The 114315-nt window shown below is 49.5% G+C and carries 88 protein-coding genes (2 of these 88 cut by a window edge); 82 read left to right on the forward strand and 6 right to left on the reverse strand.

Features of this window, described 5'->3' with window-relative positions:
• The 4 genes from KJW29_RS29475 to KJW29_RS29490 form a co-directional block, all read left to right on the forward strand.
• Positions 1-1520 carry the 3' portion of a stalk domain-containing protein gene (locus KJW29_RS29475; RefSeq protein WP_246608431.1) on the forward strand. 1204 nt of this gene lie to the left of the window's left edge, so the window shows 1520 of its 2724 coding nt (coding positions 1205-2724); the start codon falls outside the window, past its left edge; it ends in the stop codon at positions 1518-1520.
• A gap of 340 nt (positions 1521-1860) precedes the next feature.
• Positions 1861-3048 (forward strand): sensor histidine kinase, encoded by a 1188-nt coding sequence (locus tag KJW29_RS29480; protein WP_108994399.1) that lies wholly within the window; start codon positions 1861-1863, stop codon positions 3046-3048.
• Positions 3029-3754, forward strand: a complete 726-nt coding sequence (locus tag KJW29_RS29485; RefSeq protein WP_087569442.1) for a response regulator transcription factor — start codon at positions 3029-3031, stop codon at positions 3752-3754. Before KJW29_RS29480 ends, KJW29_RS29485 begins: the two co-directional genes overlap by 20 nt.
• Positions 3755-3849: 95 nt before the next feature.
• Positions 3850-4293 (forward strand): DUF488 family protein, N3 subclade, encoded by a 444-nt coding sequence (locus KJW29_RS29490; RefSeq protein WP_214627311.1) that lies wholly within the window; start codon positions 3850-3852, stop codon positions 4291-4293.
• Between the two features lie 123 nt (positions 4294-4416).
• On the opposite strand, the gene KJW29_RS29495 is transcribed toward KJW29_RS29490, so the two are convergent.
• Entirely contained in the window at positions 4417-5709 is a 1293-nt protein-coding gene (locus tag KJW29_RS29495; protein ID WP_214627312.1) for an LPXTG cell wall anchor domain-containing protein, read from the reverse strand.
• 346 nt (positions 5710-6055) lie between these two features.
• Between KJW29_RS29495 and KJW29_RS29500 the strand changes: the two genes are divergently transcribed.
• The 16 genes from KJW29_RS29500 (at position 6056) to fliT (ending at position 19447) form a co-directional block, all read left to right on the forward strand.
• Positions 6056-6517, forward strand: coding sequence for a hypothetical protein (locus KJW29_RS29500; RefSeq protein WP_214627313.1), 462 nt, complete (start codon positions 6056-6058; stop codon positions 6515-6517).
• A gap of 177 nt (positions 6518-6694) precedes the next feature.
• On the forward strand, positions 6695-9436 hold the full coding sequence (locus KJW29_RS36345) for an ATP-dependent helicase ComFA (RefSeq protein ID WP_246608432.1): 2742 nt from the start codon (positions 6695-6697) through the stop codon (positions 9434-9436).
• Positions 9433-10263: a ComFC family protein gene (locus KJW29_RS29510; protein ID WP_214627314.1), complete on the forward strand. Its 831-nt coding sequence runs from the start codon at positions 9433-9435 to the stop codon at positions 10261-10263. The genes KJW29_RS36345 and KJW29_RS29510 overlap by 4 nt, the downstream gene beginning before the upstream one ends.
• Before the next feature lie 128 nt (positions 10264-10391).
• Positions 10392-10814, forward strand: a complete 423-nt coding sequence (locus KJW29_RS29515; protein WP_087569438.1) for a TIGR03826 family flagellar region protein — start codon at positions 10392-10394, stop codon at positions 10812-10814.
• Positions 10815-10911: 97 nt separating this feature from the next.
• Entirely contained in the window at positions 10912-11184 is a 273-nt protein-coding gene (flgM, locus tag KJW29_RS29520; protein ID WP_108992291.1) for a flagellar biosynthesis anti-sigma factor FlgM, read from the forward strand.
• 24 nt (positions 11185-11208) lie between these two features.
• Positions 11209-11700: a flagellar protein FlgN gene (locus KJW29_RS29525; protein ID WP_214627315.1), complete on the forward strand. Its 492-nt coding sequence runs from the start codon at positions 11209-11211 to the stop codon at positions 11698-11700.
• Between the two features lie 15 nt (positions 11701-11715).
• Positions 11716-13251, forward strand: a complete 1536-nt coding sequence (gene flgK / locus KJW29_RS29530) for a flagellar hook-associated protein FlgK (protein WP_214627316.1) — start codon at positions 11716-11718, stop codon at positions 13249-13251.
• Between the two features lie 33 nt (positions 13252-13284).
• A complete protein-coding gene (flgL, locus tag KJW29_RS29535; protein ID WP_214627317.1) occupies positions 13285-14190 on the forward strand; it encodes a flagellar hook-associated protein FlgL in 906 nt (301 codons plus the stop codon).
• Between the two features lies 1 nt (position 14191).
• A complete protein-coding gene (locus tag KJW29_RS29540; protein ID WP_214627318.1) occupies positions 14192-14764 on the forward strand; it encodes a DUF6470 family protein in 573 nt (190 codons plus the stop codon).
• Positions 14765-14887: 123 nt separating this feature from the next.
• A complete protein-coding gene (gene fliW, locus KJW29_RS29545; RefSeq protein WP_214627319.1) occupies positions 14888-15322 on the forward strand; it encodes a flagellar assembly protein FliW in 435 nt (144 codons plus the stop codon).
• An 11-nt stretch (positions 15323-15333) separates the two neighbouring features.
• Complete coding sequence (gene csrA / locus KJW29_RS29550) at positions 15334-15576, forward strand: carbon storage regulator CsrA (protein ID WP_214627320.1); 243 nt, start codon at positions 15334-15336, stop codon at positions 15574-15576.
• A gap of 237 nt (positions 15577-15813) precedes the next feature.
• Positions 15814-16569, forward strand: a complete 756-nt coding sequence (locus tag KJW29_RS29555) for a flagellin N-terminal helical domain-containing protein (RefSeq protein WP_214627321.1) — start codon at positions 15814-15816, stop codon at positions 16567-16569.
• Between the two features lie 236 nt (positions 16570-16805).
• Positions 16806-17195 carry a flagellar protein FlaG gene (locus KJW29_RS29560; protein ID WP_087569429.1) on the forward strand — a complete coding sequence of 130 codons (390 nt, stop codon included), beginning with the start codon at positions 16806-16808 and terminating at the stop codon, positions 17193-17195.
• 12 nt (positions 17196-17207) lie between these two features.
• Positions 17208-18692, forward strand: a complete 1485-nt coding sequence (gene fliD, locus KJW29_RS29565) for a flagellar filament capping protein FliD (protein ID WP_214627322.1) — start codon at positions 17208-17210, stop codon at positions 18690-18692.
• A 16-nt stretch (positions 18693-18708) separates the two neighbouring features.
• Positions 18709-19107 carry a flagellar export chaperone FliS gene (fliS, locus tag KJW29_RS29570; protein ID WP_087569427.1) on the forward strand — a complete coding sequence of 133 codons (399 nt, stop codon included), beginning with the start codon at positions 18709-18711 and terminating at the stop codon, positions 19105-19107.
• Positions 19100-19447, forward strand: a complete 348-nt coding sequence (gene fliT, locus KJW29_RS29575) for a flagellar protein FliT (protein ID WP_214627323.1) — start codon at positions 19100-19102, stop codon at positions 19445-19447. Before fliS ends, fliT begins: the two co-directional genes overlap by 8 nt.
• Positions 19448-19507: 60 nt before the next feature.
• Here fliT and KJW29_RS29580 read toward each other — a convergent pair whose 3' ends face one another.
• Positions 19508-21442: a tetratricopeptide repeat-containing glycosyltransferase family 2 protein gene (locus KJW29_RS29580; RefSeq protein ID WP_214627324.1), complete on the reverse strand. Its 1935-nt coding sequence runs from the start codon at positions 21440-21442 to the stop codon at positions 19508-19510.
• Positions 21443-21744: 302 nt separating this feature from the next.
• Here KJW29_RS29580 and KJW29_RS29585 point away from each other — a divergent pair, with 302 nt between their 5' ends.
• The 44 genes from KJW29_RS29585 to KJW29_RS29800 all read left to right on the forward strand — a co-directional run bounded on the left by KJW29_RS29585 (position 21745) and on the right by KJW29_RS29800 (position 78289).
• Positions 21745-21942, forward strand: coding sequence for a cold shock domain-containing protein (locus KJW29_RS29585; protein ID WP_087569424.1), 198 nt, complete (start codon positions 21745-21747; stop codon positions 21940-21942).
• A gap of 335 nt (positions 21943-22277) precedes the next feature.
• On the forward strand, positions 22278-23339 hold the full coding sequence (gene rfbG, locus KJW29_RS29590; protein ID WP_214627325.1) for a CDP-glucose 4,6-dehydratase: 1062 nt from the start codon (positions 22278-22280) through the stop codon (positions 23337-23339).
• Positions 23340-23352: 13 nt separating this feature from the next.
• Positions 23353-24270: an NAD-dependent epimerase/dehydratase family protein gene (locus KJW29_RS29595; RefSeq protein WP_214627326.1), complete on the forward strand. Its 918-nt coding sequence runs from the start codon at positions 23353-23355 to the stop codon at positions 24268-24270.
• A 2-nt stretch (positions 24271-24272) separates the two neighbouring features.
• Complete coding sequence (gene rfbC / locus KJW29_RS29600) at positions 24273-24839, forward strand: dTDP-4-dehydrorhamnose 3,5-epimerase (RefSeq protein ID WP_214627327.1); 567 nt, start codon at positions 24273-24275, stop codon at positions 24837-24839.
• A gap of 24 nt (positions 24840-24863) precedes the next feature.
• Complete coding sequence (locus KJW29_RS29605) at positions 24864-26411, forward strand: glycosyltransferase (protein WP_214627328.1); 1548 nt, start codon at positions 24864-24866, stop codon at positions 26409-26411.
• A gap of 20 nt (positions 26412-26431) precedes the next feature.
• Positions 26432-27238: a glucose-1-phosphate cytidylyltransferase gene (gene rfbF / locus KJW29_RS29610; RefSeq protein ID WP_214627329.1), complete on the forward strand. Its 807-nt coding sequence runs from the start codon at positions 26432-26434 to the stop codon at positions 27236-27238.
• The gene (locus KJW29_RS29615; RefSeq protein ID WP_214627330.1) at positions 27235-28206 is read left to right on the forward strand and encodes a glycosyltransferase family 2 protein; all 972 of its coding nucleotides are present in this window, start codon (positions 27235-27237) and stop codon (positions 28204-28206) included. The genes rfbF and KJW29_RS29615 overlap by 4 nt, the downstream gene beginning before the upstream one ends.
• 1 nt (position 28207) lies before the next feature.
• A complete protein-coding gene (locus tag KJW29_RS29620) occupies positions 28208-29530 on the forward strand; it encodes a glycosyltransferase family 2 protein (protein WP_214627331.1) in 1323 nt (440 codons plus the stop codon).
• A 17-nt stretch (positions 29531-29547) separates the two neighbouring features.
• Complete coding sequence (gene glf, locus KJW29_RS29625; protein ID WP_214627332.1) at positions 29548-30711, forward strand: UDP-galactopyranose mutase; 1164 nt, start codon at positions 29548-29550, stop codon at positions 30709-30711.
• Between the two features lie 16 nt (positions 30712-30727).
• Positions 30728-32002, forward strand: a complete 1275-nt coding sequence (locus KJW29_RS29630) for a glycosyltransferase family 2 protein (RefSeq protein WP_214627333.1) — start codon at positions 30728-30730, stop codon at positions 32000-32002.
• A gap of 9 nt (positions 32003-32011) precedes the next feature.
• Positions 32012-33235, forward strand: coding sequence for a glycosyltransferase family 8 protein (locus KJW29_RS29635; RefSeq protein ID WP_214627334.1), 1224 nt, complete (start codon positions 32012-32014; stop codon positions 33233-33235).
• 51 nt (positions 33236-33286) lie between these two features.
• Positions 33287-35098, forward strand: coding sequence for a capsular polysaccharide export protein, LipB/KpsS family (locus tag KJW29_RS29640; protein ID WP_214627335.1), 1812 nt, complete (start codon positions 33287-33289; stop codon positions 35096-35098).
• A gap of 240 nt (positions 35099-35338) precedes the next feature.
• Positions 35339-36385, forward strand: a complete 1047-nt coding sequence (locus KJW29_RS29645; RefSeq protein ID WP_214627336.1) for a polysaccharide biosynthesis protein — start codon at positions 35339-35341, stop codon at positions 36383-36385.
• Entirely contained in the window at positions 36382-37110 is a 729-nt protein-coding gene (locus tag KJW29_RS29650) for a cytidylyltransferase domain-containing protein (RefSeq protein WP_214627337.1), read from the forward strand. Before KJW29_RS29645 ends, KJW29_RS29650 begins: the two co-directional genes overlap by 4 nt.
• 11 nt (positions 37111-37121) lie before the next feature.
• Positions 37122-38240 carry a UDP-2,4-diacetamido-2,4,6-trideoxy-beta-L-altropyranose hydrolase gene (gene pseG / locus KJW29_RS29655; RefSeq protein WP_214627338.1) on the forward strand — a complete coding sequence of 373 codons (1119 nt, stop codon included), beginning with the start codon at positions 37122-37124 and terminating at the stop codon, positions 38238-38240.
• Positions 38237-38827, forward strand: a complete 591-nt coding sequence (locus tag KJW29_RS29660) for a formyltransferase family protein (protein WP_246608433.1) — start codon at positions 38237-38239, stop codon at positions 38825-38827. Before pseG ends, KJW29_RS29660 begins: the two co-directional genes overlap by 4 nt.
• A gap of 4 nt (positions 38828-38831) precedes the next feature.
• Positions 38832-39893 (forward strand): pseudaminic acid synthase, encoded by a 1062-nt coding sequence (gene pseI, locus KJW29_RS29665; protein WP_246608434.1) that lies wholly within the window; start codon positions 38832-38834, stop codon positions 39891-39893.
• Between the two features lie 11 nt (positions 39894-39904).
• Positions 39905-40852, forward strand: coding sequence for a dTDP-glucose 4,6-dehydratase (locus tag KJW29_RS29670; protein ID WP_214627339.1), 948 nt, complete (start codon positions 39905-39907; stop codon positions 40850-40852).
• 34 nt (positions 40853-40886) lie between these two features.
• Positions 40887-42053, forward strand: a complete 1167-nt coding sequence (gene pseC, locus KJW29_RS29675; protein WP_214631376.1) for a UDP-4-amino-4,6-dideoxy-N-acetyl-beta-L-altrosamine transaminase — start codon at positions 40887-40889, stop codon at positions 42051-42053.
• A gap of 130 nt (positions 42054-42183) precedes the next feature.
• Entirely contained in the window at positions 42184-43569 is a 1386-nt protein-coding gene (locus tag KJW29_RS29680; RefSeq protein ID WP_214627340.1) for a DUF4910 domain-containing protein, read from the forward strand.
• Complete coding sequence (locus KJW29_RS29685; RefSeq protein WP_214627341.1) at positions 43566-44372, forward strand: formyltransferase family protein; 807 nt, start codon at positions 43566-43568, stop codon at positions 44370-44372. The genes KJW29_RS29680 and KJW29_RS29685 overlap by 4 nt, the downstream gene beginning before the upstream one ends.
• A gap of 96 nt (positions 44373-44468) precedes the next feature.
• A complete protein-coding gene (glf, locus tag KJW29_RS29690; protein ID WP_214631377.1) occupies positions 44469-45578 on the forward strand; it encodes a UDP-galactopyranose mutase in 1110 nt (369 codons plus the stop codon).
• Between the two features lie 486 nt (positions 45579-46064).
• Complete coding sequence (locus KJW29_RS29695; RefSeq protein WP_246608435.1) at positions 46065-47126, forward strand: glycosyltransferase family 2 protein; 1062 nt, start codon at positions 46065-46067, stop codon at positions 47124-47126.
• Positions 47127-47243: 117 nt separating this feature from the next.
• Entirely contained in the window at positions 47244-47789 is a 546-nt protein-coding gene (hpf, locus tag KJW29_RS29700) for a ribosome hibernation-promoting factor, HPF/YfiA family (protein ID WP_087569408.1), read from the forward strand.
• 133 nt (positions 47790-47922) lie between these two features.
• Positions 47923-50430 carry a preprotein translocase subunit SecA gene (secA, locus tag KJW29_RS29705; protein ID WP_108991671.1) on the forward strand — a complete coding sequence of 836 codons (2508 nt, stop codon included), beginning with the start codon at positions 47923-47925 and terminating at the stop codon, positions 50428-50430.
• Positions 50431-50470: 40 nt separating this feature from the next.
• Positions 50471-51581, forward strand: a protein-coding gene (prfB, locus tag KJW29_RS29710) for a peptide chain release factor 2 (protein WP_214627342.1) whose coding sequence is annotated in 2 segments (ribosomal slippage) — positions 50471-50542 and positions 50544-51581 — 1110 coding nt in all. Because the reading frame shifts where the segments join, the coding sequence is not laid out codon by codon here.
• A gap of 63 nt (positions 51582-51644) precedes the next feature.
• Positions 51645-52538 (forward strand): YitT family protein, encoded by an 894-nt coding sequence (locus tag KJW29_RS29715; RefSeq protein ID WP_425517584.1) that lies wholly within the window; start codon positions 51645-51647, stop codon positions 52536-52538.
• A 349-nt stretch (positions 52539-52887) separates the two neighbouring features.
• Positions 52888-53937: an N-acetyl-gamma-glutamyl-phosphate reductase gene (gene argC, locus KJW29_RS29720; protein WP_214627343.1), complete on the forward strand. Its 1050-nt coding sequence runs from the start codon at positions 52888-52890 to the stop codon at positions 53935-53937.
• A gap of 72 nt (positions 53938-54009) precedes the next feature.
• Complete coding sequence (gene argJ / locus KJW29_RS29725) at positions 54010-55239, forward strand: bifunctional ornithine acetyltransferase/N-acetylglutamate synthase (RefSeq protein WP_214627344.1); 1230 nt, start codon at positions 54010-54012, stop codon at positions 55237-55239.
• Positions 55240-55253: 14 nt separating this feature from the next.
• Entirely contained in the window at positions 55254-56057 is an 804-nt protein-coding gene (argB, locus tag KJW29_RS29730; RefSeq protein WP_214627345.1) for an acetylglutamate kinase, read from the forward strand.
• Between the two features lie 7 nt (positions 56058-56064).
• The gene (gene argD, locus KJW29_RS29735) at positions 56065-57255 is read left to right on the forward strand and encodes an acetylornithine transaminase (RefSeq protein WP_214627346.1); all 1191 of its coding nucleotides are present in this window, start codon (positions 56065-56067) and stop codon (positions 57253-57255) included.
• Between the two features lie 71 nt (positions 57256-57326).
• On the forward strand, positions 57327-58283 hold the full coding sequence (argF, locus tag KJW29_RS29740; protein ID WP_087569400.1) for an ornithine carbamoyltransferase: 957 nt from the start codon (positions 57327-57329) through the stop codon (positions 58281-58283).
• Positions 58284-58322: 39 nt separating this feature from the next.
• Entirely contained in the window at positions 58323-59561 is a 1239-nt protein-coding gene (locus KJW29_RS29745; RefSeq protein ID WP_087569399.1) for an argininosuccinate synthase, read from the forward strand.
• Between the two features lie 137 nt (positions 59562-59698).
• Positions 59699-61114: an argininosuccinate lyase gene (gene argH, locus KJW29_RS29750; RefSeq protein ID WP_187103358.1), complete on the forward strand. Its 1416-nt coding sequence runs from the start codon at positions 59699-59701 to the stop codon at positions 61112-61114.
• 301 nt (positions 61115-61415) lie between these two features.
• Positions 61416-63248, forward strand: a complete 1833-nt coding sequence (locus KJW29_RS29755) for a cache domain-containing sensor histidine kinase (RefSeq protein WP_246608436.1) — start codon at positions 61416-61418, stop codon at positions 63246-63248.
• Positions 63245-64852 (forward strand): helix-turn-helix domain-containing protein, encoded by a 1608-nt coding sequence (locus KJW29_RS29760; RefSeq protein ID WP_214627347.1) that lies wholly within the window; start codon positions 63245-63247, stop codon positions 64850-64852. The genes KJW29_RS29755 and KJW29_RS29760 overlap by 4 nt, the downstream gene beginning before the upstream one ends.
• Positions 64853-65039: 187 nt before the next feature.
• Positions 65040-66341 carry an ABC transporter substrate-binding protein gene (locus KJW29_RS29765; RefSeq protein ID WP_246608437.1) on the forward strand — a complete coding sequence of 434 codons (1302 nt, stop codon included), beginning with the start codon at positions 65040-65042 and terminating at the stop codon, positions 66339-66341.
• A gap of 82 nt (positions 66342-66423) precedes the next feature.
• On the forward strand, positions 66424-67314 hold the full coding sequence (locus KJW29_RS29770) for a carbohydrate ABC transporter permease (protein ID WP_214627348.1): 891 nt from the start codon (positions 66424-66426) through the stop codon (positions 67312-67314).
• A gap of 18 nt (positions 67315-67332) precedes the next feature.
• Positions 67333-68163 carry a carbohydrate ABC transporter permease gene (locus tag KJW29_RS29775; RefSeq protein ID WP_214627349.1) on the forward strand — a complete coding sequence of 277 codons (831 nt, stop codon included), beginning with the start codon at positions 67333-67335 and terminating at the stop codon, positions 68161-68163.
• A gap of 108 nt (positions 68164-68271) precedes the next feature.
• Positions 68272-69576 carry an ABC transporter substrate-binding protein gene (locus tag KJW29_RS29780; protein WP_246608438.1) on the forward strand — a complete coding sequence of 435 codons (1305 nt, stop codon included), beginning with the start codon at positions 68272-68274 and terminating at the stop codon, positions 69574-69576.
• Positions 69577-69642: 66 nt separating this feature from the next.
• On the forward strand, positions 69643-71838 hold the full coding sequence (locus tag KJW29_RS29785; RefSeq protein ID WP_214627350.1) for an alpha-galactosidase: 2196 nt from the start codon (positions 69643-69645) through the stop codon (positions 71836-71838).
• A gap of 335 nt (positions 71839-72173) precedes the next feature.
• A complete protein-coding gene (locus KJW29_RS29790; protein WP_214627351.1) occupies positions 72174-76706 on the forward strand; it encodes a cohesin domain-containing protein in 4533 nt (1510 codons plus the stop codon).
• 72 nt (positions 76707-76778) lie between these two features.
• Positions 76779-77825: an S-layer homology domain-containing protein gene (locus tag KJW29_RS29795; protein WP_214627352.1), complete on the forward strand. Its 1047-nt coding sequence runs from the start codon at positions 76779-76781 to the stop codon at positions 77823-77825.
• A gap of 41 nt (positions 77826-77866) precedes the next feature.
• The gene (locus tag KJW29_RS29800; RefSeq protein ID WP_214627353.1) at positions 77867-78289 is read left to right on the forward strand and encodes a dockerin type I repeat-containing protein; all 423 of its coding nucleotides are present in this window, start codon (positions 77867-77869) and stop codon (positions 78287-78289) included.
• A 141-nt stretch (positions 78290-78430) separates the two neighbouring features.
• Here the strand turns inward: KJW29_RS29800 and KJW29_RS29805 are convergent, their stop codons facing one another.
• On the reverse strand, positions 78431-79873 hold the full coding sequence (locus KJW29_RS29805) for a VanW family protein (protein ID WP_214627354.1): 1443 nt from the start codon (positions 79871-79873) through the stop codon (positions 78431-78433).
• A gap of 262 nt (positions 79874-80135) precedes the next feature.
• On the opposite strand from KJW29_RS29805, the gene ftsE reads away from it, so the two are divergent.
• From ftsE to KJW29_RS29835, 6 genes are all read left to right on the forward strand, one after another.
• Positions 80136-80822: a cell division ATP-binding protein FtsE gene (gene ftsE / locus KJW29_RS29810; protein WP_087569396.1), complete on the forward strand. Its 687-nt coding sequence runs from the start codon at positions 80136-80138 to the stop codon at positions 80820-80822.
• On the forward strand, positions 80812-81729 hold the full coding sequence (gene ftsX / locus KJW29_RS29815; protein ID WP_214627355.1) for a permease-like cell division protein FtsX: 918 nt from the start codon (positions 80812-80814) through the stop codon (positions 81727-81729). Before ftsE ends, ftsX begins: the two co-directional genes overlap by 11 nt.
• A gap of 13 nt (positions 81730-81742) precedes the next feature.
• Positions 81743-82969 (forward strand): murein hydrolase activator EnvC family protein, encoded by a 1227-nt coding sequence (locus KJW29_RS29820; RefSeq protein WP_246608439.1) that lies wholly within the window; start codon positions 81743-81745, stop codon positions 82967-82969.
• A gap of 187 nt (positions 82970-83156) precedes the next feature.
• Positions 83157-84590: a S41 family peptidase gene (locus KJW29_RS29825; protein ID WP_246608440.1), complete on the forward strand. Its 1434-nt coding sequence runs from the start codon at positions 83157-83159 to the stop codon at positions 84588-84590.
• Positions 84591-84676: 86 nt separating this feature from the next.
• Positions 84677-86014, forward strand: coding sequence for a PDZ domain-containing protein (locus tag KJW29_RS29830; protein WP_214627358.1), 1338 nt, complete (start codon positions 84677-84679; stop codon positions 86012-86014).
• Positions 86015-86463: 449 nt separating this feature from the next.
• Positions 86464-88116, forward strand: coding sequence for a transposase (locus KJW29_RS29835; RefSeq protein WP_214627264.1), 1653 nt, complete (start codon positions 86464-86466; stop codon positions 88114-88116).
• A 400-nt stretch (positions 88117-88516) separates the two neighbouring features.
• Here the strand turns inward: KJW29_RS29835 and KJW29_RS29840 are convergent, their stop codons facing one another.
• Entirely contained in the window at positions 88517-94657 is a 6141-nt protein-coding gene (locus tag KJW29_RS29840; RefSeq protein WP_214627359.1) for an SdrD B-like domain-containing protein, read from the reverse strand.
• Between the two features lie 396 nt (positions 94658-95053).
• On the opposite strand from KJW29_RS29840, the gene KJW29_RS29845 reads away from it, so the two are divergent.
• The 4 genes from KJW29_RS29845 (at position 95054) to KJW29_RS29860 (ending at position 101646) form a co-directional block, all read left to right on the forward strand.
• Positions 95054-96208, forward strand: a complete 1155-nt coding sequence (locus tag KJW29_RS29845; protein ID WP_214627360.1) for a response regulator — start codon at positions 95054-95056, stop codon at positions 96206-96208.
• Positions 96209-96415: 207 nt separating this feature from the next.
• Positions 96416-98413: an excinuclease ABC subunit UvrB gene (gene uvrB / locus KJW29_RS29850; protein ID WP_214627361.1), complete on the forward strand. Its 1998-nt coding sequence runs from the start codon at positions 96416-96418 to the stop codon at positions 98411-98413.
• Between the two features lie 15 nt (positions 98414-98428).
• Positions 98429-101314 carry an excinuclease ABC subunit UvrA gene (gene uvrA / locus KJW29_RS29855; RefSeq protein WP_108993169.1) on the forward strand — a complete coding sequence of 962 codons (2886 nt, stop codon included), beginning with the start codon at positions 98429-98431 and terminating at the stop codon, positions 101312-101314.
• Positions 101315-101430: 116 nt separating this feature from the next.
• A complete protein-coding gene (locus KJW29_RS29860) occupies positions 101431-101646 on the forward strand; it encodes a hypothetical protein (RefSeq protein ID WP_087569385.1) in 216 nt (71 codons plus the stop codon).
• A 198-nt stretch (positions 101647-101844) separates the two neighbouring features.
• Here KJW29_RS29860 and KJW29_RS29865 read toward each other — a convergent pair whose 3' ends face one another.
• Positions 101845-102813: a sugar phosphate isomerase/epimerase family protein gene (locus tag KJW29_RS29865; protein WP_087569384.1), complete on the reverse strand. Its 969-nt coding sequence runs from the start codon at positions 102811-102813 to the stop codon at positions 101845-101847.
• Positions 102814-103135: 322 nt separating this feature from the next.
• On the opposite strand from KJW29_RS29865, the gene KJW29_RS29870 reads away from it, so the two are divergent.
• From KJW29_RS29870 to KJW29_RS29895, 6 genes are all read left to right on the forward strand, one after another.
• Positions 103136-105664, forward strand: a complete 2529-nt coding sequence (locus KJW29_RS29870; protein WP_214627362.1) for a U32 family peptidase — start codon at positions 103136-103138, stop codon at positions 105662-105664.
• 293 nt (positions 105665-105957) lie between these two features.
• On the forward strand, positions 105958-106542 hold the full coding sequence (locus tag KJW29_RS29875; protein ID WP_214627363.1) for an RNA polymerase sigma factor: 585 nt from the start codon (positions 105958-105960) through the stop codon (positions 106540-106542).
• The gene (locus tag KJW29_RS29880; protein WP_214627364.1) at positions 106520-106858 is read left to right on the forward strand and encodes a hypothetical protein; all 339 of its coding nucleotides are present in this window, start codon (positions 106520-106522) and stop codon (positions 106856-106858) included. The genes KJW29_RS29875 and KJW29_RS29880 overlap by 23 nt, the downstream gene beginning before the upstream one ends.
• The gene (locus KJW29_RS29885) at positions 106858-108342 is read left to right on the forward strand and encodes a carboxypeptidase-like regulatory domain-containing protein (protein ID WP_214627365.1); all 1485 of its coding nucleotides are present in this window, start codon (positions 106858-106860) and stop codon (positions 108340-108342) included. The genes KJW29_RS29880 and KJW29_RS29885 overlap by 1 nt, the downstream gene beginning before the upstream one ends.
• Before the next feature lie 70 nt (positions 108343-108412).
• Positions 108413-109105: a heptaprenylglyceryl phosphate synthase gene (gene pcrB, locus KJW29_RS29890; protein ID WP_214627366.1), complete on the forward strand. Its 693-nt coding sequence runs from the start codon at positions 108413-108415 to the stop codon at positions 109103-109105.
• 77 nt (positions 109106-109182) lie between these two features.
• Positions 109183-109539 carry a DUF4183 domain-containing protein gene (locus KJW29_RS29895; RefSeq protein ID WP_214627367.1) on the forward strand — a complete coding sequence of 119 codons (357 nt, stop codon included), beginning with the start codon at positions 109183-109185 and terminating at the stop codon, positions 109537-109539.
• 57 nt (positions 109540-109596) lie between these two features.
• Here the strand turns inward: KJW29_RS29895 and KJW29_RS29900 are convergent, their stop codons facing one another.
• Entirely contained in the window at positions 109597-109968 is a 372-nt protein-coding gene (locus KJW29_RS29900) for a hypothetical protein (protein ID WP_087569377.1), read from the reverse strand.
• A 186-nt stretch (positions 109969-110154) separates the two neighbouring features.
• On the opposite strand from KJW29_RS29900, the gene pcrA reads away from it, so the two are divergent.
• Complete coding sequence (gene pcrA, locus KJW29_RS29905; RefSeq protein ID WP_214627368.1) at positions 110155-112557, forward strand: DNA helicase PcrA; 2403 nt, start codon at positions 110155-110157, stop codon at positions 112555-112557.
• Between the two features lie 74 nt (positions 112558-112631).
• A protein-coding gene (gene ligA, locus KJW29_RS29910) for an NAD-dependent DNA ligase LigA (protein WP_214631383.1) crosses the window boundary here: on the forward strand, positions 112632-114315 show its 5' portion. 311 nt of this gene lie beyond the right edge of the window; 1684 of the gene's 1995 nt are visible here — the first part of the coding sequence; it begins with the start codon at positions 112632-112634; its stop codon lies off the right edge, out of view.

Here is a 114315-nt window from a genome sequence, read left to right on the forward strand (position 1 = left end):
GCGGCTCCACGACGATGACGGAGCGTCCGCTGGGCAGCACTTCCGTGCAGCTCGCCCACTCTACCCAGGAGAGCTCGCAGCGTGCGGTTTCCAATGGGATCGGCGTCTTTACGAGCGCGCCGCAAGGCAGTCTTAAGGGCATGATGGTCAGGGGCTCTAACGTGATGCTGCTTGGCCAAAACGTGACGTATGGGGTAAGCGCCTACGATACGTATTACAACCCGATGAGCGTTGATGCATCCGCGCAAACCTGGACTTCGTCCGCTGCCGTAGGTACGTTTAGCGGCAATGTGTTTACCGCGACGAAGATCGGCAAGACGCAGCTCACGGTCAAGTCGGGCGATGTGACGGCTAACTATGATGTAGAGGTTATCGGACAGGAGCAGATCGCTTCGATGAAGATCAACGCTTCCGCAGGCATGTTGTCGCCGGGCTCGACGCTCCAGGTGCCGATCACGGTCAAGCTGAAAAACGGCAGCACCTATAATCTGACAGGAGACTCGTTCGTGTGGGAGTTCGTCGGCTTCGATGGCGAATACAAAAATGGAGCGATCTCGGTGGGTGAATTAGAGAAGGATGCGACGACAGGTTATGCGATTGCCCGTTACGATGGATATGGCACGACGGTTCCTTTCGTAAAAGGCGAGCAAGCGTCGGTTATTGAAGACTTCGAGACGGCCCGCTATGCCATTACTTCTCAGGTTACGCCAGCTGAAACAACGAAGGGTACGGTTAAGATCGTGACCGATCTGCCTGAGCAGAAGAGCGGCAAAGCGCTGCAAATCGGCTATGATTTTACGCAAGGAACGGGTACAAGAGCCTCCTATGCGGTGCTTGGCAACGGACTGACATTATCCGGTTCGCCGTCTTCATTGACGATGGACGTCTATAGCGATACGAGCAATAACTGGGTGCGCGCCGAAATCGTAGACGCGGCGGGCAAGACGCATCTGCTCGACGTTGCGAAGGAATTGAACTGGACGGGCTGGAAAAACGTGAAGGTCGATCTTTCCGGAGTGGCGTTCCCGGCCAAGCTGAAGCGGGTCTACGTTGTGACGCTGGGACAAGCCGATGTCGAGAAGCTTCCCGTAGGCGCTATTGCCATCGATAACTTGACGCTTCGTACGGCGACCGCCGTGAAGGAACCGGCACGCGCTTCGATCGTGATGACGGCTGGCAGCACGAAGGCGACTGTCAATGGCAAGGCCTTGACGCTGGAGGCGGCTCCTCTGATTCAGCAGGGCTCCACCTACGTGCCGCTGAGGTTCGTGACCGAAGCCATGGGGGCAGAGGTCCTGTATGACGGTAAGACAAGAAGAGTGACCGTTCTAAGGGGATCGCAAATGCTGGAGATGACGATCGGCAAGAAGGACTACACCCTTAACGGCGTACGTTATACCTCTGATGTAGCGCCATTTACGAAGAACGGCAGAACGCTGATTCCGATCCGATTATTCTCGGAGAAGCTCGGTTTCAAGGTGAAATATGAGGATAAATTAAGACAGATTACGATAGATTAGGCTGGACGCCATAGGGCTAAAGTGTGGTATGATGTAAAGGAATATCCTATAAAACCGTGTTCCCGGTCAGGATCTTCGGAACAATCTTTAGGTGAAAGTTCAAAAAGTTCGGTTTTCAGCACATGAGCGTATGCTTCCGATGCTGCGTTTTTTTCAAAAACGCTGTAGAAGATGGAATGAAAGTAGAAACTGAGGAGCGGAGCGTAGTGGAAGCTACGTGAGCACCGGAAGTTTCGCTTGAGTTCAATATTCGATGTCGAATATGCAACGCGACCTACTTCGTGATCAAAAGCGGACTTTTTGAACAACCTCTATAGGAATAAGGGAGTGCCAGGCTGCCGTGGATCACCTGACCGTTGACATTAATAGAGTTATTGCAAATGCCATCAAGGTGATGGAAGACAGCAAGTACCAAATATATGAAATCTGCGAATCGGCCCGTTCCGAGCTCGAAGCGCTGGAGCAGGAGCTGGAGCAAGTGCTCCAGGAGACGATTCGCACCATCGATAAGGTTGACAAGCTTGAGCAGGAATACCGGCTGGCCCGGATCAGGCTCACGGAGGTCAGCCGCGATTTCGTGCGATATAAGGAAGAGGATATTAAATCCGCTTACGAGAAGGCCACTCAGATCCAGCTGGATCTGATGGTCTATCGCGAGAAGGAGAACTATCTGAAGTCCCGCCGCGACGATTTGCAGAAGCGGGTTCGCAATGTGGAGAAGTCGGTGGAACGAGCGGAAATGATCGCTTCACAGATGAATGTCGTGCTGGAGTATTTGACCGGCGACCTGAATCAGGTGACGAGAATCATGGAATCCGCCAAGACAAGACAATTGCTGGGACTCAAGATTATCCTGGCACAGGAGGAAGAACGCAAGCGAATCGCGAGAGAAATTCATGACGGCCCTGCGCAGTCGCTCGCGAATATCGTGTTGCGCACCGAGATTGCGGAACGTATGCTGATCAAGGGTCAATTCGAGCTGGTACAGAACGAACTGGTCGATCTGAAGGGACAAGTCCGCTCCGGTCTGGAGGAAATTCGCAAGATCATCTTTAATCTTCGGCCGATGGCGCTCGACGATCTTGGACTGATCCCGACGCTCAGGAAGTTCACCCAGGACTTCGAGGAGAAGGCCAGGGTCCATACCAAGTTCGAGCTTTCCGGCAAGGAAATCAGACTTCCATCAGCTATGGAGGCAGCCATTTACCGCATGGTCCAGGAGGCTTTTTCGAACGTGCTCAAGCATGCAGGCGCTTCACACGTTTCCCTCGAAATAAGCTTTCATCCCCAGATTATTACGCTTACCATACAGGACAACGGAGTAGGTTTCCGAGTTGAAAGCATCAACCAGCCGCCCAAGCGCAATGCGCACTTTGGCCTAATAGGCATGAGGGAGCGGGTGGAGTTGATCGAAGGAAGGATTGATATAGACTCAAATCCGGGACAAGGCACGAAGATTGTAATAGATATTCCTACGACTTCCGAACATAGAAAGGAGATTGAGACTAATGAATCAGACCACGTCTAGCGGCCACAAGATCAAAATATTGTTGGCTGACGATCATCAGCTGTTCCGCGAAGGATTGAAACGCATTCTCAATATGGAAAACGATATCGAGGTTATCGGTGAATGCGGAGACGGTATTCAGGTTATGGAGTTCTGCAATCATACCATACCGGAGATCGTTCTCATGGACATTAATATGCCCATCGAGACGGGTGTTGTAACCACCGAACGACTTAAGTCGATGTTTCCTGATGTAAAGGTCATTATTTTATCCATTCATGACGACGAAAGCTACGTGTTCGAAACCCTTCGCAAGGGCGCGACGGGTTACTTGCTCAAGGATATGGAGGCGGAGTCGCTTATTAATGCGATTCGTTCCGTACAACAAGGCTATTCTTATATCCATCCCAAAGTCACGGGCAAGCTCATTAACCAGCTGCGCCGGATGACCTACCTGGACGAGATGGGCGTTGCAACGGGCGCTGCGGCCGCGAAGGAGGCAGGCGTGAAGTATCACGCGTCGGAAGAGAGTCCGCTTACTCGCCGCGAGGCGGAAGTGCTTCGTCTGATGGCGGAAGGCAAGAGCAACAAGATGATCGGGGAGTTCCTCTTCATCAGCGAAAAGACCGTTAAGAACCACGTCAGTAGCATCCTTCAGAAGATGGAAGTCGACGACCGTACGCAAGCGGTTATCAACTCCATCAAGTTCGGATGGGTGACGTTGTAAAATTCGATGGATAGTGAGAAGAGCTTGGAAGCTGCGAGGGTGCAGATTTCGGGGCTCTTTTTTGCATTATCGATAGTATAAGGCGGTGCGTTTGATTGAATAACAAGTATCTAAATCCTTCCGGGAAATTATATACCTGTAATGCTAGTGGATTGCATAAGGTGAATTTCGAGGCTGATCTTTTGCTTATTACACGGGCTGGCAATGAAATTAGAGATACAGAGACCGTTCGGGATCTCTCTCCCTCGCCTGATTTATTTCGTACGGCTCTGCAAGAATGGAAAAATAAGCTGGACAATGAGGAATGGTGGCCCCTATATGAAAAAAGGTTCTTGAAAGAACTTGAATGGGAAACCAGAGTAAAGGCTTTACGAGAAGTATATAAGCGGTTAATTGCCGGTAAGAATGTGGTCCTTATTTGTTTTTGTCCAGATCATCGGTATTGTCATCGCAAGCTGGTCGGAGAGTTTTTCAACAAGTATGGCGTCGAAGTGCAAGAGTTAAATCCAATTAAAGTGGAACAAATTAAATTGTTTTAGGGGCTGCGTATGAACGCGGGAGAAGTCTTCATTTGGATTGATCGTATCGGGAAAGAGCCGGCAAAGATGAATGAAAAGAGAAGCAGCACGGCCCAAGGAGGCCGTGCTGTTTTCGTTCCGGAATTATTTGGAGTTGCGTTGACGTTGTCTGAGTGTCAGCAAGCCGGATACAAGGACGAAGCTTCCAAGCAAATAGTAGGGCATACGACTTGTATCTCCTGTCTTGGGCAGCTTATCTATCGGTGGGAGCTTCTCATCTGTCGCCTGATCAACCTTCTCGTCTGGCCCTCCTCTAGGAATCTCCTCCTCTTCGACGGTAATGATCGTCTCGGTTGGCTCTGGAGATTCTGGCGGATTCTCCGACGGTGTCACAGTAGGTGGCACGGAAGGCGGAGTCGTAGATGGCGGTATAGAAGCGGTAGCGCTAGGCGGCACGCTTGGCGTAGCAGCAGGTGTTTGTACTGGAGTGACAACAGGCGTCTCGACAGGCGTCTGAACAGGCGTCTCGACAGGCGTCTGAACCGGAGTCTCGACAGGTGTCTGGACCGGAGTTTCGACAGGCGTCTGAACCGGAGTCTCGACAGGTGTCTGGACCGGAGTTTCGACAGGCGTCTGAACCGGAGTCTCGACAGGTGTCTGAACTGGCGTCTCGACAGGTGTCTGAACCGGAGTCTCGACAGGTGTCTGAACTGGCGTCTCGACAGGTGTCTGAACTGGCGTCTCGACAGGTGTCTGAACTGGAGTCTCGACAGGTGTCTGAACTGGAGTCTCGACAGGTGTCTGAACTGGAGTCTCGACAGGTGTCTGAACTGGAGTCTCGACAGGTGTCTGAACTGGAGTCTCGACAGGCGTCTGAACTGGAGTCTCGACAGGCGTCTGAACTGGAGTCTCGACAGGCGTCGCCGACGGAGTCGGACTAGGCGTCGTACATCCGGTGGCCGATTGGAACGCATATTTGAGCAGGTAAAAATGTCCGGTTCCAGGCTGCAGATGCTCCTGAACAGGACCCAAGTAGAGGTCAAGTTGCGAAGGACCGCACGCAGGCAAGTCGATCGTGAGTTCATATTTGCCCGGCGAATCTGCCTTCAGCGTATGAGAAGAGAACAATACTTGGTCTTCGTAAGGCAGCGGCGAGCTGTCATACTTATAGTCGGAGAACGTAATTTCAACGCAGTCCATCTTCGTTTCGAAGTAGGCTGTCGCTGTCCCGTTGTTATGGATGACGATCTGGATCCCTTCTCGATCGACGGCATTGATGTTTTTGGTATAGGTCTGACAGATTGGGGCAGGTACGGGAGCGGGGAACGTATCGTTGGCGGAGTCGCCGCCTTCCGCCCAAACAATGGAACTTAACGGAAATGATACAATTAGTATCATTGATAATAAAAAAGCAAGTCGTTTCTTAACGGTTGACATGCTTTCACTCTCCTTCTATCAGTAACTGCGGCTCTCCTCCGACATCCTGCAAGGCGGTGCTAGTCGTTTCCCAACGCAATACGCTGTCTAAGTCTCCGGATGACTTCGGTAGCATAGGGCATGACATGGAATGCCGAATAGTCATTTGAATATATGCATAGGGCTTGTACAAAAATGATAACATATTATGAATATACGGCAAGGGTGTTATTTTGGGGGATGTTGGGGATTGGACCGAAATGATTGTCGAAATATGTGAGCGGATGCACATTATAGCTTCTTGTCCTGTTCTGCCGTAACCGATGGGCTCCTCTCGGCATATAGTGGCATAGAGGAGGTGGCTGATATGTTAGAGCTTCTGCTACTGGTCATCGGTTGTTATGCGGCTGCAGCGCTTCTGGTGCATCTGGCATACAGGTTCGGAGGGGAACGCAAGAAATTACGCAAACATTATGTGCTGATCGCGGACGGGCGGCAGCCTCATATGGAATGGTATTTGCGATCCATACATTCTTTCTCGAGTTGGACGGGGAGTGACATACGGTTGACCGTTATTGATCGCGGTTTGACGGACGAGTCGAAAACGATCGTAGATCGGTGGAATCGCGAGAGCCATTTGGTAGAGATGTTGCGGACGGATACAGGTGAGGCGTCTGGCGTTACTGACGGCAAGAGTTATTCATCAAGCGGGGATGGAGCGGTTCATTTGCTATGGCTCCTTCAATCGAGGGGAATCGTGTCCGAAAGGGATTATCCTGTATTGGTAGATTTACAAAATCCGGAAGACTTGTCTAAGATGCCTTTTTAGCTTATAATCGCCTTATATACCATAATAACTTGAGAGAATCCAAGTGAAGCACACTTGATTAATGCCGGCTAACGGCTTAATCGGTGTGCTTTTTTGTCGTGGACTTGAAGGGACGCAAGGAGACAGACGCCGTGCGAGATTAAAAAACAGAGCAGTTACCAAAAAGGGGGAACGCAGTTGAAAGCATATGTGTATTTGTTGAAGCAAAACGAAGAATGGACAGCTTGGATGACTCTGTCACCCGAGGTGGATTACGCTTATTGGTTCGGAAGAGGGAGCGCCTGGCAAGAGGCGGATTGCGCTTGGTACTGGCAGGAACCGCTGCCTCTCGGTCAGGCGGCCGAGGCGGTGCGGCTGTGGAGGGGACGAGGCAAGCGCGGAAGCAGAGCGTTGCTTGCGAAACAGGGATGGGCAGCCCTGTGGGATAAGGGGGAGACCAAGGAGTCCGTGGGGCAGGCAGAAAGTGCAGGAAAGGCTGATAGCCGCAGCAGGAAGCAGGGGAGAGCTCCTGGCGAAGCGGAGGCTGTCGGAAGGATGTCGCGACTCATTGATGAAATTCGGACAGCAGACTCGGGGAGGCGGAGAAGCTGGCTGTTCGATTGGAGAAAAGGAGCGGTGGCGGAGCGTTATGAAGGTGGCGGAATGTATGGGGGGAATGAGAGTAGAGCGAGTGAAGGGAAGTGTGGGTATGGTGAGGACCGGCCTGGAATGGGGACGATTGGAGGGCAAGAAGGAGGAAGAGAGGCGCCACTGCAAAGTAAAGATGGGGGCGGCATTGGGGATATTCGGAAAGCTGCTGCGATAGCAGGTAATGGTGGCGGCGGTATTGGGGAAGCGCAGCAAGTTATAGCGTTAGCAAGAAACGGCGACGAACGGTGTTATAAAGGTGAGCGTGTCCATAGCAAGGGACGGCGCAGAAGCGTGGTGCGCTGGAGCGCAGGCGACGGGCGGCAAGTTATGGATGCCGACCGGTGGAGTCATGTGGCGGCAATCGCGAAGCTTGCCGCCAGGCTCTTGCAGGGACGCGCGCTGCTAAGCGTGGAAGCGCGCGCCCTGCTCGCCAGCGCAGCCGTGCCCGGCGCCGAGGCCCACTGGAGCGAAGCGATCCAGTTGGCTGCGCTGCTCGGGCAGGTGCGCCTGAGCGGATCGGTCGCTGCCCCCGAGGGCAAGCGGGCGGACGCCCGGCGCCGACTCCGCTGCATGCGTTGCGGCAGCGGGGAGGCGCATCTGCGGCGCGCGCCATGCATGTCCTGCGGGCGCGACTGCGCCTATTGCGAGGCCTGCATTCTGATGGGCCGGAGCCGGGAGTGCGAGCTGCTCATTCGGGGCATGTACGACTCGCCCGTATGGAAGGAACAAGGGCTTGGCAGATGGAAGGCACTCCGTCGGCAGCCGATGCCGGAACGACTTGGCAAGTGGGGACTAAGCCCGGCGCAGCGGGAGGCTACGGCGAAGGCGCTTCATTTTCTCGAAGAGCGTCCCGTTGGAGAGAGAATGAAAGGCACTCGTGTACCACGCCTTAGTAATACGCTTGGCAGAGCGATCACGCGATTAATGCCGTCTGGCCGCTCTCGGAAATCTGGTGCAAGTGACATGGACCAGCAACCCGGAGATGACGAGTCGGATACGCGTCCCCTACGCGGGAATCAGGAGCAAAGGACACGAACCGCGATCGAGAACCGCTACAGCTATCCAGGTTCGCGCGAGGGGGAGGGCGAAAAAACAAGCAAGGGAATAAGAAACGGCATTAGCAAAGGAACAAGCAGTGGAACAAGCAACGTAACAAGCAAAGTAACAAGCAAAGTAACAAGCAAGGACAATGGGACTAAGCTGCATGTTGTAGAAGGGGAGGCGTCTACTCCGCGATCCGTTTTAGAGGAGGACAGACCCTCACCCGATCGTCGCTTCCTTATATGGGCTGTGACAGGAGCAGGTAAGACTGAGATGGTCTTCCCGCTGGTAGAGTCCATTATAAGCAGAGGAGGGCGCGCCTTGATTGCCTCTCCGCGCAGGGACGTCGTATTGGAGTTGGATCCCCGGATACGGAAAGCATTCCCTGCATCGAATGTTGTGACGCTGTACGGAGGGAGCGAACAACGTTGGGACAGGGGGGAAATCACTTTGTCGACGACGCATCAGCTCATCCGATTTCACGAAGCATTCGATCTCGTCATCGTCGACGAAATTGATGCCTTCCCGTACCATGGAGATCCTATGCTGTATTTCGCAGCAGACAAAAGCCGCCTTCCTGGTGCGCCAAAGCTGCTGTTATCGGCAACCCCTCCTCGTGAGCTTCAATATGAGGCCAAGCAAGGCAGGCTGCCGCATGCGCGCGTGCCCGTGAGGTATCACCGACATCCGCTTCCCGTCCCCAAGTTGCTTCGTTCGCCAAGTGTCCGCCATTTGCTGGCAAAGGGGAGTGTGCCTGCCTCGCTCCTGCATGCCATTCGTCATTCGTTGGGGCGCGGGGCGCAGGTATTTCTATTCGTACAGCGTATTAGCGAATCCGAGCCTATGGCCGCGCTGCTTCGCAAGCAGTTGCCGGTGAACGAGATCGAAGCAACGTCCTCCAAGGATCCTGACCGCGCTAATAAAGTCATTCGCTTTCGCACCGCCGAGACACGATTGCTGGTGACGACAACCATCCTGGAGCGGGGAGTGACGGTACCGAGGAGCGATGTTTTTATCCTTGATGCGGATGGCAAGTTATTCGATGAAGCGTCCCTTGTGCAGATGGCGGGGAGAGCTGGACGATCGGCAGATGATCCTGCCGGCAGGGTTTATTTTATCGGACCGGCCAGGACGGTCTCACAGCTGCGGGCTGTTCGTCACATCAGGGGGATGAACCGAATCGCAGCGCGAAAAGGTTTCTTGCTTGAGGTTCGCCGTAGCGACAAGCAAAAGGAGCAGGGCACATGAGCTTTGTTCAGTGGCTCGCGGCATTAAAGAAGAGTTTGACCGGAGCGCATAATTTGGCGGATTGGCTGACTGTCGGAGCGGACAACTGCCTCGTGTGCAATGGAATGATTCGCGGGGAATCGCAGCATGATAGAACCGGCAAAGGGCTGCTATACTTGCGACAATCCTTATGTCATCGTTGCAGGGAGTCTATTCCATGGATAAATCGAGTGGAGTGCCCTCATTGCGGCCGGGGTATGTATTGCGAAGATTGTAAGCGCCAGCCGAACCGGCATTTCCGGTTAAATCGAAGCGCTGTTGCCTATGATGCCGTCATGAGGGACTGGCTGGCGATGTACAAATATCGCGGACTGGAGCGGCTTGGACCTGCTCTGGCGGAGATGCTGTGCCCAGTATACGAACGACTAACCGAAGCGGCAGGCGGCCGATGGGACGCCATGACATATGTGCCAATCAGCGATACTAGAGCAGAGGAACGAGGATTTAATCAATCGGCCGCGATGGCCGAGTATGTCTCGAAGCGTTATGGCATTCCGTTGCATTCGCTGCTTAAGCGTACGCGGCATACCGAGAAAATGAGCTTCAAGACGCGAACGCAGCGTCTAAGGGATGCTCAGGGGTTATTCGCGCCGAGGGAAGCGGGTTTTCAAGAGCTTAGGGCCAATCACCCCCTCCATACTGGAGAAAATGCCATGAATATATTGCTTGTAGATGATATTTTTACGACAGGTAGTACTGCGGATGCTTGCTCCAAGGCGCTTCAAGCGGGAGCCCGGTTACTGGATACAGAGGCATGCATCTATGTGTTGACATGGGCGCGATCCTAGAATCATCCTGTGCTGAAGTGGTGAAGGGACGTAACGCGATCGCCAATCATTTTGCTAATGAAATAAACCTTGAATTCCGTTAAACTATATTAAGATCTGGTTTTTACGGACAAGGAGGTCGTTTAGTTATGAATTTGGATAATTGTCCTCGGTGCGGCAAGCTATTTGCCAAAAACTTCAGAGATGTTTGCCCGGTCTGCATTCGGGACATTGATAGAGAGTATCAGTTGTGCGCAGATTATCTGAGAGAGTTTAAAGGTGCGATGATTGGGGAGTTGTCGGACCAGACCGGCGTCTCCATCAAACAAATCACGAAGTTCATTCGAGAAGGACGTATTTCGATGGTTAATGCCCCAAATCTGTCTTACCCATGCGAATCTTGCGGTACATTAATCCGTGAGAATCATATCTGTGACAGCTGCCGTGCCCGTCTTGTTAAGGACACGAACCAAATGAGACGGAATGAGGCGAGCAAAGCGGCGATGACGGAGGAAGAGAAACGAGCAGCGCAAGCCGCATACCGCGGGATATCCCAGTATAAGGACAGATAAATCAACAATACTATTAAATAAAGCTTGACTAAAGCCGATAATACTTGCATAAGGTATTCGGCTTTTTTAGTTCCCGTAAATGAATGAGGTGGATAAATTGAAAATAAACGAGACCAATCGCATAGGCGGCACGAATCCATACCAGAAACAATCGGAATTCAGGACGGAAGGCGCCAAGAAGGCCAAACAAAAGGACGAAGTGCAAATTTCGGCCGCAGCCAAGGAGATGCTGACGACGAGCAAGCTTAACAGCACGGAACGTACAGAACGTCTGAACGAGCTCAAGCAATCCGTTGCCTCTGGCACTTATCATGTCGATGCAGGCAAGATTGCAGAGAAGTTATTGCCTTATTTAAACAACAACAATTGAACGGAGTAAAGGCGGGATGAGCGGATGTCGATGACAGGCATGATCGAAATATTGCAGAAGCAGTTGAACTTGTACGAGAGGCTGCTTGTCTGCGAGGAAGAAAAAAAACCGCTTATTCTAGCCAACGAAGTTGTTAAGCTGAACGTTCTTACGCAGAAAGAGAAGCTGCTGACCGCCCAAGCCGAAGAGTTGGAGACAAGCAGGCTGCTCATGACGGCCAGACATTTCAAAGAGCTGGGCTTCCGCAACCGTTCCGGCATATTATCGGATCTCATCAAGTCCGTCAACCATCCGGAAGAGAAGCGACAGCTTATGGAGATGCACGAGTCGCTGATTTGCGTACTTACCAGGCTCAAGCAAATTAACGAAGAGAACCAAATGCTCATCCAGCAGTCATTGGATTTCGTGAACTTCTCGATCAGCCTTATGGTCGAAGATCCCAACGAGGACGTTACGTACCAGCATCCAATGAGCATCAACGGGAATAAGCGCAATTGGTACGATTCGAGAGCATAACGAGGAGATGAAACGATGAGATCGACCTTCCACTCGCTGGAGACGGCAAAACGAGGCATTTTCACGCAGCAGGCTGCGATCAATACGGTTGGTCACAACATATCTAATGCCAATACAGAAGGGTTCTCGCGGCAAAAGGTAACAATGGTTGCAGCGAGGCCGATCGAGGCATATGGCTTAAATCGCTCGAACGCACCAGGACAGCTTGGTACGGGTGTTGAATTTACTTCAATTACCCGTATTCGCAATGCTTTCCTGGATCAGCAATACCGTGAACAAAGTCATGGTGTGGGCAGCTTGGAGATTCAGACGGATACGCTTAACAAGCTCGAGGGCTACGTCAATGAACCTTCTGATCATGGAATTCGTGCAGTCATGGAGAAGTTCTGGAGCTCATGGTCTGACCTGAGCAAGGATCCGGAGAACGTAACGGGACGGGAAATTTTGCAGGAAACATCGAAGGCGTTAATGGATACATTCAACGAGCTGAATCGTCAATTGACGGATCTACATGCGGATTTAACTTCCAATGTCGATGTAAAGGCGTCAGAAGCCAATTCGCTTCTCTCTACCATTAGTTCATTGAACCGGGAGATTGGCAGAATCGAATCCATTGGCGATAGTGCCAACGATCTTAGGGATCAACGGGATCTCATGACGGACAAGCTCTCCAAAATCATGAACATTACGGTATCCGAAACTAACCAAGGTTATACCATTAACATGGGGACGACGAACCTGTTGGAAGGAACGACAGTCACTCCGGTCAATGCGGGAACGCTGGAAGCCGCGTATACTAGCGGATCTCTGCAGGGCGGAGAAGTTCATGGCATGATCGTATCCCGCGATAAATACGTGACGGAATTCGCGAGTCAGTTGCACACGCTAGCGAATACGATTGCAAATGGGGAAATCGAGGTTACGATACCCAAAGGGTCGGTTCTGCCTGGTACTACCGTGCCGCTTGCTGCCGACCAAACCATTACGGTTAACGGTATTAATGGATTGCATAAGCTTGGTTACACGTTAGAGGATCCGGCTACTGCCGGACAAGATTTCTTCGTCTTTACCGCTGATCCGAACAGTTTGACAGGTTGGAATTATCAGCTTAATGCATCTATAGCGGCCGACTCCAACAAAATCGCTACTTCGTTGCGCACGACTACTGACGGTGGCGGAGTAACAAGCGTAATTAAAGGGAACAACGGATTGGCGCTCCTCATGTCCGAATTAAAAAACGTAAAGTTTGCTTTTGATGAGACTGCACAAGGCGGAGGTATTACTCAAGCAACGGTTAACGACTTTTATGGTGCCGTTGTCGGTGCTCTTGGCGTTCAAAGTCAGGAAGCGGATAGACTGTACAACAACTCACAGATGCAATTGGACCAAGTTCAAAGCAACAGATTATCCGTCAGCGGTGTTTCTTTGGACGAAGAAATGTCCGATCTGATTAAGTACCAATATGCCTACAGCGCATCTGCAAGATTCATGACTACATTCGACGAGATGCTGAATAAGCTTATCAATGGAACAGGAGTCGTTGGCCGCTAATTTAAGCGGATATCGCTAAGGGGGAACAGGAGTATGACGCTTCGAGTAACACAGAGTATGATGCATTTGCAATTGTCTAGAAACTTAAACAGGAATATGACCCAAATGGAGCAGTTGCAACAGCAAACGGCGACTGGTCGCAAGATCAACAAAGCATCCGATGATCCGGTAGGTATTACATATTCCTTGCGGTACCGCTCGGAACTATCGGCCACGGAGCAATATCAGAAGAACGTAGACGCTGCGCTCTCTTGGCTTGACTTTAATGATACAGTGCTCAGTCAGGCGGGAGATGTTTTGAAACGGGTTAAAGATTTATCTATTCAAGCTTCAAATGGAACCAACTCGCAAGTTGCGCTTGATAGCGTCAAAAATGAAATCATTCAACTGAAGAATCAGCTTGTAGATATCGCGAATAGCAAGATTAATGGAAAATATATATTTAATGGGGAGAATTATGACCAAGCTCCCTACAGCAAAACAAACCCAAAAGCTTCTGAAACGGATAATGGAACGATACAATACGCCGTTGGTTTTAATATGACATTGGATATTAATCAGCCAGGTGAGAAAGTATTCGGTATTGCGGATCCCGCAGGTACGACAGATAATGTATTCTCCGTATTGGATCGAATAATAACAGGACTAGAGAGCGGTTTGCATGATTCTATTGATGCTGAGTTTTCAAATATAGACATAAGTATTAATCGAATTTTAAATATACGGTCGGAGTTTGGTGCTCGAACGAATCGGGTAGAGCTGATTCAGAATAGACTTGGAGATTTAAATATTAATTTAACTAGTATGCAGTCAAAAACCGAAGATGCTGATTTCGAAAAACTGCTTATTGGTGCTCAGATCAACGAAAATATTTATCAGGCTTCGCTTTCTGTTGGAGCCAAGATCGTTAGTAAATCATTGGTGGATTTTCTAAGATAACATGATGCCTATACCACAGTTGCAAATCCAATCCGTTAACGCTAAAATCGGCATGAAAAGTGAGGCAGGAAAATTTGATATCTCTCAGCCGAGAGCACAAATGAATATTCAGACCGAACCGTCCATTTTGAATGTTAAATCGGAGCAACCTGTCGTTGTCGTAGATATGTCCGCGATGTGGGATGCGCTTAATGGCGGCAGTCATCTGCAGTATATGAACCGTATATATAATCAAAGTGGTAAGTTCGTTGTAGAAGCAGTCAGAGGCACCGTGGAGGAGTACAACAGAATTGGAGAGATACTGACTGACGTCGACCAAGTTGGTGAAGTTGCTTGGTCTAATCTTACGAAGGAGCCGGTGCAAATTGAAGTTTATGGTTCTGCTTCGTATGATAATGTACAGTTTGAGGCTGAAATTTCAAAACCGGACATTAACTTTAATCGTGGTCATGTAGAGATTGATATCCGTCCCCAAAAGGTGGAGGTCTCATTCACAAGGGGGCAGTTGCAAATTTACATGGAACGTTATCCGTCTCTTCAAATAAGTGTACCCAAAGTTGATATGTTTGGATAGCCATGATTTTGGGAATCCGTATAGGTGTAGCAAACTTATACGGTTTTTTTATTTTTGGAACAGATATGCACTACGAACAATATCCAACTGTCGTATCGCGAAATAGTGAAATGAGGTGTAGTTATGCGGATACAATCATCACGTTTAGGTGAAATAGAATACGAAGAAAATGAAGTGATTTCTTTTAAAAATGGAATACCTGGCTTCAAAGAGCATAAAAGATTTAAAGTGATCGCAGTGGAAGACAGCCCGTTTATGTATCTACACTCAATCGACGACGGTGCACTATCATTTATAATCGTATCGCCTTTTGATTTTTTTCAGGAGTATGAATTCGATTTGCCTGATTACGTATTAGATGAATTGAGTATTGCAGAGGACTCAAGTCTGAAGATCATTAGCATTGTAACCATTCTGGACAATCTTGCTAATGCGACTGTTAACTTGGCTGCACCGATCATAATCAATTTATCCAGCAAACGAGGTATACAATATATATTGCCGGACGGCAAGTATAAAGTAAGCCAATCACTATTCACAAAACAAGAAATGGAGTAAGGGGGGATTTAATGCTTGTATTGTCTAGAAAAAAAGGAGAATCAATACTGATTGGGGAAGATATTGAAATAAGCATAGTTGAGATCACTAATGACCAAATAAAGCTAGGCATAACAGCACCCAAGGAAGTTACAATCTTAAGAAAAGAGTTGTATGTATCGGTCGAGCATACCAATCGTGATGCAGAACAGTCTCCAATAAGTATGGCAGAACTTAAAGAACAGTTTAATTTGTTGAAGAAAGAGAAGTCTTAGGAAGACATTTTGCAACCCGTGTCTTTTTTCAGAGACGCGAGTTTTCTATATGTATGTAAGAATGCCGGCTAGCTTAGGCTGGCTATTTCCGCTCTCATCAAAAAATACAGCTCGATAAAAATGAAGACTGCTATAAACATTTTCGAAATGTCGCCGATAATATTAATATAGCCGTTATATTAATAACTGCTAACCACAAGGATGTGGAAATCACAACATTTCAGGGAGGAATTATCAATGCGTATTAATCACAACATCACAGCTTTGAACAACCACCGTAACATGGGAATGAACGATGTTAAGGCTGGAAAATCCATGGAGAAACTTTCGTCCGGTCTTCGCATTAACCGTGCTGGCGACGACGCTGCAGGTCTTGCTATTTCCGAAACTATGCGTGCTCAAATTCGTGGTCTTGAACAATCCCAAAAGAACGTTCAAGATGGTATCTCCTTCGTTCAAACAATGGAGGGTGCACTTAACGAAGTAAGTGCAATGTTGGTTCGTATGAAAGAGCTTAACGTTCAGTCCGCTAACGGAACTTACAGCTCTGATGATACTGCAAACATTACTGCGGAGTTGAATGCTCTGAACTCTCAAATCACGCAGATCACAACGACGACTAACTTCAACGGCAAGAAACTGTCCGATTCCATCGACATCAGAACAAGTGACGTTGCAAGCACTGTCATTACAATCGGTGCAACAACTGTATCGCTGGGTTCGACAGGTGAGTCTGACGTTGATGCTGCAATCAAAGCGGTTACAACATCGCGTGGTACATTGGGTGCTCTTCAAAACCGTTTGGAGTACACTTCCAACAACCTTGGTACTACGATTGAAAACATCAGTGCTTCTGAATCCCGTATCCGCGACACAGACATGGCTAAGGAAATGGTTGAGCTCACAAAGAACAACATTCTTCTTCAAGCTTCCCAAGCTATGCTTGCGCAAGCGAACCAACAACCGCAAGGCGTTCTTTCCTTGCTCCGTTAATCATCTTAGAAAAATTAGGGCGCCGAGTAATATCGGTGTCCTTTTTTTGTATAAGAACCCCCCAGTTCGACTGGGGGTTCAGGAAAGCTTAGCTATACGTAAAAATCCCTTTGACCTTTACGATATAGGGCTGATGGAATCCACCGGCTAAGCCGGTGGTTATGACTATATATACTAATGAAAATCTGTCATATACCGATAAATAATATAAAAGGAGTTAATCGGGAGGTTATGAGATGATTACTGGAATTGCCGGTGGCAGCTACTCCGGAGGAAGCCAGGCAGAGAGCCGGCCTGTTGCTCGAGAGTATGCACAATATCAACAAAACTCTGAACCGATTACACCTACTCCAACATCAAGTATATTTAATCAACCAGATACAGGTGTAAAGAAATCCATTGGCGACGAACAATGGGACAAGATTTTAAGTGCTGCTGTAAAGGATTTGCAAGGGCCGAATACTTCACTAAGTATTTCAGTCCACGAGGAATCCAATCAACTTTTAATAAAAGTAGTAAATAAGGATTCGGGAGACGTAATACGCGAAATCCCTCCAGAAAAGACCTTGGATTATTTAGCGAATTTATTGAAGTTTGCAGGAATCATAATAGACAAAAAGGTTTAAGGAGGTTGCTAGATGCGATTATCAGGCTTGGCATCAGGAATGGATATTGACACGATGGTGAAGCAGCTAATGATGACTCGTAAAGGGCCGTTGAACAGGCTGCAACAAGAAAAGCAGACACTCGAATGGCAGCGTGAATCCTATCGTGAAGTGAGTACCAAATTAGTAACTTTAGTGAACGACAAAATGACAAGCTTGCGAAATACGTTTAATAATCAATCGTTGAAGGCTTCGACAAGCGGCACTAATCCTGATGCGATCTCGGTGGTAGCGAGGAAGGATGCGACAAGACTTCCGGTAAGCATTAATGTAACCAATACTGCAACGGCATCATCTGCGACAGCTACTTTTACCGGTATTACCAGGGATTCTCTTGTAACTATTGCATCTGGAGGGGCAATTTCGAACAGCTCATCTATTAATATCGTAATAACAAAACCTGACACCTCATCAGAGACATTAACTGTAAACTTTGAAGCTACCGATACGATGCAATCTTTAGTGAAAAAAATTAATAGCCAATATGGAGAAAAAGTGTCGGCTACCTTCGACAGTGCTTCGGGGAATCTGGTTGTTCAAAATAAAGTAACAGGGGCTAGTGCAGGCACGATTAGCCTGGATGGCGCTTTGTTTAGCAATATTGCTCCGGAAGTTTCAGTTGCTGGACAAGACGCGGTGTACACCATTAACGGTACAGATCCGAGAACTAGCTCATCTAATACGATTTCTTATGATGGACTTACCATCACATTGAAAAGTGCAGGAACCGCAACGGTTACGACTGCAGCTAATACTGACGAACTCGTATCGGCAGTAAAAACTTTTATTGAAGAGTATAATTCCTTGCTGTCGCTTATTAATGGTAAAACGAACGAAGAACGCTTTCGTGCGTACAAACCATTGACAGATGACCAGAAGGAAGGAATGACAGAAGACGAGATCGAAAAGTGGGAAGTAAAATCAAAGAGCGGGCTATTAAGAAATGATAGCATTCTCACAGGGATCACAAATTCGCTACGTACATCTATGGTTACAGGTGTTGATACAGATTATGGTTCAGTGTCTATAATGGATTTGGGTATTGTAACAGGCTCTTATGGCACAAGGGGGCAGTTGAAGTTAGAGGACGAAAGTAAGCTGCGTGCTCTTATTGAGCAGGAACCGGAGAAGCTGAGCGCCTTTTTTGGAGCTAATCAATTTGGCACTGACGCTTCATCCAAAGGCATGTTAAATCGTATTACGGATATTGCGAAAAAAGGGATGGATGATCTTTATAACAAGGCGGGCACATCTAGAATAAGTGCAGATCTTACTTCAGGATTTCTTGCCTCGAGTATAATAGGAAATCAGCTTAATCAGCTCGATTCGCGAATAGCGGAACAGAATCGAAAACTCGTTATTTGGGAAAATAATTATTATAAACAGTTTTCAGCAATGGAGTCTGCAATTAATAAACTAAACAGTCAAAGCAGCAGTATCACGAATTTGTTATCGTAAGAAAGGAGCGTCAAGGTTGATAACAACACCTTATGATAAATATCGTCAAGCACAAGCTCAAACTGTGAATGGTTCCAAGTTGGTAATCATGCTATATGAAGGTGCAATCCGTTTTACCAAATTAGGAATTGAGGGTATTGACAACAAGAACATTGAACAAGCGAATAACAATTTGATAAAAGCGCAGGCGATTATCAATGAGCTTGTCGCAACCTTGAACTTCGATTACGAGATATCTAAACAGTTGGTTCAATTATATGAATACATGTTGCACTTGCTGATCCAATCCAATTTACGCAAAAGCACATCTGAGGCAGAAGAAGTTGTAACACTCCTGACAGAATTAAAAGAAGCGTGGGTTACGATTAGTAAATCCGGCGATGCAACCACACATGCAGGGGCGAATCGTGCATGATCTGACGCTGCTATTAAGCAGACTTCGGGATTTAACTGTAACGATTGTCGAGAATATCGATAAAGTTAACTATGAGAAACTGGAGACTTTTGTCGAGGAGCGAGATGAACTTTGTGCCGACCTCATAAACAAGAGTAAATTGAGTGGCGGGTTAAATGAGGAGCAGAAGGCAAGCTTGAAATGGATACTGTCGCAGGATCAAACCATCTTAAAAAAGATGGAGCATTACAGGGATGAAGCAAGTGACTGGTTGCTTCGAAATCAGCAAAATAAGAGTAGAAAACTAGCTTATAACGCGGAATACGACTATGAGAGTATGTTTATAGATTTTAAGAAGTGAATAGCAAACAAAAACCAGTTTCAAAATCGGAAACTGGTTTTTGTTTGCTATTCGGTATAGCTACTTTATAATAGACAGTTTGCGTAACAAAGGGAAATAATCATATAACAGGTTCATATAATGAAGCTTCTTTGTCTCATTGTTTGAATGACTGATGTAATAACCAAGCAGTTGTTTCGAATCCGGGCCAAGTTCAATTGCTCGTTCAAGAAAGACGAGACCGTCATCAATTAGGTTGTTATTGAAATGTAGGAACGCTAGGTTCTCGCACCCCGAAGCAGTTAACTCATTTCGTTCCAGTACAATTTGATAGTAATTCACGGATAGATCAATTTGGTTCTTTTTAAAAAAGAAATTAGCTAGTAGGTTTAGAAGCGCAGAATGCTCGGCTCGTTGAACTACTCGGTCGAACAACTCATATTTTTTCAACAAGAAGAGTTCGGATGCAAACTCGAATATTGCGAGAGATTGTTCATCTGACCATTCATCGAGTATCTCTTTATCATGAATGAGCTTTTCATATAATGCTGCTGGAATAGATAGTTCATTTGCAGCCGTTTGAAAGATTTCAAGAGATTTTTCGCAGACTCCCCACAATATATTGCCTGCTGCGACGCAGCGAAGTGTACTGCTTTGATCGATAGGTAAATCTATCGATTTAAGAAGTGCTCTGAAAACTTGTTGTTGATCATGTAAGATTGCATATTTAAGCTGTATCTCCATTCGAAGTAAAGAGGGATCGTTTAACTCGGAATAGTAAATCTTTGAAAGCTCGGTCTGCCCGATATTTGTTAAAATGCTAACAAGCATATGCAGGTCTCTCTGCTTTAGTTCAGGGTATAGTTTATCAATATATTGCTGAACAGATTGGACGGATTCATGGTTTGCTAAAACGTCGAGAAGCTGACTCAGTGCATTATATTCATTTGGATTAGATTGGAGTATCTTTGTTTGATAATAAACGAAACTATTCAAATCCTGCTCTATGGAGGCGAGATGTGCCAACCTATTTAGAGGTATGCTTGACCCATACAAAGGGTTAATCAACCAAAATTTACTCTTGGCCGACAACTGTTCCGCTTTTTGAATAGATTTTTCGAAAGCAGATTTGGATTTTCCGTACATTCCCATTTGTTCATAGATAATGCCTTGAAAGCAATGGTATTCAGGAAAATTATCATAGGCTTTGAAAAACTTTTCATTAAGCTCCCATGCGTCAGAAAGGCGATCAAGCTTTAAAAATATATTCCATATTTTTGATGCACAGTCGAACCTCCAAGGGTGCTGCGATGTTGTTTTTGAGAATGCTCTTTCATAGCTGTATAACGCTTTTTTAAGATCCCCTTTAACAGAGAATTCATTTCCTACGCAAAAATGATCGTATGGGGTGAATCCCGTTTTTTTCTTTAGTTCTGAAAATATTTTTTCGTTTCTTTGCTGCTTTCCCTTTTTATCTATGACGTCCAGAATATAACCGGTATGAAACACGGTTATTGGGGAGGCAGTAACTCTTAATGTTTCGCCGGAAGTATTTATCAGCTGCTCATGAATGGGGCGTTCATACTGAATGCCTTGGAAGTTAGGGAATAATCGAGGTATCGATGCTTCCGTTAATTTGGTCGAATGGATTGATTGCCCAACGTAGCTTACTACAGATATGGTGTATATGGATGAAGGAGTTATCGCTTCTTCCTGTAAAAACAAGCGAATCCTTGCAATATCATCAGGATTAATATATTCGTCGGCATCCAACACGAGCACCCATTGCGATGTTGCGTGCCGAATACTTTCATTTCGAGCAACTGAGAAGTCATTTACCCATTTGAAGTCATATACGTGATCGGTATATAAAGCGGCAATTTTCTTCGTTGAATCGGTTGAACCTGTGTCGACAATAATGAGTTCATCAGCTAAATCATTTACACTCTTGAGACAGCGTTCCAGAACATCATCCTCGTTTTTTACAATCATGCATATAGATAAGAGCTTCTCCACGATGCTAGATCTCCTAACTTATCGATATTATAATCAGTATTATATATTATATCGTCATTTAGATCGCACTTATTATATTAGAATGCTGCCTGTGTAAGATGTCTACATAATATGTAGTAAATCAAGACAAACAAATGATTAAAAAGACCATCATCTGTTAGCTCGGATGTCTAATAAAACCGCGGATGTATCCGCTTCCAAGAAATTGTTTGACAATTCCATGATTTCGGTGGTATAGTCAATTTGTGGGCCAGACCTCATTGAAGCCTCACAGTATTTGAAGATGAAGGGAATGTTTGCGAATGCAAGGTAAAGTAAAATGGTTTAATGCAGAAAAAGGCTATGGATTCATCGAGACTGAGCAAGGCGGCGACGTATTTGTTCATTTTTCCGCAATCCAATCCGAAGGCTTCAAAACGCTTGAAGAAGGTCAAGCGGTTGAATTCGACATCGTTGAAGGCGCACGCGGTCCACAAGCTGCAAACGTAGTCAAACTGTAATCATCCGGCTATTATTAGCCACTGAAATAGATGGTTCAATTGACAGTGCCTATCACAAAGCTCCGGGGAAACCCGGAGCTTTATTTTTTATACACCAAACATAGTCGCCATCTCTAGGGTGTATACCTAACTGGGGTTGGCAAACGACGTGGTGGACCTACCCAGGAGATCAGCCGTTTCGTTGGACTGCGATCTGGTGAATCTATCGATGATCTTCCCGAATGTCAGTGATCTGCTGAAGCGTTTGTCGATCAGCGAGCATTTACCCTTAATTTTATGGGTGGAATGTTCGATATACTAATATATATATGCTCATTAAAAAGGTGCTGGTGGATATGGGACTTCTAGATCGTTATAGAGGAAAGAAAGTTCTGGTTACAGGACATACAGGATTTAAAGGGTCATGGATGAGCAAGGTACTTACTCTAAGTGGAGCAGAGGTTATCGGCTATGCCCTTGCACCTCCAACCGAACCCAGTTTGTTTAAATTGTCAGAAGTAGACAATAAATTATCTTCCATTACGGGAGACATCCGTGACCTAAAGAGATTACAGGATTGTTTCGCTACTTATCAGCCAGAAATCGTGATTCATATGGCAGCCCAGCCATTGGTTAGGGAATCATATAAAAACCCGGTTGATACATATGCAGTTAATGTAATGGGAACTGTTAATTTATTGGAAGCCGTGCGCGGTTGTGATAGTGTGAAATCGGTAGTCAATGTAACAACAGATAAAGTTTACCGAAATAAAGAGTGGGGTTGGGGATATCGTGAAAACGATGAATTAAATGGTTTTGATCCATATTCTAATTCCAAATCGTGCTCTGAATTAGTGACTTCAAGTTATATCAATTCCTTTTTTTCTTTCCGACAACAAAGTTGTGCGATTTCAACCTGCAGAGCAGGCAATGTAATTGGTGGTGGCGATTTTGCAATAGATCGGATTATTCCCGATTGTGTGCGAGCTGTCTCAGCAAATCGTGAAATTATTGTACGCAATCCAGCCTCTACCCGCCCGTATCAACATGTGCTTGAACCCATATTTGCCTATCTTCAATTGGCAATATCGCAATTAGAGAATTCAAAATTCGCGGGTTCCTATAATATCGGACCAGATGATGAAGATTGTGTTTCCACAGGGGAGCTAGTGGATATGTTCTGCGGAATCTGGGGAGAATCGGCATCATGGAATTGCATACCCGAAGAGAACGCACCTCATGAAGCGCATTATTTAAAACTCGATTGTTCCATGTTCAAAAGCGCTATAGGTTGGAAGCCAAAGTGGCATATTGAGGATGCTTTAAAGAAAACGGTTGAGTGGAGTAAAGCCTATCAAAATGGTGAAAACATTAGCGAAGTTATGAATCGACAAATTCTAGCCTACGCAGAGGGATAAAGGAGGGTGCGCTTTGAAAAAGGCTTTGGTAACGGGTGCGAACGGGTTCTTGGGTGCAGCTCTCATAAATGAATTATTAAAACAAAATGTATCGGTTATTGCTGCGGGGCGTGAAGGAAGAGACGATCATATTCCGAATCACGAGAAAGTGCGTTTTGTTTCTTTTGATATAAGCCGGATTTGTGATCTAAAAGATAAGATTGCCGATACAGATATCGATGTCTTCTATCATTTAGCTTGGGCAGGGAGTGCAGGTCCATCGCGTGCTGATACAGCCTTGCAGCTGCAAAATGCGCAGTGGACAGTGGATAGTGTTCGAGTTGCAAAGGAAATGGGCTGTAAGCGATTCGTAGGTGCGGGAAGTATTATGGAGAAAGAAACGACGACGGTTGCGTTTTCCCAAGGAAGCGAGCCTGGGATGGGCTACATTTATGGTGGAGGGAAGTTGATTGCCCATTGCATGAGTAAGTCTGTGGCCGCTCAACTTGGAATTGATCATCTATGGGCGGTTATAACTAACGCATTTGGCGAAGGGGAAATATCCCCGCGTTTTATCAATACGACGCTCCGCAATATAATGAATGACAAGCCTTTACAATTTACAGTTGGGACACAAAATTATGATTTTGTTCACGTGGCGGATGTGGCTAGAGCATTATATCTAATTGGTGACAACGGGAAATCGAATCATGAGTACGTTATTGGAAGCTCCAATGCACGTCCGTTGAGAGAATTCATCCTCGAAATGAAAGAACAGCTTGCACCGGAAAAAGAGTTTCAATTCGGGGATGTTCCCTTTACTGGCGTTAATCTTCCGATGGAGGTATTCAACTGCTCAGAAACCGAGCGGGATACAGGTTTTCGTGCCGAAATTTCCTTTTCCGAAGGTATTGTAAGAACGATGAAATGGGTTCAAAGAGAGGATCAATAATCATGCAGAACTTTTCGTTTCACGCCACAGAAATAGAAGGATTGATGCTTATAAAACCTTTTATAGCCGAAGATGAGCGTGGTTACTTTATAAAGGATTATTCTCGTGAAGTTTTCGAGAAGAATGGGATTCGTCATAATTTGGAAGAAGTTTTCTATACTAATTCCCATAGGGGAGTTATACGTGCTATTCATTTCCAACGTGTTAAACAGCAGGCGAAATTGGTCCGATGCGTTCAAGGACATATCTTCGATGTCGTGGTAGATCTGCGTAAGAACTCAAAAACCTTTGGCAATTGGCAGGGATTTTATTTGTCTGGAGAATCGAACGATGAGCTGCTTATACCTGCAGGCTGCGGGCACGGCTATCTAGTATTAGAACAATCCATCGTGTCTTACAAATGCGCAGAAAAATTTTACGGCGAATATGATGATGGCATCATATGGAACGATTCGGTATTGGCTATAGAATGGCCATTAAACCTAGTAGACGGAAGTGTCATTCTTTCTGCAAAGGATCAGAAATTACAGACATTTGCCCAGTTTGTAGATGTATACGGTGGCTTCTAATCTTCTGGGAATGAAAGGATGCTTATGGAACAGATAAAAGTTACGTTTTTAATGATGGCATATAATGCAGAAAAGTATATTGCAAAAGCAATCGAAAGTGTCCTTAACCAGACAGAAAGCAGCATTGTTCTTTGCATCCGTAACAATGGCTCTACCGACTCTACTGGCGAGATAATTAGGCGATATGCGGAGTTGGACTCGCGTATTCATGTTGTCGAAAATGAAAAAAACAATGTGAGTCAAGAAGGAATAACCCCTTTTCAGACAGGTTGGTGGCCATATACTGAAGAGACTGCGGGTGAATACTTTTCTATTATAGATTCAGATGATTACTTAGCGCCCGATTTTGCAGAAGTTATGTATAGTGCGGCCAAGCGAGCATCTGCTGACATGGTGGTTGCCGGGCATTACTTTGTGAACGAAGAAACGAATGAAGTTGTTGGACAACGCACACCCCCAAGGGTTGAAATGGATAAAATCGAGGAAATTGGAGTCAACTTCGTTCAACTATATAATGGCATGCGAACTTGGTGGGGGAAGTTATTTCAAAAGGATTTTTTCATTCGTCATCATTCGGAATGCTGGGATAACATTGAACCTTTATCATGGACGATTGATACTGTTGTTATGTTGAACTATCTGGTTCGTTGTAGGATGCTTGTTTGTATTGATCGACCTCTTTATTATTTTCTGAGCCGAAAAAACTCGTCCTATAATACTCGCCCATTTGGTTATCTTCGTTTGTGCGAAGCGGACATTTTATACTCGGCAGGCTTTAATGTTTTGGACAAATTGAACATTCGATCTTCAGAAAATGAGACCTTCCTACTTAATTTACATTGGACTTATATAGTGGAAGCATTAAACGGATTAAATCATACCAGTAATATGGTTTCGCCTTTAAAAACGCTCGAGAGACTGGGTGATTTATTTAGTAATAATATAGTGAGTTCCTACTTGGAATCCTCTTTTGCTCAAATTTTTGTCGCTTGTGAGCCTTATATCCGTAGAGCAATGAATTCCGAACAAGAGAAAAACGTAATTTGGGGATCCTACTTATCCCGTCTTGTTTATCTAATGGAACAAGTTCCACAAGATACTAAACTATATTTTCCTTTGCTATTGTCCTGTGTATGTGATCCTCAAAATAAGAATCGTGCTGGAAGAGGGTTCATTCTAAAGGTTAATCAAGAAAACAACAATCTATCATATGGTCAGAAGTGGTTTCTGAGTTGTTCTAGACAGATTCTAGAGTACTATTATGAACATCCACAGCTACTAGTCGAGGAAATCGATTCTAGGGATCGGGATGATTCTCTCACTGAGAAAGAGAATTTATTAATTGAAAGCTTTCAACAAGAAGATATGTCGAAAGCGTGCGATTTGATTGAGGAAATCAGTCAGCAATCACCACTGAACCGGATTGCAATGTATTATCGCATTTATGTAGCTACATTAATTGATGAGTTTCCGCTCGCTTTAGTCATGGCAGCTTCTGCTAAGGTCCTGTGGCCAAACGATAAGGATATACAGCTATTGTACTGGAACATTCTGAATTCATTGAACGATTAACTTATTAAAGGGGACTGAACATGAAGGTAGTTATTCTCGCAGGGGGACTCGGTACCCGTATAAGTGAAGAAAGTCAAGTGCGTCCCAAACCAATGATTGAAATTGGTGAATTCCCCATACTGTGGCATATTATGAAAATATATTCGCATTACGGCTTTAATGATTTTGTGATTTGCCTCGGTTATAAAGCGCACATGATTAAAGAATTCTTTGCGGATTATTACTTGCATATGTCTGATGTTACGTTTGATTTCCGTAATGACAATCAAATGGTGATCCATCAGAATGTAGCAGAACCATGGCGTGTTACCTTGGTTGATACGGGTCTCTCGACTTTGACGGGAGGACGGCTCGCGCGCGTTAAGAAACATATTAATAACGAAACGTTTATGCTCACCTACGGGGATGGTGTGAGCGATATTGATATTCCTCGATTACTCGATCATCACAGAACCCATAAGAAGACAGTGACACTTACGGCTGTACAGCCGGGGGGGCGTTTCGGTGTTCTAAACCTTGATAATGCGGGAACGGATGTAATTGGTTTCGCCGAAAAATCAGTTGAGGAAGGCGGCTGGATCAACGGTGGATTTATGGTCATGGAGCCAGAGGTTTTTGACTATTTAGATGGCGACTTTACCGTTCTCGAGAAAGAGCCTATGGAGAATCTCAGTGCTAATGGCGCTTTATGCGCGTATAAGCACTACGGATTCTGGCACTGTATGGATACTTTGCGCGACAAATTGGTTTTGGAGAATTATTGGTCAAGCAAGAATGCCCCATGGAAGATCTGGGATGAAAACAGGAAATCGGAGAATCGTGTATGAATAGTCCGTCTATTAGCGTAGTTCTTCCCACCTATAACCGTTGGATGTATTTGCCGCGAATGTTGGATAGCTTGCTGGAGCAAGAGTTTCGTGATTTCGAGATCCTACTCATCAACAACGGTTCAACAGATGATGGAAAAACCGATGAAATATGTTGCGCCTATTCGGAAAAGTCCTCTGCTATTCGTGTTTTCTCTATTGCCGAAAATCAAGGTCCTGCACCCGCTCGAAATCTTGGGATTCAGGAATCTATAGGTGAATATTTGATTCATCTGGATGATGATGACTATTGCGAACCCAACCATCTTAAGTTGCTGCATCAGCTGATCGTTCAACAACAAGCGGATGTTGCTATTTCGGGCTCGGTTCATGAAACGAATGGACTAATAGAGCCGAATCATGTGTATGAAGGGACATATGTTTGGAATCGCGCCGAGACGGTAAGTGAATTTCTCAAGCGAGAGAAGTTTAATACAGGGACCCAAACGAAGCTTTACCGGCGCAGGTTATATGATGGAATCCGTTATGTCCCTGGGAAAATAATCGACGACATTCATGTGACGTATCGCCTGCTTGCGAATATTAATAAAGCGGTTGCTCATGGAATCCCGACATACCGATTTTGTAAGCATACGAACAATACCACCTCATTTCTTGAACAGGATATTGTGTGGCCTGAACTTTTGGATGAGTATTTAGCCATGCAGCAAGATAGGGTTGCTTATATTTCTGAGCATGTACCGGAGGAGTGCAAGCACGTACGATATGCAGCATGGTCATATATGATTTCAATGGTAGAGAAGATCCATCATGGTCGAGGGAAGGGCTGCGAGAAACAATTAGATATCATGAAAGTAGAATTGCTCACTCATGCAGAGGAATTCCTTCATGCTCCATGGATCACAGAGAGAGAACAAAAGCTTATGAACGCTCTTGTGTTAAACGAACAAAATGGAGGGAACCCATGATATGAACCCTTTGATAAGCATCATCATAACCGTATGTAATCTTGATAAATATATTGGCGAATGTTTAGACAGCCTTGTGCATCAAGAAGGCTTTTCTGATTATGAAATCGTTGTCGTTGACGATGGTTCGTCAGATAACAGCCCAGATATTTGTCGTGATTATGCTGAACGTTATCCCAATCACGTTCGGTTTGTTCCGCTTGAGCGGCCTTCGCAGTTATATCGCGCTCACAAAGCGGGATTGGAGACTGCTCGTGGAACCTATTTGCAGATCATAGATGGGGATGATTTTGTCAGGAGAGGATATCTGCGCGAGGTGGCGGAAATTATTCAAACGCAAGCTCCTGACGTGATTATAGGGCGTTATATGAGCTTTACGGAAGCGAATGCATATCCCTTGATAGATATATCACTAGACCGTGGTCGCATTGATTATTGTTTGACAGATGATGTCCTTCGTTATATTCAATCCATTCCTAATTATCATTTGGCCTATTGGCGATATATTTTTAAACGCTCGCTTATAAATGGATCTTTGTTTGAAAGTCACTTGGAAGAGGCGCGGTTTTGTCCATTGCTGGATGCCGTTGTAACATTCCGTATCTTGTTCTCCGCATCCTCCTTTGCATTGTTGGAAAACCCGTTCCTTTACTATCGCCGCAGAGCAAACTCTACATCTTCTGCTGCTAAGCTCCAGTCCCTTGCTCATGTTCAATCCTTTGCTGAGTTTCTTGCATTGTTGCAGGAAGTAAAGGATTTCGATGCCAAGAAATCAATTGTTATTTCGAAACTAGCCCAAGAACTGAAATTGGTTTTAGGGCATAGCGATTTATGGGCTAGTGAAAGTTGGCAGCAAGCAGTGAAGATATTGAATCATGTCCGAACTGTTTTGTCACTGATCAAGGAAGATTTGCATGAAGAACTAGCACGGTTGCAAGTTTTTATGGAAGCCGACGATTTGAACGGGGAAACACTTGCGACTTACTTTGCATCAGAGCGGCAGCGCATCGTAGGTTATGTTGAAGGTCTATCACCTGCTTCGATTTATATATTGCCATGTGGTCGTTATGCACAGGATATTATGCGCTGGTTAGACTACAGCAGATTCTCAAATATGGCTTTTTTAGATAATAACACGGAGATGCATGGTCTAACCATTCAAGGAAAGTCATGTGATGATCCAGCCATTTTGGACACACTTACCGATGCTCAAAAAGAACGAACCGTTGTTTTGATTGCAACGATTTATCGTGATTTGAATGAACTTCTATATCAACAGTGTGTGAACTATGGAGTTCCGGAAAGTAATCTGCTAGTTTGTTAAAGGTTGGAGGGGACAAGATGGAGTTTGACGTTGTAATTGTTGGAACCGGACTTGCTGGAAGTATTCTGGCAAGAGAGTTGGCTGAAATCGGAAAGCGGGTTTTGATGCTGGAACGTCGGGCACATATCGCTGGCAATACATTCGATGAAGTGGATGAACACGGAATATTGGTACAGCGATATGGACCGCATACCTTTCATACTAATGATCGCGGTGTGTATGAATATTTATGCCGATTCGTCAAGATGAATCCCTATAAGTTGACTTACAGGGCGATCGTTAAGGGGATTGCGGTTCCTTGTCCTTTTAATTTTACATCCATTCGCATGCTTTATGACTCGGAGACCGCAGAGGATTTAATTTCTCGTTTGCTGCGAGCTTATCCCGGTCAAGAGAAGGTTACCGTCTTTGAACTGCTTGAGTCAGATGATGATGCAATAAGAGGTTACGCTGAAATGCTGTTTGAGGAAGATTTCCGCCCTTATACAGCTAAACAGTGGGGAAGGGATCCGGAGGAAATCGATAAGAGCGTCATACGCCGTGTCCCTATATTGCTGAATGATAGAGATAGTTACTTTAATGATGAATTCGAATGTCAACCAGAGGGCGGATTTACGGCAATGGTCCGCAACATGGTGGATCATCCGCTAATATCCATAAAGTTACAGACGGATGCTTTGCAAGATCTGGAACTTGATGAAGAAACGGGACGGGTTTCTTACCAAAAAGATTCTGCCCCACATATTATTTATACTGGAGCCCTTGATGAATTGTTTGGTTGGCAATTTGGAGCACTTCCCTATCGCTCACTTGTCTTTGAGTGGGTCTCGCTTCCACAATCTAGCTTTCAGGAAACAGCTATTGTTGCTTATCCCAAGGACGCTGCATTTACTCGTATCACAGAGTATACCAAGCTACCTGTGCAAGATATTCCAGGGAGGACAGTCATTGCCAAAGAATATTCACTTCCTTACGATAAGTCAGCTGACCAAGGGAACGAGCCTTATTATCCAATAGGTAACGATCAAACTCAACTTCTAAAAGAAAAATATCTGCAGCTAGCTAAGAAATTCAGCAATCTGACACTCTGCGGCAGATTGGCAGATTATCAATACTACAACATGGATAATGTTGTGCGGCGTGCGCTTGATGTGGCTGAGGAACTGAAAGGAAGAATCTAGTTTAAGGGTGAACTTTATGGAACTTCCACTGGTAAGTATAATAATGCCAGTTTACAATAGGGAACGGATCCTTATTGAGACAATAAATGAACTTTTAAATATGAAGTTTGCCGATTATGAACTCTTGTTAGTAAATGATGCTTCTACAGATAGAAGCGCTGAAATTTGTGATTCATTTGCTAGCGAGTACCCTCATATCAAGGCCATCCATCAATTAAAGAATGGTGGCCCAGGTCTGGCACGGAACAAAGGAATGGAATTGGCAACAGGGCAGTTTATCTTTTTCATGGATAGTGACGATAAGATTGATAACACGGTGTTTGATAAAATTGCCGAACGTTTGCGGGCAAATCCCCAAATAGACATATTAACTTTGAATCACAAAGAAATTACACCACAAGGAACTCACGAGGTTCGAATTGTTGAACATGATAAGGAATATGACGCAGATGATTTGTTATCAGACAAAGCCGCCCTCCTGCACCTTGCCGTATGGCGGAGTTTGTTTAATCATTCTTTTTTGAAGAATAACAACTTAACTTTTTTTGATATTAAAACTCATGAAGATATTTGCTTCAACAGCTTAGCTTTTTTGAGTGCCAAAACCATACACACCATGCCGGATATTTTTTATTTCTATTACAGGCATTTTTCTGAAAATTCCTTGGTAGATACATTTACAGTACAGGAGAATTATAAGGGGATCGAATTTTGTTCGAAACAAATGGATCTGTTTATTCAGAAAAATGCGATCTCGGAAGCGAAACAACGAGCTGTTGATCATTTCATTTATGCAAGCACCTTGTCGTTAATAGACAAAATGTCTTTGGATGAAATCGCTGACTATAAGTTTTTTTCTTCGGATGTTGAATTTGAAAGCTTCACCGTCAATCTTTCCTTATATCGACAATACGGTATGCTTGGCTGTGCTGCTTATGTATGGGGGTTCATACGAAAGCAGGTGCAATTTCAAAGCGAACAATTAGGCAAAGACATTTATTTTTGCCCAGCTGGCAAATTATCCGTATCTTTTGCTCAGCGTATCACAAATGAGGGCAGTCAAATTGTCGGAATTCTGGACAATAACTGCCGACTGGATAATTTCCATATTGTTGAGGCACAGAAAGCAAACTCTATCCATGTTTATCCTTTTAGCCAGCTGGAAAAATACAAAAAGCCAGAAGATTATTTTATTATTGTGCTGGGTTCGATGAACACCGCGCGTGCAATATCTCGACAACTTGATCAATTGGGGCTTGTTAAGAATATTAACTATGTTTCAGGAGTATAGGAGGTTAACATGGATATTCTGGTGATTTCCAGTAAAAAGTTTTATTCATATTTGCTGGTTATGCTTGCTTCTTTGTATGAAAATCATGTAGGTACTGAAATTAATGTCTATGTCATGCATTCCGAATTAGAGGCAGAGGACTTTACATTACTTCAAGAACAAGCGGATTTTTATAACAACCATATTCATCCGATACCGATAGATACTTCTCTTATAGCAGGGTTCCCGGTAAGGGAACAATTTCCTGAAATTCTATATTTCAGGATGTTTATAGCGGACGTATTGCCACAATCGGTTAATCGAGTTCTGGCTTTGGATGTTGATATTATCGTTAGAAAATCGCTGCAGGAATTCTATGATACTGACTTGGATAATTACTATATTGCCGCTTGTGAAGATTTGGAGCTGAATACGGATCGTTTCAAGCGAAAGTTGCAAATCCCACAGGGAAGTATATATTTTAATGCGGGAATCATGTTGTTTAATTTGCACAAAATGCGAGAAGAGGGAGTTGGGTTTAAGTACTTCTTGCAAATTGCTGGTGAAAACATAAGTCGACTTACTTGGTTCGATCAGGACATCTTTAACTTGGCTTTGGGTTCAAAATGCCGGATCGTAAATGCGACCGATTATAATTGTCCTCCTGCACTTTTTGAACAATTATACGGCAGTGCTAAGTCAAATGAGGAACACTTCGCTTCTATCATTCATTACCTAAGTCCTAATTACAAACCATGGAATGCTACTGTGGCAAGCCCTGGTTCAATTATAGAAAATCTATGGTGGGATTATGCTCAAAAGACCCCTTTTTATGAACAATTACGAGCAGAATACGAAGAATCCTCAAGTAACCTAGGCCAACAAAACCGAGCGTTAAAGTTGTATTATGCCATGGCATTGCTATTGTTGAAAACAGAAGATAGGCAACGGAAGCTGGAGCACTATTTTCAAGAGAGGAACTTTTATAAAATAGCTGTCTACGGGGTGAACCCGATGCAGGAAATACTATGCTCTGATCTTGATAAAGGAGAAGTAAAGGTTTCTTACCTTATCGATAAGAATGCTAAAGGATACAGCAATGGGATTGAAATCAGAAACGGCTCTCACTTTGATGACGTTGATGTGATTATAGTGGCAGCATGCGCTCATTATCGTCAAATCCGTGATTATCTTGATGATTCATGTCCAGTTTTATCATTGGAAACAGTGATCTACGATCTTAATAAAATGTAGCTTAGATAGCGGGAGGCTAACTGGCTGACCTTGCAAAGGAGTGCAAATATAGTGTCTTCATCTTCTAAGAAGCTCAATATAAATACGCCAAAGTATGTAATCTTCGGTAGTGGAGTTGGATTTGAATTCATTAATGATAGATTTAATATTTTGGATGGGGCGGATTTCTTCATTGAGTCAACGCCAAGCACAAGGGAGAAATACGGTAAGCGCGTATTAAGTGTGGATGAGTTTACGAATATGAATTATTCAGCCGAAGATTATACAATATTAATTTGTAATCGGTTTTGGAAGCGGATAAAAGATGAGGATGAGTACAAGAAGCTGGGTAACTATACAGTTATTGATGTTCTCAATACGATGATGAGTGATGTATTAAACGAGAATATTGAGATGAAACAGTACTATCCACAAATGATTAAGTTTATAGGTGCTTATCGTGATATCGAGATAAATCCATGCGATGAAAAAGAGAAGTTGCTCATAATGATTCAAGAGTGGGTTGGAATGGTCATACCCTTTCAGCAAATCGCATTAGGAATGATGTTGAGAGCAAAAGGGGTAAATGTGGAATTTTTATTAAACGATCAGTCTTATTTTGGGGACGCGTTCCTACATGATGGAGTAAATGAATATCAAAATAAACTATTTATTGAATTGTTAGAGAAGGTACAGGATGTTTCCGGTATACCGTTTTATAAATTAAGTGAATCTAATCAGATTGAATTAGATAAACAAGAACTACAAATTCTTCAAAGAAAGCTTTACTACAATAAGGTTTGGCTTACGAGAAGTATAGTTTTGAATGATAACAGTGAACTGTTAAGACAGGTGGAATATAAGTGGTATAAAAATGCGAGAGCAATAAAAGGATTTTTAAGTACTCACGACTATCACAAAGTGGTCACCTTTACTGGCATTCATTTTGAGTTCTCAATATTGAATGAGTTGGCCAAGCTATTCGGAAAACAAGTTTACACGTATGAATATGTTAGGGGATATACTTTTTCAAAGTCAGGTCCTGCCGTCCTGCAGAAAGATATTCGATTCATGGAGGATAAAGAGTTATCTCATTCACAATTATCTTATTTCTATGAGTTTGCTGATACCCATATGAAGAATAATTTTAAAGGTAAAACGAATAAAAGCATTCAAAAATCGGTGCTAATACCGCTGAACATCTTTTGGGACAGCGCTGCCTTTGGAGATCATGATGTATTTGGTTATTTTCATGAATGGTTAGTCAAAACAATAGAGTATATACTAGCCAATCATTCAGTTAAGGTTATTGTAAGACAGCATCCACATGAACGGCGGTTCGGCACAGGAAAAGAAGTAGAGTCGCTGCTTCGTTCGAAGTTCGACGGGCATCCTTTATTTGAATTCATTCCGGCTAGCGCTGATGTTGACTCGTATGAATTAATTGAGAATGCTTCAGTTATTCTACCGAACACTAGTACAGTTGGAGTTGAAGCTGCCTTAATTGGGAAAAACGTTATCGTTAAAAATGATGTATATTATGCTAACGCTGGCTTTGTAAAAAAGGCTGAAAGCGAGAAAGAGTATTTTCAATATATCAGCGAAGCTTTACAAGAGCAAGAAATTAAATTGACAGATGATAAAATCTTAAAAGCAAAATTATATTTTGCTCTAATCATGCACAACAGTGTTGATAATTCCTTTGGTCATGTCACGTCTGATTTTATGAAGTGGATTGAAGAGAGCTGGGACACGCTAATGAATCACCGCTCTACAAGATGGTTGTTAGATATGATAATTAACAATAAGACATTATTAGAAAACTACATGGATGAACGCCCATCTTATGAAAATTGGGACACGCCCCAAACATTACTATTGTAAAGGGGCGTTCTGATTTTCTAGAATAAAAAAGGGCTGTCCCAAAAGCGGTGAGTAATTTGTAGGCTAGCGAAAGCCACCAATTTCAGCTTAGGTTTCTATTGAGTTCTGCTGTCACTTAGACTCAAGCGAATTATGCAAAATGCTCATTTTAATAGCATTCATTCCCGATAAATAAGGTATAAGGTTTGGGGATATATGCAACAGCTGAATGTGCAAATGGGAATTGGGGGCTAGTCTGAGATGGATAACTTCTTCTATCAAAAGAAAATATTAATTATTGGCGGCACAGGAACGATTGGACAGAGTCTTCTGCGGCATATATTATCTCAGTCGCCGACCGTCGTTCGTGTGTTTAGCCGTGATGAACATAAACAATTCGAGCTTCAGCAAGCAATGCGGGAATATGGGAATATCCGTTACCTCATCGGAGATGTTCGTGATTACGATCGTGTGCTCCGTGCGATGCAGGACATCGATTATGTGTTCCACGTCGCTGCGATGAAGCATGTACCGGCTTGCGAATATAATCCCTTCGAGGCGGTTCAGACGAATATTATTGGCACCCAGAACGTAATACGTGCGTCCCTCGAATGCGGAGTGCGAAAAACGATATTTACGAGCACGGACAAGGCGATCGCGCCCTCCAACACGTATGGTGCATCCAAGCTTATGGCTGAACGATTGATTCAAGCCGGGCAATATCAGGCAGGGGCAGGTAAAACGATTTTTGCGGCTGTTCGTTTCGGTAATGTCATGGGCTCTCGAGGTTCAGTTATCCCATTATTTCAGCAACAGATCGCAGAGCGCGGTGGCATCACTTTGACACGGCGCGACATGACGAGATTCATGATGACGAAGCAGCAAGCAACGGAGCTCACGATCAAGGCGATGGAACGGGCACAAGGTGGAGAAGTATTCGTTCTGAAAATGCCAGTTATCCGACTGTCCGAACTTGCTGACTGCATTATCGAGGCTTCCGCACGTCAGTTGGGCATTCCGGCAAAACGCATTCAAATCGAAGAAATAGGTCTGCGGCCAGGTGAGAAAATGTATGAGGAGCTATTAACAGAGGAAGAATACAGCCGAGCGATTGAATTGGAGGATATGTTCGTTGTTCCGAGTGCGTTCATTCAACGAAATAAATATGAGGGAGAAAGAGTGACTCGAACAGACAGCTATAGTTCCCATGACGCTCTTCCGATCTCGAAAGAAGAACTGCGAGAGATGTTGTTGTCGAATCGTTTAATTGAACATGCGCCGATCATGAAAGCGGGAGTAGGCCTGTGAAGACAGTGGCTATTGTACAAGCTCGAATGGGCTCGACGCGATTACCGGGCAAAGTGCTTAAACAAATTAATGGACTCAGTGTGCTTGGCCATGTGATTGATAGGCTGAGGCGCGTGCCTTCCATCGATGAATTATGGATTGCCACAACGTCGAAGAAGAATGATGATCCTATCGAAGATGAGGCGCGCCGTTTAAACATACAAGTTTATCGGGGGAGCGAAGATGATGTGCTCGACCGGTACTACAGGACAGCCAAGAAGGCGGGGGCCGAGGCTGTCCTTCGCGTCACGTCCGACTGTCCTTTAATCGAGCCTGCTGTCGTCGAAGATCTCATCTGTTTGTACCGGGAATCGGGTAGCGATTATGCCAGCAACACACTGGAACGAACGTATCCGAGGGGGCTCGATGCGGAGATTTTCAGTTTTAGTGCGTTGGAGACAGCATGGACCCAAGCAAGTCGTCCTTATGAACGCGAACATGTAACACCATATTTATATCAGCATCCGGATGTATTCCGTTGTGCAACACAAAGGGGTTCAGAAGATTATTCCCATTATCGTTGGACTTTAGATACGGAAGAGGATTGGGAATTGATTCGTACGATCTTCGAGAAATGCAGATATGAAGGGCCGTACATTACATTCGAAGATGCGAAAGTCTTGCTATTTCACTATCCTGAATTGAATAAAATTAACGCGCACGTAGAACAGAAAAAGCTAGTCTAAGGAAGGCTTGAATGATGATGAGAGTCGGTATTCGCGTTGATGCTTCTATAGAAATTGGAAGCGGACATGTTATGAGAAGCCTGACACTGGCAGAGAGGCTGCGTCGTAGTGGAGCCGATGTTTATTTCGTGTGCAGGGAACACGAGGGGAATCTGTGCGATTACGTTCAACGTCAAGGGTTTCACGTTTATCGGTTGCCGGCATGTGAGGAAACGAAGGGGCAAAAGGTCAAGGGAACCGGATACGAAACGTGGTTGGGCGAATCTTGGTCGCTTGACGTTGCACAGACGGCAGGAAGCTTAGGGGATAACGGTCTATTAGACTGGCTCGTTATTGATCATTACGCGATTGATAGCCGCTGGGAAAAGAAAGCTAGAGCGTTCGCGAGACGCATTTTCGTAATCGATGATCTCGCAAACCGAACACATGATTGTGACATCTTACTCGATCAGAATCTGTTTGATAGAATGGTTCAACGGTACGACGGTTTGGTTCCAAGTGCTTGCGTGAAGTTGCTTGGCCCCCAGTATGCCCTTTTGAGGGAAGAGTTTCAACTCGCCCGTGCGAAGGCGAGGATTCGGGATGGCTCGATTCGCAATGTTCTCATTTTTTTTGGAGGCACCGACCCAACGGGGGAGACATTAAAGACTCTCAAAGCGATGGCTCGCTTAGTCATGACGGAGGTTGAATTTGATGTAGTTGTCGGAGGGACCAATGAACAGCTTGATGACATTGCTCGATTTTGTGCTACGCATAACCATTTCCGACTTCATAGTCAGATCGACTACATGTCCCGGCTGATGCTGCATGCTGATTTAGCATTAGGGGCCGGAGGCTCGACCACTTGGGAAAGATGCTTTTTAGGCTTGCCCTCCGTAACCATAACGACTGCGGACAATCAAGTGGAAATCACGAGAACGGTTGCATTAACTGGGGCAACGTTCTATTTAGGCCATTATAATGAGATTTCAGAACAAGCATGGTTTGATTGTTTTGATCAGCTTCAACGAAGTCCTGAGCTAGTCACCGCAATGAGTTCGGCAGCATTGATGCTGATAAATCACTTTAACGAAGATGCATCGGATGTTACCGATATTCTTAATTCTATGTTGAAGGATGAAGTGAATTGAATATTTGTTTACTAGGTCCTAACAATAGACGTATTATTGAAACGCTTCAAATGCACGGAGATACAGTGTGGTGCACAGAAGAACGTATTCTATTAGAAGAACTGGAACTTGCGGAAATCGAATTCATTGTTAGTTATAAATATCGGTATCTGATTCGGCAACCTATCTTAGAAAAATTCGAACGCAAATTAATCAATCTACATATTTCGTATTTACCTTGGAATCGAGGGGCGGATCCTAATTTGTGGAGTTTCTTAGAAGATACACCGAGGGGCGTGACGATTCATTATATCGACAGCGGTCTCGATACCGGGGATATTATCGCGCAGAAAATGGTGGAATTCAGTCCGCAAGATACATTAAAGACGAGCTACGAGCACCTTACAGCAACAATCGAGGACTTGTTTGTTACCCAATGGCCGTCAATCCGTTCCGGAAAAGCAGAGGGAACAGTCCAACCCGCTGGAGGAAGTTATCATAGAACGGCAGATAAGCAGCGATATGCTCACTTACTAACGGATAGCTGGGAAACTCCGATCGAAAGGATTTTGGGTAAAGGACTACTATCAAAAACGACGGAGGGGTAGCAAATTGAATAAGCATGAAATAGTCGTCGGCAACCGCAAAATCGGAGCGAACCATCCGCCGTTCATCATCGCGGAGATGTCTGGGAACCATAACCAGTCGTTGGAGCAGGCGTTAGAGATCGTAGAAGCGGCAGCTCAAGCTGGAGCGCATGCATTAAAGATTCAGACCTATACGGCTGATACGATGACAATCAATTCGGACAACCCTGACTTCTATATTGAAGACCAGAATAGTTTATGGAAGAACAGGACCTTATACGACCTTTATGACGAGGCGCATACACCATGGGGATGGCACAAAGCGATCTTTGATCGCTGCAAGGAACTGGGCATGATTGGTTTCAGCACTCCTTTCGATGAAACGGCCGTTGATTTCTTGGAATCGCTCGGCGTCGAGTGTTACAAGATCGCTTCTTTCGAAAATACCGATGTGGCACTTCTTCGCAAAGTAGCCTCGACTGGAAAGCCAATGATCGTCTCAACGGGAATGGCGAGCATAGCCGAGTTGGACGAGCTTGTTCGAACGGTTAGAGAGGCCGGAGGGAATGATCTTGTTTTGCTGAAATGTACGAGCTCTTACCCTGCTTCTCCGGAGAACTCGAATATTCGTACGATTCCACACATGCAGCAATTATTCGACGTCCAAATCGGCCTTTCGGATCATACGCTCGGTATTGGAGTTGCCGTTGCCAGCGTGGCTATGGGGGCAACGGTCATCGAAAAGCATTTTACTCTGAATCGTGCCGACGGTGGAGTCGATGCCGAGTTTTCGCTCGAGCCTGCGGAAATGCGCAGTCTCGTAGAAGAAACAGAGAGAGCTTGGCAAGGCTTGGGGACGATTTTTTACGGGGCGACGGAGAGGGAGATGGGCTCGTTAAAGTTCCGACGCTCTCTCTATGTCGTCAAAGATATGAAAGTTGGCGAAGTGTTAAAAGCGGACAACCTGCGAGCGATTCGTCCGGGTTACGGTCTTTCTCCGAAACATTTGGAGCTGTTGCTGGGCCAGAAGGTTAGGAAGGACGTATCGAAGGGAACGCCAGCGAGTTATGACATAATTATGGATTGAGGATGAAATCGATGAACATTCTACTTACCGGCGGGGCCGGATTTATCGGAAGATGGGTGGCCAAACATCTGCTTGATGATGGCCATTCAGTGTGGATCGTGGATGATTTGTCTAACGGTCGTGAAGTGAATATTGACGAGTTCCGGGAAAATTCAGGATTGAAGGCTTTCATTAAGGGCACGATCCTGGACGAGACACTGCTCGAGCGGTTGTTTGAAGAGAACAGCTTCGATATTTGCTATCATCTCGGCGCATCCATCAACGTGCAGGATTCGATCGATGATCCGCGTACGACGTTCAATAACGATACAATTGGCACGTTCTATATTCTTGAGCAATGCCGCAAGAATGACGTTAAAGTTGTCTTTATGAGCACATGCATGGTGTACGACCGTTGTACAAATCCGGGAGGCATCACCGAGCTTGACCCGATTAAGCCAGCATCTCCATATGCCGGAGCGAAGATCGCTGCTGAGAACATGGTACTCTCTTACTACCATGCTTATGGTTTGCCGACGGTTGTCATTCGTCCGTTCAATACATATGGTCCATTCCAGAAAACAGGTGGAGAGGGCGGAGTTGTCGCGATTTTTATTAAGAACAAGTTGTCTGGTAAGATGCTGAACATCTATGGGGAAGGCACGCAAACCCGCGATTTGCTTTATGTTGAGGATTGTGCACGGTTCGTCGCTGAAGCGGGATACTCCGACGCTGTGAATGGTGAGATTGTGAACGCTGGGCTAGGGAGTGACATTGCAATCAACGATTTGGCTCAACTTGTCGTTGGAGACGAATCGCGTATATGTCATGTTAAGCATATCCATCCGCAGAGTGAGATACAGAAGTTGCTGTGTAACTCCGATAAGGCTGAGCGTCTGTTAGGTTGGAGGCCGGAAATTTCGCTAGAAGAGGGTATTCGTAGAACAGAGCAGTGGATTAAGACCACGAATCTGATTTAATTCTCTTGAAAGAGGGCAGTTGCCTATGAACACAATGAACCGCCGCGATCGTAATACTTTTCTTCCTTACGGCAAGCAATGGATTGACGATGAGGATATCGCAGCCGTTGTGGACGTGCTGCAGGGAGATTTTATTACACAAGGACCAGCTATTGAGCGTTTCGAGCGAGCGGTGGCAGAATATGTAGGCGCGAAGTACGTAGTCGCGTTCAGCAATGGAACTGCGGCTTTGCACGGCGCATGTTATGCGGCGGGCATCTCGCCAGGCGATGAGGTTATTACGACGCCGATTACCTTTTTGGCTAGCAGTAACTGCATACTCTATTGCGGAGGTACGCCAGTATTCGCGGATATCCGGCCGGATACATACAACTTAGACCCTGACGATGTAGAGCGCAAAATCAATTCCAAGTCGAAGGCGATCATTGCCGTCGACTTCAGCGGTCAGCCGGTGGAAACGGATCGTTTCTCGAAGCTTGCGAAAGAAAATGGTCTCGTCTTCATCCAAGATGCTGCTCATTCGTTAGGGGCTTCTTACGAAGGGCGCAAGGTTGGGACACTCGCGGACATGACGATGTTCAGCTTCCATCCAGTCAAGCACGTGACGACTGGGGAAGGCGGTGTCATTGCTACGGATAGCAAGGAGTACCGTGATAGACTACTCGCTTTTCGCAGCCACGGGATGACGAAAGATCCAGCGTTGCTAGAACGTAACGATGGCCCCTGGTATTACGAGATGCAATCACTTGGATATAACTATCGGATAACCGATATACAGGCTGCACTTGGTGCCTCTCAGATGAATAAGCTTGATCGCTTCGTTGTGCGTCGCCGAGAGATTGCAGAGCAGTACAATCGTGCATTCGCAGACTTCGAGTGCATCATGAGGCCTTACCAGCACCCTAAATCAAACTCGAGTTGGCATTTGTACGTCATCCGTTGGCGAGTAGGCATTGACCGAGCTGATGCTTTCGCAGAGCTGCGCAAACGTAATATCGGCGTTCATGTACATTATATTCCTGTGTACAAGCAGCCATATTATCGTGATCTTGGTTATGCAGATCAGCAATGTCCGGAAGCAGAAGCTTATTATGAGGAGGCAATGTCCCTGCCAATTTTCCCGGCGATGTCGGATGATGACGTACAGGACGTCATTCATGCGGTTTTACGAACAGCTGGCAAGACCTATGAAGTGCTATAATTTGAATTTGTTTTACGCGTCACTATACCTACAGTAGTTGTAACGTGTCTGTGGCCTCCAAGAACTCGTTTCGTGGAGGTCCTCTTTTAAAGATAATCATAAAATTCGAAGTATATCGGAGTCGATAAGAATGACCGTTGGAACCTCAGTAGATACTAATGTTGAATTGCAAGAAATGGAAGATTTATTTGATCTCCTCTTTCCAATCTGTCGAAGCATAACAGGTCCCGGTGTACGTGAATCCATTCAACTATTACAAAAGCATATTGATTTAGAGCTGCTCAGAGTTCCAACAGGAACAAAGGTATTTGACTGGACTATTCCCCAGGAATGGCATATTCGCGAAGCTTGGATTAAAGATTCGGCCGGTAACAAGATTATTGATTTTGCTAAATACAATTTACACGTTGTTAACTATAGCGCACCCCTCGATCAAAGAATGCCTTTAAGTGAGCTTAAGCAATATATTAACTCCATGCCTACGTTACCTGATGCAATTCCATATGTAACTTCCTACTATAAAAGACGCAGTGGATTCTGCATGGCTCACAGACAACTCGAATCTCTTCCCGAAGGAGAATATCATGCATACATCGATTCCGAATTTGTCAATGGAGAGCTGAACCTGGCACACTGCGTACTTCCAGGATCGAGTGACCGTGAAATTTTATTAAGCACGTATATTTGCCACCCCTCGATGGCCAACAATGAGCTAAGTGGTCCACTTGTAGCTACTTTTCTTTACAAAAGACTTAAAAAGTGGACAAATCGTCGATTTACGTATCGTTTTGTATTTCTCCCTGAAACAATTGGCAGTATTTCTTATCTCCATCTATTCGGACAAGAACTAAAGAAGCAGTTATACGCCGGACTTGTTTTTACTTGTCTTGGAGGTAAAGATTCGAGCGGAGCCATGCCTTCTCTTAGCTACAAAACGTCTAGACAAGAGACCTCTCATCTTGACGATTTTATTCAACATATTTTTCAATCGGGCGTGGTCACTGGTAATATACGTCCTTTCACTCCTATCGGCGGGTCTGATGAACGCCAGTATTGCTCTCCAGGTTTTAATCTCCCAGTAGGGCAGATGGCTCGTAGTGTGTATGGGCAATATGAAGCATATCATAATTCAATGGATGATAAAGAATTTATGACATTACAGGCATTGATGAACAGCGTGGATGAAATAGAGCAGTTATTAAAAGCATTCGAGGAAGATGGGTATTACGTAAGTCAATCACCTTACGGGGAAGTAAAACTTGACCAGCACGACTTATATCCTGATTTGAATAGCCCTTTGAACCGTTCATTTTCTACTAATGAACAGATTGATGGTCGTACACATCTGAATCGAGTGCTTACTCTTCTTAACTATGCAGATGGTCAACATCGTTTATCGGAGATTGCTGAGAAGTGTGAAACGAACATTTTTGAAATGTTACCAATCGTTCAATTATTGTTACAGAAAAACCTGCTTAAAGGTCCTTATCTGGAGAAAAGGAGTTGGTTCGATTGAATACGGTTTTCATGACTGGCTCCCATCCCCGTCATTTGTACATCGCTCGCAGGCTACATGAAGCAGGTCTTGTACGAGCACTCGTCATAGAACAACGTGAGAGCTTTGTTCCTGCACCACCTGAGAACCTAACAGAAATTGATCGAAAGAACTTTATTCGCCATTTTTCGGACCGTGATCTTACAGAACATAGGTTTTTTGATGAGACAATCTCTATAGATCTACTTGATGGTATACCTGTGTTGTATATCAGTCAAGAAGAACTGAACAGCCAAAAAGTTGTTGATTGGATTAGAAGATTTAATCCAGATCAACTAGTTTCCTATGGTGTTCATAAATTGTCACCAGAGATTATTGATATTTGTCCAAACTATGCTTGGAATATTCATGGGGGACTTTCCCCTTGGTATCGTGGAACTGTTACTTTATTTTGGCCATTTTATTTTATGAAGCCTAATTGGGCTGGCATGACTATTCATAGGCTAAGTCCTCAAATTGATGCAGGCGATATCATTCATCACTCTGTACCTGAGCTTAAAAAAGGTGATGGAATCCACGATGTTGCTTGTCGTGCCGTTACTCAAGTGGCCAAAGATCTAGTTAAGATCTTAAACCTTCGCAAAGATGGCCATAAGTTTGAAGGAACTCCGCAAAAAAACAGCGGAAAACTCTTTCTCAATTCGGACTGGGAACCTACCCACCTGCGAGTCATCTATCAATTGTTTGACAATGATATTGTTGATCAGTTTTTAGATGGTAGAATCCAAAGCGAAGCACCCAATTTGGTAAGAGCATTTCATTAATTTTGTTAAACTTTAAAACGATTGGTAAGAAAGTAGAGCAGATGATTCGTCCGAAAGCTTTTTTGATAAATTTAGATTGGAGTGAGTCACCTTTTGATTCAATACGATTATCTAATCGTCGGCGCAGGACCATTTGGCTCTCTTTTTGCTTATGAAGCGACCAAGCGAGGTAAACGTTGTTTAGTAATCGACAAACGTGATCACGTTGCTGGTAATATTTATACAGAGAATGTTGAAGGGATTAACGTACACAAATACGGGGCTCACATTTTTCATACGTCCAATAAAGCTACATGGGAATATATCAACCAGTTTGCCGAGTTCAATCATTTTGTGAATGCTCCGGTGGCCGTGTACAATGATGAATTGTACAATCTGCCGTTCAACATGAATACATTCAGCAAAATGTGGGGGATAAAGACGCCGGCAGAGGCTAAGCGAATCATCGAAGAGCAGATTGCTAATGCGGGTGTTGACGAGCCTCGCAATCTAGAGGAGCAGGCCATTCATTTGGTAGGTAAGGACATCTATGAGAAGTTGATTAAGGGCTACACGGAGAAGCAATGGGGACGGCCATGTACTGAGCTTCCTGCATTCATAATTAAGCGCTTGCCGGTGCGTTTTACCTACAACAACAATTATTTTACGGATCGATATCAGGGTATTCCGATTGGTGGGTATTCTCAAATTATAGAGAAAATGCTTGAGGGGATCGAAGTGAGACTAAGTACAGACTACTTCGATTTTGTTAAAGAGAATCCCAATATTGCAACCAAAACGCTGTTTACAGGTCCGATTGACCAGTTCTATAAGTATTGTTATGGAGAGTTGGAATACAGGAGCCTTGTATTTGATACGAAAATTTTGGATGAGGAGAACTTTCAGGGTAACGCGGTTGTTAATTATACCGCTGCTGATGTACCTTATACACGAATTATCGAACACAAGCATTTTGAATTCGGCACACAAATGAAGACAGTCATTACCTACGAGTACTCGGCAGATTGGACTCGCGATGATGAACCATATTATCCCATAAATGACACTCGCAACAACTCTCTTTTCCAGAAATATCGGGAGCTGGCGGCTAGTGATCCGCATATAATTTTCGGAGGCAGATTAGGGGGTTATAAATATTATGACATGGATAAAGTCATTGAGGCCGCGTTAGGGCTGGTGGAGAAGGAATTCGAAGAAAGTAATTGATCCAGGCTCTTCTCTGTTATCAATGTGATGAGTGTGACAGATAGAGATTAAAGAAAATGATGCTGTTGTTCTTGAGATAAGGCCGTTTTAGCCTATGCTGGACGAAGTACGGCCGCAATAATGTTTTAGGTATTCAAAAGGGTGCTATCGAATCCTCGCAAGAGGCTAAACATCTCGCAATTCAAAGAAAAGATACGAGAGTTGACGAAGTGAACACGATATTGTCTATGGAGAACCGGATTATTCAGTTGAACTACTAGCTCATCTGCTGGTGTGGCTATTTCCGACTAGCCTCGGCGAAATGACACTGCCAGACGGTAGAGCCTTTTAACCTTTTGGAACCGCCGTATGCGGACCCGCATGTACGGTGGTGTGAGAGGACGGCGGTTAGGCTCCCCTTCCGACTCGATTAAAATCTAAGCTAATGACAGCATCCAAATCTGTCGATATTGATTGAATTAAGAATAATGAGCATGGAGGCTAGTCATGAAAACCTTGTCCTTGGTGATGATAGTCAAAAATGAAGAAGCCGTTTTAGGCAGGTGTCTAGACAGCGTAAAAGATATTGTGGATGAGTTTGTTATAGTTGACTCTGGATCGACAGACCGGACGAAAGAAATAGCGCTCTCTTATAATGCAAATATATATGACTACGTGTGGAGCAATCATTTTGCCGATGCCCGTAACTTTGCTCTTTCGCAATCGAAAAGCGATTGGAACCTGGTCCTTGATGCGGATGAATATATCATGAACGACTGCGCTGAGGAAATCAAAGCCTTTATTAATGGAAACCCTGCAATCGGACGTGTGAAGCGTATCGACGCTTTCAAGGACAAAGAGGAAATAGCCTATGCGCAGTGCTTCATCTCCCGGCTTTTTCCGAAAGGGGTGTTCTACGAGGGGAGAATACATGAACAAGTTGTATCTGATCTCCCTCGGATCAAGATTAACGTTGAAGTTGGTCACGATGGTTATGTTGAATCTTTAAGAACTCAACGCAATGTGCCGCTTCTTCTGATGGAGATTCAGGCTCATCCGAACCACCCTTATTACCACTATCAAATCGCAAAAGAATACCGTGGCATCGAAAACTTCGAACTCTGCCATCATCATTTGGCAGAAGCCTATATACTTTTAAAACGTAATGAAAACTATCATCCTAACGTAGTGGTCGATTATTTGTATGCCATGATTTCGTCGAAGGAACTAGATAAGGGTTTGGCGGTGATTGAGGCGGAAACTCCGAAGCTGAATGATTTCCCAGACTTCCATTTTGTATGCGGCCAATATTACTTGGATCTCATTCTGAACGATACGGCAAACCACGCCCACCTGCTGCCGCTCATCGAACAATCCTACCTCAAATGTTTGCAGCTAGGAGAAACCGATCGCTATGATAGCGTATTAGGAACTGGAAGCTTCTCAGCATTGCACAACCTAGGCGTATTTTATGAAGTAACAGGGCAGATTGATAAAGCCATTGCTTATTATCGGGAGGCTGCATCTTACGAATACGCGCCTTCTGAAAATCGCTTAAAGGCGTTGTGACGATGTATCGTCACAATCCCACTATTAGTTTTCTGAAAATTCACAAATAACTAAAAACTATTTTGATCTAGGTTCTCGCATATGATATAATAAGAGCATGTAAAGGAGGAATGCCCCATGAATTACAACATTCGAGGCCAACGTTTTCAGGTTACAGATGCTTTGAGAGATTACGTCGAGAAGAAGCTTAGCCGGTTGGAACGATATTTCGAATCACCTATTACCTCCGAAATTAATGTCACTCTCTCCGTCACGAAGGCACAGCATACGGTAGAGGTGATGATTCCGCTAGTTGGCGTTATGCTTCGCGCCGAAGATAAGAGCGAAGACATGTATGCGTCCATCGATATGGTGGTGGATAAGCTGGAACGCCAGATTCGCAAGTACAAAACCAAAGTCAATCGCAAATTCAGACAGGGCAGCGGAGTGAGAGCCCTGTTCCGAGAAGAAGGCTCCGCAGTCAGTGTGCTTGAAGAGGAAGAAGATCTGGAGCTCGTGCGCACGAAGCGTCATATTCTGAAACCGATGGATGTGGAAGAGGCCATTTTGCAGATGAATATGGTTGGACATAACTTCTTCGTATTCGCCAACGCGGAGAGCAAGGAGGTCAACGTCGTCTATCGACGCAGCGATGGCAAATACGGATTAATCGAGCAAGGCTAATCCATAACAACCGCGAGCCCTGTCTCCATATTGGAGCAGGGCTTTTTTGCGCCTTGCCGCAGGTGCATTGCGACAGGGTCTACAAACTGTTACAATCTTAAACAAATAGACCAACTACCGAAAGGGGAAAACCATGCTCGGACTGGTGAAAAAAATATTCGGAGACGCGAATGAGCGCGAAGTAAAGCGCCTCATGCGGACGGTAGAAGAGATTAATGCGATGGAGTCGAAATTCACGGCTTTGTCTGATGAACAATTACGCGGCAAAACCGATGAGTTTAAGGCGCGCATCGAAAAGGGCGAGGAGCTGACGGCTATTCTGCCGGAGGCGTTCGCTACGGTACGGGAAGCTTCGAAGCGCACGCTTGGCATGCGCCATTTTGACGTGCAGCTTCTTGGCGGTATGGTGCTCCATGAGGGTAAAATATCCGAGATGAAAACCGGTGAAGGTAAAACGCTCGTCGCGACCCTCCCCGTTTACTTGAACGCATTGCTCGGCAAGGGTGTTCACGTCGTTACGGTCAACGGCTACTTGGCTGAGCGCGATAGCAAAATCATGGGCGAGCTGTATAACTTCCTTGGAATGACAGTGGGCTGTAACCTGCATGGATTGTCGCATTCGGAGAAACAAGAGGCTTATGCCTGCGACATTACTTATGGCACGAACAATGAGTTCGGATTCGATTATTTGCGCGATAACATGGTTCTGTACAAGGAACAGATGGTTCAGCGTCCCCTGTACTACGCGATTATTGACGAAGTGGACTCCATCCTCGTCGACGAAGCGCGTACGCCGCTTATTATTTCCGGACAAGCAGCCAAGTCGACAGAGCTGTATCATGCGGCCGACCGCTTCGTGAACAAACTCAAGGTCGAAGAGGACTATACGGTGGATATCAAGCTTCGCAACGTCATGCTGAACGAGCAAGGCGTAGAGAAGGCGGAGCGCGCCTTCAGCATCGAGAACCTGTTCGATCACGCTAACGTGCTTATTAACCATCATATCCAGCAAGCGCTCAAGGCTAACGTCATTATGAAGCGGGACGTGGATTACGTCGTTCAAGAGGACGAGGTTGTTATCGTCGACGAGTTTACCGGTCGTCTCATGTCCGGCCGCCGCTACAGCGATGGTCTGCATCAAGCGATCGAGGCCAAGGAGCAGCTCAAGGTACAGAACGAAAGCATGACGCTCGCGACGATCACGTTCCAGAACTACTTCCGGATGTATCGCAAGCTGGCGGGCATGACGGGTACGGCGAAGACGGAGGAAGAAGAGTTCCGCCGGATCTACGGTCTGGACGTTATTCAGATTCCTACGAACCGCTCTATGATTCGTAAGGATATCCCGGACGTCGTGTATAAGACGGAAAACGGCAAATTCAAGGCCGTCGTAGAAGAGATCGTGGAGCGCCACAAGAACAACCAGCCGGTCCTGGTCGGCACGATCTCCATCGAGAATTCGGAAAAGCTGTCCGATATGCTGAAGCGCCGCGGTGTCCAGCATAAAGTGTTGAATGCGAAGTTCCATGCCGAGGAAGCTGAAATTATTTCGCGTGCCGGTCAATACGGCGCCGTTACCATTGCGACCAATATGGCGGGACGCGGTACGGACATTTTGCTGGGCGAAAAGGTGCCTGAGCTTGGCGGTCTTCATATTATCGGTACGGAGCGCCACGAAAGCCGCCGGATCGACAATCAGCTGCGCGGACGCGCGGGACGCCAAGGCGACCCTGGTTCTTCGCAATTCTATCTGTCGCTGGAAGACGAACTTATGCGTCGCTTCGGTTCGGAAAATATTATGGTGATGATGGACCGCCTCGGTCTGGAAGAAGATCAGCCGATCGAAAGCCGGATGATCTCCAAGGCCGTAGAATCCGCTCAGAAGCGCGTAGAGGGAAGCAACTTCGATACGCGGAAGGTCGTCCTGCAATACGACGACGTTATGAACCAGCAGCGCGAGGTTATTTATAAGCAGCGCCGTGATATTCTGGAATCGTCGGACATTCGCAGTGAAGTGATGGATATGATCAAGCCGGTCGTCGAGCGTATCGTTGAAGCGCATTGTGCAGAGGATATTCCGGAGGATTGGGATCTGCAAGCCATCGTGGATTATGTGCACGCCAATCTGCTGGATGACGGCTCCATTACGAAGGAAGAGCTGTGGGGCAAGGAGAAGGAGGAGATGTCCGAATTCATCCTTGGCAAGGTCGTTGCATATTATGACCAAAGAGAAGAGCAGCTTGGCGCCGAGACGATGCGCGAATTCGAGAAGGTTGTCGTGCTTCGCGCGGTAGACAGCAAGTGGATGGATCATATCGATGCGATGGATCAGCTTCGCCAAGGTATCCATCTCCGCGCGTACGGCGGTACGGATCCGCTTCGCGAATATCAATTCGAAGGTTTCGAGATGTTCAAGGCGATGATCGAGACGATTCAGGAGGAAGTCGCCAAGTATATCATGAAAGCTCGCGTAGAGAGCAACCTGGAGCGCCAAGAGGTCGTGAAGGGCCAAACGTCGTCGACTAGCGGCGGTGGCGAGAATACGGAGAAGCGGCCAGCGAAGCGCGAAGAACGCGTCGGACGCAACGATATGTGCCCATGCGGCAGCGGCAAGAAATACAAGCAGTGCCACGGAAAGTAATTAGGTAGTTGAACTACCTTATATTGAGGAGAATCGTGCCATGTTGGATATTAAGGTAAAACAGGATCTACGCGAGATGGCCAAGCGACTCCAAGAGCTCAGGGGGTCTCTTTGACCTAGATCTCAAGCAAGAGATCATCGCGAACTTTGAGGAAAAAATGTCGATGCCAGACTTCTGGGACGACAATGAGCGGGCGCAAGGCATTATCTCCGAGCTGAACGCCGTGAAGTCGGTCGTGGAGCAATACGATCGGATGAATAACGACCGGGAAGAGCTGCAGATGATGATGGAGCTGGTAGAGGAAGAGGGCGATGAGTCTCTCGAAGCCGAGCTGGCGCAAGGCGTCGAGGCTCTACTGACGAAGGTTGGCGACTTCGAGCTTCAATTGTTATTGAATCAGCCTTACGATAAGCTCAATGCCATCATCGAGCTTCATCCCGGCGCAGGCGGCACGGAGTCGCAGGACTGGGGACTGATGTTGTACCGGATGTACACGAGATGGGCGGAGAAGCGCGGCTTCAAGGTCGAGGTGCTGGATTACCAGGACGGAGACGAAGCGGGCATCAAGAGCGTATCCATCCTGATCAAAGGATATAATGCTTACGGCTACCTCAAAGCGGAGAAGGGCGTGCACCGACTCGTGCGAATCTCGCCATTCGACTCGGCTGGTAGACGTCATACGTCATTCTGCTCGCTCGACGTAATGCCGGAGATCGACGACACAATCGAGATCGAGATTCGTTCGGAGGATCTGAAGGTCGATACGTATAGAGCCAGTGGCGCGGGCGGTCAACACGTCAATAAGACGGAATCCGCGATCCGGATAACGCATATTCCGTCGGGGATCATCGTTGCTTGTCAGCAGGAACGCTCACAGATCGCGAACCGCGATCGCGCGATGAAGATGTTGAAGTCGAAGCTATACGAGCGCAAGATCGAAGAGCAGATGAAAGAGCTCGCCGAGATTCGCGGGGTGCAGTCCGACATTGCTTGGGGCAGCCAGATCAGATCCTACGTCTTCCACCCTTACAGCATGGTCAAGGACCACCGCACATCCGTGGAGACAGGTAACGTAGGCGCGGTGATGGATGGCGATATCGACGCCTTCATCGACGGCTATTTGCGTCATCAGATTAGCCAGGAAGAATAACAAAAGGGAAGAGTTCTGACACTGTAATTAACGGTGCGGGACTCTTCTTTTGGGTATAGGGGGATTGTTCGAGTGGAAGTGGGAAAGAGAAAACGCGGCAATTCGCTAAAGCGGCGTAATCCACGGCTGTATGCCATATGGAATATCGCGCAATTATTATTAGGTTCGATGATCGTAGCCACGAGCTTTAATCTGTTCCTTGTGCCGAATGGCATTGCTTCGGGCGGTGTATCCGGCATATCGATTTTGGTGCAAGAGCTGGCTGGCGTTATGCCCGCGTACACGCAATGGGCCATCAATATTCCGTTGTTCATAGCCGGAGTGCTGATCATTGGGCGGAAATTTGGCGCCAAGACGCTGCTGGGTACGATCGTGTTGCCGCTATTCGTGCTTCTGACAGCTCATATGCCGCCGCCTACGGACAATCCGATCTTGGCCTCTATATACGGAGGGATCGGCGTCGGACTGGGGCTAGGGTTGGTGTTCAGGGGCGGCGGATCCACGGGGGGACTTGATCTGGCGGCGCAGATGCTTCACAGGTTTACGGGGCTCCCGTACAATCTGGCGATTGTTTGTTTTGACGGCTGCGTTATTATTGCGGCGGGTATTATTTTCTCGCCGGAGGTGTCGTTGTACGCGCTGATCGGACTTTTCGTGACCAGCAAGACGATTGACTTCATGCAGAACGGATTGCAATTGTCCAAGGTAGCATTCATCATCAGCGAACGGACGGAGGAGGTGGCGACGGCCATCCTGAACGATCTGGACCGCGGGTTGACGAGATTGGATGGACACGGCGGCTTTACGGGTCAGGGCCGGACGGTACTCATGGTTGTTGTAAGCCAGAATGAGGTGTCGAAGCTTAAGGTGCTTGTGCGCGACATCGATGCAGGGGCATTCGTTATTATTAGCAATACGGCCGAGGTGCTCGGGCAAGGGTTCAAGTTGGAGACATAAAAGGAATGGGAGCCTGCACGACTGAATGTATAGACGTAATCGAGCATTCATAATTGTGCAGGTTTCGAACAGGAACGTTTGTTCTTATTTTAACGTTTGGCAGGGGATTAGTCAATCTCACAAGTGAGAAAATATCGTCATATTGATTATTGTATTAATATTAGTCTGAATGTATAATAATACAGACTTCTATCATATGTTCATAACAACCTTAATGTTGTAAAATAGGAAGTTGTAGATACTGGAAGGCCTCGCGACTGCAAGCGCATGGACGACATTTTACCTTGGCAGCGGGGCTTACATCACATAGCATCATGAGATTGAGATTGTAATAAGGGAGTGGATCGCAATGGGCAAAAAGCTGGGTGTCGCCATCGTCGGCTCGACGGGATACGGCGGCGTTGAATTGATAAGGCTTCTGGCGTCCCATCCGCTTGCGGAAGTGACTTCGGTTATCTCTTCGTCCAGCGCAGGAACGCCGATTACGGACGGTTATCCGCATCTGACGGGCATTCGGGAAGAACTGCTCGACGATGTCGACGCCGAGGCGATCAAGCAGAAGGCGGATGTTGTATTCCTGGGCACGCCTGCGGGCGTTGCCTCCAAGCTGGCGCCGCAATATTTGGAAGCGGGTCTTAAGGTCATCGACCTGTCCGGAGATTTCCGATTGAAGTCGCCGGAATTATACGAGCAATGGTACAAAAAAACGGCTGCGGACGAGCGCTATCTGGAGCAAGCGGTGTTCGGCCTATCCGAGCTTTATGCTGAGAAGGTTCGCGGAGCGAGCTTTGTATCCAATCCGGGTTGTTATCCAACCGCAACGACGCTCGGTCTTGCGCCGGCCGTAAGGGAGGGCTGGATCGATCCTGCAACCATCATTATCGATGCGAAGTCGGGCGTGTCCGGCGCGGGCCGCGGCGCTTCGCTCGGCACCCACTATTCGGAGCTGAACGAGAACTTCAAGGCTTATAAAATCAATCAGCATCAGCATATCCCCGAGATCGAGATGATATTGTCCGATATGGCCGGGGCGCCGGTCGTGACGACGTTTACGACGCATCTCGTGCCGATGACGCGGGGCATTATGTCGACGATGTATGCCACGATTAAGGGCGACCGCAAAGCGAGCGACTTCATTGATCTATACCGCAGCTTCTACGAGGGCAGACCTTTCGTTCGCATTCGGCCGGAAGGACAGGTACCTGCGACGAAGGAAGTATGGGGTTCCAACTATTGCGATATCGGCTTCGCGGTCGACGAGCGTACGGGTCGCGTGACGATCGTGTCCGTCATCGACAATCTGGTTAAGGGCGCTGCCGGTCAAGCGATACAGAACCTGAATCTTATGATGGGCTGGGACGAGACGCTGGGATTGCAATTCGTTCCCGTATATCCGTAATTCCTGCTGCTCGCTATCATGCCTGGGCAACCGAGCAGCTTCTACCTAACTGACAAGGAGACACGATTCAAGATGGAACAAGGCAGCTTCAAAGTATTGGCGGACGGCTCCGTCACGACGCCCAAGGGCTTCCGTGCCGGCGGTCTGCACTGCGGACTTAAGAAGACAACCCGTCACGACCTGGGAGCTATCGTATGCGAGGTTCCGGCGACGGCGGCTGGCGTATATACGACGAATGTATTTCAGGCGGCGCCTTTGCAGGTAACGCGCGAGAGCATCGGATCGGGCGGCGTGCTTAGAGCGGTTCTCGTCAACAGCGGCAACGCTAATGCCTGCACAGGCGAGCAAGGCGAGGCGGATGCCTACGAGATGCGTTCCCGGTTCGCGGAGGCGATCGGCGTATCGGCGGATCAGGTGGCAGTAGCGTCTACAGGGGTTATCGGCGAGAATTTGAAAATGGACAAAGTCCGCTCCGGAATCGACGGCTTGCCGGCGAAGCTGGACGGTGGTCTTGCTGGCGCGGAGGACTTCTGCCAGGCGATCCTCACGACGGATCTCGTGCAGAAGATGGTGTGCGTGGAGCTGATGCTGGACGGTCAGCTCGTATCTATCGCGGGCGCGGCGAAGGGCTCCGGCATGATCCATCCCAACATGGCGACGATGCTGGGCTTTGTTACGACGGATGCCGCGATCGAAAGCGACGATCTTCAGACGTTGCTGCGCCAGTCGACGGATCTGACGTTTAATATGATTACGGTGGACGGCGACACGAGCACGAACGACATGCTAGTCGCCATGGCAAGCGGTCTCGCGGGCAATCAGTCCCTTACGCCTCGTCATGAAGGCTGGACTGCGTTCGCGGACGCGCTTCGTTATGTATGCGAAGTGCTTGCCAAAGCGATCGCCAGGGACGGCGAAGGCGCGACGAAGCTGGTAGAGGTGCAAGTGCGCGGCGCGGAAAGCGATGAGTCGGCGCAGGCGATTGCGAAGACGGTGATCGGTTCTTCTCTTGTAAAATCCGCGGTGTTCGGCGCCGACGCCAACTGGGGCCGCATTATCGCGGCCGTGGGACGCGCGGGCCAACCGGTCAATCCGGCTACGGTGGATATCCGGCTGGGCGATATCGTGACGCTGGAGCAATCCCGTCCGGTCGCGTTCGACGAGGATGCGGCGCTGGAATATCTCAAGGGCGATACGGTCGTTATCGGCGTCGACTTGCATATGGGGAGCGGCAGCGCGACCGCTTGGGGCTGCGACCTGACGTACGACTACGTGCGCATTAACGCGGCGTACCGGACGTAAGGAGGAGAGCGGACATGGAACAACGGTTTGTGATGAAATGCGGCGGCAGCACCCTCGCGGCGCTGCCCAACGGCTTCTTCCACGAATTGCGCGACTTGCAGGCGGCGGGCGTGAAGCCGGTCATCGTGCATGGGGGCGGTCCCGCGATTTCGGAGACGTTGACGAAGCTCGGCATCGAGACGGAGTTCGTGAACGGGCTGCGCAAGACAAACGATGATGTACTGGACGTAGTAGAGATGGTGTTAGCGGGCAGGATCAACAAAGAGATCGTGCGCAAGATCGGCATTAACGGTGCCCAGTCGCTTGGTTTATCCGGCGTGGACGGCGGCTTGATCCAGGCTCAGCCGGTGGGCAACGCGCACGAAATCGGCTTCGTCGGCGACGTAACGGATGTGAACGCGTCCATTATCGAAGGGGTGATGGGAATGGGCTATATTCCCGTTATTGCCCCCATCGGCATCGACGCCGCGGGACAACGCTACAATATCAATGCAGATACGGCGGCAGGAGCGGTTGCGTCCCATCTGGGCGTAGAGCGGATGATCGTCGTCACGGACGTGCCGGGCATCATGAAGACGGTGGACGGAGAGAAGGTCGTGCTCCCGTCCGTGACGGTGGCGGAGATCGACGAAATGATCGCGAGCGGCGAAATCTACGGAGGCATGATTCCGAAGGTTCGCGCGGCGGTGCAATGTATACAGGGACGCGTGCAAGAGGTTGTCATCGTAAGCGGACAGGAGCCAGGCGTATTGACGCGGGCCGTTCGCGAAGGCGGAGTAGGCACTCGCATCGTCCAATCCAGCGAAAGGCGGGTGTAATTCCAAGATGACGGATACGATAGAAGCGGCAGCTACGCAATCCTTGCTCCCTACCTATGCGCGTTACCCAATGGCTCTGGTTAAGGGCGAAGGAAGCTGGCTGTGGGACGACAAGGGCAACAAATATTTGGATTTCATGAGCGGTATTGCCGTCACGAATCTGGGGCATGCTCCTAAGCGAATCAAGGAAGCGCTGGTGAAGCAGCTTGACGAGCTGTGGCATGTATCGAATCTGTTCCAAATTCCGAATCAGGCGGAAGCGGCCAAGCTGCTGACGGACAACAGCTGCGGCGACGCGGTGTTCTTTTGCAACAGCGGCGCGGAGGCGAACGAGGCTGCGATTAAGCTTGCTCGTCGTTTCCAGCAGCTGGTGGCCAAGAACGGGCGCTATGAAATCATCACGTTCGAACAATCATTCCACGGAAGAACGCTGGCGACTCTGACGGCTACGGGCCAAGCGAAGGTGAAGGAAGGTTTCGCCCCGCTGCCGGAAGGCTTCAAGACGATCCCTTACAACGACATTGAAGCGCTCAAAGCGGCGATTAGCGGCGTAACGGCCGCGGTCATGCTGGAGCTGGTGCAAGCGGAGGGCGGCGTCCATCCGGCGAATGCGGACTATATTCGGCAAGTAGCAGAACTGTGTGAACGCGAAGGCATTCTCCTCGTCGTGGACGAGATTCAGACGGGCATAGGACGGACGGGCAAATTGTTCGCATACGAGCACTACGGCATCCGGCCGGATATCTTTACGCTGGCCAAAGGGCTCGGCAGCGGCTTCCCCGTCGGCGCTATGGTCGCCAAGGAGAAGCTGCGCGAAGGTTTCACGGCAGGCAGCCACGGCTCGACGTTCGGCGGTACGCCGATCGCGACTGCTGTGGTAAAGGCGACGCTGGAGACGATTGTAGGCGACAAGCTGCCTGCGCGAGCTGCGGAGCAAGGCGCCTATCTCATGGAGCAGCTTCGCGAGAAGCTGGCCGGCGTTTCATTTGTGAAAGATGTCAGAGGTCTGGGCCTCATCATCGGCATCGAATGCGCGGGTCCGGTGGCGAACGTGCTGACGGAAGCGCAGAATCGCGGCTTGCTCGTCATAGCGGCGGGACCGAACGTGGTCCGCTTGCTGCCGAACTTACTGGTGACAAACGAAGAGGTCGATCTCGCGGTATCGATATTGGCGGAGCTGCTGGGAGCGGCGCAATAACAATAGCGGAATATGGAACATCGGAATAATTGGATAGCGGAATAGCAGAGGCATTAAAGGAGGGAACATCCATGCAAGTCGTTAACGAAGAATTGGCGCAGAGCCTGAAAGGCCGCGATTTCCTTATGCTGGTCGATTTCAAGCAGGAGGAGCTGCGTTACCTGATCGATCTGGCGATCGATCTTAAGAAAAAGCAGAAGGCCGGCGAGACCCATCATATTCTGAAGGGCAAGACGCTTGGCATGATTTTCGAGAAGTCGTCGACGCGCACGCGCGTATCGTTTGAGGTAGGGATGTACCAGCTCGGCGGGCAGGGGCTGTTTCTGAGCGGGAACGATCTGCAGATCGGCCGGGGCGAAACGATCTGGGATACGGCGCAGACGTTGTCGCGTTATCTAGACGGCATCATGATTCGCACGTTCGCTCATCGCAAGGTTGTTGAATTGGCGCGCGGAGCGACGATTCCGGTCATTAACGGTCTGACGGACCTGTCCCATCCTTGCCAGGCGCTGGCGGACTTCCAGACGATCTACGAGCAGAAGGGCCGCTTGGAAGGCCTGAAGATGGCGTACATCGGCGACGGCAACAATATGGTTCACTCCCTTATGATGGGAGCCGCCAAGCTTGGCGTGCATATGTCGATCGCGACGCCGGAAAGCTACGAACCGGATGCCGACATTATCGAGCAGACGAAAGCCAACGCGGCGGAGACGGGCGCGCGCATCACGATTTGCCGCGATCCGAAGGAAGCGGTAGACGGAGCGGACATTATTTATACGGACGTATGGGCCAGCATGGGGCAAGAAGCCGAGCAGAAGGAACGCGAGGTTGCCTTCAAGAAGTTCCAGGTCAACGACGAGCTTGTGAAATACGCGAACAACGACTACCTGTTCATGCACTGCCTGCCGGCGCATCGCGGCGAAGAAGTCAGCGAGAGCGTTATCGACGGGAAGCAGTCCATTATTTTCGACCAGGCGGAGAATCGTCTCCATGCGCAGAAGGCGATCATGGCGGCTATCATGTCTTAATTCATACGAAAACCAAGATTGAAGGGGAGTAAGAGAACAATGGCGAAGGAAAAAATCGTGCTGGCCTATTCCGGCGGTTTGGATACATCTGTCATTCTGAAATGGCTTAAAGAAACGTACGACGCGGAAATTATCGCGTTTACGGCCGACATCGGACAGAAGGACGAGCTAGACGGTCTGGAGGAAAAAGCGCTGGCTACCGGCGCTTCCAAAGTATACATCGACGACCTGCGCGCGGAATTCGCGAAAGACTTCATCTATCCGATGTTCCAAGCCGGAACGCTGTACGAAGGCCAATATTTGCTGGGCACGTCCATCGCGCGTCCGCTGATCGCGAAGCGCATGGTGGATATCGCGCGCGCGGAAGGCGCAACGGCGATCGCGCACGGCGCGACGGGCAAAGGCAACGATCAAGTGCGCTTTGAGCTTACGGCGGCGGCTCTGGCTCCCGAGATCGGCGTTATCGCGCCATGGCGTCTGGAAGCGTTCCGCGAGCAATTCCCGGGCCGCGCCGAAATGATCGCCTATGCGGAGAAACACGGCATTCCGGTTACGGCATCGGCGGCGAAGCCGTATTCCACGGACCGCAACCTGCTGCACATCAGCTTCGAGAGCGGCATGCTGGAGGATCCATGGTTCGATCCGAGCGCCGAAGAGAACGAAGACATGTACGTCCTCAGCGTATCGCCGGAGCGCGCTCCGGACCAAGCGGAATACGTCGAGCTGACATTTGAGCAAGGCGACTGCGTGGCGCTGAACGGCGAAGCGCTGAGCCCGCTTGAAGTGATGGAGAAGCTCAACGAGCTGGGCGGCAAGCACGGCATTGGCCGCGTGGACATGGTAGAAAACCGTTTCGTCGGCATGAAGAGCCGCGGCGTATACGAGACGCCGGGCGGCACGATCCTCTTTACGGCTCACCGCAAGATGGAGTCGCTCACGATGGACCGCGAAGTGATGCATCTTCGCGACTCCCTGATCGCGAAATACAGCCAGCTCGTGTACAACGGCTTCTGGTTTGCGCCGGAACGTCTTGCTCTGCAAGCGCTGGTCGCGGAATCGCAGAAGAACGTCTCGGGCGTCGTTCGCCTCAAGCTGTACAAAGGCAACGTCATCGGCGCCGGCGTCAAGAGCCCGGTCAGCCTGTACAACCCGGACATCGCGACGATGGAAGCCGATCCTTCGCAGGCGTACGATCAAGGCGACGCGACAGGTTTCATCCGCTTGAACGCGCTGCGCCTGAAAGTATCGTCGGGCGTGGAGCAAAGCAAAGGCGAGTAGAGTCGGGACCCTATAGAGTAATGGACCGGACAGACGGCGGAAGCTTGCGCAGGCAGGCTTCCGTCCGCCATGTCCGATCCTCTTTTATATCAGGAGATAACCGGAAGTTCACGATCGGAAGGAGTGCTGAGACACGCATGAGCAAATTATGGGGTGGGCGATTTACGAAGAAAACGGACCAGTTGGTCGAGGAGTATACAGCTTCGATCATGTTCGATAAGGAGCTGGCGGAGGAGGATGTGCAGGGCAGCCTCGCGCATGTCACGATGCTGGGCAAGCAGGGCATTTTGCCGGCGGACGATGTGGAGAAGATCAAAGACGGCCTGCATCGCGTGCTGCAGCGCATCAAACGCGACGACATCGAATTTTCGATCGGCGATGAAGACATTCATATGAATATCGAAAAAACGCTCATCGATGACGTAGGCACGGTCGGCGGCAAGCTTCATACGGGCCGCAGCCGCAACGACCAGGTCGCGACGGACATGCATCTGTGGCTTCGCAAACGCGTCGTGGAATTCGTCGACATGCTGCACAAGCTGCAATCCGCGCTTGTCGAGCAGGCGAAAGCCAACACGGACACAATCGTGCCTGGTTATACGCATCTGCAGCGCGCGCAGCCGATTTTGTTCGCGCATCACCTGATGGCGTACGTATCCATGTTCGGCCGCGACATCGAGCGTCTTCAGGACAGCTACAAGCGCATCAACGTACTGCCGCTGGGCGCAGGCGCGCTGGCGGGCACAACGTTTCCGATCGACCGGCATTTCGTGGCGAGTCAGCTGAAGTTCGACAGCGTCTACGAGAACAGCCTCGATGCGGTAAGCGATCGCGATTTCATCCTGGAGTTCTTGTCGCACGCCTCCATCATTATGATGCATCTTTCGCGCCTCAGCGAGGAGCTCATTCTGTGGTCGAGCACGGAGTTCCGCTTCGTGGAGCTGGATGACGCGTTCTGCACGGGCAGCAGCATTATGCCGCAGAAGAAGAACCCGGACGTGCCGGAGCTTGTGCGCGGCAAGACGGGGCGCGTATACGGCAACCTTGTAGGCTTGCTGACGGTGCTCAAGTCGCTGCCGCTCGCGTACAACAAAGACATGCAGGAAGACAAGGAAGGCATGTTCGACACCGTGAAGACGCTTCAGGGTGCCCTCCAATTGTTCGCGCCGATGATCGCGACGATGAAGGTGAACAAGGAGCAGATGCGCCAGGCGGTTAATCAGGACTTCTCCAACGCCACGGACATCGCCGACTTCCTCGTAGGCAAAGGATTGCCGTTCCGCCAAGCGCATGAAGTCATCGGCAAGACTGTTCTGTACTGCATCGAGCAGAACAAATATTTGCTGGATTTGACGCTGGACGAGTTCAAGCAGTTCTCCTCGCTGTTCGACGACCGCATTTATGCGGTGCTGCAGCCGGAGCAGGTCGTTAACGCGCGCAACGTTTATGGCGGCACGGCGAAGCCTCAGGTCGAGGACGCGATCGGCCGCGCCGAAACGGCGCTGGCCGGGACGTCGGCGTGGGTAGCGGAATATTTGGAACGCAGCAGATAAGCTGTTTTAAGAGGCGCAGCGCTTAATTTGCTGCGTGACTGTCAGCACGATCATTGATATACCAGAGGGGGCGCTTCGATAAGAAGCGCCTCCTTCTTCGAAATATAGGAAAGTATATAATTTCTCCATACTTTCTCTATATTTCTCGGATTGTAACGCGCCCCGCCGCCAAAGGAAGGCGTAGCTGTCTCACCTTGATTGACGCAGCATGCCCAAATTTTTCCAGTGTGGAAATCACTTGCCAAGAAACAAACTCCCCGTGTAGGATTTAACTAGATCATCCGAACGGTGGTGTACGTATTTGAATGGTCATAGCCGATTTTTTATCAGCATTCGCACCAAATTGATTTTATTTTGTTCCATAGTCATCTTCGTGCCGATCATCACAATGTTTGTCAATTCGTACAGCTCCTCCCAACAGCTGCTGGAGCGTAAATATACAGACCTTATGATGGATGTTCTGATTCAATCCAATATTCGTATAGAAGAATTTTTGGAGGAAGTAAAAAAAATATCGCTTTTATCGAGCTACGGACTTAACAGTTACGTTACAGCCGCTTCGCAAGAGCATTATCCCATACAAAATTTTTTGCTCGACAGCTCGAAGGAAAATGAAAATCAGGCCACTTTATTGTTAATGAACTATATTATGATGAAAGACCGATCCTTTTCGATTTATGTATACAATTTGAACGGAGGCAGCGATCTCTATATCAATTCCAACACTCCCATTGATTACAGATACCATCCCGGAGAAGAGAAGTGGTTTAAAGAGTTTCTTGATTCGGACGCAATTACGATTGATCTGTCTCCTCGGATCGACCGGCAAGTAAGGAAAACCGACCAATGGGCAATCTATAATTTGCGAAAAATATTCGACATGCAAAATGGCGATTTGCTAGGCGTCATGGTTGTGAGCATTGATATATCGTTTATTCACGAACTGAATACAAGGATGCAGGAAAGCATCAGAGAAGCCTTTACCGTTGTAGATGAGCGAGGGGCGGTACTTTATAATACGAGCTACGAAAAAATCGGCAAACCGTTCGAAGGGCTGTTTCAATTCAACGAGATCAAGGGAGAGCAGGGGATGAGTCGACAAGTTGTCGAATCGGGGGGCGTGAATTACATCTCCGTTCGAGCTCCGTTCGAACTGCACAATTGGTCCTCCTATCTCTATATTCCGGTGGATGAACTGGCGGTTGAAGGGGATATTCTAAAGCGTAATTTAATTACTATCGTTGTGGTACTCGTTATTTTTGCTCTAATTAGTTCCTACTATCTGTCCAATGTGATCATGAGACCGATCAAAACGCTGATGAGAAATATGGCTTTGGTTGAGCAGGGCAAATTTGATAATTTGCCGAGTGTGCGATCCAATGATGAAATCGGTTTGTTGGCTGCGAGGTTTGAGCAGATGTCCAAAGAATTGAAGCTGCTAGTTGATCGGATTTACGAGGAGCAGGAGGGGAAGACGGAAGCGGAAATTCGCGCTTTGCAGGCTCAGATCAATCCGCACTTTCTGTACAACACCCTGAACTCGGTCAAATGGATTGCGAGTATGCAGCGGGCCGACAAAATCGTGGAAATGACGGAATCCCTGATCGCGTTATTGCGGTATGCGACTCGAACTGAAATACGTATGGTTTCCATCCAGGAGGAACTGGAGTACATCAGAAATTATATTACCATCCAGAAGGTTCGTTACTTCAACCGGATTCAAGTCGATTATCAGCTTGATGAATCGTTGCTTGAATGTCATATTTTGAAGCTCACCATTCAGCCACTGGTTGAAAATGCGATTTTCCATGGAATAGCCGATCAGGAAAACGGCGGTCGAATAGAAATTGCCCTGTTCGCATTTGAAGATGGGGATATTGCCATTAGCGTCTCGGACAACGGGCGCGGCATGGATGAGCAGACAAACGCAATGATCCAGGAGCAACTGGATGGGATGCAAACAAATGGAGCTCAAACGATGGGCGGCATCGGTATTCGGAATGTCAACAGCCGTTTAAAACGCGTTTTTGGCGCGCAATACGGCATCACGTTTAGCAGTTCGCCGGGAAAAGGGACAACCTTTACGCTTAAAATCCCAGGAGCTGCAAACAAGCAAGGAGTGGAGCCAATTTGATACCGGTTTTGATTGTGGATGACGAGTTGCTTATGAGAATTGGACTAAAATGGATGATCGAGTGGGAGAAGCTTGGCTTTCGTATCGTCGGGGAAGCCTCGAATGGACAAGAGGCGCTCGAGCTCGCGGAGCTTTATAAACCTGCTCTTATTATTACGGATATCATGATGCCCATCATGGACGGATTGACGCTGATTCGCAAGGCGGCTGAGCTGCTTCCCGATTGCCAGTTCGTCATTATGAGCGTGTTTGACGAATTTCAATATGCTCAGGAGGCATTAAGACTGGGCGCAAGTGACTATTTGATCAAAGGCGATATTAAGCCGGAGCAACTGGAGCAGGTGCTTGAGGGAGTAAAACGCAGCTTGGACAAGCTTTCGCTTGCTCAAGGCAAGACGGTGCTTGCCGGTGACATCAAGGAAAGCATCAGCTACTTGAAGGAAAACCTGTTCAAAGATTTGCTAAGCGGCTTTTGCGAGAGCGAGGAAGTGCTGGATAGAAGGCAAGCTCTTCATATTGATCTAAAGGAAGGGCCGATGGCGCTGATCAAGTTGCGTATCAATCGATTTGAGGAAGCGCGATTAAAATATGTGGAGCAAGATGAGCGTCTTCTGCGATACGCGGTAGTTAATATGCTTCAAGAGCTTGTCTCCCGTCAGTGGAACAAGGAAATTATGATTGAAAGTTCGTCGGAATATTTGATCATGCTGAACATACCGGATCAGCGCGAATTGCCGCATCGGGAGCTCAATCATTTGCTGGATAGCGTCATTGAGGCCATGCGTGATTTTTTGGCTATCTCCGTAGCTGTCGGCGTGAGCGCTCCTGCCGCGGGCTTCAACGGCCTGAAGCGTGCGCTTAAGGAGGCGGAGTCGGCCCTGACGCAATTGTTTTTCCAGAGAGAGACGTCAAAGTTTTTTTATGAGGAGACACTCGACAATCCGCAGGAGGGCGAAGAAATTTATTTGTCGCGAGAAGAAGCGGAGTCTTTTCGACGACTGGTGCTTACGGATGGGGCCGGAGCCGATGCCTTTCTTGAGGACCTTCGAGCCCGGTTCAAGACGGAAACGGGTTCCGAGCGGCAAATTCGTCAAATTTACATGCGACTTCTTGCTTTGGTTTTTTCCGCCTTTCCGAATACGACGGATGAGACCGAAGGGGCAAACAGGCAGACTCCTTACGAAAGAATGTTGATGGATGATAGTCTGGACGATCTTCATGAGCTCATCTTGACCGTTCTCAAGAGGCAGCGGGATATTAACCGGCAGAGAGTGGGGCTGCCCCAAAGCTATGCCAGAAAAGCTTGCGACCTCGTCATGGAACGATATGCGGATAAGTCCATCTCGCTGCAGACGGTGGCGGATGCGATTAATATCAATGCCTCGTATTTAAGCCGCGTGTTCAAGCAAGAGATCGGAGTTACTTTCGTCAGCTTTCTGACACGTATGCGGATGGACCAGGCTAAACATTATTTGAGAAATACATCGCTTAAGGTGTATGAAGTCGCTGATCAGGTCGGCTACCCCAATACGACATATTTCAGCAAATTGTTTAAAAAAATGACAGGTTTATCGCCAGAGGAGTATCGAGGCTCATCCGGTTGAGAAACGGCATGAATCGGTAAAAGAAGTGCATGGTCAGCCATGCGCTTCTTTTTTGTGCCCTGAAACAGTAAAAAAACATACGGACTGTGGTAAAGAACGTTGATTTCGTCTCCAACCGGGGTTCGATATGATAAAGCTGTAGCAAACAAGACGTATTCAAAACTAACGATATGTGGGGGTATTTCAATTGAGAAAAACAAGTTTGTCACTTATGCTGGCGCTAACCCTGGCTGTTACGGGAGCATGCAGTTCTAACAACTCTAACGGCGGAAATGCCGCAACGAACGCGCCTACATCGACGCCAACCGAACAGGGATCAAACGGCGGCAGCAAGGCTGATGTTACACTGGATTTTGCCATCTGGGATTCCAATCAGGAAAAAGGTCTGAGAAAGATTGCCGACGAGTTTGAAACAAAAAACCCAGGCATCAACATTAATATCAACGTGACGGGTTGGGGCGAATACTGGACGACGCTTGAAGCCGGCGCGACGGGCGGATCATTGCCTGACGTGTTCTGGATGCACTCGAACGAAATTTATCGTTACGCATCCAACGGTATGCTGCTGGACTTGACGGACAAAGTTGCGGCGAGCGAGCAAGTGCAATTGGATAAGTTTCCTAAGGGTCTAAACGAGATTTATAACTACGAAGGCAAACAATATGCGATTCCAAAAGATTTCGATACAATCGGCTTGTGGTATAACAAAACGATGTTTGATGCAGCGGGTGTTCCTTATCCTAGCGACTCGTGGACATGGGACGATCTCTATGATGCATCGAAAAAGCTGACTAAGGATGGCGTGTACGGAGTGCTGACGCCGCTTCACAATCAAGAAGGATATTATAACTTTGTGTATCAAAACAACGGAACGATTATAACCGACGATAATAAATCCGGATACGACGATCCGAAAACGATTGAGGCCTTGGAGTTCTATACGAAATTTATCCGCGAAGGGTTGTCTCCGCAGATCTATGGCGACAGCGAGCGTGCAGAGGCTTTGCAAAACGGCTTGGTAGCAATGGGCTTCTTTGGTTCATGGAATCTGTCCGGTTTTACGGCAAACGAATATATCGCCAAAAACTTTGATGTCGCTGTTCTTCCAAAAAAAGAAAAACAAGCATCGATTTTCAATGGACTCGGAAATGCAATCGCGCACAATACAAAACATCCGGAGGAAGCCTGGAAGTTTGTTGAATACCTGAGCTCCAAGGAAGGTCAAGAGCGTCAGGCAGAGCTTGGAGTGGCGATCTCGGCATATGAGGGCGCAGCGGATCTGTGGATCTCCTCCAATAAGACCTTTAATGTCAAAGCTTATGTGGACATGGTTGACTACGCGGTGATTCGTCCGTATTCCAAAACGACGGCGGTGTGGGAAGACAAAGCTTACGAGGCGCTTAAAGATGCCTTTACGGGTCAAAAGTCTGTAGAGGAAGCATCCAAAAACGCGGCGAAAGTCATGAACGAAAGCCTGGCACAAGAATAACTCAAAAACAAAGTTCCAACATACCAAAGCCAACATTGCGGCACCCCTTAATCAAGGGGGGCCGCAATTTGGATAGGAGAAGATGATAGTGGAGAAGAAATGGAATGAATGGTCATGGGGCTGGTTTCTCATTGCGCCTACGGTAATTGGTTTGATTGTGCTCAATATCATACCGATTATTCAAACCGTGTATTTAAGTTTCTTTAAAAGCGGAGATTTTGGTCGAGGAAATGTCTTTGTGGGATTCGGCAATTACCTGAAGATGTTTGGCGATCCGCAGGTATGGCACGCTGTTGGGAACACCCTCATGTACACCGTACTGGTTGTACCGATCAGCATCATGATTGCCATGGTTGTGGCGGTTATGTTAAACGGCAATCTCGGTGGGAAGTCGCTGTACAGAACGATTTATTTTATTCCAATGGTGGCTGCTCCCGCCGCTGTAACGATGGTGTGGAAATGGTTATACAACACACAGTTCGGCTTGGTTAACTACGGGTTGTCCAAATTAGGGCTGCCGCCCGTGGAATGGACCTCTAGTCCGACTGTAGCGCTTCTGTCGATAGCGATTATCGGCATATGGAGCGTTATCGGCTACAACATGGTTTTATTCCTGGCAGGCTTGCAGGAAATTCCGAAGGATTACTATGAAGCCTCGGATATAGACGGCGCGGGGAAATTTAGACAATTTTTTGTCATCACGCTGCCGCTAGTCTCGCCCACGATGTTTTTTGTTCTTATCACTTCGATTATACAGGCGATGCAGGTTTTTGATGTCATCTATATGATGATCGATGTCACGAATCCAGCCTATGACCATACAGTCTCGCTGGTATATCTGTTCTACAATAGTTCCTTTAAATATTCGGACAAAGGCTACGGCTCTGCAATTGTTATGCTGCTGTTGATTCTGATTCTGATTATAACCGTGTTCCAGACGAGAGCCCAAAAGAAATGGGTCAATTATATGTAAAGAAGGAGGTGCCGCGAGATGACGGTTAATCATCGGATTACCAAAGTGGCGGCCCATGCGCTGCTTATAGCAGGGGCTTGTATGATGATTCTTCCATTTGTATGGATGGCTTTGACTTCGGTCAAAACGGTGGCGGAATCCACATCCATGAATCCGTTTATATTGTTGCCTGACCAATGGCAATGGAGCAATTATAAAGAAGTACTGCAACAAAACAACTTTTTACAGCTCTACTGGAATACGTTCGCCATGATGGCGCTCAGGGTACTGTGCTCCTTGTTGTTTAGCGCGATGGCGGCGTATGCGTTCGCTCGGCTGAAGTTCCCGGGCAGGGATTTTTTCTTCGGTCTTGTTCTTTTTCAAATGATGGTGCCGACCCAAATTTTTATTATCCCGCAATATTTAATGGTGGATGCAATGGGGATGCGAAATACGATTTTCGCCCTTTTGTTTCCGGGGCTTGTGAGCGCGTTCGGCACCTTTTTGCTTCGCCAGTTTTTTATGGGTTTGCCCAAGGAATTGGAGGAAGCCGCGAAGCTTGACGGTTGCAATATCGGACAAACCTTTGTTTTCGTCATGCTGCCGCTGGCGCGTTCCGGTCTTGTCGCTCTTGGTATTTTCACAGCCCTGTTTGCTTATAAAGATTTGATGTGGCCCATGATTGTCAACACGAACACGGCTGCTGCGACTCTGTCGTCTGCTCTCGCCAAAATACAAGGGGCGTATTCCGTGCATTATCCCGAATTGATGGCCGCATCCATTCTTGCAATTTGGCCTATGCTTTTCATTTATATCGCATTCCAAAAGCAATTTATTGAAGGGATCGCGACATCCGGCGGGAAACTGTAATGCCCCTTGACTATATCCAATTATTCGTGGTAGACCTGATGTGATGGTGGTTAGAACATGCCCCGTCGACAATTTGCCAGCATGTTCAGGGGGGACGAATAAAAACTCATGAGAAATAGACCTTGGAATCGAAAGCGGAGTATGATCCTTCTTGCACTAGGGCTCGCGATGCTGGCGTCGGCATGCAGCCATCCGAATAGGGAGGGGAATCCTTCCGCCATACTTGATCGCTCTGATGTTGCGGCTAAACAGGTGACATTAAGGTATACCAGTTATCTGCTCGATGCGGCCCAGTCAGGCAAAGCGTATTATGAATCGATCGCCGAATTTGAGGCACAGTATCCCGGAATCAACATTGAAGCGGATTTCATTCAAAATGCGAACTATAGCGCAGGGGTGAAAATTCGGTTGCTTGGCGGCGAAAAAATCGATGTATTTGATGCATGGTCGCCAAGTCTGTTCGAGGAATTTCGGCAGCTTCGGGACCCTATGTATCTGGATTTGACGGGTATGGAGTTTTTAAACGACATGATGCCGAGTTACCTGGCGCCTGTTACAGTGGATGGCAGGGTGCTGGGAGCGCCGGAGGTGATGCACAGCAATGGTTTGTTATACAACAAAACGTTGTTCGACAGTCTTGGACTCAAGGTGCCGGGAACCTGGGCACAATTTCTGGAGGTATGCCAGACCTTGAAGGAACATGGGATTATTCCCATCTCAACGGATTCGGAATGGTCAACGGCCCAATTTTTCTGGGGGCCGATTATGAGCAATAACGGCGCTGATGAGGAGTGGACCCGAAAGCTGGAGAGCGGCGAAATTCCAATCAATAATCCGCTGTTTGTGGACGCGATTCGCAAGCATAAAGAGATTATCGATCGCGGATATGTACCGGAGAACTGGAAGCAGCTCAAGGCTGAGCAAGCAAAGGATTTAATCAGCCAGGGCAAGGCGGCCATGATGCCGACGGGCACATGGAGCATGCTGAGCATTAAGGAGCGCAATCCAAAGAATGAAATTGCTTTTATGACCATTCCGGGAGAAACGACGACGGTTCCCAATATTAATATTGGGACTTACCGGGTTATCAACGCCAAGACCGAATATCCGGAGGAAGCGCGTCTGTTTGTGGAATTTATGAATGGCAAGGCCAATCAGGAGGAATTGTCTGCTAAGGCGCTGGCGGTGCCATCGATTGTCGCGGCCCAGGTTCACGACCCCGTCATGAATCAGATCGCATCGCTTCTCCGCCGGGAGGATGCAGCCTTGTATTGGCCCCATACAGTTTCGACCGAATCATTGCAAACAAAGATTCAAGAAGGTGTGAACAAGTATCTCGGCGACGGGACTCTTCAAGATTCTCTGAACGAAATTCAAGCGGCGATAGACGAATTGAATAAAACAAAGCGTTGAGAAGGGAACACTCGTCGAACGGGATGTTTAGGGAGCGCAGCATGAAAAAAACGAGGAGGAGCGTTCATGTCAGTCACTTTTGACGAGAAGCAACGAAGCTTTCATCTGAAAACAAATCAAACGAGTTATGTCATTCAAATCGTGAGGGATGGATTTCTGGCTCACCGGTATTGGGGAAAACGGATTAACCAGTTTAATGATGCAAACGAGCTTCTGCATGTGCATCGTCCTTTATCGCCTAATCCGGACCCGGACGATCGCTCCTTTTCATTGGACGAGCTGCCGCAGGAATATCCAGGATTCGGCCGGAGTGACTTGCGTACGCCGGCTTATCAGATCCGTCTGGAGAATGGGTCGACAACAAGCGATCTGCGATATGATTCGCATCTCATTCTGAAAGGCAAGCCGGCCTTGAAAGGTCTTCCTTCTGTTTATGCGGAGAGCGAATCCGAGGTAGAAACACTTGAAATCACCTTGAAGGACGAATGGCTTAACCTGTATGTCATACTGAGCTATTCGATTTTTGAGTCGTATAATGTCATCACAAGATCGGTTCGTTTTCTGAATCACAGCGAAGAGCGTGTGCGCTTGCTTGCTGCGGCCAGCATGAATGTTGACTTCGGCGATGCAGACTTTGATTTGCTTCATTTGTCAGGGGCATGGGCCAAGGAGCGTTCGATGTACAGACGGCCGCTTTATCAAGGCACGCAAGCCGTCGATAGCAGAAGAGGAGCGAGCAGTCCGCATCATAATCCTTTTATTGCGCTGATGCGCAAAGGGGCAGATGAGACGACAGGCGAGGTATACGGTTTAAATCTGGTGTACAGCGGCAACTTCTTGGCTAATGTCGAGGTGGATCCCTATCATACGGCGCGCGTATCCATCGGCATTCATTCCTTTGATTTCGAATGGCTGCTGGAGTCCGGCGAAGAGTTCCAGGCTCCGGAAGCCGTACTCGTCTATTCGGCGGAAGGGCTCGGGGGAATGTCGCGAACCTATCATTCGTTGTATCGATCCCGTCTATGCCGGGGGAAATATCGGGATCAGGTCAGACCGATTCTGATTAATAACTGGGAAGCGACCTATTTCGATTTTGATGCCGAACGGCTGGAGCAGATTGCGATCAAGGGCAAGGAACTGGGCATGGAGCTGTTTGTTCTGGATGACGGCTGGTTCGGAGAACGGGATGATGATACAAGCTCGCTTGGCGATTGGTACGTCAATAAGCGGAAATTACCCGGCGGTCTGAAGGATTTGGCCGACAAAATCAATGGGCACGGCATGCAGTTCGGGTTATGGTTCGAGCCTGAGATGGTGTCGCTAGACAGTGAATTATACCGCAATCATCCGGATTGGTGCATTCATGTGCCGGGCAGATCGCGGACGACGAGCCGCAGTCAGCTCATTTTGGATTTTTCGCGTGTCGAGGTATGCGATGCTATTGTCGAACAACTGGAGAACATTTTGCGCAGCGCCCCGATTGCTTATGTGAAATGGGATATGAATCGCCATATGACAGAGGTCGGTTCAGCCGCGTTGCCAGCCGAGCGCCAGCGTGAAACCGCACATCGTTATATATTGGGGCTGTATCGTGTTCTCGACAAGCTGACAACCGCCTTTCCAGACATCTTATTCGAGAGCTGCTCCAGCGGCGGAGGCCGCTTTGATCCCGGGATGCTCTATTATATGCCTCAGACCTGGACAAGCGACAACTCGGATGCGATCAGTCGTTTGAAGATTCAGTACGGCACGAGTATCGTTTATCCTATCAGCTCAATGGGAGCGCATGTATCGGCAGTTCCGAATCATCAGGTAGGACGGGTGACTCCGCTCGAGACAAGAGGAAATGTTGCGTTTGCAGGCGTGTTCGGCTATGAGCTGGATTTACTTCAATTTACGGAAGAAGAACAACAAGTGGTCAAGGAGCAGGTGCGCTTCTATAAAGAGATAAGGGAGTTTTTGCTGCAAGGCGATTTGTATCGGCTCTTGAACCCTTTCGAAGGTCTTGAAGCGGCCTGGATGATTGTTTCAGGCGATCAATCGGAGGTCTTTGTGTTTTATTGCCGCATCTTGGCGGAGCCCAACGCTGGTTTCCGAACGCTTCGTCTGCAAGGGCTGGACCCGGATGCCTCCTATACGTCAGTGGATATGCCGGAACGGGTCTATGGAGGGGATGAGCTGATGCATGTCGGGCTACGTGTACCTATTGAGCTTAATGGAGATTTCAAATCTAAATCATGGAAATTAAGAAAGATAAAGTAATCATAGAATATCACAGTCATTTTATTGGAAACTCCTGTGTTAACCCCACCCCCCGCCTCTTATAAGGCGGGTTTTTTTTGGCTGACGAGCAAAAGGGAACGAAGAATAAAAAAATTACATCATCTAATAAAATGATGAGTTCAAGTCGTAAAGAAAGGAACAATTCTAGTAAAAATCATTAATTTAGTTTCTTTTAAATCTAATATACGATGTATAAGAACTAAGCAAAACTGGTGGGAAGGTGTGATGTCCATGTTCACCAATGCATGATTTCCCGGATTTGAAATCATGCAAACAATCAGTCGAAGTACAATAATAACCAGGGGTGAGGAAATTTGAAAACCTATGCAAAACGAACACTTGCAACATTGCTTGCCGCGGTGATCGTCATGCCGGCGCCGTTTGCAAGCGCTTCCGAATCGACGGGCCAAAACCCGACTCCTTTGTCGACGTTGAATGCGGAGCTGACGCCAAGCCCGATCTTTAACTGGACGTTCGAACAAAATCTTGTGAATGATAAAGTGGTGGCAAACAGCGTAAATTCCCAGGTTGCTGCCGGCAATGCCGAGCTTAAAGGAACGGCTTCTGTCATTAACGATTCGAAGCGGGGGCAGGTGCTTTCCCTTCCGGGCGGCTCTAATGGCACGTCTTGGCTAAAGTTGCCCGATCACATGTACCAAGAGGTGCAGAATGAGCTGACTATCGCGTTATGGGCAAATATTGAGACGTCAGCCAGCAACTTCGCTCGGTTGTTTTCTTCCACCATCACTGGAATGGGGCTTACAAACAGCGGCGTAAACGGCTGGCAAGATCCGGAGTTTGTCTTGATTAACGGTGGGGGCACGTTTAATAACCGGGTGTATACAGGCACAAATACAAGCGCAATTGCGAGCTACAAAGGCGATATCGCTTGGGGAACACAACCCGCTAGAGGCAAATGGCAGCATATTGCCGTTACGATGAAAAGCGACGGCAGCTATCAAGCTTACTTGGATGGCCAGTCCGTCAGCAATCAATTGGTAGGAGGCTTTAACACAACGAGCGGAGCGACGATGGCATCGGTGTTGGAGCGCCTGTTTGACCGCAATTATTTGGATGCCCTGCAGTTCAACGCATTTGGCAGATCCCTGTATAGCTCTGATGGAGACAATCGCGGGAAGTTTGACGATTTGCAAGTGTATAATGTCAAGCTGACAGCCGAGCAAGTAAATGGACTTTACGAAGCGACTAAACATGACGACAACGCCGCTGCGACGCCTGCTCAAATATCGGTTAACCTGGCGGATCGTTCGCTCGGTCAAATCTATCATGGCGCTGCCGGCGCGCTGTATGCCATTAGCGAGCCTAACGTACCGGATATCAACACATTAATTCCGATTAAGCCTTCTCATATAAGCCAAAAGCCGCCTAACGGCATTCAGCACCCGACAGGGGATGCGCTTCGTGTTGCCGATTACTTTTTTGAGGCCGGCGGAGAAGTTGTCAATATTGTTATGCAGGACTATTATCAACATTGGTATTATCCGTCCCGCACAGCAGAGCAGTATATCAACGAGGCAATCATTCCAATTGTAACGGCAGTGAAAAGCTTTAAAGACAGATGGGCGCTGGATAATCCGGGGAAAAACCCCGACGAAAAGTTTATCTATATTCCTTATAACGAGCCCGAGCAAGACAATACCCGTTATCCGCAATTGTTGGCGGATAGTCAAACAGGCAGAAACTCAAGAGCGGTATTCAACAGCGATTGGCTGGCGATAACTAACAAAATCAAGGAGCTTGATCCGGGAGCCCATATCTCCGGACCAAACCTTACGCAATACGGGGCGAGGGTGTTCCAGGATTTTGTCCCATATTGCGTAGAAAATGATTGCCTGCCGGATATTATCAGCTGGCATATGCTGTGGAACCAGGCCTTCAACGCAGCGGCTGGAGCTGTGGGCACCTTCCGGAGCGTAGAGGCGCAAAGCGCTCAGAGATACAGCGAATTATATCCGGATCGCGAATCGCCGTTCCCTATTCAAGTTGATGTCAACGAATACGCGCAAACGACTGAAACTGCGGTAGGCGGCTCGCTTGTGCAATACATTGCCCGTTACGACGAATTGAAAATGACGAGTATGCTGCCATACTGGAATACTGCAAACTCGTATGGATCATTGCTTGCCGGGCAAAATGAGCCAAACGGAGCTTGGTGGCTGTACAAATGGTATGCGGACATGATTGGCGGCGACATGGCCAAAGTGACCGTCAACCAGTCGAAATACGAAAATGATCAGTATGGTCCAGGTCTGTATGGATTATCATCTATTCAGGATCAAAAGAAACAAGTCGGAATCGCGTTCGGCGGAACGCAAGGCCAGGGTCAAGTTGTGTTTAACAATGTAACTGGCAATGCCAACAGTCCGGACTTCCTGAAAAACGCGGAGCAGGTTCATGTGACCGTGTGGCATGCAGGGTATACAGGACTAACCGGCTTCCTGGTTGAGCCAACGCAAATCATTGACCGTAACTTGCCGGTCGTTAACGGCTCGGTTACATTGAATGTCAAAATGGATGACTACACATCTGCCTATTATGCAGTGATTACGCCAGCTGTGGATAGTCAACCACATGAAGTATGGTCCAATCGCTATGAAGCAGAGAATGCACAGGTAAAAACGAATGTGATTACGACCAGCTTGTACCCGCGCAACGCCAATAGCGGGCGTTCCGCTTCCAATGGACAAATCATTGAGGGAATCAAACATGCGGACAGCGCGGTGAAATGGACGAACATCACGGTGCCGAAGGATGGCAATTACCGTCTGGACCTGATTGGTGGAAGCGGTTCGACAGCGAGCATGAGGAACCAGGCGAACACCGGCAACTCGAACCAGCGTATTAATTCGGAGTGGTTCATTAAAGTTGATAATCAGCCGGCCTTTAAAATTGTGCTTCGTGCCGATTACAACATGCAGCTTCTGGGAGGCAGCTCAACGTATATTGATCTGACTCAGGGCACGCATTCTATCAGCGTTAGCAAATTTAATCCGGATACAAGCGCTGAAGGCCAGGGCGAAGCATCGCTGGACGCCATCGAGCTGACGTACAGCGGTGAAACGGGAACGAATACAAGTTATGTGGTTCAAGCCGAATTCGCAGAGTATGACAATGACAAGGGATTGTCCCGCGGCAGCAGCCTGGCTGGATTCGAAGGCGCTGGTTACGTGACCGGTTATGGTCAACATGCAAATGCGAATACACGCTTCGTGGTTAGCGTCATGGAGGACGGCATGTATGACGTAACCTTGCGTCATGCCTCCGGCAACGATGGCGCCATTGTATTGGATCATGACCGCAAGCATGTGAAGGACATTGCGGTAACCAATACGAATGGACAATGGAAGGATGCAACGGTGCGCATGTTCTTGCGTACAGGCATCAACCTGATCGATGTCAAATCGACAGCTTCCCTTAGTCTGGATTATGTTCATGCCGTATTTGCAGACAATTCGCCGCTATTCTCGATTGAAGCGGAAGATGCGGTAGTTGTAGGCACGCCTGCAGGAGCGGAGCTTCCGCTTATCCGGAATGACGCGTTTGCGAAATATGCATCCGGAGGCAAATATGTTAGCGGCATTACTTCATACGACAGCGCTGAGAGATACCTGGAAATTCAGGATATTGTAGTGCCGAAGGACGGCATTTACAAAATGGTTGTCAAGTACGCGAATGGGGAAAGCTCTGGAACCCATGCTTACAACAACGATATCGTCGAGAGATACGCACAAATCAGTATCAATGGCGCAGCGCCGCAAACCGTTTATTTTAAAAACACGATTTCGTGGCAGCAATTCGCTACCCAAACCTTGGATGTAGAGTTGAAGGCGGGAACGAACAGCATTCGTTTCTCCAACAATAATACCTACAATGGCGGATCTAATGATCTGGGAGGCTCGACGTTCCCGTTCAAATCCTTTACCCATGTGCCGAATCAGTATACGCCGGCATTCGACAGATTTGATTTCTATGCCCAGACTCAAATCGAGGAGGCGCCTGAAGGCGCAGTCTTGTCCGGCAGTGAAGCGGTGCTGGCGGGTCAAACGGTCGATTTGCTGTATGGCCTGAACACTGTACATCAGGACGTATTCGCTCAGGATGTCACCCTTGCCTATGATCCGGCGAAACTGGAGTTTGTGTCCGTGAAATCCAAGGATGAGGACAAATTCCTTGTCGTCGCAACGAAACTGGATGAAGTAAACGGGACTGTTCGTTTCCTTGGCGTGCATCTCGGCGCAGCTCGGACAAACCCGAATGTCACTTTGGCGGATGTTCAATTTAAGTCCAAGCTGGATGCGGCGACTGGATTGACCACTATTCCGATTACCCGGGCGATATTGGCGGACGGTCTAGGCGCTGAGACAACCATTGGCGGGAATACGCACACCGTACAGATTGCGGCTGTCGATCGCAGCACGCTGCAAAGCGCAATAGCGGCGGCAGAGGCGCTGTATGCGAGCGCAACGGAGGGTCCGCGCATCGGACAATATCCTATCGGCTCCAAGGCTGTGCTCCAAGCCGCAATTCAAGCGGCGCGCGACGTATACGGCAATAGCAATGCGACGGCCGGCGAGATACAGACAGCGGTTGGCGCTCTCAATAACGCTACTCAATTGTTCAGCAGCTCGATTGTTACCCATGTCGACGGGGACGCAACAGGCAATGATCAACTTAGCGTAGGCGATCTGGCTGTTGTCTCCAAAGCTTATGGCATGACCGACAAAGATGCCGGATGGAACGCAGTTAATGTGCATGATCGCAACAATGATGGAAAAATTGATATCGAAGATTTGGTATGGCTGGCACTTAGAATCTTTAATTGGTAAAAGCATATGCAGGGGAGACGGCAGTCAGACTGCCATCTCCTCTGTTTACCTTAGAAAGGACGGAGAAAGCCTGTGACATCCAGAATTTCCCGGTTTATTGCAATCATTATTTTATTGTCGGTGTTATTGCCTCCCGTTGCCAAGGCAGACGCGGATCGTGAAACCTTTGTTGTTCGAGCGGATGACATCGTTGTTGCAGCCGTGGGAGAAGAAGTTACCGTCGAGGTATATGGCCAAGGCATGCAAGACTTGTTTGGCTATGAAATTAATGTGGACTATTCGACCGCAACGCTACGTTTTGTTAGCGCGGCGAGCGCTCTTGATGCAGGTTTTGCCGTGTCGCCGATCGTGAAGGACGGAAGCTTGACCTATGCTTATACGAAGATCGGGGCGACTACGCCCGGGACAACAGGCTCGGCGAACATCGCCATTTTGAAGTTTGCCGTCATCCATGAGGGTGAGGCATTTATTGCGTTAAAGAGGGTAAAGGCTGTACACAAAAACAGTTCTTCCCTCGAGTTCAAAGGAGACTCAAGCATCCAATTTAAAGCGGCGGCTCCCGCAGAACCGCTGCATTTCTCGGATCTTCCCGAAGGGTATTGGGCCAAGAGCGGCATTGAAAAGGCGGCTTCGCTGGGTCTGGTCAACGGATATCCGGACGGGACCTTCAGGCCTTATCGCAATGTGACAAGGGCAGAGTTTGTCACGATGCTGGTCCGCGCTCTTGAGCCGAAAGCGACGCAAGAAGCGGGAGCAGCCGTGTTTGTTGACGCCGACGACATCGGAAATTGGGCGCGGGTTCCGGTTGAGCTGGCCGTTCAGCAAGGCTGGGTTCACGGTTTCGAGGATGGCTCCTTCCGTCCCAATCGTCCGATTACCCGAGCGGAGATGGTAACGATAGCCGTTCGCGCATTGAAACTGCCGACAACGCAGCAGGAAGCTTCGCAATTCAAGGATTGGAACGAGGTCCCTGTCTGGGCGCAGGGCGCGATTTCGACCGCTGTTGAAGCCGGGCTCTTTAATGGAAGAGGCGGCAACATGCTGTATCCGGGAGCTTATACAAACCGGGCTGAATCGACGATTCTAATCCTCCGATTATTGGGGGCTGGAGTTGAATAGGTTGCTTGATTGGCCGAAAGACGAAAAAGGAGATGCACACAATGGAATTAAGGAGTAAGGCTGCAGGATATGGCTGGCTTGCATTGGTGATTGGTTTGATGATCATCCTGGTGCCTGTTGTCAGTTATGCAACTCCTCTGCAGGAATTAACAGATCAAGCAGAGGTATTGCCGGATACGACAGAGTCTGCGACAGGAGAAGCATACGGCGAGGAGCAATCGCTCAGTATGGCCGATCCATCAGCGTCCGCACTAAGCGGCAGCGAGCTGGAAGGGGATGTGAATGGCGACGGCTTATTGTCGCTTGCGGATTTAGCCGTCGCCTCTGCTTGGCTTGGAGTGACTGAGGATGATTTGGAATGGGATGCGAAAAAAGTCGCGGATGTTACGAAAGACGGGGAGATCGATCAACGCGACCTTATGTTTTTAGGTGAGTTGATACTGGCTTCGACCGGTTTGGAGTAAAACGAGCGTTGATGTCAACTGGGTGTTAGTCGTTTCATGAATGGAACCTGCCGATGAGCTTCTTGCTTGTCAGCAGGTTTCTTTTGATTTGTTCATTTGTTGCCGTTTCGACTTAGTTAATGGTATGTAAGAGATATGTTCCTATAACCCATCCTCCACGATCGGTTCCTTCGTGCCGGGCATGCTCGGCGATGGCGTAGACGTCAGCGAGGAGGGCCCTACCTCGATGATTGTCGGCTGGGCGCGGTACGTATCGCGGGAAACTCGCTCGCGTGATACTTCCTTGCCGTTCTCGATCAGCGTACGGAAGGTGTCCACGACATACCCTGCCTTACCTCTCTCCACGACTCGCTGCTCGCCTACCGCCAGTCCCTGGTTTACTTTCTGCTGCGCGCCAGGCTCTACCGTCTTGATGGTCACGGACTCGATGTCATAGGCGACGTTCTCCGGCATTGTCCCGAATAACTTGATGGTTAATTTGCGATTTTCCACGACGGTGCGAATAATAAGATGTTTGCCGGTCGAATTAAGAAACTTGAAGTCGATGGCGTCCGTGGCATAGGTGGCGTCATGGCCTAGCGGGAGGTAGGCGACAGGCAATGAGTGGTTGCGACGTTCTACGATGTCGAGTCCGGCTCTTAATACGGCTTGATAGAGCGTGCTCGATACCTGGCAAATGCCGCCGCCGATGCCCGGCACAAACTTGCCGTTGAGAATAACGGGCGCTTCCCGGTATTCGTGCTCCTGCTCAGCTTTGGCGATAAGCTCCGCATAGGAGAACGTCTCCCCGGGGGCCAGATGCCAATCGTTCAGCGTTTCCGCCGTTACCGTCACATTATGGGCGCGTCCCTCCGCGCTGGTGCCGAAGTCGGTGGAGAAAGACATGATTTTTCGGTCGATGCCCTCCGCCTTAAGCTCTTCCAAAGTGATGTCGGGCTCTACCGTCTTCAAGGGCAGCTCGGCCTCCAAGTCGGCTAAGCTGCCCGTTATCCGCTCACCGACCTCGCGTTCCCCCAGCACCACCCATTCGTCCACTTGCTGCAACAGGGAATCCAGCTCCAATCGATACGCATTATGATGCGGCGTATAGACGACCTTGTCGTCAGGAGTGATCTCCCTTTTTGCGTCCTGGGAATCACCCTTCTCCATCCAACTCCACTGTTTGCGCACGGCTGCATCGAAAATATCGCGATTCCAACTCTGGGAGAGCGAATAATGTTTGGGGAAATGGTAGCGATAGACGGCCCGATCCCACAAACTGCCTTCACGCAGCTTTAATAACGCCAGCCTCGCCTCACTGAATTCGGCGCGGTAGCCGAGCTCTGCGGTCGTCCAGCTCTTGCTGTCGCCTGCGGGTTCTCCGGCCCGAACGGTGATTGTTCTATCCTGCAAAGATTTCTCGTAGCGGGAGAGCAGCTCGATTGCATCTGCGATTGGCATGCCTCCGAGCTCGATTCGTCCAATCGTCACCCCCTCGGGAACAGAATCCTGTTCGGCATATTGCCAGAGCAGAGCTCCTGTTACGGCAACGGCTGCAAGCAGGAGAATCGCTAACGTAAGCAACGTAATACGCAACTTTTTCATGGGATGGGGAACACTCTCCTGTTCGTTAATAAAGGAGCTTCGGACGCAGGTTCCGACGGGGCGCCGACAATCAGACACAGCTCCATGCATCCTTTCATGTATATGCGGGGCAGACCTGCTAATTTCCAAATATATGTAGGGGGTATTCGACAAATCCTATAAATATTAGAAAAGTGAAAAAAGAGGAAATGACGCCGCTGTTGAAGGAATTAGCCGCAAGCTGTCGAAATAGTAAAATTGACTACATACAGGATGTGATAAAGTGATCGAAATGCACGACATATGGAAGACATACGCAGATGGAACGCATGCTCTTCGTGGAGTTTCCGTTCGAATAGATCGCAACGAATTCGTGTACCTCGTAGGACCTTCCGGAGCCGGCAAGTCTACGTTCATGAAACTTATCTATCGGGAGGAAATACCGACAAAAGGGCAGATTTCGGTCAACGGATTCAACATCGGCAAGCTCAAACCGCGCAAGATTCCTTATGTGAGACGAAATATCGGCGTTATATTTCAAGATTTCCGTTTGTTGCCCAAGCTTACTGTATATGAAAATGTCGCATTTGCGATGGAAGTGATCGAAGCGCCGCGGCGCATTATTAAAAAGCGCACCATGGAAGTGCTGGAGCTCGTAGGTCTAAAGCATAAACACGCCAGCGTGCCATCGCAGCTATCGGGCGGCGAGCAGCAAAGGGTGTCGATTGCCCGGGCAATAGTGAATAATCCGTCGGTTATCGTCGCGGACGAGCCCACGGGCAATCTCGACCCGGAGACCTCGCTGGGGATTATGAATTTGCTGGAAGAGATCAACTTCAGAGGCTCTACGATTGTAATGGCCACGCACAACAGGGATATCGTTAACAGCATGCGTAAACGGGTTATTGCGATTGAAGACGGCAATATCGTTCGGGATGAGGCTAGAGGGGAGTACGGCTATGAAGTTTAGCACGCTCCTGCGCCACTTCAGGGAAGGCGCAAAAAATATTTTGCGTAATGGCTGGATGTCTTTTGCATCGATGAGCTCTATCTTTATCTCTTTGTTTATACTAGGGATTTTCATTTTGCTTGCTGTTAACGTAAATTCCATGGCGGATCAGATCGAGAGCCGGGTACAGATCCGGGTATTCTTGCAGACGACCGTTGAGGAAGCCAAGGTAACGGAGCTGCAGAACAAGATCGGCAACATTCAGGAAGTCAGCAAGGTAACCTTCGTGTCCAAGGAAGATGGCCTGGCGATCTTGCGAGAGTCGATGGGCGAAGAGAACGGCGATTGGCTGGAAGGCTACAATAATGAAAATAATCCGCTGCCGGTATCTTTCACCATAGAAGTGTACGATCCGCAGACCGTTGACGATGTAGCCGCGCAGATCCAGGCAATCAACGATGCGGATGAGACGGGTCCGATCTACCGGATCAAGTACGGCCAAGGAACGGTCGAGATGTTGTTCAAGGTGACGAATGCAGTACGCAATATCGGCTTCGGCATCGTGATTGGTCTGGCTGTTACTGCTATGCTGCTTATCTCCAACACGATCAAGATGACTATTATTAACCGTCGCCGAGAGATTGGAATCATGAAGCTGGTAGGCGCGACGAATGCTTTTATACGTTGGCCTTTCTTCGTCGAAGGAGCGATGATCGGCTTTATAAGCTCGGCTCTGACGACAGGCGCCGTACTGTTTGGCTACAGCAAGATTATCAGTTTGACCCAGTTGGATATGTCGCTCATGTTGATATCGCTAGTGCCGATCAAGGAAATTGGTTGGCTGACCGCCGGGCTGATCCTTGTGATCGGAACTTTGATCGGAATGCTCGGCAGCACCATCTCGATTCGAAAGTACTTGAAAGTGTAGGTGAAGCATGTATATGAGAAAAGCTGGAGCATGGCTGCTCGTAGCAGCGCTGTTAACCGTATTCCTGATCCAACCTTCGGGTAGCGGCGGACAAGTCCAGGCGGCGTCGTTGTCGCAGATCGAAAGGGACATTGCGGCCGCGAACAAACAGATCAAGGAAGCCGAACGAACGGCGGCGAACGCAGCCAAGGATGCGAAGTCGGCGGAATCCCAAAAGCAGAACCTGACGGTTAAGAAAGCGGATCTCCAAAATGAGATCTTGAGCCTGATGAAAGAAATCGACCGAGTTGCCGTCGAGAAGCAGAAGACGCAGGAACAGGTGGACGCGAAGGAAGCCGAGTTGCTGCAAGCCGGCGCTGCTCTCGATGCCGTTCAGGAGAGAATCGTCAAACGCGAAGCGCTTCTGGAGTCTCGCATGCGAGTGATGTATACGGACGGCTTCGTTTCTTATATGGATGTATTATTCAGCTCTAACAGCTTCGGGGATTTTCTGGACCGATTCGATGCGATCCAGACGATTCTGGATTCCGATCGCGAGACGTTGGCAGCGCACAAAAAGGACAAGGAAACCGCCGAACAGCAGAAAGCTTTGATCGAGCAACAATATGCCGATATTCAAGCTTTGTTCCAGGAATTGGAGCTTCAGCAGGTAGACCTTGTCAAGAAGGAATCCGAAAAGGAAGTGCTAATCGCGAGCTATAATGCCAATCTCCAGCAGCTCGATGAGACACTGCATCAATTGGAGGAAATCAGCGAGGAGCAGGAGAAGCTGCTTATGGCGCTAGCCGCCAAGAGGTCGAAGCTCGTAGCGGAGAAGAACCGCATTCAGAATCCTTATTCTGGCGGCAAGCTGGGCATGCCGATCAAACAGGGTTATCGGGTAACGTCGAACTTCGGAACCAGGGTTCATCCTATCTCCGGCAAGAAGCATACCCATACGGGCATCGACTTCGGAGCTCCATCCGGTACGCCGATCTATGCGGCCGAAGGCGGAAGGGTCATTATCTCGCAAGTATGGAGCACCTACGGCAATTGTATCGTCATCGACCACGGCAACGGATTATGGACATTGTACGCCCATATCCGCAACGGCGGCCTGCTGGTTGATGAAGGCGACACAGTGAAGAAAGGCGATAAAATCGCCGAGGTTGGCAGCACGGGTAATTCCACTGGACCGCATCTCCACTTCGAAGTGCGCAAGAACGAAGTGCCAGTCAATCCGGGCGGCTATCTGAAATAATTGACATCATCCATATCTCATCAGTGACAAGCGGCAGCCCTCAAGAGGGCTGCCCTTGTTGTCCATATGACTTTCGAAGAAGCCTCCTGTAAATAATTGTGATCGGCTTGTCATATAATAGTGGGGCCGTCACAAACGGGAAATCGATAAGGTGGTGTACCGGATGTACTTTAAAGGAAGAACCGTAATGACGTTCGTATTGCTGACGATGATCGCATCCGTGCTCGTCACAATGACGATTGCCGATCGGCTTATTATTCCGGATGCAGGGAGCAAGAAGGTCGTCGCGGCGGCCGCGGATGCTGGCGGTGCCCCAGGCTTCAAGAAGGAAGAGCTGGCGAAGCTCAATGCGGTGCTCGAGCTGATCGAGACCAGATATTACGAGAAGGTGGAGCGGGAAGAGCTTCTGGATGGCGCTGTGAGCGGCATGATGGAAGCGCTGGACGATCCGTACTCCGTCTATATGGAGAAGGACGATGCGCTTCACTTCTCCGAATCCATTGAAGGTTCTTTTACGGGCATCGGCGCAGAGGTGACGACCGAAAACGGCAAGATTGTCGTTGTCGCACCGATTAAAGGTTCGCCGGCAGAGAAGTCGGGCCTGCTGGCCAAGGATGTGCTGATCTCCGTTAATGGCGACAGTCTGGCGGGACTTAACCTGCAGCAGGCTGTCGGCAAGATCCGCGGACCGAAGGGAACGAAGGCGAAGCTGCTGGTGCAACGCAGCGGAGTAACGGAGCCGATCCAACTCGTCTTGATTCGGGACGACATCGATGTGGAGACGGTTTATGGGGCGCTGAGACCGGATGGCGTGGGTGTTATCGAGATCCGGCAATTTTCTCTGCACACGGCCAAGCGATTCAAGGAAGAGCTGGCGAAGCTGGAGCAAAGCGGCATGAAGGGGCTTGTCCTGGATGTGCGCAATAATCCGGGCGGCGTATTGCCAATCGTCGTTGAAATATCGCAGCTGCTGATGAAGGAAGGCACGACAGTCGTTCAGGTGGAGGACCGCGACGGCAATCGCGACAAGACGCTGGCCAAAGGCGGCGAGGCAAAGTCTTATCCCATCGCGGTTCTGACAAATAAGGGCAGCGCAAGCGCGTCCGAAATTTTGGCCGGAGCCTTGCAGGAAGCAGCCGGCGCCAAGGTAATCGGCGAGCAGTCGTTCGGCAAGGGGACTGTGCAAGTGAGCTACAACAAGGCTCTCGGCGACGGCAGCCTCGTTAAGATGACGATCGCCAAGTGGTTGACGCCAAACGGAAATTGGATCCATGAGAAAGGCATTACGCCGGATCTTGTCGTGGAGCCGCCGGATCTGTATACGGTGGCCAGAATATCTCTGCAAGAGACGCTGAAGCAAGATACGCTCAGCGAGGCCGTTCGCAGCGCCCAGATTATGCTGCATGGTCTCGGTTATGAGCCTAAGCGCGAGGACGGCTACTTCGGCGATGAGACAGCGAGCGCAGTTCGAAAGTTCCAGAACGATAAAGGACTGCCATCCACAGGCGAGATAGATACCAAGACGGCTCAGAAGCTGGAGCAGGCCGTCATCGAGTGGATTCAAAATAAGGAACATGATGTTCAACTGCTGGAAGCCATTCGGGCGGTAAGCAGGAAATAGCGACGAACGCGTCGAATGGTACAAAGGTCGGTTTCGCGCCAGCGGAGCTGACCTTTTACTTTAGTGCGAGGCGAGGAGTGGAGGAATTGGAGACAGCTCGTGCAATAGCGGACATGCTGGGATCGGCGGCGCTGCAGCTGGCGTCGGGCCCCTTCTTCTATTTGGCTATATTATTTATCATTCTTCAATATTCAAGACAGATGCGGCTAGAGAGGCAGTTGTTCGCGGTCAAGCTTCATGATTGGAAGGGAATGGCCTTGCGGGCGGTCGTCACAGGTTTATTGGTCGGACTGGGACTATCGCTTATATCTGTCTTTATTGGTGCGTCACTCTCCCCATCGGCTGTGCTATGGTTGTGGGGGATCGCTGCGCTTCTTATGCTGGCGCGCATTCGTTATCTGTGCTTCGCGTATAGCGCCGGTGTAGTGACACTGCTGCAATGGATAGCGGGTTTCACATCCTTGGCGGAGCGGGGAGATGGAATCGGAGCGATGGCGTCGTCGTTGGCCCGGATTGACGCGGCAGGCCTGCTGCTGCTAGTCGCGATGCTTCATCTGGCGGAAGCACTGTTAGTCCGTCTGCAAGGCGACAAGCTGTCGACGCCGCTGTTTTTGGAGGGCAAGAGAGGCAAGCTGGTAGGCGGCTATATGCTTCAAGGCTTTTGGCCGGTCCCACTGCTGCTGCTGACTCCGGTATCGGCGGAGACGGGGGCGTCGGCCGCAGCGAGCGCTTCTCTGCCATGGCCGACGTTGTTCGGCGGAACAGGAGCAGAGGGCTGGACGCTCGTGGCATTGCCCATGATTATCGGTTTTACCGAGATGACAAGATCGCTTCTGCCCGCCGCTAAGGCAAGACATGCGGCCAAGGGTCTTCTGCTCTATAGCGTCATCTTGGGCGGCGCGGCATTGGCAGCCTGGTGGCAGTCTGCGCTGCTGCCGATCGCGGCATTATTGTCGATCATCTTGCATGAGGCGCTTGTATGGAGGAGTAAGGCCATGGAGGCGCGCCGTGAGCCTCTCTACGTGCACGATGCGCGCGGTCTTCGCATACTTGGCATTGTCCCGGGAACGCCGGCGGAGGCTATGGGATTGTCGGCAGGGGAAGTGATTTACAAGGTTAACGGAATGCGAGTGTCCACCAAAGAAGATTTGTACGGAGCGCTCGGGGCCAATTCAGCCTTCTGCAAGCTGGAGGTTCTGACGGTAGGCGGCGAACCCAAGTTCGCGCAACGTGCGCGTTACGCAGGCGAGCATCATCAATTGGGCGTTATTCTTGCACCTGATGAACGAGCCAACTTCTATGCGGCAGACGGGGCTTCTTCCTTAATGGAGCTGCTGAGAGGACGCCGGGCATCGAATAAGCGGGGAGGCAAGAAGTCTTCTCCCGTGGGAGCTGTCGGCGGCGAAGAGAAAGTGCAGGTGTGACGGGCGCCGGGAGGCTGACATAATGCTGTTCCGTTAAGACGTAAGGAAAAGACTGAACGCGGACATGAGATGCACGCGAATACGAAAGCGGTGTAAGCCGAAAAAATCGGGTTACAGCTCGATGTGTGGCGCCTTTTGGCGCTGTAGCCCGAAAAAATCGGGTTACAGCTCGATGAGTGGCGCGTTTTGGAGCTGTAGCCCGAAAAAATCGGGTTACAGCTTGGTGAGTGGCGCTTTTTGGAGTTGTAGCCCGAGAAAATCGGGTTACAGCTCGATGAGTGGCGCCTTTTGGCGCTGTAGCCCGAAAGAGGAGACTGTCGATTAACTCTAGAACATGCACAAATAAAAATCCCTAAATATCCATTAAAACCACCCGTTTTCTTCAAATATCTCTAAATAACTCCCTATATCGTGGTATAATAGATTTATATTGAGGGGAGAGAATGACAATGGCAGTCGCGTTCAAACAGTTTGAGCAGCTTTCATTTGCGGATATCGAGGTTTACTCCGTGTTGCCCGAGCATCCGATCTGGAGTAAGGTCGATGAACTCGTGGATTTTAGCTTCGCGGATCGCATTTGTGCTCATCTCTACTCGTCGCGCGGTCCAAAACCCTATGCACCATCCATAAAGTTTAAGCTGCACGTTGTCCAGCGATATTACAACCTTTCGGATCGCGAGATGGAGGAGCGCGTCATTGGCGATCTCTTCATTAAGCGGTTTTTGGGCGTTCCGGTCAGTTTTATGGGGTTCGACCACAGTACGATCGGCCTTGACCGCGACCGGCTGGGTTCGGCATTGTTTGACGCTTGTCATCACCACATTCTCGCACAAGCCAAACAAAAGGGGTTGTGGGGCGACAACAAGGACATTTGGATTGTCGATTCCTTCGTAACGCAAGGGAATGCCGTTTACCGCTCATCCTATCGTCTAATCAAACATGCCTTTGTCCGGGTGCTCAATCATTTGAAACGTGCGTACCGGCAATTGTTTGACCGCGCACTTACCGGGCTTGACTTGCGTCCGTTGACCGCCAAGCTTCCTCCCCATGCGACGCCTGAGGATCTCGCCGTTGCTTTCAGCCAATTGGTTCTAATGGCGTACGAACTGCTGCACTGGTTTGAAAAGGATTCGATTCGCGACTTATTCTGGACATGGTCTTATCCGGAACGACGACTGGTTTCGTTGGAGCACCAGGCCATTCTGTTCCAGATTTTAATGGAGAATGCGTACCCGGAAGACCCGAATGATCCCCATGTACCCTACAAAAAAATAGAGCGTAAAAAACGGCTCAAAGACCGTATTGGCAGCGCAGTCGATCCGGAAAAGCGAAATGGTGCCAAAAGTAAAACCGTACAATTCTTCGGTGACAAGGTACAGGTGGTCATATCAGAAACCAATGGCATCGTGCTCAATGCGGAACCGATTGCAGGCAATGAGCCGGATGGCGAACGTCTGCAGGAACTCGTGAGCGCTGTGATGAAAGAGCATAACGCCAAGCCTGAGTATGTCTTGGGCGATTCTGCGTACGGATACGGCGCGCACCGTAAGGCGTTAACGAAAGAAGGCATGCAACTTGTAGCACCACTAAAATCGGTTGGCGTCAACGCGAAAGGACTCATGTCCAGCGACTTATTCCACTACGATCTCGAAACAGAATCGGTCACCTGCCCCCAAGGTCAAGTAACCACTCAGGCTCACGACATGCGGGGGGAGCTTGGCAAGCAATATATCTTCGCCAAATCGCAATGCAAGAACTGCCCGGTTAGAACGGAATGCACGACGAGCAAAAAGACCGGAAGAACCATTTTCATCAGTGATTACTATGCGGAATTCAAGCAAGCAGAAGTCTTTAATGCGACCGATGAAGGCAAGACTTTACTACAGAAGCGTGCGAACATTGAACGGAAATGTAATGAGATGAAAAACCACAACGGGCTGGGCAGAACGCGATTACGTTCCCGGGAGAAGCGACGTATAGACACAAAAATTGTGGCCGCGGTGACGAATCTGAAGCAAATCGTTAAACATGCGCAGGGTTCGCTTACGCTGAGTTTTCAGCGAAAGCGTGGCTCTGGTCAGCTACGGGCATTTTCCGGTTAAGGGGAGCAAAAGGAACAAAAAACGGGCATGATATGCCCGGATTTGGACGCCACAAGGGGCTAGAAGTAAAAAAATACAAAAAACACGATGCGGGATAGTCTGAGGGTTATTTAATCGACAGTCTCAAAAATCGGGTTACAGCTCGAAGTGTAGCGCCTTTTGGAGCTGTAGGTATAAGGGCAACCTACCCAACCTGAAATAGGGCGGGGATTTTATACTATGTTAAAAAAATGGCGGTACAGGGATCCCCTGCACCGCCATTTTTTTAGTTTTGCCTATTTTTCGTCAAGCGGAATAACCTGCAAGTTTCACTGTATAATCTCTATCTCTTTCTCGAAATGAAACTTGCTGGCGCCATCCTCGCGAGGTGGCGCCAGCTTAAGGTAAAGTGTTGCTCTGCTTAGGACGTTTTGCGGTTGTTTCTAAAGCGCAAGTAGATGCCGATTGCGACGAAGGCTGCACCAAGCAAATAGAGCATCAGATAGCTATCTTGACCTGTCTTGGGCAGCGTACTTACGTCAGGAGTACCCTCGAGTCCTCCTCGAGGAGGCTCCTCGACATCGATGTCGAACCAGAATTCTTCCTCGTTGCCGTCAGCGTCCTTGATGATGACGGAGAATCTGTCTTTGCCCGTGTAACCCTTGTTAGGCGTATAGGTGACTTTACCGTCCGGCGTGATCGTAACGCTGCCGTTCTTAGGCGGCGTACCGGTAGCGGTCGTGCCGCCTTTCGGCACATCGACTTCGACATCGATCGGCGTATCTTCCGGCGTCTTCTCCGTTACGGTCGTCGACGTCGGCGTTGGAGCCGGAGTCGGAGTCGGCATACCTGTACCAGGTGTCGGAGTCGGTGTCGGCGTTCCCGTTCCTGGTGAAGGAGTTGGTGTAGGCGTAATGCCCGGCTCCTCTGTCTCTTCCGGATCCGTCGACGGCGATGGAGATGGCGTTGGCGTCGGGAATACCGGAGGAACGTAATAATAACCTTGGTCGATGGTCATGTCTTGCCATACAGCAGGTCCGACAGGACCAATCTCGATGGCTTCGGTGAATCCATCGAACGTAGGATTGGAATCCAACTCGGCGGAAACGCCAGGTGCCCCTTGCTTAGTAGGGATATAGTAATAAGGTGTTACAAATTGAACGTAATAGTCGCCCGCTACCAGATGGTCGAACAGATAGTAGCCCGGCTTGCTGTCTTTATCGGCAGTAATCGTTGTTGCAAGCAATGTTTTGTTGGAGTCGTAGAGCTTGACGGTTACCCCGTTCATGCCATAACGATCCTCTTCGTCTTGCGTGCCATTGAAATCAGTATCGTACCATACGTAGTTTCCAATTGCGCCCTTGCGGACGATACCGAAGTCAATCGTGTGGTCGATCCAATTTATCGGACGAATTTCAATCTTGTCGGTTCTGTTGCTTGCATTTACCGCATTCGAGTCAAGTTTGTGCGCATCAGGACCCGTTCCTTCTTCGGCAATTGTCACTTCGTGATCGCTGTCCAGCTCGATTTGAACATAATAATCGCCGCTGGTCAGGTTATCGAAGAGATAATAGCCCGGTTTATTGTCAGGACCGCCTGTGACCGTATCGGTTGTGGCATAGATGGTCGTTGTACCGTTTTTGTAGAGGTTGAGCCGGATGCCGTCTACTCCCTGCTCGTTGGCGTCCTGAATGCCGTTGCGGTTCGTATCGAACCAGACGTAGTTGCCGATCTCGCCTTGGGCTACCAGACCGAGGTCAATGGTTTCATTGACCCAAGTTGTGGCGTCGCCAATGTCTATCCGTCTTGTAGTGTGATCGTTTTCGGTGAAATTGGAATCCGTCGATGAATCGCCTTGACCCGTTCTGGTCTTGCTGTATTCTGTCTCGTCAAACTCGAAACGAACATAGTACGTGCCTTCCGGCAAATCCGTGAACATATAGTAGCCCGGCTGTCCATGGCTGTCATTTGCCGTTGTCGTTTCTTTGTAAGGCGCAATGGAAGTGGTGTCTTTATAGAGATAAACCTTGACGCCGTTTATACCATGCTCGGGATCTTCATCTTGCGTACCGTCCCAGTCGCGGTCATGCCAGACATAATCGCCGATTCTGCCTTTGCCAGTCAGACCAAGATCGATCGTCAGATTTTCCCACAACTCGCCGGGCTCTGGTCCTATACGAATCGGATCAACTGTGACTCCAATATCGGCTAAATCAGGGGCTACATCCGCCGTATAAATGCGATTGGAATCCTCATCGGGGCTAACTCCCGATTTTTCCATCTCGGTCAGATCAAAAATATCCGGCACCGTAAACTTGACATAATAATCGTTTTCCAACAGATGTTCGAACAAGTATTTGCCACCATTACTTGTTGTGGTTTCTTCCATATACACATAATCGCCGCTGCTGTCTTTGGTGTACAAGGTAACCGTAATGTTGTCTACACCATAATCACCCGAATCTCCCTGCTTACCATTGTTGTCCTTGTCGAACCAGACATAATCGCCGATTGTGCCGCGTCCGACGAGGCCAAGGTCAATAGTCGGATCCTCCCAGTTGGAAGGAGAAGGGCCAATTACAATATCGTCTGTCCGGTATGGAATGCGTCCGTCTCCAAGTGCCGGTTGCTCAGTGGTGTTATTAGAATCCGCTGCAGAATTGTTATGGTCGTCTCGTGTAGGCTTGTAGCTGCGCGGCACGAGGAATTCGACGACATAGGTACCCTTCAACAGATGTTCAAACCAGTAGTATCCAGTCGTTCCTTCGGTCGGATGAGGCCCAGTTGTCGTCCGTTCAACTTCCGTACCGTTATTATCATACAGAATCACTTCAATGCCATCGATGCCTCGCTCTGTGCTATCTTGCACACCGTCACGATTTCTATCGAGCCATACGTAATCTCCGATGGCGCCTTGGGCGACGAGTCCGAGGTCAATGGTCAGATCTTCAAACTTGTTATGTGCATCACGTTCAAGTTTAATGACACCTGTTCTTGTACTATTGTCCGATTCAGGTAGATTTGAATCGACCTCAGGTTGCCCCGCTACATTGCGAGTCTTCTTGTAGCTATCTGGAATTTCAAATTCCACCTCGTAATCTCCAGGTTCCAGTCCATCGAACAGATAGTACCCCGGATTGCCCAGGCCGGTGCTATCAGCTGTAGTGGTCGTTCTGATAAAAGTTGGATCCCCGACTTTGTACAGCTTGACCGTAATACCGTTAATGCCGGATTCCGGGCCGTCGTTCTGCACGCCGTCGCGATTACGGTCCAGCCAAACATAGTTGCCGATTCTACCGCTGTTTGCTACATTCTCCCAAGATACTAATTGTTCAGTGGTCGAATTGATAATAATTTCCCGTTTGGTCGTATCGAGTTTGTAGCCATTAGGCGCGGTTACTTCTTCGATTTCGTACACATCGAATGGCAGATTGGTGAAGGTCACTACGCCAAACTTATCTGTGGTTGCTGCCGGAATATCTGCATTTCCGTATTTCGGCTTAATTTTAAAAACTGCGCCTTCAAGCTTCACGTCATTGTCGTCCTTGGCCTGCTTGACCAACTTGACGCTGCCTTTGTAGGCTGCGTTGTTTGGGAATGAGAAGCCGGAAGCTGAGCTTTTATTCACATTAAATGTGTGCTGAGACGTCGTGCTTTCGATCGTGGATCCCCAGCCGCTCATTTTGTATTGATTGGTCGTGCTGTTATTTACGTTTTCCGAGAGAAGAGCATTATAAACCAGCCTATAGGCCGCTTCGCCAGGATTCGCGATCGTCAATTTGAAGCCGTTAGACGTGCCGTCGAGCGGTTCCACGGTGTAATCCGTCCCCTTTACTAGCGGTGCTGACGGGCTTGCGGTAAAATGGCTGTTCTGCGTCGGATTCGAGATATTGGGCACCATTTTGTGCAGCGTGAATGAAGTCGGAACGATTGTCTGATATTGATCAGGCGTGTCCTCTACGACAATTTCATTCAGCTTGGACAAACTGCGGTTAATCCACAACGTCCATTCTGCCAATCGCAAAGCCGTGTTATCCGGCTGCCTGAAGCTTTTGACGATAAAATCGTTACCGAAATTCGGTGATACACTTGCGTTCAAAGTGGCGCGATAGTTGTTGCTGCTGCTCCTGAATTCGGCCGTATTGTTAATCGTTTTCGGTACAATTTCACCGTTCAGCTCCGTCTTGAACGTAACCAGATGCGGGCCGGTTATGCTCCCCGCAAAGGTGATCGTAACGACTGGATTTGGGCCAGACGTGTTGTAGCTAACCGTGTAGTTGGCAGGCTCAACTAACGTTGCGGCATCAGTCAATGTGCCGGTTCCATCGCTGCCAATCGTTTGTCGTTTAATAACTACCGTGCCCGGTACCAGTTCCTGACCGTTCAGCAGCGTATCAGTAAGTGTGGCGCCGCTGACCGTCTCGTTATGGTAGTTAAACATGACGTTCCACAAAATAGTCTTATCGCGCGCGTCATAAGTGCCGTTTTTATAGCCGTTATGTTGTGTATAGGCGTTTAGATCCGGCGTAGCCGAATCTGTTTGGCTGCCGGCTCCGAGATACCGGGTCGTTCCGGTCGCCTTGTCGACGATTTGGCCCCACGAGAAAACGCCTGTGTTTTTAAACTGGTAGTTGCTAGGTGACCATTTCGGATTGGTACCCGAAGCAGCCGGATACGAATCGTAGTCAAACGTTGTCTTATAGGTAATCGTATGTTCTTTGTCGAACAAGTAGCTGTCGGAGAAGACGATGTTGAAACCTTCTTCCAATCCATCGACCGTCCGCTTTGTTAGGGTGTAGGTTGATGAACCTGGGACCAGAGCTGCGCCGCCCTTGGGCGTAACAGTAAGCGTGGCGTCCTGCAGGGATAAACCACGAGAGTCAAACGTATCGACAAGTGTTACCTTTGTGGTGCCATCCTCTTCAAAGCGATATTCGTTTTTGTTAAGTACAATTGTCCAAGTGATTTCCTTGTTGCTATAATCGGTAACTCTGCCCGTCTTATCGATAATTCTTTGCAAATAGTTTACCGAATCGCTGCCTGATTTCCCTGGATCCGTACTGGAGGTAAACGAGTTGCTTTTTGTTTCATCGGAAACGACGGGAACAGTGATTTTTGCCTTGGTTTTATATACAATTTTGTAGGCATTGCCTACCGTGCCATTAAGCGTCAGCTTGAAGCTGTCGCGTTGGCCGGTTGTCGGAACTGGATAGGTCGTAGGGGCGAGGCTATATTGGTCTGCGCCGGCGCCTTCCGTCAAAGCTGTGCCAATCGTCGACCCGGCTGTTCCATCGGCGTTGACTTGAACCTTTTCGACAGTCAGAGATCCTGCTACGAATTCATGCCCGGCCGGCAAAATATCGGTAAGCACCGGATTCGTATGCGTAAGTTCGCCAAAGTTGAAATTAAGCGTCCAGGTTACGGTATGATCCTGATCCGCTAAATAATTGTCGGCTGACTTCCGCAGCAGAGGTCCCCGTTTTATATCGGTGTATGCGCTGCTCGTGGCTTTAACAGTAGTGCCGTCCAGCAACTGCACATTATTGGTTTGTCTTTTGGCTGCCTCTGTAATGTCGGCGGTACTCTTGACATTGGTGCTGAATTTGATGCGGTAGGCGGCGTTTGTCGGTCCGCCAAAAACTATGCTGAACTGTCCTGCAACGCTTGTGTCTACAGAATAAGTAGTGGGGCCAGGCGTCAGCGCCGCCAACTCCGTTACTTGTCCGGCCATGTTGATCTGGAGCGGATGGACGGTGAGTGTTGTGGCGTCAAGTTCCACGTCGGTCGGCAGCGTATCCCGGACAATGAAATTTGCAATATCGGCCATAGCGCGGTTGGCATCGATCTCCCAATCAATGCGGGATGTGTTAACCGTCCGGTCAACGCCGACGAACCTTTTCTCAATGTTAGGCGTCACGGTTCCCGTGTTAACGGGCAGATCAAAGGTAACGGATCCCGTTGCGCTGTACGGAATGCGGATTTCGATTTCTTTATTTTCGATGACTGTTGTTTCTTCCAGCCATGCATTAACCTGGAGTCCGCCGTAAGTTTGTCGCTCGAGTAACGGCGTGGCGGATTGATCCTTAAACTGGATCGTTACTTTTTTGGTGTTTTTGTCGACCGTAAAGCTGCCCGCGGCGCCAAGCGTGCCGCTTTCGTCGTTCTCCAGCTTGAGTGCCGGAGGAAGATCGAACACATAGGTGCCGCCTTCCGCGGCCACGTCGTCACCGATTTTCCATTCGTAAGCAAGCGTGAACGGATAGTTGGGTGCGCCAATCGCCGCATTCAACACGCCGGAATAGCTTGGAGAGGTGCTGCCATTCTTGACGGATACAAGCAGGGAAGAACACTCGACCGGAGGAGCGGCTGGCGGGCTTGCTGGATCCGTAGCAGTAGCATCGAAGCATGCCAGCAGCTCCGACTGAGAGAAAGACTGGCCTTGCAGTAGCAGGACCTGCTTGATAACGTCGTCAGGCACTGTTGCAGCAGCCGTATACTGTGTATTACCGCCCAGTTGAAGCGTCTGGAACAGCACCAGAAAAGCCAGAACAATGCCAAACATGTTTTTTCTAGCAAAAGGTGTTTTTCTCAATTTTAATCGTGAAGCTCTCACACTATCATTCCTTTCAAACCTGGTTCAATGTTGGCCTAAATGTATAAAGTTGATTAGGGCGGTTCATGAAAACAAAAAAACAATCTCTAATGTATATGTATTTTTGCGGCTCCTTTCCCGATAAATATAGTGATCGTATCTGACTGGGTCATTGGTAGCATAATTACACTCATAGTAGCGTATAGAACTCGACAATTTCTGAACATTTTGTCGGACATTTAGGAACCGTGTCGGGATAATTAATATATTTGGGATTCAAATACAACAACTTTTTGTCCTTACAGACGTAAGTATAGCTAGCGAGTTCGTGCGGATGTTCAAGAATGGGGAATTGGGGTGCTTCGAATGAGATTGCTGCTGGTGGACGACGAAAGACTGGCGCTTATACTACTGGAGAAGGAGCTTCGCTCCGTGGCAGAGAAGTCGGGCGTCCCCGTCGAAATCGTGGCGCTTCAATCACCGGGGAGCGTCATGGCGGAGGCGGAAAAGTGGCGTCCAGACGTGGTGTTCCTGGACATTCACATGCCGGAAATATCGGGTCTGCAAATCGCGGAGATGCTTCAGGAACGTCGTCCGGAGATCATGGTCGTTTTTATGACCGCTTTCGACAGCTATGCCCTGGAGGCTTTCGAGCTAAGCGCTATCGATTACGTGCTCAAGCCGCTGGTACGGGACCGTCTCGAGAAGACTTTTAAACGAATCGTGGTCAGGAGAGAGGTACCGGACATAGAAGAGCTTCCGGAGCAGGATACCAAAAGCCACGTCATTCTGTGTTCGGGCACGCTGCTGGTGCAATCGGGCATCGGAGAGCCGGAGCTGCCAAAGTGGCGTACGGCCAAGGCGCAGGAGCTGTTCGCTTATCTCTTGCTTCGAAGAGGCGCTACCGTGCACAAATCGACGATTCTGGAGCTGCTTTTCCCCGAGCTCGGGATGAAGCCGGCGATGGCCCGGCTTTATACGGCTATCTATCAAATCAGGCAATGCATGGCTCTGATGGGCCTCGATATTACGATTCAGAATATAAGCATGCAAGAAGCGTACATTCTGCGAGTAGGGGAAAATGTGACGATCGAGAACGAACGGTGGGAGCAGGAGCTTCTCGCCGCATCCGAGCATGAGCCGCCCCTCTATAATAGGATCGAAGAGCTGCTTGTTGATTACGATGGCGGATACTTGCGCGATCACGATTACGTGTGGGCGGAGGGGGAACAAGCACGGCTCAGCGGTCTTTGGATGAGCCACGCACGCAAGCTGGCAGCCTACCTGGAGACGCAAGGGAGAGAGGACGAGGCGCTCAAGCTGTATGTCAGGCTGCAAGAGATGGACCCGTACCAGGAGTCGGACGGGCTAGCCATTCTAAAGCTCTACGAGCGTCTGGGGCAGTACGATAAGATAATAGGTTATACTACGCAGCTTGAGAATTTGTTTATGGAAGAGCTGGGACTGCCTTTGCCGCCTTCCATTGCTTCATGGCGGGAAGAACGGGGGCTGCGCTCATAGGCAGCTGTATAGTAGGATCGAGTAGACGGGGAATTCGCGGATGATGCGATTCCCCATTTTCACATTGCATCTGATAAGCTGAAACGATATAATCAATGAGAACACACATTCTTATCTATGAACGTCAATCACTATGTTGAGATGAACTTAATTTGACTATACTGTATACATTCAGCATTCAGAGACGGACGGGAGGAGGAAGCGGTTATGGAGTCAGTTCCGCAAGAAAAGGTATTCCAGCTTAAATCCGAATATACGCCGCAGGGCGATCAGCCGGGCGCCATCAAGGCGATTGTTGACGGAGTCATCGCCGGCAAGCGCCATCAGACGCTGCTGGGCGCGACGGGTACAGGCAAGACCTATACGATTGCGAACGCCATCGCAGAGTTGAACCGGCCTACGCTGGTCATCGCGCACAACAAGACGCTTGCCGCGCAATTATGCAGCGAGTTCAAGAGTTTCTTCCCCGATAATGCGGTAGAATACTTCGTCAGTTACTACGATTATTACCAGCCCGAAGCCTACATCCCTTCGACGGACACGTTCATTGAGAAGGACTCCAGCATCAACGACGAGATCGATAAGCTGCGGCACTCCGCGACAAGCGCATTGTTCGATCGAAGAGACGTCATCATCGTAGCAAGCGTATCGTGCATCTACGGCTTGGGTTCGCCGTCGGAATACGGCAGCCTCGTGCTGTCTCTGAGAGTAGGGATGGAGAAGCCGCGCGATGCCATTTTGCGCAAGCTCGTTGATATCCAATACAATCGGAACGATATTAGCTTTACGCGGGGAACTTTCCGTGTTCGGGGCGATATTGTCGAGATCTTCCCCGTGGCGAATAACGAACGAGCCATCCGGGTGGAGCTGTTTGGCGACGAGATCGAGCGGATCTCCGAAATCGACGTGTTGACCGGAGAAATCGTCGGGGAGAGGGACCATGTCGCGATCTTTCCGGCCTCCCACTTCGTTACGCACGAGGAGACGATGAAGGTAGCGCTTGTAAACATCGAGCGCGAGCTGGAGGAGAGACTCGCGGAGCTGCGCGAAGCGGGCAAGCTGCTGGAAGCACAGCGGCTGGAGCAGCGTACGCGTTATGATCTGGAGATGATGGCGGAGATGGGATTCTGCTCCGGCATTGAGAACTATTCCGGCCCCCTAACATTCCGCGAAAGAGGATCGACGCCGTACACATTGCTGGATTATTTCCCGGACGACTTCCTAGTCGTGATCGACGAATCCCATGTATCGCTGCCGCAAATCAGGGCGATGTTCAACGGAGACAAGGCGCGCAAGGAAATGCTCGTAAACCATGGCTTCAGGCTCCCCTCCGCCATGGACAACCGGCCGCTCCGATTCGAGGAGTTCGAAGGAAAAGCGAAGCAGCTCGTCTACGTTTCCGCGACGCCGGGGCCATACGAGCTTGAGCATTGTCCAACCATGATCGAGCAGATTATCCGTCCTACCGGCCTTGTGGATCCTATTATCGACCTGCGGCCGACGAAGGGGCAGATCGACGATTTGCTGCATGAGGCACGCGAACGAATCGCAAGAGACGAGCGCGTTCTCGTCACGACGCTCACGAAAAAGATGGCCGAGGATCTGACCGATTATTTGAAGGAAGTCGGCATTAAGGTACGATATCTGCATTCCGACATCAAAACGCTGGAGCGGCTGGCGATTCTTCGCGACTTGCGACTAGGTGTCTTCCATGTGCTCGTGGGCATCAACCTGCTCCGGGAAGGTTTGGATCTTCCGGAGGTTTCGTTGGTCACGATTCTGGACGCGGACAAGGAAGGGTTCCTGCGCTCCGACCGTTCGCTCATTCAGACCATCGGACGGGCAGCGAGGAACAGTGAAGGCCGCGTCATTATGTATGCCGATAAGGTGACGGATTCCATGGACCGAGCGATTAAGGAGACGGAACGGCGGCGCGCTATTCAGGTAGCCTATAATGAGAAACATGGCATTGAACCGCAGACGATCCGCAAGCGGGTGCATGACGTCATCGAAGCGACGAAGGTTGCCGAGCAGAAGGCGGAGTATTTGACGGGCGCGGATTCCGGCAAGATGACGAAGAAGGAACGCGAGAAGCTGATCCAGCGTCTGGAAGCAGAGATGAAGGAAGCGGCGAAGAGCCTGCAATTCGAGCGGGCTGCAGAGCTTCGGGATGCGCTGCTTGAGCTGCGCGCCGAGAATGGGTAGTAGGAGGAGAAAACAATGGCAAGCGATAAGATCGTCGTAAAGGGCGCTCGAGCCCATAACCTGAAAAATATAGATGTGACCATCCCCCGCGACAAATTTGTCGTGCTCACGGGACTGAGCGGTTCCGGCAAGTCCTCGCTGGCCTTCGATACCATCTACGCGGAGGGTCAACGCCGTTACGTGGAGTCGCTGAGCGCGTATGCCAGACAATTCCTGGGACAGATGGAGAAGCCGGATGTCGATTCCATCGACGGTCTGTCGCCTGCCATCTCCATTGACCAGAAGACGACGAGCCGCAACCCTCGTTCAACGGTAGGTACAGTAACGGAGATTTACGATTACCTCCGTCTGTTGTTTGCCCGGGTAGGCCGGCCGCATTGTCCGGAGCATGGCATCGAGATTACATCGCAGACGATCCAGCAGATGGTGGATCGGATTATGGAATATCCCGAGCGGACGAAGCTGCAGATTATGGCTCCTGTCGTATCCGGCCGCAAGGGCGAGCATAGCAAGCTGCTTGCCGATATCCAGAAGCAGGGCTACGTCCGTGTACGCGTGAACGGAGAACTTAGAGAGCTAAGCGAGAAGATCGAGCTGGAGAAAAACAAAAAACACAATATCGAAGTCATCATCGACCGGATCGTAGTGAAGCCGGATATCCACGCTCGACTGGCTGATTCGTTGGAGACGGCGCTTAAGCTGGCGGAAGGACGGGTGCTGGTAGATGTCATGGACCAGGAAGAGCTTCTGTTCAGCTCCAATCTCGCCTGTCCCGAATGCGGGTTCAGTATTGACGAGCTGGCGCCGCGCATGTTTTCGTTCAATAGTCCCTTCGGGGCTTGTCCGGAATGCGACGGTCTCGGCGCCAAGATGATCGTGGATCCCGATCTGCTTGTGCCGGACAACACCAAGACCATCGAAGAAGGCGCCTTTCTGGCCTGGGCGGGGAGCACCTCGAATTATTATCCGCAATTTCTGAGCGCCGTGTGCGTCCACTACGGCATTCCTCAAAACGTTCCGCTGTCGGAGATTTCGGCGGAGCAGATGAAGAAGCTGCTGTACGGAACGGGCGGGGAGAAGGTGCGGTTCCTCTACGAAAATGATTTTGGACATCGCAAAGAAGCCTTCGTCCCGTTCGAAGGTATCGTCAACAATCTCGAGCGGCGTTATCGGGACACGGCATCCGAGATGATGCGCGAGCATATCCAGAATTATATGAGCGCCAAGCCTTGCGGCGGATGCAAGGGCCAGCGCCTGCGCAAAGAGAGTCTGGCCGTTACGATCGGCAGCGAGAATATTGCCTTCGTTACGTCTCTTTCGATCGGAGAAGCGAAGCGTTACTTCGACTCCCTGGATCTGACAAAGAAGGAGCAGACGATCGCTCATCTTATTCTCAAGGAAATCAACAGCCGACTTGGCTTCCTCGTAAATGTAGGTCTGGAATATTTGACGCTCAGCCGCGCGGCGGGAACTCTGTCCGGCGGCGAAGCGCAGCGGATTCGGTTGGCCACCCAGATTGGCTCCAGTCTGATGGGCGTCCTCTACATTCTGGATGAACCAAGCATCGGCTTGCATCAGCGGGATAATGATCGTCTCATCGAAACGCTGGAGCATATGCGCAATATCGGCAATACGCTTATCGTCGTGGAGCATGACGAAGATACGATGATGGCGGCCGACTATATTATCGACATCGGCCCTGGAGCGGGCATTCACGGGGGACAAGTCATCTCCCAAGGGACGCCGCAGGAAGTTATGGCCGACGAGAACTCGCTGACGGGACAATACTTGAGCGGACGCAAGTTTATCGAGGTGCCGCTGACACGGCGCGCCACAGGCGAGAAGTGGCTGGAGGTCCGCGGCGCGAAGGAGAACAATCTGCGCGGCGTCAACGTCAAGATTCCGCTCGGCGTTTTCACGGCGGTAACTGGCGTATCGGGCTCAGGCAAGTCGACCTTCGTTAACGAGATTCTGTATAAGACGCTTGCCCGCGACTTGAACAAAGCGAAGGTTCGCCCCGGCCAGTACAAGGAAATGCGCGGCATTGAGCACTTGGAGAAGGTCATCGACATCGACCAGTCTCCGATCGGACGTACTCCGCGTTCCAATCCGGCTACGTATACGGGCGTCTTCGATGATATCCGCGATCTCTATTCCAACACGAACGAGTCGAAGGTCAGAGGCTACAAGAAAGGCCGCTTCAGCTTCAACGTCAAGGGCGGCCGTTGCGAAGCCTGCCGCGGCGACGGCATTATCAAGATCGAGATGCATTTTTTGCCGGATGTCTATGTGCCTTGCGAGATTTGCAAAGGCAAGCGCTATAACCGAGAGACGCTCGAGGTTAAATACAAGGGCAAAAACATTGCCGAAGTGCTGGAGATGACGATTGAGGATTCCTGCACGTTTTTCGAAAACCTGCCGCGCATTCATCGCAAGGTAAAGACGCTGCTGGATGTTGGCTTGGGCTACATGACGTTAGGACAACCCGCAACGACGTTGTCGGGCGGCGAAGCGCAACGCGTTAAGCTGGCGGCCGAGCTGTACCGCCGCAGTACGGGGACGACGCTGTACATTCTCGACGAGCCGACAACGGGACTTCATGCACATGATATCGACCGTCTGCTGACCGTGCTTCATCGTCTAGTGGACGCCGGCGAATCCGTCTTGGTTATCGAACATAATCTTGATGTCATTAAGACGGCGGATTATCTGATTGATCTGGGGCCGGAGGGCGGCAACGGAGGCGGTACGATTGTCGCTACGGGATCGCCGGAGCAAGTCGTCAAGGTAGAGGGATCCTATACAGGCCGTTATTTGAAGCCGATTCTGGAGCGCGACAGAGGACGGACGGAAGAGCGGAAACGCAGCCTTCAGCAGGTAGGAGCAGGCGCGCAAGAATAATCCGTGTCAAATCGTGACAAACTTGTTACGAATGTGATTTCGGACTTGCAACGTAAGCGTCTAGAGGCTAACATAGACTAAGATTAGGTTACGTGTGACTTGGAGGAGGTCCCCCTATGTTGTTCCTAGCAGAAGAAGCTACAAAAACAAGCGCGATTGACCCGTTCGATTGGTTTATGCTTGCTTTTACGGTCATTATTGCAATCGGCTTTGTGCGGCTCATTATGGCGCGTCCAAGGAAAAACCTGTTTGCTATTGGCTTCACGACCGTAGCGCTCGGTTTGTTCCTGTTCATCGACTATGTGATGATCTTTAAGGTTTGGCTGGCGTAGAGGCCTTTGAAACAAGAAGCGGTCTGTCGAGTGATCTCGGCAGGCCGCTTTTTTTAAATAGTAGGAGTGAAGGTTTCCTCCCGATTTGACTTATCTATGAGGCCAAAAAAACGGCTCCTCTGGCGCGAAGCCCGAGGAGCCGTTTCTTATAAAAATAGGAAAGCATATCATTTCGCCAAACAAGGCGTTACGAGCGGATTAAACCCACCACATCTCGCCCAGCGGTTCGCGGATGAGGACTTGCTGCAGGTTGGCGACGGCTTTCGTGAAGCCCTCGTCTACGGACATCAGGCCGTCTTCGTGCTCGATGCTGACGACGTAGTCGTAGCCCACGAGGCGAAGCGCGCTGATGATATCTGCCCATACTTTAAGGTCATGACCGAAGCCGACTGTACGGAACTGCCATGCGCGGTCAAGCATAAGCGAATACGACTGCATGTCCGTTACGCCATGACGGTTTACGTTGATTGGATCGATCGTCGTGTCCTTCGCATGGAAGTGATGGATCGCGCCGGCGCGGCCAAGAATATGGACGGCTTGTACCGGATCGATGCCCTGCCACCACATATGGCTTGGGTCAAGGTTAGCGCCGATCGCGTTGCCTGCCGCTTCGCGAAGACGAAGCAAGGTAGCCGGGCTGTGAACGGAGAAGCCGCCATGCAGCTCCAGGCCGATTTTTACGCCGGCTTTTTCGGCGATACCGCCGATTTCGGACCAGTAAGGAATAACTTTCTCTTCCCACTGCCACTTCAGAATATCCTGGAAGTCGTTTGGCCAAGGAGCAACCGGCCAGTTCGGATATTTGGCATCCTCATGGTCGCCCGGGCAGCCGGAGAATGTATTTACCACTTCAACTTCCAGACGGTTCGCAAGCTCGATCGTCTTGCGGATGACGGCGTCGTCCGGAGCGGCAAGCGCCTTTTGCGGGTGAAGCGGATTAGCATGGCAGCTGAGTGCGCTGATCATCAGACCGCGTGATTCGACTGCTTGTTTAAACGCTTTCAGCTTTCCTGCATCTGCAAGCAGTGTGTCCGGATCGCAATGCGCATTGCCGGGATATCCGCCCGTGCCGATCTCGATCGCGTCGAGACCTTTCGAGGCGATGTAGTCGAGTGCTTCTTCGAATGGCTTCTGAGCGAACAGTACGCTGAATACGCCTAATTTCATCCTTCATATACCTCCCGAATCCAGTAGATGGATTGTTTTCATAACCGCCATTAGTATACCACTTTCCTTGCGGATAGACATGTGGGAAATTGCATTTTAGACAAAATCGCATAATAAATAGGCAAAAGAGGAACGAGCTTGGCGCAGTTGGCAGTAATGTACGCTGGAATACGACCTCATCGTTTGATAAACTAGGGGAAGCGAATACGAGAGAGAAGCTATTAATGAGAAACGCGTGAAGAGTCTTTAAGTGCGAGTTCAAAAAGTTCGATGACTTTTTGAACAACCTCTTTTAGGCCGCGCCGAGAGGAATTTGGTACACATGTTGACAACGCAATTAACAAGATCGGATATAGAACTGCTGGCTCCGGCCGGCGATTGGGAATGCATGCGGGCGGCGGTAGCGAACGGAGCCGACGCGATCTTTTTCGGCGTGGAGAAGTTTAACGCGCGTGCCCGCGCCAACAACTTTCGCAGCGAGGAGCTGCCAGAGATTATGGCCTTTCTCCATACGTATGGGGTGAAGGGTTTCCTTACCTTTAACATCCTTGTGTTCGAGGATGAGCTTAGAGATGCGCAGAAGCTGATCGAGATGTGTATCGACGCAGGCGTGGATGCGGTTATCGTGCAGGATTTGGGACTCGTCAAGCTCATTCGCGAGCTTTCTCCGGATTTTCCGATTCATGGCTCGACGCAGATGACAATCACTTCGCCAGAGGCGGTGGAATTTACGAAGCCGTTTGATCTGGAGCGAGTGGTTCTGGGTCGGGAGAACAACTTGAAGCAGATCAAAAAGATCGGTGAACAGGCCAAGCTGCCGATGGAAGTATTCGTGCACGGAGCGCTCTGCGTATCTTACTCCGGACAGTGCCTGACTTCGGAGATGTGGGGCGGTCGTTCCGCGAACCGTGGCGAATGCGCGCAGGCGTGCCGCTTGCCCTACGATCTCATGGTGGATGGAGAGCATAAGCCGATGGGCGATATCGCCTACCTGTTGTCGCCGAAGGATCTTGCGGCAATCGATCTCGTGCCGGAGCTGATCGAGGCGGGCGTTACATCGTTCAAGATTGAGGGCCGCCTCAAGAGTCCGGAATATGTAGCCAACGTCGTCAGCAAATATCGCAAGGCGATCGACAACTACTTCGACGGCAATATGGAGAAACCGTCCAAGGAGGACGTTCGAGAGCTGCAGCAAAGCTTCTCGCGCGGATTTACGCATGGCTTCCTGGACGGGACGAACAACAAGCAGCTCGTCGAAGGGACATTCCCTAAGAGCCGGGGCGTATATCTCGGCCGCGTGGAACGGATCATGCGAGACGCGGTGACGGTTCGTCTGGAAGCTCCGCTCAAGCGCGGCGACGGCATCGTATTCGATGCCGGCGATCCCACGAAGAAGGAAGAAGGCGGGCGCGTTTACGACGTCAGGCGCCAAGGCGTAAAGCTGGAGGCGGAAGCTGCCGAAGGAACGCTTATCGAGATCGTGCCGGGACGCAACGACGTAGATTTGCGCAAGGTTCATGTGGGGGATCGGGTCTGGAAGACCAGCGATCCCGCGCTCGACAAGCGGCTGCGCGCCACGTTCGAGACGGATAAGCCGTATCGCGTTTTCCCGCTGCACGTGCGCGTAACGGGAGCGCTTGGCGAGCCGCTTCGCACGTTCTGGACGGATGTACAGAAAGGAACGACCGTTGAAGTTGCCTCCGAGCTGATGCTGGAGCAAGCGCAGAAGCGTCCCATGGATGCGGCGCTGCTCGAGGATCAATTGGGCAGGCTGGGCGGAACGGTCTTCCAACTGGACGAGCTGGAGGTTTATCTGCAGGGAGACCTGATCGTGCCGGTGCGTGAGCTCAACCGGATGCGCCGCGAAGCGGTGGAGCTTCTGGCGGGAGAACGGCCGAAGCCTCCGGTATACGTCAAGCATACGGTTGATTCGTTCTCCGACGCGGCCAGCAACGGCACGGCGCGTCGGGATGCCGTTCGCAGCGGCAAGTCGGCCAAACTGACGGCGTTGTGTCGCAGCCTGGAGCAAGTGGAAGCGGCGATTGAGGCGAATGTCTCGTACATTTATGCCGACTTCGAATTCATTAAGCAGTTCCCGGCTGCCGTGGAAGCTGCTCGCCGCGCGGGCGTACCGATCGCGCTCGCGACTCCGCGTATTCATATGCCCGGGGAGAACGGCTATCATGCCAATATCCTGAAGCTGAAGCCGGACGCCGTCCTTGTACGCAACACGGGCGCTCTCTATTACTATTTGAAGGCGAAGATGGAGCATCCGGACGCTTCGTTCCCTAAGCTGATCGGCGATTTCTCGCTGAACGTGGCGAATCACAAAGCCGTAAACCTGTTCGCCGAAGCGGGCGTCGATCTCATCACGCCATCTTATGACCTCAACATCCAGCAGATGGTCGACCTGTTGGAGCGTTCCGACACGTCTAAGCTGGAGGTCGTCATCCATCAGCATCTGCCGATGTTCCATACGGAGCATTGCGTCTACTGCACCTTCATGAGCGAAGGCACGGACTTCACGAACTGCGGACGTCCATGCGAGGAGCATCGCGCTTCCTTGCAAGACCGGATCGGCATGTCCCACCCCGTCCGCGTCGACGAAGGCTGCCGCAACACGGTGTATAACGCCATCGAGCAGTCCGGGGCGGAGTACATCCGCAACTTCCTGGAGCTAGGCGTGGACCACTTCCGCGTAGAGTTCCTGGAAGAGACGGGCGACAAAGTCGGCGAGGTGCTCTCGCTCTACCGCGACGCGCTGGACGGCCGCATAAGCGGCACGCAAGTATGGCGCAGTCTGAAAGCGACAAACCAGTTGGGCGTGACGCGCGGACAGTTGGTGAAATAGAGTCGTAAGGATACGGGGCTGTCCCAAAATGTTCGAATAGGGGAACGTTCCAATTTATGCGCAAAAGGACCTCGAATTCCACTGCAAAGTGGGGAACGAGGTCCTTTTTCTTGAAAAAAAACGACTTGAAGCGAGGCTCGAATAATCACAAATTGGCCTATTCCATGCAACCTGAAGGCATGTTGACCGCATCGTATACGGTAGAGAAGTGCGACAGGTGATATTTATCATGCTAAATGATTAATGAGATGAAGAATTAACGCATGTAACGGATCGGTAAGGCAGGTGACAGGATGGACGGGGAACGGCAGTGGATCGAACAGTTAAAGAGAGGCGACGAGGCCGCATTGGCATGGTTGATGGAGCGTTACGGCAACGATGTGGTTCGAACGGCTTCATTGCTGCTGAAAGACCGACATTTGGCGGAGGATGTAAGCCAAGAGACCTTTCTGACCGCATTCCGAAAAGCGGATCAATATCGGGGGGACGGTTCATTGAAGGGATGGCTGCTCCGGATTGCCATCAATTTATGTAGAAGCAGAATGCGGCGAGCGTCGTGGCAGCGGCTTTTTTTGCGGGAACGAATGGATTTGGTGCAAGATGCTGATGACTGGCCAGAGTCCTCTGGCAACGAGGAACCTGGCTCCGCCAATTGGCTTAACAAAATGACCTTGCGTGAGGAAATCGGAAGATTGCCGATGCTCTATCGGGAAGTTATCGTCCTTTATTATTTTCATGAGATGCAAATTGCAGAGATTGCGGATGTTTTGCAAGAGTCGGAGGGTACTGTAAAGAGCAAGTTGCATAGGGCAAGAAAAAAGCTGAAGCAGCAATTGGAAGAAGGAGGCTGGGAGTATGAATCAAGCTGGGGAGGATAAGAAGCTACAAGAGCAGCTTCGCGAGGAGATGGAACCGGTGATGTTCAGCGAGGAGATGCAAGCGGCTGTTCTGAGGCGCGCCCATGCGCCGAGTCCATCCTGGTGGAATCGGGAAATCCGGATTCCGGCGCCAGTTGCCGCAGCTGTGGTTTTTCTCCTTATCGCAATACCCCTGTATGGCTGGCAGCAAGCCCACTCCATGCAAGCGAATATGGCGGCGGATACGTTAGGGAAGGGTGCTGAGCAAGAAGAACGGATCATTGTATCGACCGCTGGCGTATTTTATGCTTCGCAATTGGAAGGGGAGGATCGTTAATGCGGCTAAGGGTAAGAACGCTGGCGGGTATGCTGGTGACGCTGCTGCTACTGGGGTGGTTCGGCTATAAAGAGCTTCCGTCTTTTTTGTACCATCAGGGTTATTATCAGGCGTTGCTGCAATGGTTCCCGAACGATAACTACGCGAGGCCCGCAATTAATCGGCTTGCCATGGACATTGCGAATCAGACGGGAAGAGGCGAGAGCGATTATATTTTTGTCAAATCATCCGGGGGCGCATCATCCAGCGGTACTGGCCATACGAAGCTTGACCTTCAGGAGCGTGCCGACGTGATCGATAAGCTGGAGAAGCTGCTCGCACAATATGGACATACGGAGCAGATGACGAATGTTTCCTACAATCTGGCTTTGATGCATTTTTGGATGGGCAACTGGGAACGGGCAGAGAGCTTGCTGAACGAGATTGATAGGATGGGAGGCGCGGAGTGGATATCCAGGGAGGAGCAGAAGGCGTATCTGGCTATTCTGGAGTCGAGACATGTGCAAGAAGGGAAGGCGTCTTTGGAAGGCGTTGTCCGTATTGGCGACCAACCTGTTCCAAATGCATTCGTCATGCTGCAGAGAACGGATGATTCTACGTATTATTCGCCTCCGCTAACCCATTACCCGGCAACGATGACGGATGAAAACGGACGATATCGGTTTTATGGGATAGATTCCGGCGAATACGATGTAGCGGTTGGGGTACGGACGGAGCAAATTAGCGGTTACTATATGACGGAGTCCGAGTCGAAGTCGGTAGTTATTGACGGTATGGCCACAGCCGGGCACGATGTGCTATTTGTGCCGCAAGTGATCGCGGTATCCCCGGGGCGCAAGGAGCTCATTCAAGGAGATGAACTGCGGCTTCGGTGGAAGCCTTATGAGGGAGCGGAATATTACAAGCTCAACATCTCCTATCTGCACAATGATCGGAACGGCAAGTACACAGGCTCTACGACAACCGAGTTATCGGATCAAAAATATACCGGTCAAGAAGCCGTGTTTTCCATTCGCGAGCGCAATCGCGACTACAATATGTCTGGAAAAAGCTACGGGCAAGATGGAGAGGTGACGCTGGGTACGGCCGGACTGCTGGGCATGCTCTATCCGGGAGGGGAGTTCGCTTGGTCGGTTGACGCTTACGACGAGCATGACCGCAAGCTGTCGAGCTCTGCGGGATACTTCCTGCATGAAGACGCCATTACGCCGATCTTTCGAGTGGAGGACAATGGTTTGTCGGAGGGAGACCGTCTCGTGATCGCCGCGCGGTATGAGGAAGCGATCGCAGCATACACGCTGGAAGGGAACAATGACCATGCGCTTCGAGTGTTGGCGAGATTAGCGGATCAAGGCATTGGCAAGGAAGATGGCAATCCTGCAGAAGCGCTTGCCTATATGGAACGCATTCAAGAGCCGGGGGAGTCGGATAAGGAATTTATAAATATGCTGCGCGAACGCATTGAGAAGAAGAAGCGGGTTTGACAGACACCACGCCCTGACTTAGCATAGAGAAATACGGCTGTAATGTACAAGAAGCGGGGCGTGCAAATAGATGAAAGAAGAATGGTTTGGAAAGTGGCGGCATACCTTCAAGCTTGATCCCGACAAGACGATATCGGATGAAGCGCTCGACGCGATCTGCACATCGGGCACAGATGCAATTATAATCGGAGGTTCTAGCGGTGTCACCTTTGAGAATACCGTCGATTTAATGTCGCGCGTTCGCCGTTATGAGTTGGATTGCGCGTTGGAGGTATCCACCATGGATGGAGCGGTTCCGGGGTTTGACGGTTATTTCGTGCCCATCGTGCTGAATACGGATCGCTCGGAGTGGATACTCGGCAACCAAATCGAAGGGTTGAAGGAGTACGGGACGTTTGTGCCGTGGGAGGAGACTGCGGCGCAGGGCTATATTATATTGAACGAGGATGCTACCGCCGCCAAGCTGACGGGCGCCAAGACGGAGCTTGTGGCCGATGAGCTGATTGCACATATCCGTATGGGGGTACAGTTGATGAGATTGCCCCTCATCTATATCGAATACAGCGGCCGATTCGGCGACATGGAGCTGCTGCGAAGCGCGCGTCAGGCGATCGGCTCGGCCCGATTATTCTACGGCGGCGGAATCGATAGTCCTGAGAAAGCGCGCCTGGCGGGAGAGCATGCGCATACGGTCGTTGTGGGCAATATTGTGTACAGCGATCTGGCTGCAGCTTTGTCGACGGTGGCGGCGGTGTATAAATAGGCCGTTGGAGGCGTCCCTGCGGCATCGGTCCGACTATAATAGAATAGTAGTCAACGAGGCTGGTCAGGAGTGAGGAGATGAAGGCGGTCATCGCAAGCTGCGCCAGGGAGCGGAAGGGCAAACTTTCGGCTCCCAAGAGCGGGGGCAAGTGCAAGCAGGGGAGGAAGAGGCGTCTGCTGTCGGCGCATCCTTATTATTATTACGCCTTGGGAGACGGGGAACGGAGAATGTTCACGCCACGCGAGGCCATGCCGGGATATGACAGCCGCATCCCCGATCCGACCCGCATCTCGTTAACGAACGTATTCGTAGACGGCATGCTGCAATCGCCGGAAGTATATGCGGTGTACCCCGGCATGCTTCTCTTCGTGTCGGATCAGCCGCCGCCCGAGGGCTCGCGCATTATTGCCCAATTTATCGTCATTAAAGGTTAATGCAACAAAGAACAACACCCTGCAGCCCGTGAGCTGAAGGGTGTTGTTTGTTACTCGTCAGGAATACGTCGTCACAACCTGGAAAATCGTAAATACGACGCGTGCCTCGGAAGGAATCGTAGCTGCCGTTGCGGAAGTCAGCTCCAGCACAGCATCGGTAACGCTTGTGACCAAACCTTCTTCCTGCAATTGTCCGTCTACGATTAACTGGTAGGCGTATTCAGTGCCAGCCGGGGGCGTGCTTATATCGACGGCGAATGTCGTAACCGTCGCGCCCGTATCGTCCAGCCATGTTTCGACCGCGGGACCGATGTCGGTCGCCGTGGCAGCAGGCAGGCTGATGCCGCCGACAGGGGCGATCATGAAGTAGTTCAGGACGTCGTAGGCGACCGCTACCGTGAACGCGCGGGGGAGAATCAAGCTAGCCATAATAATCACCTCCTCTACTCACTAATAGATGCTAGAGTCCACTCTATTGAAACGGACATTCGCGTGCGTCCGGATGCCCGGATTCATAGGGCTTCCTTCCTTTCAAAAAAGTGCAAATTGACAGTATGGGATGCGTTGTCTAAACTGAGAATAGGCGAACAAAATGGCGAACAAAGGAGTACAATCATGTTTAATTCCATCGGCATCGAACAGGCGGTGCAGAAGCTGAATCCGCCGCAGCGCGAAGCGGTTCTCGCGACCGACGGCCCTTTGCTCATCATGGCCGGAGCGGGCAGCGGCAAGACGAGGGTGCTGACGCACCGCATCGCTTATTTGATCGAGAAAAAAAGAGTAGCGCCGTGGAGCATTCTGGCGATAACGTTCACAAATAAAGCGGCAAGGGAAATGCAGGAGCGGGTCGGAGCGCTGGTCGGTCCATCGGGCAGGGATATTTGGGTATCGACGTTCCACTCCATGTGCGTGCGTATTTTGCGCAAGGATATTGACCGGATCGGCTTTACGTCCAACTTCTCCATTCTGGACTCTTCGGACCAGCTTTCCGTTATCCGCAACTGCATGAAGGATCTTAATATCGATACGAAAAAGGTCGAGCCGAAGGCCGTTCAAGCCTCGATTGGCAACGCGAAGAACGAGCTGGTGACGCCGGAGCAGCTGGAACGGAAAATCGGAGACTACTTCGACGAAATCGTGGCCAAAGTATACGCGATGTACCAGAAGCGGCTGCGGAGCAACAACTCCCTGGATTTCGACGATCTCATCATGATGACGATCCGGCTGTTCAAGGAAATGCCGGAGGTGCTGGAATTTTACCAGAACAAGTTCCGGTACATTCACGTCGACGAGTATCAGGATACGAACCGGGCGCAATACATGCTCTGCCGCATGCTGGCGGACAAGCATCACAACATCTGCGTGGTAGGCGACAGCGACCAGTCCATCTACCGTTGGCGCGGCGCGGACATTACGAACATTCTCAATTTCGAGGGCGACTATCCCGAAGCCCGGACGATTATGCTGGAGCAGAACTATCGTTCGACGGGCAATATTCTGGACGCGGCGAACGCGGTGATCAACCTCAATACGGGCCGGAAGCCGAAAAAGCTGTGGACGGAGCAGGGACCCGGCGATTTGATCTCGCTCTACCAGGCGGATTCGGAGCATGACGAAGGGTATTACGTAACGGGCGAGATTCGCAAAAACGTCAACAAAGGACGTCGCTTCTCCAATCATGCCATCCTTTATCGGACGAACGCCCAGTCCCGGGTGATCGAGGAAATTCTGATCAAGTCGGACATCCCGTATCAGATTGTCGGCGGGATTAAGTTCTACGACCGAAAGGAAATCAAGGATTTGCTGGCCTATCTGCGCCTTATGTCCAATCCGGACGACGATATCAGCCTGACGCGCATCATTAACGTGCCGAAGCGGGGTATTGGAGACACGACGGTGGGCAAGCTGGAAGAAGAGGCCGCTCGGCGCGGCGTGTCGATTTACCGGGTACTCGGCGATCTCGGCGACGTCGAGGTAAACGGTCGGACGAGGGCGCTGCTGGGCGAATTCTACGGACTTATCTATAATTTGACGGCGATGGTCGATTATTTGACGGTGACGGAGCTGACGGAGAAGGTGCTGGAGCTGTCCCAGTACAAGATAGAGCTTCAGCGCGAAAATACGCTGGAATCCAAAGCTCGCATCGAGAATATCGAAGAGTTCCTTTCCGTTACGATGGACTTCGAGGAACGCAACGAAGACAAGTCGCTTGTCGCGTTCCTGACCGACCTGGCGCTGATTGCGGACATCGACTCCATGGGCAAGGATGCGGAAGAAGAGAAGAAGGACGACGACGCCGTCGTGCTCATGACGATGCACAGCGCCAAGGGTCTGGAGTTCCCGATCGTGTTTATCATCGGCATGGAGGAGACGGTCTTCCCGCATAGCCGTGCGCTCACCGACAACGAGGAGCTCGAGGAAGAACGCCGTCTCGCATACGTAGGCATTACGCGAGCCGAGCAGCGGCTCTATCTAACCTGCGCCCGCATGAGGACGCTGTTTGGCCGCACGAACATGAACATGCCTTCGCGCTTCCTGGGCGAAATCCCGGACAACCTGAAGCAAGGCGCGTCCACCGCCATCGGAGGCAGCGGAGGTAACGGCGGCTTCGGCGGCGGAGGCGGCTACGCCCGCACGCCGGGACGAATCGGCGGCGGCGCTTCGCCAGCCGCCGCTGCAGGAACGCGCTCCCCCGGCTTCGGCGCGGGGAGCGGCAGGGCCGCCGCGGGCGGAAGCGGCGGAGGTGGCGGCGTGCGCGTCACCACCTCGCTGGATGCCGCCCGCGCGGCCAAGACAGCGGCGGCAGCCGGCGGCGCCTCTGCCGCTGCAAGCTCCGCCTCCGCAGGGGGCGGCGGAGACTTCGCGGCCGGCGACCGCGTCGCCCACGGCAAGTGGGGCGAGGGCACCATCGTCGCCGTCAAGGGGACGGGCAACGATATGGAGCTGCAAGTCGCGTTCCCGGCGCCGGTCGGCATCAAGCGGCTGCTTGCGGGTTTCGCGCCGATCAAGAAGGTATAGCAGCACCGGGCTACAAGAAAGATTAGTTCGCCAATTTGGAGGAGGTTCGGCTCGTGAACGTTGGTTCGGCACGGATGCAAGAGCTTGTCGCGCTCATTGCAGAGCATAATTATCAATATTATACGTTGGACAATCCCGTCATTAATGACGCGGATTACGACAAGCTGTACGATGAGCTGGTTGCGCTGGAAGCGGCGGAAGGTCTCGTGCTGCCCGAATCGCCGACGCTTCGCGTGGGCGGCGAGCTGCTCAAGGGTTTTGATCCGCACCGCCACCGTGCCCGCTTATGGAGTCTTGACAAGGCGCAGGACAACGAGGATCTGCTTTCCTGGCATGCTCGCGTACAGAAGGCCGTAGCGGACTATAACGCAAAAAATCCGAATGTCGAGCCGTTGCCGCAGCCAAGCTACGTCATCGAGCTGAAATTCGACGGTTTGACGCTGAACCTGACCTACGAGAACGGCAGCTTGGTGCAGGCATCTACGCGAGGCAACGGCACGGTAGGCGAGGGCATTCTGCCGCAGGTGCGGACGATCCGTTCCATTCCGCTTCACATTCCGTTCAAGGAAGGCATCCTGGAGGTGCAGGGCGAGGGTATCATGGGACTGTCCGTGCTTGCCAAATATAACGAAACCGCGGCCGAGCCGCTCAAAAATGCGCGCAACGCCGCAGCCGGGGCACTTCGCAACCTTAATCCCGCTGTGACGGCGGAGCGGAAGCTGGACGCATTTATCTATAATATCGGCTATGCTGAGGGCGTGTCCTTTAAGGATCATCTGGAGCTGCAGCAATTCCTGATCGCCAATCGTTTTAAGGTGAATCCGTACGTGAAGTACGTCAGCACGATCGAAGAGGTGCAGGCCGAACTGGCAGCCATCGCGGAGAGACGACTCACGTTCGATTTCCTGATCGACGGAGCGGTCATAAAGCTGACGGATATGCGGACGCGAGAGGCGCTCGGTTATACGGACAAGTTCCCGCGCTGGGCGGTTGCGTTCAAGTTCGAAGCGGAAGAGACGACGACGATTCTCGAATCGGTGTCCTGGGAAGTAGGCCGCACGGGCAAAATCACGCCGGTTGCCCGGGTCGAAGCCGTCGAGCTGGCGGGCGTGACGGTGCAGAACTGTACGCTCAACAATATCGGCGACATCGAACGCAAAAATTTGAAAAACGCCTTGGGCACGCTTGTATCCATTCGCCGCTCCAACGACGTCATTCCGGAGATTCTGGGCAAAGCGGACGATGAGCTCGGCGGGGAAATCGTGTTCCCGATCGTTTGTCCGTCCTGCGGGACGGAGCTGGAGCAGCGCGGCGCGCATCTGTTCTGCAACAACAACCTGGGCTGCCGTCCGCAGATTATCGGCCGCATCACGCATTTCGCTTCGCGCGACGCCATGGATATCGAGTCGTTCAGCATCATGACGGCGGAGCAGCTGTACACGGATTGCGAGGTGCGCGACCCAGCGGATCTTTATGCGCTTGGATTCGACGATCTCATCAAGCTGGAGCGCTTCGGCGAGAAGAAGGCGCTCAAGCTGTTGGAGGCGCTGGAGAAGTCGAAGAGCCGCGATTTGGCGGCGTTCCTGTTCGCGCTTGGCATTCCCAATACGGGCAAAGCCACGACCAAAATGCTCGCTGACCATTACCGCAGCCTGGACGCAATTATGGCCGCGACGGCGGAGGAACTGGTAGGGCTGCCCGACATCGGCGGCATCGTGGCGGAGAGCATCGTCGGCTTCTTCGGCAATCCGATCTATG

Origin of the sequence: Paenibacillus agaridevorans (assembly GCF_018604145.1) — a bacterium.
Lineage (GTDB): Bacteria > Bacillota > Bacilli > Paenibacillales > Paenibacillaceae > Pristimantibacillus > Pristimantibacillus agaridevorans.

What these genes read in the sequence shown, in the direction of transcription:
- KJW29_RS29485 (WP_087569442.1), top strand. Translation starts at nt 3,029, where the DNA reads ATGAATCAGACCACGTCTAGCGGCCACAAGATCAAAATATTGTTGGCT.
- KJW29_RS29495 (WP_214627312.1), bottom strand. Translation starts at nt 5,709, where the DNA reads ATGTCAACCGTTAAGAAACGACTTGCTTTTTTATTATCAATGATACTA.
- KJW29_RS29500 (WP_214627313.1), top strand. Translation starts at nt 6,056, where the DNA reads ATGTTAGAGCTTCTGCTACTGGTCATCGGTTGTTATGCGGCTGCAGCG.
- KJW29_RS29510 (WP_214627314.1), top strand. Translation starts at nt 9,433, where the DNA reads ATGAGCTTTGTTCAGTGGCTCGCGGCATTAAAGAAGAGTTTGACCGGA.
- KJW29_RS29515 (WP_087569438.1), top strand. Translation starts at nt 10,392, where the DNA reads ATGAATTTGGATAATTGTCCTCGGTGCGGCAAGCTATTTGCCAAAAAC.
- KJW29_RS29525 (WP_214627315.1), top strand. Translation starts at nt 11,209, where the DNA reads ATGTCGATGACAGGCATGATCGAAATATTGCAGAAGCAGTTGAACTTG.
- flgK (WP_214627316.1), top strand. Translation starts at nt 11,716, where the DNA reads ATGAGATCGACCTTCCACTCGCTGGAGACGGCAAAACGAGGCATTTTC.
- flgL (WP_214627317.1), top strand. Translation starts at nt 13,285, where the DNA reads ATGACGCTTCGAGTAACACAGAGTATGATGCATTTGCAATTGTCTAGA.
- KJW29_RS29540 (WP_214627318.1), top strand. Translation starts at nt 14,192, where the DNA reads ATGATGCCTATACCACAGTTGCAAATCCAATCCGTTAACGCTAAAATC.
- fliW (WP_214627319.1), top strand. Translation starts at nt 14,888, where the DNA reads ATGCGGATACAATCATCACGTTTAGGTGAAATAGAATACGAAGAAAAT.
- csrA (WP_214627320.1), top strand. Translation starts at nt 15,334, where the DNA reads ATGCTTGTATTGTCTAGAAAAAAAGGAGAATCAATACTGATTGGGGAA.
- KJW29_RS29555 (WP_214627321.1), top strand. Translation starts at nt 15,814, where the DNA reads ATGCGTATTAATCACAACATCACAGCTTTGAACAACCACCGTAACATG.
- KJW29_RS29560 (WP_087569429.1), top strand. Translation starts at nt 16,806, where the DNA reads ATGATTACTGGAATTGCCGGTGGCAGCTACTCCGGAGGAAGCCAGGCA.
- fliD (WP_214627322.1), top strand. Translation starts at nt 17,208, where the DNA reads ATGCGATTATCAGGCTTGGCATCAGGAATGGATATTGACACGATGGTG.
- KJW29_RS29585 (WP_087569424.1), top strand. Translation starts at nt 21,745, where the DNA reads ATGCAAGGTAAAGTAAAATGGTTTAATGCAGAAAAAGGCTATGGATTC.
- rfbG (WP_214627325.1), top strand. Translation starts at nt 22,278, where the DNA reads ATGGGACTTCTAGATCGTTATAGAGGAAAGAAAGTTCTGGTTACAGGA.
- rfbC (WP_214627327.1), top strand. Translation starts at nt 24,273, where the DNA reads ATGCAGAACTTTTCGTTTCACGCCACAGAAATAGAAGGATTGATGCTT.
- KJW29_RS29605 (WP_214627328.1), top strand. Translation starts at nt 24,864, where the DNA reads ATGGAACAGATAAAAGTTACGTTTTTAATGATGGCATATAATGCAGAA.
- rfbF (WP_214627329.1), top strand. Translation starts at nt 26,432, where the DNA reads ATGAAGGTAGTTATTCTCGCAGGGGGACTCGGTACCCGTATAAGTGAA.
- KJW29_RS29615 (WP_214627330.1), top strand. Translation starts at nt 27,235, where the DNA reads ATGAATAGTCCGTCTATTAGCGTAGTTCTTCCCACCTATAACCGTTGG.
- KJW29_RS29620 (WP_214627331.1), top strand. Translation starts at nt 28,208, where the DNA reads ATGAACCCTTTGATAAGCATCATCATAACCGTATGTAATCTTGATAAA.
- glf (WP_214627332.1), top strand. Translation starts at nt 29,548, where the DNA reads ATGGAGTTTGACGTTGTAATTGTTGGAACCGGACTTGCTGGAAGTATT.
- KJW29_RS29630 (WP_214627333.1), top strand. Translation starts at nt 30,728, where the DNA reads ATGGAACTTCCACTGGTAAGTATAATAATGCCAGTTTACAATAGGGAA.
- KJW29_RS29635 (WP_214627334.1), top strand. Translation starts at nt 32,012, where the DNA reads ATGGATATTCTGGTGATTTCCAGTAAAAAGTTTTATTCATATTTGCTG.
- KJW29_RS29645 (WP_214627336.1), top strand. Translation starts at nt 35,339, where the DNA reads ATGGATAACTTCTTCTATCAAAAGAAAATATTAATTATTGGCGGCACA.
- pseG (WP_214627338.1), top strand. Translation starts at nt 37,122, where the DNA reads ATGATGATGAGAGTCGGTATTCGCGTTGATGCTTCTATAGAAATTGGA.
- KJW29_RS29670 (WP_214627339.1), top strand. Translation starts at nt 39,905, where the DNA reads ATGAACATTCTACTTACCGGCGGGGCCGGATTTATCGGAAGATGGGTG.
- pseC (WP_214631376.1), top strand. Translation starts at nt 40,887, where the DNA reads ATGAACCGCCGCGATCGTAATACTTTTCTTCCTTACGGCAAGCAATGG.
- KJW29_RS29680 (WP_214627340.1), top strand. Translation starts at nt 42,184, where the DNA reads ATGACCGTTGGAACCTCAGTAGATACTAATGTTGAATTGCAAGAAATG.
- KJW29_RS29695 (WP_246608435.1), top strand. Translation starts at nt 46,065, where the DNA reads ATGAAAACCTTGTCCTTGGTGATGATAGTCAAAAATGAAGAAGCCGTT.
- hpf (WP_087569408.1), top strand. Translation starts at nt 47,244, where the DNA reads ATGAATTACAACATTCGAGGCCAACGTTTTCAGGTTACAGATGCTTTG.
- secA (WP_108991671.1), top strand. Translation starts at nt 47,923, where the DNA reads ATGCTCGGACTGGTGAAAAAAATATTCGGAGACGCGAATGAGCGCGAA.
- argC (WP_214627343.1), top strand. Translation starts at nt 52,888, where the DNA reads ATGGGCAAAAAGCTGGGTGTCGCCATCGTCGGCTCGACGGGATACGGC.
- argJ (WP_214627344.1), top strand. Translation starts at nt 54,010, where the DNA reads ATGGAACAAGGCAGCTTCAAAGTATTGGCGGACGGCTCCGTCACGACG.
- argB (WP_214627345.1), top strand. Translation starts at nt 55,254, where the DNA reads ATGGAACAACGGTTTGTGATGAAATGCGGCGGCAGCACCCTCGCGGCG.
- argD (WP_214627346.1), top strand. Translation starts at nt 56,065, where the DNA reads ATGACGGATACGATAGAAGCGGCAGCTACGCAATCCTTGCTCCCTACC.
- argF (WP_087569400.1), top strand. Translation starts at nt 57,327, where the DNA reads ATGCAAGTCGTTAACGAAGAATTGGCGCAGAGCCTGAAAGGCCGCGAT.
- KJW29_RS29745 (WP_087569399.1), top strand. Translation starts at nt 58,323, where the DNA reads ATGGCGAAGGAAAAAATCGTGCTGGCCTATTCCGGCGGTTTGGATACA.
- argH (WP_187103358.1), top strand. Translation starts at nt 59,699, where the DNA reads ATGAGCAAATTATGGGGTGGGCGATTTACGAAGAAAACGGACCAGTTG.
- KJW29_RS29770 (WP_214627348.1), top strand. Translation starts at nt 66,424, where the DNA reads ATGATAGTGGAGAAGAAATGGAATGAATGGTCATGGGGCTGGTTTCTC.
- KJW29_RS29775 (WP_214627349.1), top strand. Translation starts at nt 67,333, where the DNA reads ATGACGGTTAATCATCGGATTACCAAAGTGGCGGCCCATGCGCTGCTT.
- KJW29_RS29780 (WP_246608438.1), top strand. Translation starts at nt 68,272, where the DNA reads ATGAGAAATAGACCTTGGAATCGAAAGCGGAGTATGATCCTTCTTGCA.
- KJW29_RS29785 (WP_214627350.1), top strand. Translation starts at nt 69,643, where the DNA reads ATGTCAGTCACTTTTGACGAGAAGCAACGAAGCTTTCATCTGAAAACA.
- KJW29_RS29800 (WP_214627353.1), top strand. Translation starts at nt 77,867, where the DNA reads ATGGAATTAAGGAGTAAGGCTGCAGGATATGGCTGGCTTGCATTGGTG.
- KJW29_RS29805 (WP_214627354.1), bottom strand. Translation starts at nt 79,873, where the DNA reads ATGAAAAAGTTGCGTATTACGTTGCTTACGTTAGCGATTCTCCTGCTT.
- ftsX (WP_214627355.1), top strand. Translation starts at nt 80,812, where the DNA reads ATGAAGTTTAGCACGCTCCTGCGCCACTTCAGGGAAGGCGCAAAAAAT.
- KJW29_RS29820 (WP_246608439.1), top strand. Translation starts at nt 81,743, where the DNA reads ATGAGAAAAGCTGGAGCATGGCTGCTCGTAGCAGCGCTGTTAACCGTA.
- KJW29_RS29825 (WP_246608440.1), top strand. Translation starts at nt 83,157, where the DNA reads ATGACGTTCGTATTGCTGACGATGATCGCATCCGTGCTCGTCACAATG.
- KJW29_RS29835 (WP_214627264.1), top strand. Translation starts at nt 86,464, where the DNA reads ATGGCAGTCGCGTTCAAACAGTTTGAGCAGCTTTCATTTGCGGATATC.
- KJW29_RS29840 (WP_214627359.1), bottom strand. Translation starts at nt 94,657, where the DNA reads ATGTTTGGCATTGTTCTGGCTTTTCTGGTGCTGTTCCAGACGCTTCAA.
- KJW29_RS29845 (WP_214627360.1), top strand. Translation starts at nt 95,054, where the DNA reads ATGAGATTGCTGCTGGTGGACGACGAAAGACTGGCGCTTATACTACTG.
- uvrB (WP_214627361.1), top strand. Translation starts at nt 96,416, where the DNA reads ATGGAGTCAGTTCCGCAAGAAAAGGTATTCCAGCTTAAATCCGAATAT.
- uvrA (WP_108993169.1), top strand. Translation starts at nt 98,429, where the DNA reads ATGGCAAGCGATAAGATCGTCGTAAAGGGCGCTCGAGCCCATAACCTG.
- KJW29_RS29860 (WP_087569385.1), top strand. Translation starts at nt 101,431, where the DNA reads ATGTTGTTCCTAGCAGAAGAAGCTACAAAAACAAGCGCGATTGACCCG.
- KJW29_RS29865 (WP_087569384.1), bottom strand. Translation starts at nt 102,813, where the DNA reads ATGAAATTAGGCGTATTCAGCGTACTGTTCGCTCAGAAGCCATTCGAA.
- KJW29_RS29870 (WP_214627362.1), top strand. Translation starts at nt 103,136, where the DNA reads ATGTTGACAACGCAATTAACAAGATCGGATATAGAACTGCTGGCTCCG.
- KJW29_RS29875 (WP_214627363.1), top strand. Translation starts at nt 105,958, where the DNA reads ATGGACGGGGAACGGCAGTGGATCGAACAGTTAAAGAGAGGCGACGAG.
- KJW29_RS29880 (WP_214627364.1), top strand. Translation starts at nt 106,520, where the DNA reads ATGAATCAAGCTGGGGAGGATAAGAAGCTACAAGAGCAGCTTCGCGAG.
- KJW29_RS29885 (WP_214627365.1), top strand. Translation starts at nt 106,858, where the DNA reads ATGCGGCTAAGGGTAAGAACGCTGGCGGGTATGCTGGTGACGCTGCTG.
- pcrB (WP_214627366.1), top strand. Translation starts at nt 108,413, where the DNA reads ATGAAAGAAGAATGGTTTGGAAAGTGGCGGCATACCTTCAAGCTTGAT.
- KJW29_RS29895 (WP_214627367.1), top strand. Translation starts at nt 109,183, where the DNA reads ATGAAGGCGGTCATCGCAAGCTGCGCCAGGGAGCGGAAGGGCAAACTT.
- KJW29_RS29900 (WP_087569377.1), bottom strand. Translation starts at nt 109,968, where the DNA reads ATGGCTAGCTTGATTCTCCCCCGCGCGTTCACGGTAGCGGTCGCCTAC.
- pcrA (WP_214627368.1), top strand. Translation starts at nt 110,155, where the DNA reads ATGTTTAATTCCATCGGCATCGAACAGGCGGTGCAGAAGCTGAATCCG.